Genomic DNA, 115,343 nt, shown 5'->3' with positions numbered 1-115,343 from the left:
GATTCAGTGGTTCAGCTTCTTTGGTGTATTTAAAACTGGCAATAATTATATCTTCGTTTTTTAAGTTATCGACTAATTCTTTAGACAGTAAATAAATTAAAGGATAACTATTGTCAAACTTAATATTTTCATTTCGAACTAAAATCGAATCGATATAAATTAAATTATCAAGCAGTTTTTGGTGTTGTATTTTATAAATTTCTGAAGCATCTGAAAGTGTTTGTACAAAAGCAGGATTCATTCCGGCTGCACTCGTAAAAGTTTCAATTTCTTTTATTTCGTTAATAAATTTAGAATTCGAAGCAATAACACCGCCCGTTAATCCGAAAGCTTTTCCTAGAGATGAAACCAAGATTTTTCTTTTAATTGGAAATGGAATTGTAGCATAAATTCCAGAACCATTTTCTCCCACAATCCCTAATGAATGAGATTCATCAATAACCAAAGTAATTTCTTTTTGATTTGAAATTTCTTTTAAGAAAGACAAATCAACAGGGTTAGTTTGAAATGAAGGAACTCCATCAGTTAAAATAACTATTTTTTCAGGTTTTGAATCTAATAAACGATCATTCAATTTTTCATTTATAAAAACTGGAAGACTATTTTCTATCTGGATAGCCGAATGAATTTCGTTTAAATGAAAAAAAGTATCAGTTTGTTTTTTCAATTTTTCCAAAACCAATTTTCCCGCCAGCATTCCAGAAGAAACCGTAACAGTATCTTCAGAACCAATGTGTTTTGCTAGAAATTTTTCGCCTGCATTATAAGCGCTTAATTTGATGTTCGCAGTTCTGGAACTTCCATAGGTTGTTCCCCATTTTAAAATGTTCTGAACTACTAAATCTTGAAATGTTGCATTTGTTGGAAGTCCTAAATAGGCAGTTCCACCAAAGTACAAATACTGTTTTTGGTCAATTTCAATGATTCGATCTGGAAATTTTTCGACTATCATTTTATAGCAATGTTACTCCAGTTCCGTTAAGATTTGAGTAATTGATAATACCGTCTTCAATTGTTACGCCTGTTGCAATATCTTCAGACAAGAGTAAAGCGCCGTCCATATCGACATAATCCAATTGAGGAAGTAAATGCGCAATAGCAGAAATTCCAACAGTAGATTCGGTCATACAGCCCACCATAGTTCTTAAGCCTAATTTTTTGGCTTCTTCAATCATGCGTTTTCCTGGAGTTAGTCCGCCGCATTTTACCAATTTTACATTTACGCCATGAAAATGGTTGAAACATTTCGCGACATCTTCTTCAATAATACAGCTTTCGTCAGCAATTACAGGAAGTACAGAATGTTTGAAGACTTCTTTGTGTCCTTCCCAATTGTCAGCTTTCATAGGCTGTTCTAGAAATTCAACGCCCAATTTTTTTAATTCAACCGCATTATTTATCGTTTCATCAACCGTCCATCCGCAATTGGCATCAATTCTAAAAATGGCGTTTGTGTGTTTTCTCAGTTCTTTTACAATAGCAATATCTTCCTTTGTTCCTAATTTAATTTTATAAATTGGCCAAGGCAGTTCTTTCATTTTAAAAACCATTTTTTCGATAGAATCAATTCCGATAGTATAATCTGTCAGTGGATTATGATCGGTTTTGTAATTCCATAATTCGTATAATTTTTTGCCTTTTTTACGTGCATACAAATCATTATATGCCAAATCTAAAGCGCACAAAGCAAACATATCGTCTTTTAAATATGGATGCATTTTGGACCAAAATTCTTCTGGAGTTTCATTTTCGGTATTTTCAATAATGCTTCTGATTTTTTCTAAATCACTAATCATCATTGGAACTGTAATATGGTAATACGGATTTGAAGTGGCTTCTCCAAAACCTGAAAAACCATCACTTTGTAATTCTACGATCAAAGAAGGCTGTATATCAATAGATTCTCTAGAAATAGTGAAAGTGTGTTTTAGTTTGAGATGGTATTCTCGTAAAATTAATTTCATTTTTATAGAAGTATTTTTTATTTTTTAATTAGTAACCAAGCCAAAGTATTGCTTCTGCAAAATGATCGCGCCACAATTTTTCATTATGTTCACCACCTTTTATAATTTTAGTTTTATCGAGATGAAGGCAATAACAGCGTTTCGTATCTAATAAACGCTTCATTTTAGTTAAATCGTTTACCATGTCATCACTTTCTTTATCGCCACACAGAAAATAGATTTTAGTTTTGATTTTAGGTTGTTTTTCTGTGAAAGTATAAATCTCAGGAGAAAACCAAAACGATGGTGAAAAAACGCCCGCTTTACCAAAAATATCAGGATATTTTAAAGCGCCATAATAGGAAACCAATCCGCCAAGCGAACTTCCAAAAAGAATCGTGTTTTTAGCTTTTGTTTTGGTTCTATAATTTTTATCAATATACGGTTTTAACGTTTTTACAATGAAATCTAAATAATTATCGGCATTTCCTCCGCCGTATTTTTCGTTTTTGAAAGGAGTAAGTTCATCGATTCGTTTTTCATTTCCATGTTCGATTCCCACAACAATTACGGGAGCTTTTAAGCTGTCAAGTTTTTCGTCTACATTCCATTCACCAGAATAAGAAGTTTTAGCATCAAACAGATTTTGAGCGTCGTGCATATAAATGACGCTGTATTTTTTCTTTAGATCTTTTGAATAATTTTCAGGAAGATAAATCCAGATTTTTTTTGAAGTATGGAGTTGAGGAGCTTCAATTGAAAAAGTAGAGACATTTTTTGAAGCCGTACTTTGTGCTTTCCCTATAAATGTAAATAGAAGTAAAAATGCCAAGAAAATCCTCTTCATTATTCGTGTTTTGTATTTTTATTTAAAAGCAATATTTTAGCTAAAAATAAGAAATTGATGAATACAGAAGCAGAAAAAAGAAGTTTACTTTTAGAAATGATTATGTTCGCCACTGTTGACGGACATTTGCATAAACGTGAGCTTGATTTTTTAAAACTTGTAGCTTTAGAATTGAACATTAGCGAAGAAGAATTTCAAGATTTATTTCATCAAGAAACGAAAGCAATTCCAATAAAATCAGAATTGCAACGTATAAATCAGTTTTATAGACTTGCTTTATTGATGCATATTGACGGAGTTTTACACGAAAAAGAACATAATGCCATTCAGGAAATTGCTTTAAAAATGGGATTAAATCTTTCGGCGGTAAAACGTGTTTTGGAAATGATGAAAAAAGCACCAAATACTGTAATTAGTCCGATTGTATTACTGGAAGTTTTTCAGGAACAGCATAATTAAGCGAGCTGTTCCTGTAATTTTTTAATTTCGTCACGAAGTTTTGCTGCTTGTAAGAAATCCAATTCTTTAGCAGCTTTTTCCATCGATTTACGTTTTTCGCGAATCATTTTTTCCAATTCTGTTTTAGATAAATAGGCAGTTTCAGGTTCTGCTGCAACAGGAATTGGATGACCTAACTCATATTCAACCAAAGGATTTTTGGTAAATGCGCTTTCGATTTTTTTGTTTAAAGCTTGTGGCGTTATATTGTTTTGAACGTTGAAATTAATCTGTTTTGTTCTCCTATATTCCGTTTCATCAATTGTTCGCTGCATACTCGCCGTAATTTTATCAGCATACAAGATTGCTTTACCGTTTAAGTTTCTCGCCGCACGCCCTATAGTTTGTGTTAACGAACGGTGATTTCTCAAGAATCCTTCTTTATCAGCATCTAAAATAGCAACAAGCGAAACCTCTGGTAAATCTAAACCTTCACGAAGTAAGTTAACCCCAATAAGAACATCAAAAATACCTTTTCGTAAATCCTGCATGATTTCGATACGCTCTAAAGTATCAACTTCAGAATGTATGTAACGGCATCGGATGCTTACTTTTGTTAGGTATTTTGCCAATTCTTCTGCCATTCTTTTAGTTAAAGTTGTAACTAAAACTCTTTCGTCTAATTCGCAGCGAACTTGAATTTCTTCAATCAAATCGTCAATCTGGTTCAAACTCGGACGAACTTCGATTACTGGATCTAATAATCCTGTTGGACGAATAATCTGTTCAACATAAATACCATCTGATTTTTGCAATTCATAATCAGCTGGAGTTGCAGAAACATAAATTACTTGGTTCTGTAAAGCTTCAAATTCTTCAAATTTCAAAGGTCGGTTGTCCATTGCTGCAGGAAGACGGAAACCATATTCTACCAAGTTTTCTTTACGGCTTCGGTCACCTCCATACATGGCGTGAACTTGCGAAACGGTCACGTGACTTTCGTCAACCACCATTAAATAATCACTTGGGAAATAATCTAATAAACAGAAAGGTCTCGTTCCAGCTTCACGGCCGTCGAGATATCTTGAGTAATTTTCAATTCCAGAACAATATCCTAATTCGCGGATCATTTCTAAATCGAAATTGGTTCTTTCTTCTAAACGTTTCGCCTCTAGATGTTTTCCTATTTCTTTAAAATAATCTACTTGTTTTACCAAATCTTGTTGAATCTGCCAGATTGCACCTTGTAAAACCTCTGGAGAAGTAACAAACATATTGGCTGGGTAAATAGTCAGTCTTTGGAATTTCTCTATAACCTGAGAAGTTTTTGCATCAAATGCTTCTATTTCTTCGATTTCATCTCCAAAAAAGTGAATTCGATACGCATCATCGGCATAACTTGGATAAACTTCAACTGTATCTCCTTTAATTCTGAAAGTTCCTGGATTAAAATCGGCTTCAGTTCTCGCATATAAACTCTGAACTAAACTATGCAATAATTTAGTTCTTGAAATAACCTGATCTCGTTTAATTTCAATTACGTTTTTCTGAAATTCGACAGGGTTTCCAATACCATAAAGACAAGAAACAGAAGCGACAACCAAAACGTCGCGACGTCCTGAAAGTAGGGAAGAAGTGGTGCTCAAACGCATTTTCTCTAATTCTTCATTGATAGATAAATCTTTTTCAATGAAAACTCCAGTCACAGGCATAAAAGCTTCAGGCTGATAATAGTCGTAATAAGAAACGAAATACTCAACAGCGTTATTTGGAAAAAACTGTTTGAACTCCGAATACAATTGCGCTGCTAAAGTTTTGTTATGAGCCAAAACCAAAGTGGGTCTTTGCACTTCCTGAATAACATTGGCAACGGTAAACGTTTTTCCGGAACCGGTAACTCCTAATAAAGTTTGATATTTTTCTCCGTCGACTACACCTTGCGCCAGTTTTTGTATGGCTTGTGGCTGATCTCCTTTTGGACTATATTCTGAGGAAACTTGAAATTTCATTTGCGTTGGCTGAAAATTTGGTTTTGTAAAGATACGAAGTTTGAATGCTAATCTAAAAAATTAATAATCGCGTCATTTACCATTTTTGGCTGATCGATAGTTAAAAAATGACCTGCATCTTTGATGATTTTGGTTTCGCTTTTTGATAAATGTTTCTGTGCTCTTTCTAAACTTTCTTCGGAATTAATAATGTCTTTGTCTCCAATTAAAACCAAAACAGGATTCTGGATAGATTCTAATTCTTTATCTGAAAAAGGCATCATTTTAAGCATGCTAGAATTGGATTTTGCATATTTATTGGCCAAATAAAATTGTCTTTTATAAATACGGCTGATGTTTTCAGGATGAGTTGAAAAAGTGTTTAATGTTTTACTGAATTTTTTTTCGCTTGGAAAAAGTTTCAGCATCAATGCCGAAGTTGTTTTTCTAGGTTTGTCAAGAAATTTGAAAGTCTGCGCAGGACTTAATAAAACAATTTTATCAATTGAATTTGGTTTCTGAACGGCCAATAATGTCGCAATCCAGCCGCCTCGTGAAGCGCCAACGATATCAAATTTCTTTAATTTATAATGATCGAAAATTTCATTGTAAAAAACAACAATATCATCAGATGAAAGTGGTTTTGCAGTTAAATTGGATTTGTTGGGTTCCATGATAAAATCGATGGAATAAATGCGATGATTTTTGGCTAAAACTTTAATGTTTGGATACCACATCGTAGAACTGGCATCCATTCCGTGGAGTAGAACCAAATCTTTTCCGTTTTTTGGGCCTGCGATCACAATATGCGCTGTTCCAAAACTTGTTTTTACATCTTCTTCAGTGTATGGAATATTCCAAAGCCTTAAAGCTTTATCATAAGCAGTTTGGTATTTTACTTCTTCGCTTTTGGTTTTAAATACGTAATCTTCAAATTTTGCTTTTTTTGAAGCACAACTTGTCACTAAAAAAAGTACAATAGCTAGGCGGGAATATAGTTTTGACATCGTAATAAATTCAATATTTAGCTTAAAGTTACGATTGGAGTAAGTGAAAAGTGTATCAGAATTTTATTTTAAAATATCATAATTTTAAGATTTATCGTTTTTGGAAGTCAAATAATAAATCTGAACAAAAGCTAAAATGGCGTTTGGAATAATTACTGGCCAAAGCCATTGATTGAAATCTTGGTAATTATTTAAAAAGATGCCATAAATGACAAAACAGATACAGCCAAACATATTAATAAATCGAATTGCTCTGAGGTTTTTCAGTAAGAAACCGCCAACAATAAAAACAGATGCGAGATAACCAATGTATTCTGCCATAATCTTGATTTTAAAATGTTTACAATAAATGTAGCAAAAGCAAATTATAAAATCAAGGTTTTAATTTGGAAATCAGATATTTGAAGTAGTCTGTTTACAGTTTTTTAGGTTTTCATTTGTCGAACTTAAGAAATTGGCATTTACTTATCAAAAAATATTTCGCCCCGCTGGGGCTTTGAAAACTACGACGAATAATCTTCTATAAATATTTCGTCCCGCAGGGACTATTCCCAAAATCATTACTTCATCAATTTATGCTAAGGCTCCAGAGGAGCCAAATATCTATAGCAAAATTTCTAAGCGTATAGTCTAAAGCTCCAGCGGAGCGACACATTCTAATTATTACAGAAATCAAATGTTTTAAATTGAAAAATTTCGATGATTATCACTTAAAAAACTCCACGCCACAATTCGGCTGTTTTTCTGCCCTTGTGACATTTCGATTGTTTTGACAGAAATGGCGTTTACTTTTTTCAAGATTTTGTAAATCGAAGAAAGATTTTCTTTTTTAGAAACTAGAGTAGTAAACCACAAAACTTGCGAAGGATATTTGGCACTTTCGTAAATCATTTGCGTGATGAATCCGATTTCGCCGCCGTTGCACCATAATTCGGCATTTTGACCTCCAAAATTTAAAACGGGATTTGTATTTCTTTTTTCCTTCGGGTTAAGATTGGAAACTTTTCTGGAAGTGCTTTTATTTGCTTCTTCCGCAGATGCATGAAAAGGCGGATTACAGATTGTAAAAGTAAAACGATCTTCGGGTGCAATGATATTTTTGAAAATGAATCGAGATTCAGTTTGTTGTTGTAAACTGATTGCGTCAATTAGATTTGGATTTGCTTCAATAATTTTAGAACAATTTTCAATTGATTTCTGGTCAATATCTGTTCCGACGAAACTCCAATTATAAATCGAGTTTCCTAATATCGGATAGATTAAATTTGAACCTGTTCCGATATCTAAACCTAAAACAGATGAAGTATTTGGAATCTGATTATTGTTGCTTTCGGCCAATAAATCAGCGATGTAATGAATATAATCGGCACGTCCTGGAATTGGCGGACAAAGATAATTTTTAGGAATATCCCAGTTTTGAATATTGTAATAGGTTTGGAGTAAAGCTTTGTTTAAAGTTTTTACAGCAAGTGGATTACTGAAATCAATGGTTTCGATTTCGTGTTTATTGATGGAAATAAAAGCTTTTAATTCTGGACAATTTGAAATTAATTTTTCAAAATCGTATCTCGCTCGATGAAGATTTCTTGGGTGTAAATTGTCTTTTTGTGAATTGTTTTCTGCTTTCATTTTCTTTGATTTCGATTGCAAAGATAGGTATTCCTTTTTTGAAGAAAGGCTTGTTTTGAAAATGAGTGCCCTAGCCCTGATGGAAGCGGCATCCTTTTGTGGTGGGGTTCACCACAAAAGATATAGCGGACAGCAGGAAATAGCTTCTAATCAAAACATTCCATTAAAAGCAAATCGCCTTCTCGATGTGTAATGGTTACAATTCCATCTTTTTCAACAGAATTACTGCTTCCAGTTCTGTAACCCATTGTGAGCGTATCGTCGTTTAATTCATATTTTAAATTCACTGAAGAAATTCCGTTTACAACACCAATTGGGATAAGTGAAATTGGTGTTTTTGCTGTATACCATTTTTCAAATTTTGTTGGCAGAAGAAAAATTTTGGAATGATCGTCAAGAATGACAATTTTCAGTAAATCTCTATAACGAACAATTTGTGTAAGGTTTGTAATCGTATGATCGGCGCGTTTTCCTGTTGCCCAAACGACGTTTACGGCAGGAATTTTTCTTTCGATAAGATAATCAAAAGCTTTTTCTAGATCTGTTTTATCTTGATCTGGCGTATGAACGATTTCGATTGGAAATTGTGAAGTTTTATAAATTTCAGGATCAAATCCACGATCAAAATCACCCAATAAAACATCGACTTTTATGCCTAATTCAATTACTCTTTCTATAGCCGAATCTAAAACGATAACCAACGGTGACCATTCTAGTAATTGTCCTAATAATTCAGGATCGCAGGCTGCGCCATTTGCAATTATTAAAGCGGGTTCTTGATCGTCGCGGACTATATGATGTGATGACATGTGTGTTTTTTTGAATGTGTTGCAAAGGTAAGGGTTAGAATTTTAGATTTATGATTTAGGATTTTAGATTTTTTCAAAGCTTGAAAAATCTGCGATCTACAATCTAAAATCAGAAATCCAAAAGCCTTCTGTGATAATTGATTTGCCCTAAATGATAGGCTAAATGTGTTGAAAGATGAATTAAGAAAAATCCGGTTGTCATTTCTTTTTCGAAAACAATCTGTGGATAAATTGCGTCTAAGTCAGCTTCTGTTAAATTATCAAGAGCGTTGTTTACAACTGAAATCGTGTTTTCAATTTTCTCAACTAATTCTGATTTTGGAATATCTTTTAACGAAAATTCCAAAGGACGATTTCGCACATAGCCTGTTTTGCCTATTTCTGCGCCAATATATGTGTTTAGATTTCCAATTAAATGAAGACAAAGATTTCCTGCCGAATTTGAAATATTTTTGTCAATTGCCCAAATTTGCTTTTCGAATTCGTATGATTCGATTTCAAATTTTAGCTTGTCTAAATCTCTATTGAAAAGTATTTTTAAAGTTTGTATTGACATAATTAATTTCTGTTTTTTATCGGAATCCAGATTTCTTCTTCAGAAGTCGGATCGTCTTTTTTATATCTTTCGTTCATAACCGCAAAATGAGGTCTGTCATCAACTGTGTAATCAGAATTTGGAAGCCATTCTGCAAAAATATAATGATACGTTTTATGCGCTTCTGTCGCTGGCCCTAAATGAAGAAAAACAGCATATAAGCCACTTGGAACAATTAGTGTTACCATTCCTTCTGGAACGGTTGAATAATCTGAAACTTCTACAGCAGCCCATTTCTGAAAAAGGTCATTGGGATCAAAATTGTCAAAATGATCTTTTTCATAAACTTCTAAAGAATATAAATTAGCGCCAATTGTATTTTTTATTTCTTTTCGATTTGGCATAAAACCGCTCCATAATTGAAAAGTTTTATTTTCGATAAAAGACATTTCGATAAAATGTCCAACAAGTTTTTTTTCGGTTAAGGCTTTGAGTAGTGGCTGCATAAATTATTGAATTTTGTACTTTTCTGTACTGGTTTCACTTAGGGAAAAATACCCCAGCGGATAATTATCTTTATTAGTTACATTGACCATATTTCCTTTTACAGTTGCTGGAGGAGACTGAAATGGCCCTCCAATATTGCTTCCAGCAATACTAACTAAAATACTCATATAATTATAGTATTGTTTTGAAATTCCGTAGTGCGTTATTTCGATTTCACTTCCAATTTGTAAATCTTCATCATCTGAAAGACTGAAAAACTCATTACCATTAAAAAATTTATCCTCATCTACATAATAGATTGATTTGACTTTATTAGGATATAAATATTTGTAGAGATAGAAATTATCTGCATCGGCAGGATCATTATAAAAGGCTTTGATTTCGATATCTTGCCCAGTAAAACCACCTTCGTTATTTTGATCTATTCGGGTAATGGATGCTACTGATTTTAAAGTTTCCGTTCCGATGTATCTATTTCCTCTACTAATTACAGTTAATGTATATTGTTCGTCGATAACAGGCTTGAAATTAGTGCATACATATTGCCCCGTCTTTTTAATTTCGATAAAATTAAATCTTTCTTTTTGACTATTTTCTATATAAATAATTGCATTAGAGATAGTTGGAATTACGTTTTCAAAATAGCCAGTCGTTGTAGTTAGTCTTATCGTCTGGTCATTTCCTGTAGTTCCTTTTTCCCAATTGATAGAAGCTTCAATTACTAATTTTGGAGCAGCTGTATCTAAATCAACATCAACAACTTCTTCGCAACTTGTGAAGAATATAGATGTGAAAAGCACGCTTAAAAAAACTAATTTTTTCATACTTATATTTTTAGTTTTTGAATTGATTTTTTAGAATTTGAAATTATAACTAACTGCTGGAACAATTCCGAAAATAGATGTTTTAATAGCTTCATTTACACCTGTGTCAACATTTTGGCGAAAGTTTATCGAGGCAGCGTTCATACGATTGTAGACGTTGTAAATACTGAAAACCCATTCGCCTTTCCAATTTCTATCTTTATTTTTTGTTGGTGTTAAAGTTGCAGAAATATCCAAATGATGATAAGCAGGAAGTCTATCTTCATTTCGTAATCCGTAGCTCGGCACCGTAATTCCTAAATATTCGTATTGGCCATTTGGATAAGTAACTGGCTGTCCTGACTGTAAAGCAAAGTTAGCACCAAAAGACCATTTTTCGTTTAAGCTATAAGCTGATGTAATAGCAAGATTATGCGTTTTATCGTAAGCAGAAGCATACCATTGACCGTTATTTATTCCAGTTTCTTCAGGAGTTCTTCCAGGAGTCTGCTGTTCTGATTTGGAAATTGTGTACGAAATCCATCCGTTAAATTTACCTTTGTTTTTCTTTATCATCAGTTCTAAACCATACGAACGCATATGTCCATTTAAAATGACTTGTTCAATGGCATTATTGGCTATTAAATCGGCTCCGTCTATGTAATCTAATCTATTTTGTATTTTCTTGTAATAAGTTTCGACTTCAAGTGAGTAAGCGCCGTTATAAATATTTCTAAAATATCCAATTGCTCCCTGATCTGCAAGCTGAGGTTTGATATAATTGTCACTCGGCATCCAAACATCTAGCGGAGTCGGAGATGAAGTATTAGAAATCAATTGAAGATATTGTGCCATTCTGTTATAGCTGGCTTTTATGGCTTGATCGTCATTTAATTGATAAGAAATTGAAAAACGCGGTTCGAGATTGCCATAACTTTGAATGACTTTATTTTTGCCAAAATACTGTGTTGAAGTCGGAGTTCCTTTTTCGTAAATCTGCATTTCACTATTAAAAAGAACCGCCTGATTATTGTCATAATAATTAATAGTAGAAGCGCCCAATCTATAAAATAAACTGTAACGCAATCCGTATGCGACGGTAATTTTTTTAGAAAGCTGACTTTCTGCATCCAAATAAACAGAAGGTTCAAAAGCGTATTTTTTATCCAATTGATCTGGATTAATTCCTGAATCTTCGCCAGTTGGCTTAATTGTTCCAGGATTAAATTGATAATAAATTCCGTTTACACCATAATTCAGTTTTAATTTATCCGAAAGATAATATTTGAAATCGTATTTAATGTTATAGTTTTTGATGCCAGAATCCCAGTTGAATCCAACAAAATCAAGATCTAAGCCGTAATAATAATCACTGTAAATTAAGGAGAGATTTGAAAATAGTTTGTTAGAATATAAATGGTTCCATCTAAAATTTAAAGTAGAATTTCCGTAAGTATTGGTGAAGCTTTTATTTAATCTGAAAACATCGCGCCCAAAATAACCTGATAAATAGAGACTGTTATTGTCGTTGAGTTTATAGCTTAATTTGGTGTTTAAATCATAAAAATAAGCGGAGTTATTTTTATTGTCTTCGGATAGTTTTAGAAAAAGATGCGCATAAGAAGCCCTTCCTCCAATTAAAAAAGAACCTTTGTCTTTTGCAATCGGACCTTCAGCTAGCAGACGGCTTGATATTAAGCCAATTCCGCCACTCATATGAAAATCTTTACTGCTTCCGTCTTTTTGATAGATTTCTAAAACTGAAGAAGCTCTTCCTCCATAACGTGCTGGAATTCCTCCTTTATACAATTTTAAATCTTTAATGGCATCAGGATTAAAAACAGAAAAGAATCCAAAAACGTGCGAAGAATTAAAAATCGTCGCTTCATCCAAAAGAATCAGATTCTGATCAGCACCACCTCCGCGAACGTTAAATCCAGAAGCGCCTTCACCTGCATTGGTAACACCTGGAAGTAATAAAATCGATTTTAAAACATCAACTTCTCCTAAAACAACGGGCATTTTTTTTATGGTCGAAATAGAGAGTTTGTTAACGCTCATTTCTGGCGATTTAATGTTGGTCTTGCTTTTGTTTTCTGTAATAATGACTTCTTGAAGTTCTTCACCGCCTTCTTTGATTGCGAAGTTACTTTTTGTATTCTGATTTAAAATAATGGTTTTTTGAATGGCTTGATAACCGGTATAACTGATTTCAATTTCGTATTCCCCTTTAGGAGCAGAAAGCGAGTAAAAACCGTATTCGTTTGTTGTGGTTCCAATTTTTAATGATGGAATATAGATAGCAACTCCAATTAGAGTTTCGTTATTTCGGCTATCAGTAATAGTTCCGCTTAGAGTGAATTTTTCCTGTGCAAATGAGGTGAAAATCGTAAGAATAAAAAGAAAAAATGTGCAGGTATTTTTTGTAATCATTATATTGATTTTGATTTACATAGTTAACAATTCTTACTTAATTATTGTCACGGAAATTCTGTAAAGATAAGTTAAGATAAAAAAGGACAACCTTTCGAGTTGTCCTTTTTGTTTATTTAGAAATACAAAATGTATTCTGAATTATTTGATTTTAGCAATAATAGCGTTGAAAGTTTCGCTTGGACGCATTGCTTTGCTTACTAACTCAGGAGTTGGTTGGTAATAACCGCCAAGAGTTTGAGCTTTTCCTTGAGCGCCAATTAATTCAGCATCGATTTTAGCTTCGTTTGCTTCAAATTCAGCAGCAATTGGAGTAAAGATAGCTTTCAATTCTGCATCTTTAGTTTGAGCAGCTAAAGCTTGAGCCCAATAGAATGCTAAATAGAAGTGAGAACCACGGTTGTCAATTTGACCCACTTTACGAGCTGGAGATTTATCGTTTGCTAAGAATTTATCATTTGCCTGATCTAAAGTTTCAGATAAAACGATCGCTTTAGAATTATCTAAAGTTTGTCCTAAATGCTCTAATGAAGCACCAAGAGCTAAAAATTCTCCTAGAGAATCCCAACGTAAGTATCCTTCTTCTGTAAATTGCTCAACGTGTTTAGGAGCAGAACCTCCAGCGCCAGTTTCGAACAATCCACCACCGTTCATTAAAGGAACGATAGAAAGCATTTTTGCAGAAGTTCCTAATTCTAAAATTGGGAATAAATCTGTTAAGTAGTCACGTAAAACGTTTCCTGTTACAGAAATAGTATCTAAACCTTTGATGATTCTGTCTAAAGTAAATTCAGTAGCAGCAACTGGGTTTAAAATACGGATATCTAAGTTTGTAGTATCGTAATCTTTAAGGTATTTTTGAACTTTTACGATCAATTCTCTATCGTGTGCTCTGTTTTCGTCTAACCAGAAAACAGCAGGAGTACTAGATAAACGAGCTCTGTTTACAGCTAGTTTAACCCAGTCCTGAATCGGAGCGTCTTTTGCCTGACACATTCTGAAAATGTCATTAGCTTCAACATTTTGCTCCATTAAAACATTTCCGTTTGCATCAACAACACGAACAACACCGTCAGCTTTCATTTGGAAAGTTTTGTCATGAGATCCGTATTCTTCAGCTTTTTGAGCCATTAATCCAACGTTAGGAACACTTCCCATTGTTTTTGGATCAAAAGCACCATGTTTTTTACAGAAATCGATAGTTGCAGTATAAACACCAGCGTAAGAACGGTCTGGAATAACAGCGAATGTATCTTGTGCTTTACCATCTTTGTTCCACATTTGTCCAGAAGTACGGATCATTGCTGGCATAGAAGCATCAACAATTACGTCTGAAGGAACGTGTAAGTTTGTAATTCCTTTATCAGAATTAACCATTGCTAAAGCTGGACCATTTTCGATAGCTTTAGTAATGTCTGCTTCAACTTCTGCTTGCTCAGGTCTTCCAGCAATTTTTGCGTAGATATCACCTAAACCGTTTCTTGTATCAACATTTAATTCTGCGAATAAAGCTTCATATTTTTTGAAAAGATCAGCAAAATATACTTCAACGATAGCGCCAAAGATAATTGGATCAGAAACTTTCATCATTGTAGCTTTTAAGTGCACAGAAAGTAAAACTCCTGCAGCTTTAGCTTCAGCAATTGCATCAGCCGCAAAAGCTTTTAATTTGCTTACGCTTAAAACTGAACTGTCAATAATTTCTCCAGCTTTTAGCGGAGTACTTGCTTTTAAAACAGTTGTTGTTCCGTCTTTAGCAACAAATTCGATTTTTACGTCGTTTGCTTCGTTAACAGTTAAAGATTTTTCACTTCCGTAAAAATCTCCGCTTGTCATAGAAGCTACTTTAGTTTTTGAGTCAGCAGACCAAGCACCCATAGAGTGTGGATTTGCTTTTGCAAAGTTTTTAACTGCTCTTGGAGCTCTACGGTCAGAGTTTCCTTCACGTAAAACTGGGTTTACAGCAGAGCCTAATACTTTTGCATATTTTGCTTTAATTTCCTTTTCAGCATCGTTTTGTGGATCTTCAGGGAAATTTGGTACGTTGTATCCGTGCGATTGTAATTCAGCAATAGCCGCTTTTAATTGCGGTACAGATGCTGAAATGTTTGGTAATTTAATAATGTTTGCTTCTGGCTGAGTTGCTAATTGACCTAATTCTGCCAACGCATCTCCAGTTTTTTGAGCATCAGTCAAAGAATCAGGGAAGTTTGATAAAATTCTTCCTGCCAGCGAAATATCTCTGGTCTCGATTTCAATTCCAGCTGTAGCTGTAAATGCTTGAACAATTGGTAACAAAGAGTAAGTTGCCAATAACGGCGCCTCATCAGTTAAGGTGTAAAAAATTTTTGATTTTGTCATTTTCTTTTTTTTTTATAATCGTATCGTCAGGAGTTAACGATGGCAAAGATATATTCGGCTCAAAATGAGCGGAGCAAATATAATAAAATCACAACGAAATCGGTTGAGTTTTCGCGAGAAAAGGCGAAATTAACAGATTGTTATTTCATATCCGATATATTGCTAAATCGATGATTTTGGTATTAAAAAATTACGGTTTTGATATTGGTTAAAAATAAGGCATAAAAAAAACTCGTTTCAAACAATATGAAACGAGTTTTTTATAACATTTAGATAAATGATTATCTTCTTTTATCTTTAATCTTAGCTTTTTTACCAGTAAGTTGTCTGAAGTAGAAAATTCTAGCTCTACGTACAGCACCTTTCTTGTTAATTTCAATTTTTTGTAAAGCTGGTAAGTTTACTGGGAAGATACGCTCAACTCCAATAGCTCCAGACATTTTACGAATAGTAAAAGTTTCTGTGTTACCAGAACCTCTTCTTTGAATAACAACTCCTTTAAAAAACTGAGTTCTAGTTTTTTCACCCTCTTTAATTTCGTAGAATACTGTAATAGTATCTCCAGCTCCAAATACAGGGAAATCTTTTTTAGCAACGAATTCGTCTTGAACGAATTTTAATAAATCTGCCATGATAATTTAAATTATGGTTTTATATTAGAGCAACATTCACGGATCTCGCCAGAGGTTGGTCAAATTCGGGTGCAAATGTAAACAATAATTATAAATTATGAATTATAAATTGTAAATTATTTTTAGTTTGTTTTGTTTCAAGTTTCAGGTTTCAAGTTGTTGCTATCTAGAGTTTTAACTTGAAACAAAAATAACCTTAAACTTGAAACTAAATTTTAATGTCCTTCCAGCAAATCTGGTCGTCTATTTTTAGTATGTTCATACGCCATATCTTCGCGCCATTTGTCGATTTTGGCAAAATGTCCGCTGGTTAAAACTTCGGGAACTTTCCAGCCTTTATAATCTGCGGGTCTTGTATATATAGGTCCCGAAAGCAAATTGTCTTGAAAACTATCTGTTAATGCTGAGGTTTCGTCACTTAAAACACCTGGAATTAATCGAATCAAAGCATCAGATAAAACTATGGCACCCAATTCTCCGCCAGATAAAACATAATCGCCAATTGAAATTTCTTTCGTAATAAAATGATCTCTAACTCTTTGATCAACACCTTTATAATGTCCGCATAAAATGATAATGTTTTCATACATCGACATTTTATTTGCCATTTTCTGATTTAAAGTTTCACCGTCAGGAGACATATAAATTACTTCATCATATTCGCGCTGACTTTTCAAATGAGTAATGCAATCATCAATAGGCTGAATTGTCATTACCATTCCTGCGCCTCCGCCAAAAGGATAATCATCTACACTTTTCTGTCTATTTGTGCTGTAATCACGAAGATTGTGAAAATGTACTTCGACCAAACCTTTGTCGATAGCACGTTTCATAATCGAAGCCTCAAACGGACTTCTTAATAATTCAGGTAAAAGAGTAATAATGTCAATTCGCATTTCTATTCAATGAGTTTTCTTGTTGGCAAAGATACGAAGTTAATGTTTGTCAATTTCTAAAGATTTGTCTGTGTATTGTTTTTTAATATGTATGATTTCTCCTAATCAGATATAATGATTTCACAAAATTTAATGTAATGTTAAGATTTACAGGGTGTTATTTCGTTTTAATTCAATTAATTTTGCCGCAACTTAAACCAAATACATAAAGAATTACCAATTTATGAAAAAGACTTTACTTTTAATCGCAATACTAATATTGCAGAACTCTTGCTCCAATGCAAGCAAGGCGCACGATAAATGGATCGGTGAATCCAAACAAAAACTTATAAAAAGTTGGGGATCTCCTGTTAGAATAATTCATGATGATCAGGATAATGAAATATTCGTTTATGCAGATCAGGTTTTTACTGATGATAATAATTCTGGTATTGCAGGGGCATATTATTGGAAATACAATTATATGTATCTAAATAAAGATGGGAAAATTTTTTCATGGCGTAATGAGAATCAAAAATTTCCTCCTCAAGAAGTTGATTCAAAAAAAGTTATAATTCTGAATACTCAGACAGTAAAATAAATCAGCTTTATTTTTTTAGTCGAGATTTTTATCTACAAATAAATAGTATTTTTAAGTAACAATTTAAAAATACTATTTATCCTTATTTTGATGTCTTCAACAAAAACAAAAATACTTGCCATTACAGGCAGCACCAGAAAAAATTCCTGCAATTTTAAGATTCTCACCTATATTTCGAAACATTTTCAATCAGAATTTGAAGTCGAAATATTTGAAGATTTAGCCAGTCTTCCTCATTTTAATCCAGATTTAGATATCGAAAATCCTCCAAAAGAAATCGCTTCTTTCAGAAACAAGATTAAAGATGCTGATGGCGTAATTATCTGTACTCCTGAATATGTATTTAGTCTTCCTGGAAGTTTAAAAAATGCTTTAGAATGGTGCGTTTCAACTACCATTTTTTCAAACAAAAAGGCGGGTTTAATAACAGCTTCAGCTTCTGGAGAAATGGGGCACGAACAGCTTTTATTAGTAATGAAAACACTTGAAGCTAATTTTGATGATAAGACACAGCTTTTAATTCAAGGTATTCGCGGAAAAGTCAACGCCGAAGGAGAAATTATAGATTCAGGGACAGCGGAAGCACTTCAAAATTTTACAAAAAACTTAGAGAATCGTTTTTTATAATATATTTACTTTCTGAAATTTATATCATAAAATGATTAGCAGAAGAAATTTTATCGTAACCACAGGTTTTGCTACAACAGCTGTTTTGGCTTCACCATCATTTGCATTTTCTATGAATAAAAAAGAAATAGGCTTACAACTGTATACGCTTCGCGAAGAACTTCCTAAAGATGTAAAAGGAACTTTAGAAAAAGTAGCAAAAGCAGGTTATACCAACGTCGAAACATATGGTTTTTCGACAAAAGATCAGTTTTGGGGATTAACACCAAAAGAACTAAAAAAGATTTTAGATGATAATGGCTTAAAAGCAGTCAGCGGACATTACAATTTAGGAAGCTTTTTGTATGATGGAAACACGACGGAATTAATTGCTTCAATTGAAGCGGCGAAAATTCTAAAAAGCGAATTTCTAACTGTTCCGTGGGTCGATGAACCTTTTAGAAGAAATATAGAAGATTATAAGAAGATTGCAGCTCGTGTAAATGAAGCGGCAAAAATGTGTAAAAAAGCAGGTTTGAAACTGGCTTATCACAATCATGATTTTGAGTTTCAAAAACACGATGGTGTTACAGGTTATGAAATCTTATTAAATGAAACTGATAAAGATTTGGTTTACTTCGAATTGGATTTGTATTGGGTAATTCATTCTGGAAATGATCCTTTACAATTATTCAAAGAAAATCCTGGCCGTTTTAAAATGTGGCACGTAAAAGATAAAGACAAAACAAACAACGATTTGAATACCGAAGTTGGTTCTGGAACAATCGATTTTAAACCTTTATTCGCGGCAGCAAAACAATCAGGAATGGTTCATTTTTTTGTAGAACAGGAAAATAATTTTGCTTCCAATTCTTTTGAATCAATTAAATCGAGCTGTGATTTTATTTCGAACAATTTAATCTAGTAAATTGATTTATGAAGAAACTTCTTTTATTGGTATTTGTGATTCTTTTTGCTTGTCAATCTGATAAAAAAGAAAAGACAAATTTAAAGACACAATCAATTCCGCAGCAAATTTTACCGCCTCAACCTTATTTCGTTGATATTAAAGTTAATGATGTTAAGCTTGGAAAGCCTGCCTATGGAGATTGGTTGTTTTCTCATAAAGAAAACGGACAAAGTTTCGAACAATTTGTTCAAACTAAACATGTTGTTCCGACCAAAGAAGAAAATATTATATATCTGCAGCCTATAGGAAAGTTTAATTCGTTGCAGGTAAAACAAATTGAATTAGTTCGTCAGTATTTGCAAATATTTTTTCAGTTAGAAACTAAAGTTTTAAATGATGTGTCAAACGATATTATTCCGAACCGTGCTAGACGTATGGGAGATATGGATCAGGAACAATTTTTGGCAGGTTATATTTTAACTGATGTTCTAAAAAAAGAGAAACCTGATAAAGGAGTTGCTTTAATGGCTATAACAGAAAAAGATTTATATCCAAAACCAGAATGGAATTATGTTTTTGGTTTAGCATCTTATAGAGATAAAATAGCGGTAAGTTCGATGTACAGAATGCAAAAAGAAGCAGATTTTAATTTGAGTTTAGATCGATTATTGAAAATCTGTTCACACGAAATAGGGCATATGTTTGGTTTGTATCATTGTATTGAAGCTAATTGTGTTATGAATGGAACAAATAGTTTGATAGAAACAGATGGACATTCCATTAGATTGTGTTCTCTTTGTCAAAGAAAATTGAATTCAGGATTTAAATATGACAATGTAAAAAGGTTAAAGGAACTTGAAAAATTCTTTAATGAGAATAGTTTGAATGAAGGATCAGCATTAATGAAAAAAGATCTTGAAAAAATTAAAAAGTAGAAAGAAATGGGTACAAGCAAAGAATTTATAAAAGGCGACGAAATAGAGTGGGAAGTAGTTGGCGAAGGAATCAAGCGTAAGATTTTGGCTTTTGACGAAAGAGTGATGCTGGTAAACGTTCATTTTGAAAAAGGAGGAATTGGAACTTTACACGATCATTATCATTCGCAAGTTACATACATCGCAAGCGGAAAGTTTGATGTAACCATCAGTGGTGTAACACAGACCTTAAAAGAAGGCGATAGTTTTTATATTCCGCCTCACGCTGTTCATGGAGTTGTTTGCTTGGAAACAGGTATGCTAACAGATGTTTTTAGTCCTGCTAGAGAAGATTTTTTGCAATATTAAAAAAATAAAAAATCCGTAAATATCTGCGTCTTCGTGATAACGAATCCGTAAAATCTGTGTCCATTTTTGGAACATTGATTACATAGATTCACTATCGCGAAGACTTGGATTTACGCAGATTTAATTTAAAAAAAACTTAAATTATAAGTTTAGGTTAAATATAGATGGTATTTTTGCAGCATGAATTTATCTAAAACTAATGTACTGTTTATGGCAGTTTGCACTGGTCTTATAGTTGCAAATCTTTATTACTGCCAGCCTTTGATTGTTTTAATTGCCAACGAATTTAAAATTCCTGAAGCCAGCGCTGGAACGATAACCTATTTAACTCAAGCAGGTTATGCGATCGGACTGTTTTTTATGGTTCCGCTTGGCGATAAAATAGAACGAAAAAGGCAAATTTTGATGACCACTTTTGCTACTGTAATTGCCTTATTAATTGCAGCAACGGCCAAAAGTTTTCTTGTTTTACAAATTGCTTCACTGCTAATCGGAATCACATCGATTGTGCCACAGCTTATTCTGCCTCTTGCGGCTTCTTTAAGCGCACCTGAAGAAAGAGGGAAAGTTGTTGGAACTATTATGAGCGGACTTTTAGTCGGAATTTTGCTTTCGCGAACGTTAAGCGGATTTATAGGCCAAGTTTTGGGCTGGAGATCAATGTTTTATATCGCAGCCGGAATTTGTCTTTTTATCTTTTTTGTCATTCAAAGTAAATTTCCGCAGAACAAACCGCAGTTTCAAGGAACTTACGGCCAATTAATTAAATCTTTATTTACGCTAATAAAAACACAGCCAGTTTTGCGCGAAGCAACAGCAATTAATGTTTTCAGTTTTGCTCAATTTGGAGCATTTTGGACTACAATGGTTTTATTGCTTTCTGGCGAACCTTTTAATTTCAATAGCGCCACAATTGGTTTGTTCGGAATTGTTGGAGCTTCTGGAGCTTTGGCTGCGCCTTTAGTTGGAAAATTGGGAGATAAAGGAAATTCTAGAATTGCAGTTGGTTATGGTATTTTATTGGTTTTAATCAGCTTTTTGATTTTTTATTTTTCAATCGAAAGTGTGATTGGAATTGCAATCGGAATTGTATTTATTGATATTGGAATTCAAGGTGTTCACATCTCCAATCAAACAAGAGTATATTCGTTATTGCCAGAAGCTAGAAACAGGTTAAATACTGTGTTTATGTCGCTTACCTTTTTAGGAACGGCTGCAGGATCTGCATACGGATTATTACTATGGAAATTAGGCGGATGGCATGCTGTAACTATTGGCTGTATGGTTCTGTCTTTACTATCACTGACAGTTTACGGACTTACTTATAAATCAATCCCGAAACGTCGGGACTAAAAGAGCAAAAGCGCAAATTGATTAAAAAATTAATTTGTAAATTTGCGTTGAAATTAAAAATAACAACATGGAAAACGGAATATACGCTAAATTCAACACTAGCAAAGGTTCGATTTTAGTAAAATTGACACACGATTTAACACCTGGAACTGTAGGGAACTTTGTTGCTCTTGCAGAAGGGAATATGGAAAATAAAGTAAAACCTCAAGGACAAAAATTCTATGACGGATTAACTTTTCACAGAGTAATTTCTGATTTCATGATTCAAGGTGGATGTCCAAAAGGAACAGGAACTGGTGACCCAGGTTATAAATTTGATGATGAATTTCACCCAAGTTTAAAGCATGATCGTCCAGGAGTTTTATCTATGGCAAACTCAGGACCAGGAAGTAATGGTTCTCAATTTTTTATTACTCACGTTGCAACTCCTTGGTTAGATAATAAACATACAGTTTTTGGAAACGTTGTTGAAGGACAAGACGTTGTTGATGCTATTGCTCAAGGTGACGCTTTAGAGTCTGTAGAAATTATCAGAGTTGGTGAAGAAGCTCAAAAATGGAATGCTATTGAAGCTTTCATTGGTTTAAAAGGTGCTCGTCTAAAAAGAGAAGCGGCTTTAAAAGCAGAATCTGAAGCAAAAATGGAACAATTAGCTGCTGGTTTTGATAAAACAGAAAGTGGTTTACGTTATAAAATGATTCAAAAAGGAGAAGGAAAAAGAGCTGAAGCAGGAAAAACAGTTTCTGTTCACTACGAAGGTTCTTTAGAAAACGGAAAAGTTTTTGATTCTTCTTACCCACGTAAAAAACCAATCGAATTCAAATTAGGAATTGGACAAGTTATTGAAGGATGGGACGAAGGTATCGCTTTATTGCAAGTTGGAGACAAAGCTCGTTTTGTTATTCCATCTGATTTAGGTTACGGACCAGCTGGTGCAGGAGGAGTTATCCCGCCAAACGCAACTTTGATTTTCGACGTTGAATTAATGGACGTAAAATAAGAATTTCATTAGCAATTTAGTATTGTTATAAATAGAATCCCATTCGAACGCCGAATGGGATTTTTTTTATATTTACTAAAAACATAAGTAATGAAAAAAACTATAATTCTAGCAGGAGCAGTCTTGATTCTTGCTGCCTGTGGTGCTAAACAATCAAAAGGAGAGACGCCTCCACCGCCACCTCCTCCGCCGTCAAAAGATGTGTCTGCTAAGGATCTTATTTTTGGTGATACAGCTTTGGCAGAAGGTAAACAACTGTATGATAATAATTGTGCGAAATGCCACAAATGGTATGAACCAAAACAATTTAGTAAAGAAGAGTGGAAGCCAATTTTGATAAGAATGCAGAAAAAGGCAAAGCTTGATGATATAAAGATGGCATCGATAACCAATTTTATAGATTCTCAATTGTAACACGTGTTATACAAAAAATAAAAAACCGATTCAATAAATGATTGAATCGGTTTTTTATTTTCAAATAGATATAAAAAAAACACCATCACAAAATGAGGTGTTTTAAAACTTAAGAATGATGTACAGCAGAGTTATCTACAGCTATTACTTTTAAAGTTTTGATGCCAGCCGGTAATTCCCAATCAACTTCGTCATTTTCTTTAAAACCAATAATAGCAACACTTAAAGGTGCTAAAATTGATATTTTAGATTGTTTTACGTCTGCTGCCGAAGGCAAAACGATTTGAATTTTCATTTGTTTATTAGCTTTTACATCTTCTATCGTTACAAATGAATTGATTCGGATAACTGAACTATCCAATTCGCTTTCTTTACTAATTACAGCGCGATCTAATTCTTGTGAAAGCTGATTTGCTTCTTTAGTATTTGTTGAGTTTTTACTTTTTAAAATCAATTCTCTTAAAAATTGATAATCTGATTTACAGAAAGTGGGTGTGGGTTTCATATCTATATTGAATTTATTGTTATAAAATTTAAATGATTTCTCTTCTTATAAAGAAATTTACAAACGAAAAAAATTAGTCTTTAAAAAAGACAGAATCGAAACGTTTAATCTGGAAAACAAAAAAATATTCGACCAATTTGATTCTGTCAAATAAATTTAATGTTTAAATCTGGTAAAAATCCTCCGTCAAAAAGAAGAAAAGTGAAGTAGACGGAGGCCTAAAAAATAAAGGCCTTATTATGTGAAATAATTACAGCAGGTAGCGGTTTTGCTTGGCAAAACGACTTTTTAGAAGCTGTAAATGGTGTTTTATTTCCCATAAGGAGTATTAATTTGATTTGCAAAGATAGTTAATCTTTTTGAATTTAGTGAGATATTACTTCCATTTTATGCCGCAGCCTAAACTTGGCTTCTGTGGATTTTTTAAGCTTCTATTGTAAATTAAGGCATCTATAGCGCCTCTAAGATCGCTTCCGCTAAGAGGAATTCCGTTGCCAGGTCTAGAATCATCTAGTTGTCCGCGGTAGAATAATTTGTCTTGATTATCAAATAAATAAAAGTCTGGCGTACAGGCTGCTTGATAGGCTTTTGCAACTTCTTGGGTTTCATCATACAAGTAAGGAAAATCGATTTTGTTTTCCATTGCAAAATCTGTCATTAACTCAGGACCATCTTGTGGATATTTTACAACATCATTACTTGAGATAGCAATTACTCCAAGTCCTTGCACACGATAATCATTTGCAATCATTACAACTTCTTTAATAACATGATGCACAAATGGGCAATGGTTGCAGATAAACATAACCAAAGTGCCTTTAGAACCTTTTAAATCCTTAAAAGAATAAGTATTGTTTGAATTCGTATCTTTTAAATAAAAATCAGGAGCAATTGTTCCTAATGGAAGCATTGTTGATTCTGTTCGTGCCATTTTATTTGAAATTTGATTTTCAAAAATAGCTTTAAAAAACTGTAAATAAAAGAGCACAAGAATAAAAAGTATCCAAAGAAAGCAGTTAGCCACAACAGCTTGCTTCTTTGGATACTTTTTTTAATTTTTATGAATTCAAAAAATCTAATAAATCTTCATTTAGCTTTTCTCTATCGGTGTAAAATAAGCCGTGTGGCGCTCCTTCATATTCAATGTAAGTATTATTTGCAATTGATTTTGCTGCTTTTCTTGAAGTAAGATCAATTGGTACAATTTTATCGTCGTCTCCGTGAATAATTAGAGTTGGAACTTTAATGAAATCTACTTCATCTCTAAAATCCGTGTATGAAAAAGATTCAGCGCATTTTAAAGTAGCTCTTGGAGAAGCCACGGAACATAAATTTCTATAATATTCTAATAAAGGCGTGCTAATTGGTTTGTTGATGATATTTACACCAAAAAATGTTTTTCCGAAATTGTCTACAAAACCAATTCGATCTTCTTTAATTGCCATTGCAGTATTTTCACTTTTTTCTTTTGGATGTCCGTCTGGATTATCATGCGTTTTTAACAGAAACGGAATGATTGACGAAATCAAAGCTGCTTTTGTAACTCCTTTTCCGCCATGACGGCTGAAATAACGAACCACTTCGCCACCGCCCATAGAGAAACCAACAAGAGTTACATCTTCTAATTCTAATTGTTCAATAATTTCTTTAAGATCATCTGTCAAAGTATCATAATCGTAACCGTCCCAAGGCTGAGAAGATTTCCCGAATCCGCGGCGATCGTAGGCAATAACACGATAATTGTTTTGTACTAAATGATCTATTTGATATTCCCACATTTCATTAGAAAGTGGCCAGCCGTGAATTAGAATAACTGGTTTTCCTTGACCGTAATCTTTAACATAAAGTCTAACATTTTGGGCAGTTTCTATATATTTATCAGTATGAACCTGTTTTAGATTAGATTCAAAATCTTTGATTGACATGCATGCATTTGGTTCAGTATGTTCCATGTTATATCTTTTTACGTGAGTATTTTCATTTTTTCTTCTCGTAAAATTAGATTTAAAGAAAAAGAAATAGGTTATAGAATTAGGCGCATTAATTACAAAATTTATAGGTTTGTAAATAATACAATTTAAAAATGGATTTAACCTGGAATGAATTTGAACGCACAGATATGCGCGTCGGAACAATTATAGAAGTAAACGATTTTCCCGAAGCAAGGAAACCAGCATTTCAGCTTACAATTGATTTTGGTTCAGAAATCGGAATTAGAAAATCATCGGCACAAATTACCAAAAGATATCAGAAAGAAGATTTAATTAATCGCCAGATTGTAGCGGTTGTAAATTTCCCGAAAAAACAAATCGGAAAATTTATGAGTGAATGTTTGGTTCTTGGAGCTGTAGGCGAGGGCGGAGATGTTATTTTATTAGCCCCAGATTTTAAAATTGAAAATGGTCTGCGTATTGGTTAGTTTTTTTAGTATTCAGTCGCAGTCGCAGTTTTCAGTTCTAGGCTGTTTACTGAGACTGCGACTGAAAACTTAACTAATCTTTTCAATCAACTTCTGTAATATCAACTGACCCTCTTCCCAATATTTTAAATCAGAATCAGAATTAATGTGACCTTGCTGGCCGATATTTACAAAATCGCTTCCCCATTTTTCTGCGAAGTATTTTTTTCTTTCGAAAGAAGCGTAAGGATCATTTTCGCTTGCAACAACAACTGATGGAAAAGGTAATTTATAAAGCGGGATTGGCGAAAAATTTCTAGTACATTCTGGTGTGTGCTGAGGTGAATCAACATCTGCTGGTGCGACTAAAAAAGCGCCAACTATATTTGGATTATTATTTTTTTCTGCCCAATGCAAAACCAATGAAACAGCCAAACTGTGTGCAACTAAAATCGTTGGTTTGTTAAGTTTTAAGATGTTTTCGTTTAATCTGTCAAGCCATTCCTCTCTAATTGGTTCATCCCAATTATCTTGCACCACACGAATAGAATTTTCGAATTTTTGATGCCAAAAGGTCTGCCAATGTTTTTCTCCAGAATCTCCAAGTCCTGGTATAATTAATAGTTGTGTCTCCATTGCCGTGGAATTTTTATTTAGTGATTATTTTTTGCGTTCTTTTAAAATTCGGTTTACTTCATTTACTAAAAGAGGAAAACCAGGTTCTGTCATTCCGTGACCGTAACCGTCTAATTCATATAATTTAGTTTGCGTGTGACCAACCAATTTCATCATTCTAGCCATGTACGCGTTTTCTTCATAACGTCCCAACATTTCTAATTCGCGATCTCCCGTAATTAACAATAATGGAGGAGCATCGGCGCGAACGTGATATAAAGGCGCAAATTTGTCAATTGTTGGCTGTTTTTCTGGAATTCCGTTTTCTCTCCTAATTTCAAAATGTGTAATACATTGTCCGCTAAACGGAATAAGTCCAGCAATTTGATTCGCATCAATGTTTTCTTTTTGTAGCCATTTTTTATCCAGACCAATCATCATTCCTAAATATCCTCCTGCAGAATGCCCTGAAACAAAAATTTGAGATTTATCGCCTCCATAATTTGCAATGTTATTAAAAGTCCATGCAACAGCTGCGGCAGCATCTTCTATAGCTTTTTCAGCTTTTGCTTTTGGAGATAATCTATAATTTACACCAATAATAGCAAAACCTTTATTTTTTAAAGCTTCCGGAATTTCTTTGTTTCCACCAGTTAATCCGCCACCGTGAAACCAAACGATTGTTGCAAAACCAGTTTTGTTTTTTGGATAATAAATATCTAAAACACATCTTTCGCTGATATATTTGTCAGATTTATTTGCAGTAGCATTATAATATTGGATATTGTTTTTCGTTTCATATTCTGTATTCTGTGCAGAAAGGGAAATTACAAAGAAGAAGAAACTTAAAAGAACTATTAATTTTTTCATTTTATAAGTATTGAATTGTATTACTCTGAATTTAGGTGATTTGAGAAAATCTAAAATCTGAAGTCTAAAATCTAAAATTATAAATTAATATATAAAAAAAGTCCAAAATGCAGAACAAATTGGACTCCTACTTTATATAGATGATTTTGATTAAATATCATCAAAATCGATATCTGTAAAACTAGATCTTTGATCTTCAGCTTTTTCAGAACTGTATTCTTTCTTAAAATCTTTTTGATGTCTTTCAGAAATTACTTCTTCGCCTTTGTGGTTCAAAACATAAGAAGTCATTTCCTCTAATATTTCGGCGAAAGCACTAAAATCTTCTTTGTATAAGTAAATTTTGTGTTTTTTGAAGTGAAAAGAACCATCTTCCTCAGTAAATTTTTTGCTTTCGGTAATAGTAATGTAATAATCATCAGCTTTGGTAGCTCTCACATCAAAGAAATAAGTTCTTCTTCCTGCTCGTAATACTTTAGAAAAAATCTCTTCTTTTTCTAACATGTCATTTTCTCTCATAATACGTTCTATCATTTTTGGAATTAATAGTACTCAAAAATCATAAAAAATTATCTATTACGCAACAATTAAAGTAATTCTTTTTCCGAAAGTTGTTTTAAATATAACGCTGAATAATATCCTTCTTGATTTATTAATTGATTATGAGAACCTTGTTGAATTATCTTACCATCTTCTAAAATAATAATTTTGTCTGCATTTTTGGCAGATGATACTCGATGGCTTACAATTATGGTGGTTTTATCTTTAGAAATTTCAAATAAATTATTCAAAATCAACTCTTCAGTTTCGGTATCAACTGCAGATAGACAGTCGTCAAAAAGTAAGATTGCTGGATTTTTTATAATCGCTCTCGCAATCGAAACACGCTGTTTTTGTCCGCCCGAAAGTGTAATTCCTCTTTCTCCTAAAATGGTGTCATATTGTTTGTTGAAAGCAATAATATTGTCATGAACAACAGCATTTTTCGCAGCTTCGATTACATCTTCGTCTGTTGCATTTTGATTTCCAAATTTGATATTGTTTTTAATAGTATCCGAAAACAAGAAAGCATCTTGAGGAACGATTCCGATATTATTTCGAAGATCATTTAAGTTTAAAGAACTGATTTCTATTCCATCAATTTTAATATCACCTTCTGCTACATCATATAATCTCGAAATCAAAGATAGAATAGTCGATTTTCCAGAACCTGTCTTTCCTAAAATGGCTAATGTTTCTCCTTTTTTTACTGTGAAAGAAACATTTTTCAACGCTTCAATATTAGTGTCTTTATAAGTAAAAGAAACATTTTCGAAAGTAATATTTCCTTGTATGTCTGATGAATCTTCGTTTTTGTTTTTGATTTCCGGTTCAATTTTCAAAAATTCATTTAAACGTTTTTGAGAAGCTTCAGCTTCTTGAACCATTGAAGAAACCCAGCCTAAAGAAGCAACTGGCCAAGTCAGCATATTTACATATAAAATAAACTCAGCAATTGTTCCAATGTTTGGAATACTTCCGTTAATGTACATTACGCCTCCAAAATAAATTACAACCAAGTTACTGATTCCGATAAGGGCAATCATTAACGGACCAAACAAAGATTGAACTCTTGCAAGACTTAAACTTTTACGTTTGCTTTCTTCGGCAAGATCCACCATATTATTTTGGTGCTGATTTTCTAAAGAATAGGCTTTAATAACGCGAATTCCCGAAAAGATTTCCTGAGTAAAACTGGATACTTTAGAAAGATATTGTTGGAAAGTTGTACTTCTTTTATTGATTTCAGAACTTAATTTGAAAATGCAATACGAAAGAATCGGCAATGGCAATATAGTATATAAGGTAAGAAGAGGTGATACATTATACATATATAATATAACGATCGCAAAACGAATAAATGTATTAATAGTATACATTACTGCTGGCCCGACATACATGCGGACTTTTGAAACGTCTTCGCTAATACGGTTCATTAAGTCGCCAGTTCTATTTTGTTTGTAGAAATTTTGCGAAAGATTCTCGTATTGTCTGAAAACTTCATTTTTTAAATCAAACTCAATATGACGAGACATTACAATTAAAGTCTGACGCATTAAAAAGGTTAAAAATCCAGCAACAATCGTAGTTCCAATGATAAGTAGCACATTATGAATAAGATCCTGACGAAAAGTTGCTATTACTATTTCCGATTTTTGCTCTGCAGCAGATAATTTGTCAAAATTCTCAATTGCGTTTAAAGACTTACTGATAAGCTTTGGAGTAAATAACGAAAATATTTGTGCGATTATGGTGATTAAAATACCTAACGAAAAACTGTATTTATATTTAATGAAATATTTGTTTAAATAGCTTAATTCTTTCATTTTTTTAAGAAATCTGATATTGAATTGTTTTGTATTTAAGAATTATTATTAAATAAAATTATAATAATTTGCGATTTAATCAAAACAATTATATTGTAATATTGTTATTTTAAAGATAAAAAATTAGCACATGTGTATTTTTTAATTATGTTTGAGAAGTCTTTTTGACGAATTCATAATTTTAACTAATTTATACTAGCGCTATGGATGCAACTTTCGCAACTGGAAAGGAACTTCAAAAAATGGATCCTGTTTTTGGACAGTTATCTTTTGACGATCACGAACAAATTGTATTTTGCAATGACAAAGATACAGGTTTAAAAGCAATTATTGGTATTCATAATTCAGTTATGGGGCCAGCTTTGGGAGGAACCAGAATGTGGAATTACAACACAGAATGGGAGGCTTTAAATGATGTTTTACGTCTTTCGAGAGGTATGACTTTTAAATCTGCTATTACTGGACTTAATATTGGTGGAGGTAAAGCAGTTATTATTGGTGATGCTAAAACGCAAAAAACACCTGAATTAATGCGTAAGTTCGGAGAGTTCGTTCACTCATTAAGCGGAAGATATATCACTGCAGAAGATGTCGGAATGGAAACTAAAGACATGGATACTGTAAGAGATGTAACGCCTTATGTTACTGGTATTTCTGAAGAAAGAGGCGGTTCTGGAAATCCTTCTCCTGTAACAGCTTACGGAGTTTATCTAGGTATGAAAGCTGCTGCTAAAAGTCAGTTTGGGACTGATGTTTTGGATGGTAAAAAAGTTCTAGTACAAGGAATTGGACACGTTGGTGAAACTCTAGTTGAGTATTTAACTAAAGAAGGAGCACAGGTAACTATTTCTGATATCAACGAAGAGAAATTATTCCAAGTTGCTTCAAAATACAATGCAACAATTTATACTGGTGAAGATTTATATACTGCCGATGTTGATATCTATGCGCCATGTGCGATGGGAGCAACAATCAATGATAATACAGTAGATAAAATTAAAGCTAAAGTTATTGCTGGTGCTGCCAACAATCAATTAGCTGATGAGAATGTTCACGGTGCAAGATTACAAGAAAGAGGAATTTTATATGCTCCAGATTTCTTAATCAACGCTGGTGGAATTATCAATGTTTATGCTGAATTAGCTAACTACGGTAAAGCTGAAATCATGACTAAGACAGAAAATATCTACAATACAACTTTAGAAATTATAGATTTCGCTGCTAAAAACGGAATTACAACGCATAAAGCGGCTCTTACTATTGCTCAAAATCGTATCGATCAAAGAAGAATCGAGAACGCTTCTAAGTAATTTTTTTTAGTACTCAGTTTACAGTCACAGTTTTCAGTTTATCTGGAAACTGTGACTTTTTTGTTTTCGCTAAATACTGAAAACTGGGACTGGGACTGAAAACTAAATAAAAAAGACCACTAAAACAACTACTTTTTTACGAATTAATTTTAAAATACGTATCAAAAGTTATACTTTTGCAGACTAATTTTTAAATGTTCTTACAAGGTGGTAAATAGAAGACACATACGCGTTAAAGTAATGCAATCCATTTATGCAATGCACCAAAGCGGTTCTGATAACATGGAAAAAGAAGAGAAATTTCTTTTCTACAGCATTGACAATATTCAGGACTTATATCTTATAATGCTTTCTTCATTGATAGAAATTTGCAAAAAAGAAGCTGTCTATTTGCATCTGTCAAGCAAAAAACACCTGGCAACTGCCGCAGAACGTAATCCGAATGAAAAATTTGTAAAGAATAAAATTTTTCAACTTCTTGCCGAAAGCAATTCTCTTAGTATCGCTTTAGAAAATCGTAAAATTAATAACTGGTCATTAAACGATGATTATATTATTTTGCTTTTAAATGATGTTAAAGCAAGCGATATCTACCAAAAATATATGAGCAATAACGTAAATACGTTTGAAGAAGACAGACAATTTATTATTGATTTGTTTGAAAATGTTATTGTTCCAAATGAAAAATTATACGAGTACTTAGAAGACGATAAATTGACTTGGGTTGATGATATTCCTGTTGTAAATACACATATCGTTAAACAATTGAAAGCAATCAAAACGGAAGATCCAGACGATTTTAGAGTGCCAAAATTATATAAAGATGTTGAAGATAAAGATTTTGCAAAAGATTTATTTAGAAGAACAATTCTAAACGAAACGGCATTTGCAAAAGAATATGAAGATAAAACACCAAATTGGGACAGTGATCGTATTGCTGAAATTGATACCATTATCTTAAAAATGGCAATTTGTGAGTTTATTAAATTCCCTTCAATTCCAGTAAAAGTAACTCTTAACGAATATTTAGAAATTGCAAAAGAGTATTCTACACCAAAAAGTAGTATTTTTATCAACGGAATTTTAGATAATCTTGTAAAAGAACTTACTGCCAATAAAAAGATGGTAAAAGCGGGAAGAGGGTTAATGTAAAAATTAAATTTTCAATTTTTTAAATACCAAATTTCAACTGCTTTGTCTCTCTGAGCGTCCCGAGGCTTCGGGAGAAGAGTTAAAAAAGAATATTAAATATAAATCAAAAATAAATTTAAATTATGGGACAATTAACTCAATTTGCGCCATTCCTTTTGATGTTCGTGGTAATCTATTTCTTCATGATTAGACCACAGCAAAAAAGAGCTAAAAACGAAAAAGAATTTGAAAGCAGCCTAAAAGTAGGTGATAAAATAGTTACAAAAAGTGGTTTCCACGGTAAAATTGCTGAATTAGCAGAAACTACTGTTGTAATCGAAACTATGTCAGGAAAATTAAAATTAGAGCGTTCTGCTATCTCTTTAGAATTGAGCGCTGCTTTGAATAAAAAAGCTTAATTTTTAAATTATAATATTTGAAATCCCAAATTCCTAAAAGGAGTTTGGGATTTTTTTGTTTTTTATTCACAGTAATCTTGTCATCCTGACGAAGGAAGGATCACACAAGAAACTCCATACAGTATGTCTCCAATCTTTGTCGATTTCCGCGTGTGATCCTTCCTTCGTCAGGATGACAAAAAAGAAAAACCTTTGTCAAAGTTTAAAACTTTGATAAAGGTTTAGTCTCGTATAGTTTGGTTCTTCGACTTCGCTCAGAATGACAAAGTTATTGGAATTTTGAATTTCTAAATATTACCTGTATTTATCATTCAACCCAACATTCGCTAAAATCATCGGAATCACTTTTTCAATTCTTGAAAGCTTTGTTTTTTCTTGTTTTGCCGATTCAATATATTCTAAAAACTCGTATTGTTTGTAAGGAGAAAATTTTTCGAAAGCATATTTCAAATCTGGGTTTTTAGCCATTTCTACATTTAGAAGTTCTGAAACTATTGCTTCTTTTTTAGAAGGTTTAATGACTTTTCCCTGCTTTTCGTTTTCAATTGCTTCGTGAATGTATTCTAAAACTTCTTTTTCGTTGATTTCCTCTTTCGAAGTGAAACGCCATTGTCTCAAAGATTTCGTTACTTCTTCCTGAGCGTTTATCAGTTTCTTTTTTTTGTCTTTTAAGAAAACGCCATTAAAAAACCATATTGCAAAATAATCTTTAAATCCGCCAAGGCCAATTACGTTTTTCTTTTCGTAAACATAAACAGGACCGCCCCATTTTGTAGTTTCAGTCAGTTCGGTTTTGTCAATGATCGATTTTAGGAAAAGTAATTCTTCTTCCCATTTATCGCCGTATTTCCAAATGCCTCTATTTTCGGATTTAGTTTCCAATTATTTGCTTTTTTTAGATTTTTCTGATGCGTCAAAAATACCAGGAATCGCTGTTAATTCAGCAATTTTCACAATAACATCAGTTGCTTTCTGAATGCTTTCTGCTGGAACATATTCGTATTTTCCGTGAAAATTATGCCCGCCTGCAAAAATGTTCGGACAAGGTAGTCCCATGAATGATAATTGAGAACCATCAGTTCCGCCGCGAATTGGTTTAATGATCGGTTTGATGTTTAATTCTCTCATCGCTTTTTCAGCAATATCTACAATATGTTTTACAGGCAGAACCTTTTCTTTCATATTGTAATATTGATCTTTAACTTCAGCAGTTACAATGTCTTCGCCAAATTTCTTCGCGAATTTTTTATTGAATTGTTTCGCCAGTTTATGAATCAATTCTTTTCTTTTTTCGAATTTCTTTCTGTTGTGATCACGAATAATTAATTCTAAAACTGTCTCTTCGATATTTCCTTTTATGTGGTGAACGTGAAAGAAGCCTTCGTAACCTCTAGTTTCTTGTGGAGTTTCACCTTTTGGAAGTTCATTGATAAAATCATTTGCCAAAAGCATAGAATTGATCATTTTTCCTTTAGCATAACCTGGATGAACGCTTTTTCCTTTAAAAGTAATTTTAGCTCCAGCAGCATTAAAATTTTCATATTCTAATTCGCCAATCTGACTTCCGTCCATTGTGTAAGCCCATTGTGCTCCGAATTTTTCTACATCAAAATGATGCGCGCCACGGCCAATTTCTTCATCTGGAGTAAAACCGATTCTGATTTTTCCGTGTTTGATTTCTGGATGCTGAATAAGATACTCCATTGCAGAAACAATTTCTGTAATTCCAGCTTTATCGTCTGCTCCTAATAAAGTTGTTCCGTCAGTCGTAATGATAGTCTGACCTTTATATAATAGTAAATCTTTAAAATAACTTGGAGATAAAACGATGTTTTTCTCAGCATTCAAAACAATATCTTTTCCGTCGTAATTTTCAACAATTTGAGGTTTTACGTTGGCTCCGCTAAAATCTGGAGAAGTATCAAAATGAGAAACAAAACCAATTGTTGGCACTTCATGATCAACATTGCTCGGAAGTGTTGCCATGATGTAAGCTTTGTCGTCAATCGTTACATCTTCAAGGCCAATTGCTTTTAATTCGTCAACTAATTTATTGGCAAGATTCCATTGTTTTTGTGTACTTGGTGTTGTTTGTGAATTTGGATCCGATTCCGTATCAATCGTTACATAACTGATAAAGCGATCTATGATATGTTGCATTTTTTTGAATTTTTAGCAAATATAGAAAAAAATTTCTGCTGGAAAATTTAGCTTTCAATATCTGAATTAATAAAAAAAGGGATTCTAAATTGAATCCCTTTCTAGTATTTTGAATTTGTTATTTACTTTTTACGCATCTAAAACCTACGTGGTTTGCGGCAGATCTGATTTCGCCTTTTCCTCTTGTTCCAACCATGTATCGCGTGCAATATTGATCAGTACATAAAAATGAACCGCCACGATGAACGCGTTTTATTTCAGTAGGATCGTTTGGATCATAATAAGCGTCTGGACCTTGCGGATTTTTTGTTACTTTCCCGCTTTCTGCTAATGATTTGTAATAATCAACACTGTACCAATCGTGTACCCATTCCCAAACATTTCCAGCGATATCGTACAAACCGTATGCATTTGGAGCGTATTGTTTTGTTGGAGCAATTCCTTTGAAACCATCTTCGCCAGTATCGCCATCTTTTATTGGAAAATGTCCTTGATAAATATTAGCTTGAAATTTTCCTTTTGGTTTTAAATCATTTCCCCACGCATACAAATTTCCAGTTTTACCGCCTCTTGCAGCAAATTCCCATTCTGCTTCAGTTGGAAGTCTTTTTCCTGCCCATTTTGCGTAAGCTTCAGCATCTTCATAAACAACATGAACAACAGGGTATTTTTCTTTTCCTATGATAGTGCTTTGTGGGCCTTCAGGATGCCTCCAATCTGCACCTGGCTCATAACGCCACCATTGCAAAAAATTATTCAAATTAACAGCAGATGGTGTAGGAGTGAAGACTACAGAACCTGTTATTAAATCTTCTTCGTTTGCCGTTGGAAATTCTTCTTTAGTAGGTTTTTGTTCAGCCACAGTAACATAACCAGTTGCTTTTACAAATTTTTCGAATTCTTCATTAGTTACTTCAGTTTCATCCATATAATAACCATCTACATACACTCTGTGAATTGGAGCTGCATCTTTCGTTACACCTTTAATACTGCACAGACTTTCATCTTCAACATTGCTTCCCATAGAAAATTCACCTCCAGGAATCCAAACCATACCTTTTGGCGCTTTTGCTGTTGGTTTAAATTTATTTTCGATAGTAGGTTTAAATTCTGATTCTATGTTGCTGGGAACTTCATGGCATTCTGCAACCGTTTTTTCTTCTTTAAAGGCAAATCTGGTATAGCTGTAAGCAATTGAAATAATGGATAACGTAAGCAAAGCGAAAATCCAAAAGGTTTTATTTTTCATGGTTAATTATTTTTGAACTGATTATGGTTGTCAATAGCGGGTATAAAATTATGAAAATAACTTTTATAATTATATTAATTTTATAGGATTAATAAAGTTTACTTATCTTCTTCAACAAGAACAACTTCGTACTTGTTTTTACCATCAATTTGCACAGGCTGATAATAAGTTTCTCCAAATTTGATATATTTTACATCACCAATTGTTACCTCTTCACCGCCTTCTGGCAAACTTTCTACGATTGTTCCAGCTGTAGGAGCAACAACTTTATAGTTACTGCCATCCTTTTCATAATACGTTCCGCCGTAATAGTAGTTGTTGACGGTTCCTGTATTGACGGTTTGCGCTCCACTTGGGATATTGTTTACAGTTCCACCAACAGGTGCAGGCACAACAGTATAACCTCCGCTTGACGGGGCATACCAAACTCCTTGGTCATAATGATATTGAGTGCTTTCAACACTAACAACGATTGCTGTAACGGCTAACGTTGCAACGAAAAATCCCCAAGGATGCCAAACTGGTCCCCAGTAAAAAGGTCTGTAGGGGTGATAATAATAAGGATGATAACCGTAATATCTATATCCGCCATAAACATAAGGCGGACGGGCATAAACAACAGTATTTCTTCTTACCACTGTATTCCGATTATTATTGATCGTAATATCTCGGCTTCGGTCAACATTAATGTTATTTCTGTTTACTGTATTGCCACTGATATTGGTATTTCTATTACCCGTATTGTTTCTGTTTACAGTATTGTTTCTATTTACAGTATTATTTCTGTTAGTAGTATTACTTCTATTATTTATCTTAGAATTTGAACTGTTTTCAGGTCTGGTAAATTTTGTTCCAGAATTATTAGATCCAGGTCTAGTAGTTGCAGCAGGTCTAGTAGTTGTAGGTCGGTTCACATTTGGTCTGGACTGAGTTGCAGGTCGAGCAGGTCTAGCCTGAGTTGCTCCACCACCGCCTCTTCGAACTCCACCACCATGACGCTGTGCAAAACTATCAATAGAAAGAAGGAAAAATGTTCCAATCAAGCACAGGAGCGCTGATTTTTTTACTGTTTTTGATATGTTTTTCATATTCAGTGTTTTATGTTAATTAAAGTTATGAAAAAAAATATACTATTTACAGAAATAGATTATAAAGTTTGGTGTCTCATTTTAAGCTTATAAGGAAATATCCCATTGAATTCTAAATCGCCAGCCTTGTTGCAATGGCAGTGTTTTGTCCTGAAAACTAAAATAACTAACTTCTGATGTAAGTTTATTTTTATGTCCTTTAAAGAACCAGTTAAAAGCTATTGTAGATTCTTCTTGTCTATTTTCTCTTATCGAATTATCAGGTCTATATGCGGCATGACGTCCCGCCATTTCTAAGCGTTTTGGCCACCAGTCAAGTAGATTATGAAAGAAATAACCCGCCTGAACATAGTATCCTTTCATTACAGTCATATCATCGTTATTGTATTTGTCGATGATTTCTTTAGTGTGCCATTCGCTTTGCCAAGAAAAACCACGGTACATAAAAGCAGTTTCTAGATTCCATTGATTGACTCTGTATTGGCCAGGCAATCCATCTTCAAATCCGTCTAATGAGCCTCCTCCAGCTTGTGAAAAGCGAGTATAAGGGCTTCGGTTAGTTATGGCTGAAAAAGCAATAATAGGTGTTAGTTTTTCATGAAACTCTAAATCACATCCTTCAAAATCAAGAAATCTTCCTAGGAAATTCCATTGTGCTCGCCCAAAATACATTAAATGATTATCATCATTAGAAGTGCTTCCGCGTCCTGTTCCTGTTAAAGCTGCGGCCCAATAATTAAAGTCGGCAATTCCGGCTCCTTTTAAGTGTCCGTAAACTTCAACTCCTAATTGTCTGTCTACGGTAAAAGGACGGTTAATAAGAGACCGTTCCACCATTTGCTGTTCGCCGCTGCTAATAAAGCGTTCGCGTGTAAACTCTGTTTTCCATTGTCCTACTTTAAAACTTAGGAAGTCCCATTTTTCAATCATAATTCTGAAATCAAGTAAGTTGGACTGACTCAATTCATATTCCCAATAATATTTCAGCCAAGGTTCAAAAGCATGACCACCAATTTTTAATCTAGCACGATTTATTTTAAAAGTTGTTTTCGCATCCTGACTATAATCATCATAAGTCAAAGGATCTGTATCATAAGGAGTAGAGAAGCGAAATTGAAATCGGCTTTGTAATTGAAATAGAAATTTTTTGTCTCGGGTTTCCAGTTCAATTCCTTTACTGCCATATCGAACATTCATCAGTTTTGTAGTATCTTTTTCTTGTTGTGAAAGTCCTTTAAAACCAATTAATAATAATAGAATTAAAAAGAGGTTTGTAGATTCTCGGCCTGAGTTATTTTCTTTATACATAAGTTTGATTTATTTGTATAAAAGATTTTGTTAAGTCTCAAAATTAAATAATAAATGAGCCAGAGTTTACTGTTTATAATGTTGAACTGGTTTCATATTATAACTTGCAACATAAAAAGCAGAACAATTTAATTTATAAATTAAAGAATTAAACAAAATTGAAATTATTTGTTTTGGTAAAAAAGCACCTTTTTAAACTATAATATTTAAATTTGCATCCAAAAAAATAACAACACAACTCTTATGTATAAATTGATAATTCGCCCGATTCTTTTTTGTTTTGATCCTGAAAAAGTGCATTATTTTACTTTTTCCTTTGTAAAATTCATTTCAAAAATCCCTGGAGTATCGGCGATTATAAGATCAATTTACGAAGTAAAAGACACTCGATTAGAAAGAGAAGTTTTCGGAATTAAATTCAAAAATCCGGTTGGACTTGCAGCAGGTTTTGATAAAGATGCGAAGCTATACAAAGAACTTGGCGATTTTGGTTTTGGTTTTATCGAAATTGGAACTGTAACTCCAGTTGGTCAAGAAGGAAACCCGAAAAAGCGTTTATTCAGATTAAAAGAAGACCAAGCGATTATTAACCGAATGGGATTTAATAATGGCGGAGTTCTAGATGCTGTAGAGCGTTTGAAAAAGAATTCTGGTGTTTTAATCGGAGGAAATATCGGAAAAAATAAAGTTACTGATAACGAAGATGCGGTTAAAGATTATATCATTTGTTTTGATGCGCTTTTTAATCATGTAGATTATTTTGTAGTGAATGTGAGTTCGCCAAATACGCCAAATTTAAGAGCTTTACAAGATAAAGAACCTTTGACAGCTTTATTGCAGACTTTGCAAAATAGAAATGTCGAAAAACAAAAAACAAGCACACAAAAAGTAAAACCAATTCTTCTAAAAATTGCTCCAGACTTAACAGATGAGCAGTTGTTAGATATTATTGATATTGTAAAAACAACTCAAATTGCAGGTGTGATTGCAACAAATACCACTATTTCTAGGGAAGGTTTACAATCTGCGAATCAAACAGAAACTGGAGGTTTATCTGGAAAACCATTAACAAAACGTTCCACAGAAGTAATTCGTTTTCTTTCGGAAAAAAGTAATAAAGCATTCCCAATTATTGGAGTAGGAGGAATTCATTCTGCAGATGATGCAATTGAAAAACTAAATGCAGGTGCAAGTTTAGTGCAATTGTACACTGGCTTTATTTATGAAGGTCCAGCGTTGATCAAAGCAATTAACAAAAAAGTTTTAGGGCAGTTGTAAAAGAAGCGCCTGAATTGAAAGGCCAATAATTATTGCAATTCCGAAACTGATTAAAGTTCCAATCATTACATATTCAGTTAGTTTTCTGTCTTTGGCTTCTTTTAGATCTCCGAATCTAAAAATGGATTTAGCCGCAAGCAGAAATCCAATTGCTTCAAAGTGAGCAGTAAGAATAAAACAAACGACCAAAAGACGTTCTAAAATGCCAATGTAGTTTCCTGCACTGGCAAGAGAATTGTCTTTTTGGCTGATTTGGTTTTCTGGACTCCAAATCGAAATAATGGTTTTGATAAAAATGGAAGAAGGTTTGGTAACCAATAAAATTCCAGTTATTAAAATCCAGAATTCATTATCAGACCAAAAATTGACGATGGTTTTGTTTTGATAAAGCAATACAACTCCAATTAAAATCAAAATATGTGCAATTTGGTCTACTACAAACCATGTGCGTTTTGTTTTTGCTTTTTGGAAATTGAGTTTTATCAAATCGACAATTCCGTGCGTAACAGCAATTAAAACAGCATACGGAATAAAATTGATTTCTCCTGCCAAAACAGCTGCTAAAACTCCATGAAGTAAAATGTGAACGTATAAGTAAACGCTTTTATGTTTTTTAGTTTCTTTATCGGCTACCCAAGAATTAGGCTGCCAGATAAAATCTCCTAATAAATGAGCGAGAAGCAGTTTTATAAATAAAATCATGAGGCTGTAAGTTGTTTTATTTGTGTTCTAAAATAACGATCTAAATTCATAACCAAATCAAACTGAGCGCGTTTTTGTCTTCGGCTCACAGCAGCTTGGTTTATGCCTAGTTTTTGACCTAATTCTTCTTGCGATAAAGTCGGATTTTCTATTGCCAAAGCCACAAATTCTGCCGATTGAACTAGCCAGCTGTCCATAAAAGTTAACGCTAGCTGTAACATTAAATTCAGTTTTTCATCGAAATCTGAATCTCCTGTTCGCATCGATAAAGTGACTTTTTGTTTTTTCAAAGTTTCAAAAAGTTCCCCCGAATGTATAAAAGCAGAACCATTACTTTCAGAAATACGTGTAGCATTGTGCGTTTTATCTCCAAAACCAATACTCATTCGAGCATCAGATTTTATGGATCTTAAATGCGCTTTTATTAAAATCGCAATCAGTAAAGCATCTTCAGGATTGGTTACTTCAACTTGAAATTCGTCTCCACGATATACTTCCCATTGACTTGGAGTATGGCCTAATGGAGCTAAGATTTTCTTTAAACCTTCAACCCAATTTTCTGATTTCTGCTGTCTAGAACCAATTATGTCGCCTGTTATTACACTAGTCATAACCAAATATAATTAAAAAATAATAAACTTTCTATTACAAATATAAGTAATAAAATTAAATATTACGTTTTTAGGTAATATTTTAAGTTATTACGGTTTTCAGTAATAATAAAGGCTATTACGATATTCCGTAATAATTTGGATTCAGCTAAAATTATCTTTTATTTCTTTAAAAAAGAAACTAACTTAGCCTTTACAAAAGAATAAGCTTTGAACAAAGAAATCAAAATTATTGAATGCCCAAGAGATGCCATGCAAGGCATTAAAGATTTTATTCCGACAAAAAATAAAGTTACTTATATACAAGCTTTGTTGCGAGTAGGCTTTGATACTATCGATTTTGGAAGTTTTGTTTCTCCAAAAGCTATTCCGCAAATGCAAGATACTGCTGCCGTTTTAGAGCAGTTAGATTTGTCTCAAACAACAAGTAAACTGCTTTCTATTATTGCTAATACGCAAGGAGCAGTAACGGCTGCTAATTATGAACAAATCCAATATTTGGGCTTTCCTTTTTCTATTTCTGAGAACTTTCAAATGCGTAATACGCATAAAACTATTGCAGAATCTTTAGTTACATTAGAAGAAATTCTTGAAGTTGCCGATAAGAAAAATAAAGAAGTCGTGACCTATCTTTCAATGGGTTTCGGAAATCCTTATGGAGATCCATGGAATGTTGAAATTGTATCAGAATGGACCGAAAAACTGGCAGGAATGGGCGTGAAAATTTTATCGCTTTCTGATACTGTCGGGACTTCTACGCCAGAAGTGATTACGTATTTGTTTTCAGATTTAATTCCGAAATATCCTGAAATTGAGTTTGGAGCGCATCTTCATACAACACCGGAAAGCTGGTTCGAAAAAATTGATGCTGCAGCAAAAGCAGGCTGTAATCGTTTTGATGGCGCTATTCAAGGTTTTGGTGGCTGTCCAATGGCAACTGATAAACTTACAGGAAATATGCCGACAGAAAAATTGGTTTCTTATTTTACTGCAAATAAAAAAATAACCGGACTTAATTCTCTAAGTTTTGAAAGTGCTTATAACGAAGCTTCAAAATTGTTTGGAAAGTTTCATTAAAATGAAAATCAAATAGTTGTAAAATTAACTAGAGTGTCATTTCTAAAAATACTGATTGAAGCTAAAATTGTTTAAGCTTCAAAATTGTCCATATGTTTCATTAAAGAATAGTTATATTTTCTTACCTTAGATAATAATTATAAACTTTAAGAGTTATATTTTATGTAAGAAAAAGCATTCAAAATGAAATCAAGTCTTTCAAGTTTAAATCTAATCTTTTTAGCTTTTTTATTTTTCTCCTGTTCGAGTAATTTAGATTTCGATCAGGTAAAAGATCTAAGGCTTGAGCCCGCTGTTTTAGCAAATCTGGCCTATTTTGATATTCCTGCAAACAAACTTATTGATGATGGAGGAAATCATGTCTTAGCCGATGTAAGAGGTTTTGATGTTTTTAAAGATAAATTTTTTACCAATCGTTTAACAAAAGCAGAGTTTGATTTTGAAATCGAAAATACGATAGACCGCGCTTTTGTCGTAAATCTACTTTTATTAAATGCAGATGATGAGGTTTTGGAAACTATAACTTTTAATGTTCCAGCCTATACAGGAGGTTCCAATGTTATAAAATATCCAACAGAATCTTTTGAAAATCAGCGTTTAGAAAACTTAAAGAAAACAATTAATATTGGGTTTGTTGTTTTCGTAGCGGCTGGGCCTCCATTGAACGATGACAGTACAGGAAGTTTGAAATTGAAATCAAGTGCAACGGCTTATTTAATTATCGGATGAGAAAAATATATCTGATATTCTGCCTTATCTTTCAGCTTTCTTGTTTTTCTCAAAATAAAGAAATACTGTATAATTTTACTTCTGTTCCGCAATCGTTGTTGGTAAATCCAGGCGCTGATGTTTCATATAAATATTATTTTGGTTTTCCAGTCTTATCTGGAGTTTCAGCTAATTTAGGTTCAACTAGTTTTTCAGCTTACGATTTATTTGCCGACAATGACGTCGATTTTAATCAGAAAGTGCGAAATGTTATCAGTAAATCCTCTGCAAATGATAAAGTCGTGACCAATCAGCAATTGGAAATATTTTCTGGCGGATTTAGAGTAGGAGGCAGAGAAAGCAAATCGTACGTTTCGTTTGGATTGTATCAGGAATTCGATTTTTTTATGTTTGTTCCAAAAGATTTGGCTTTGTTAGCCTTAAACGGAAATAAAGATTACATCGGCAAATCGTTTAACCTTGGAGATTTAAGTATGAAAGCTGAGGTTTTGTCTGTTCTGCATTTCGGCTTTCATAAAAAAGTCAATGAAAAACTGGTTTACGGAGGACGCGCCAAAATTTATTCAAGCGGGGCAAATGCTTCTTCGACAAAAAATTCTGGTTATATATATACGGGCGAAAGCGCTGCTACACCGAATTTCTACAATCAGGTTATTTCTTCCAATTTAGAATTAAGAACTTCGGGACTTTCTAAGTTTACAAAGGATGAATACGAAGGAAACGTCATAAGAGATATTGCAAACAATACTTTTTTTAATGGAAGTTTAGGTCTTGGTATTGATGCAGGATTTACCTATTATTTTAAAGATAATTTGCAAGTAACAGCAAGTGTTGTCGATTTGGGATTTGTGCGACAAACCAAAGATATCGAAACTCTGACTTATAAAGGAACTTATCAATACAATGGAGTAAATCCTGATTTTATGGGAAATGATGATCCCGAAAATGTTTTTGATGAATTTGATAAGGCCATTCCACGAGATACACTTTATAATAAATATACCACTTGGCGCCCGACCAAAATATATTCGTCCATTCAATACTCATTTGGAGAATCGCGTCCAGATAATGAATGCAATTGCAAAGGACAAGGTGGCGATGTAAACTATAAAAATGCCGTAGGAGCACAGTTTTTTGCAATGTCGGCACCGCGCACACCTTTATTAGCTTTGACTGCTTTTTATAGAAGAAATATTTTTAGAAAATTAGATGTCAAAGCAACTTATACTTTAGACACTTTTTCAAATAAAAATATTGGACTAGGACTTGCAGGAACAATTGGGCCAGTAAATCTTTATGCAATGGTCAATAATGTTTTAGAGTACAAAGATGTATCAAAAGCAAGCAGTGCTGCATTTCAGCTCGGAGTTAATTTTGTTTTTCAAGATAAAGATTAAAAAAATCAATTTTCTAAATTCCAAATTCCAAAAAAACAAAGTTTCTTTTTCTCGATTCTAACTTGGAATTTGGCATTGATAAAATTGGAATTTAATTGAAAGACTTTTCTTGTAAATACAAATTTATGAATAAGTTAGTATTCAAGTTAGCAATTTATTCACTATATTTGCACGCAATTCAACTAGAAATTGCAACATGATAGCACACAACTCCAAGATTATCGGCGAAGGTTTAACTTACGACGATGTATTATTAGTACCTAACTACTCGAATGTGCTTCCCCGCGAAGTGAGTATCAAATCGAAATTCTCAAGAAACATTACATTAAACGTTCCGATTGTATCTGCTGCTATGGATACAGTTACAGAAAGTGCAATGGCAATCGCTATGGCACAAGAAGGCGGTATTGGTGTTTTACATAAAAATATGACTATCGAACAACAAGCAGGAAAAGTTCGAAAAGTAAAGCGTGCTGAAGCAGGAATGATTATCGATCCGGTAACATTACCAATGAACTCTACAATTGCAGACGCAAAAAATGCAATGAAAGAATTCGGAATCGGCGGTATTCCAATCGTTGACGAAAACAGAATCTTAAAAGGAATTGTTACCAATCGTGACTTACGTTTCGAGAAAAACGGTGCAAGACCAATCGCTGAAGTAATGACAAGCCAAAACTTAGTAACGGTTTCTGAAGGAACTTCACTTGAGCAGGCAGAAGTTGTTTTACAAGGTCATAAAATCGAAAAATTACCAGTTGTAAACGATAAAAACGAATTAGTTGGTTTAATTACGTTTAGAGATATTACAAAATTGACTCAAAAACCAATCGCTAATAAAGATAGTTTTGGTCGTTTAAGAGTTGCTGCTGCAATTGGAGTTACTGGAGACGCAGTTCAAAGAGCTGAAGCTTTAGTTGCTGCTGGTGTAGATGCAATTATTATCGATACAGCTCACGGACATACTGAAGGTGTTGTGAATGTATTGAAAGAAGTAAAATCAAAATTCCCTCAAATAGATGTAATTGTTGGAAACATCGCAACGCCAGAAGCTGCTAAATATTTAGTAGAAAGTGGTGCTGATGGAGTAAAAGTTGGAATTGGACCTGGTTCTATCTGTACAACTCGTATCGTTGCAGGTGTTGGTTTTCCTCAATTCTCAGCAGTTTTAGAAGTTGCTGCTGCTATCAAAGGTACTGGAGTTCCAGTTATTGCTGATGGTGGGATTCGTTATACTGGAGATATTCCTAAAGCAATTGCTGCAGGTGCTGATTGTGTAATGTTAGGTTCATTATTAGCAGGAACAAAAGAATCTCCAGGAGAAACTATCATTTTCGAAGGAAGAAAATTCAAATCTTACCGCGGAATGGGTTCTGTTGAAGCAATGCAAACAGGATCTAAAGACCGTTATTTCCAAGATGTTGAAGACGATGTTAAGAAATTAGTTCCAGAAGGAATCGTTGGTCGTGTTCCTTACAAAGGTGAATTAAACGAAAGTATGCTTCAGTTTATTGGAGGTCTTCGTGCTGGTATGGGATATTGTGGTTCAAAAGATATTCCTACTTTACAAGAATCTGGACGTTTTGTTAGAATCACTTCTAGCGGAATTACTGAAAGTCACCCACATAACGTAACTATTACAAAAGAAGCTCCGAATTATTCTAGATAATTTAGGATGTATCATAAGCAAAAAGGAGTTGTCTCAAAAAGACAACTCCTTTTTTTATAAGCTTCGGAGAAGCGAAATATTTATAGAAAAGAATAGATGTTTGCAATATAAAAGCTCCAGCGGAGCGACATATATTAAATCTAAAATATATGTCGCTCCGCTGGAGCTTTTTTTCAATTTGTTTTAATGAAATTCTATAAATATTTCACCCCGCTGGGGTTTGATGTGAAAAATATTTTTTTTAAAATATTTTTACGCAGTTAATGAAGCTGTTTTTAGACAGCCTTTTTTATTTGATTTTATTCACTTCTCCCGTATTGACTAAATTTAGCATTCCATCCGTCTTCTGAATAAGATTCTCCATGAATTCCATCACTAAGTTCAACAATATTTTTTCCATTAACTAATATTTGGATATTGTTTTCGAAATCAGCTAATTCTTGTAATGAAAAAAGAAAATCATGAATAGCAACATCAATACTTCTAATAACGATCTCTTTAATTAACTCTTTTTGGGATTCATCAAATTTATTAATTTCCGTTTGTAATTTTAAATTTGAAGGTGCTTTAGATTTATTTTTTAAAAGAGTTTCGATATTCTCAATTCCTTTGTCTCTTAGGTTTTTGACTAAAAATTCTCCAAAAATATCTAATGATTGTTTTGATTTCATAAACTTAATTTTAATCCTTTAAAGGTATTTAAAATAACTAAAGTAAAATTAAAATCTACTATTCAAAATATCTTCAGCAACAATATCAGAATGCAGTAAATCTTCCATTTTCTTTGTCATGCGCTGTGCTTCTAGAGCGTAACCGAACATTTTTTTCTCATAATTAGCTATTGCTTCGTTAATTGTTTCAAATTTTCCGTTGGTTAAATTCTCGGTTAAATGAAAAGCATCAAATAATCCCATATTTACACCTTCGCCAGCAAACGGAGGCATTAAATGTGCTGCGTCGCCAACAAGTGTAATATTTGAATGCTCTTTCCAAGATTCTTCTAAAGAAAACAATCTTAAAGGCAAACCAGAAAACTCTGTAGAAGAAGCAAAGAATTTTTTGTAATCATCTCCCCAGTTTTCAAAAGTTTCATTCAAAAAGGAAATAACAGATTGATCGTCTTCAAAATTAATTCCGTGGTTTGAAATCCAGTTTTCATCAGCTTTAAAAGAAACGCCAAAATGAACAGAACCGTCGCGCATGGTATGGGTGTAAAACATTTTGTGTTCTCCCATTGCCATAACATTTCCGTTTCCGTATTTTGGTTTAAATTCTGGATAATCTTGATCTGGATTTACAATTTCTCCTTGAATAATATAAGTTCCCGAAAGTTGAGGTTCTTGATCGCTCACAAATTTTCGAGCATTAGATCTTCCTCCATTTGCAACGATTACAAAATCGGCAGTTGTGGTTGTTCCGTTTTTAAATTCTAAAATATATCGGCTTTCAGATTTTTCAATATTAATTAATTGACTATTCCATGCAACGGTGCCTTTTTTAAGGTTGTCCAGCATAATTTTTCGAAGATCGTTACGATCAATTTCAGGACGAGAGAAAGCATTGGTTTCATTTGGCATTTCGTCAGAAGTAATATTTCCGTCCATATCAGCCATTTTTTCGCCAGTTGGTCTCGCATATTTTATGAATTCCTCCATTAAACCTGCTTTCTGAATTGCATATTGACCTGAATCAGAATGAATGTCCAAAGTTCCTCCAGATGTTCGCGCTTGAGCATTAATGTCTCTTTCATAAACCGTGACATCAGCACCATTAATCTGTAAAATTCGGGCAGTTGTTAAGCCAACTGGACCGCCGCCAATAATGGCAATTTTCTTATTTTCTATAATTGAATTTTTCATTTTTATTGAAATTATATTGTATTTGAATTTTGAAATTGAGTTTTTAAAATTGAGGAGTCAGTGCTTTTATAACCAGATTGAAAGCTTCATCTTTTAGTTCATTACTTAAAACAAAAGGTTTTCTAGACATCGATTTTCCTTCCCGATGAAATTCTAATAAAGAATAAAGTGGTCCGTAAGCAATACTCCAGAATATTTCGTAAGGAATAGAAATAAGTTCTTTTCTATCAATTGAGGCAAGCATAAATTCTGTCATTATTTGTTTGTAATCGCCTGTCATTTCTGCTACAATAGCGTCGCCATAAGTAGAATGTTTTAAAAGTTCTAAACAAGTCGCCTCAAGTGTAAAATTTAAATTGAAATAAATACGGTTTTCCCATTGCATTCGCAATCCATCTTTAAAAGTCATATCAGCAGAAAATCCGTCGAACATCTTTTCGAAGAAGTTTTTGCCTATTTCAATTCCGATTTTTTTTATCAAATCCTCTTTGTCTGAATAATAAATATAAAGTGTAGCCACAGAAATGCCACATTCCTTAGCCAAACGGTTCATTCCAAAACCTTCTATGCCTTGTGTTACAATCATTTCGATTGCTTTTTGCTTAACAATTTCTTCTTTATTAATATCTCGCGTTCTCATAATTCTAACTAATTATGGTACAAAGATATAAATAATAAATGAACGATCGCTTATTTATTATTTGTTTTTTAAGATTTTAAGGCTCTAAGATGCTGAGATGCTAAGTTTTTTTGGTTCAAAGAGGCAAAGAGGCAAAGTGACAAAGGTTCAAAGGTTTTTATATAAAAAAAATCAGCTGAAGCAATTTAAATTTCACTTCAGCTGATTCTGTATTTAATAATATTTTATAAAGTTTTTGTTGGTTCGGCTTCTCTTAAGTTCTGGTTTTCTAGGATTTCTTTTAAAAATGGTTTTACTTGAGTTTCAATTTCAGATACTGGAATATTTAAAGCTTCTGGATCTGATGCCAATTGAAGCCACGGTTTTGGTCCGTCAAAATCATAACTTCCAAAAACGATTACAGGCGTACCTTTTACTTTTACATTTTCCTCGTCTTTCAGGATCCATTCGTCAGCAAATTTGTAAAGGTATTTGGCATCTTTTTCTAATAATCTCAAGCAAGAATGAGAAGCTGGATATCCAGGCAAATCATATTCATGAAAACCAACGCCTAGTTTATTTTCGATGTTAAAATTCCATTTTAAATCCCATTCGTCATTAAAAGTACTTGTTGTTTTTTCTGCTTTCCAGTTAGTGAAAAATAATCCTGTGGGTGTAGGATCTTTTTTTCTTCCCATATTAGTTGGTCCTGTTCTAACTAATTCACCATTTTCGTAAGCCGCAAAAGTTTGGGTTGGATAAGAAAAAAGAATAATTTTTGAAACTTCTTCTAAAGCCGAAACATGAATAGGAAACGGAAGATAATAAACCAAATCTCCGCTAAAATCTGCTGGAATTACTACAGAATCTAATTTCTTAAAATTTGCTTTATCTGTTCGGTTTAAGGCATAAACAATATCCATTTTTGAGCTGTCGGCTTCATTAAGCTTTAGCCATTCTTTGGTTTTTTCTATTTGGTAAGAAACCGTTTTTGGTTTTTTATATTCAATTACTTCTTTTTTCTCTTTTTTATTTTCTGTCAGCGTTATAGTATCGCTCTTTTTGCAAGAACCTAATAAAGCCAACATTAAGATCAGTAGGGCATTTGCTGTGTAATATAACTTTTTCATAGGTTGTATTTTTATGAAATTAAAGTTATAACTATGATAGCTGAAAAGGGTTACATAATTTTTGAAATTGGTTTCGGGATTTTCATTTTGAAGATAATAGTAAACAGTAACTTTATTTTTGATCAATTAATTTTATCGTATAAAAATATTGTGTGTCTCTATTTTGCATAAAATCCTCAAATGTCTGTGAAATTTTATGATCAGGAATTATTCCTCTTCCAAAAATTTGATTTGCTTTTTTGGGAACATCCTGTTCTAGATTTACGATAGAAAACTGTGTTTTGATTTTGGTGTTCGGTAATTCGTATTCAATAGGAGTGTGGCCGTTGTGTCCGTAATATCCGCCCATAGTTTCTTCGCCAATTACAATTGCCTTTGTGTTTCCTGCCACCAGTGAGGCAAATAAAGATCCAGCAGAAGCAATTCTCGGACTAATAAGCATATAAATCTGTCCTTTAAAACTGTTTTTATCAGGATCTAATAAAAGGTTAAATTTTTCATCCTGAGGATATTTTTTATTGACGAGTTTTGGAAATTCTTCTATTATTTCATCTTCAAAATCCTTTAGTTCTTCCTGCTGTTTTTTAGCATCTGTTTCTTCACAAACAAAATAATTAGGAAATGGTATTTTCTGAAAATTTACATAAGCTGAAGCATTTTCGCGAAAAGCTTTTTGTGTCAAATAAGAGAAAGTCACAATATCATTCGGATCGGTGCCACCGCCATTGTTTCTGACATCGACAATCAAGTTCTTAATTTCAGAATGATTAGAAAGATATTGAAAACAGCTGTCCAAATATCTTTTATACGCAATATGTTGTTTGTCTTTGGCATTTCGACCAATTACAAAGGTATGAACAGAAAGTAATGCTGTGTTTCCAGAAATTACTTTAAACGAATATTTGTCTTTGGCGCGATTGTATTGCAGACTGTCAATTGGCAAAGAAAAACGGTTTTTGAAGTTTTCTTTCCGACTTTCATTCGAAACAGGATAAATAGTTTTGGTCAGTTTTTGAGTTTGATTTGGAAGTGAATATTCTACCAAAAAGCTTTTTTGAGATCCATATTCCATTTGGAAATATTTAGCGAAAGAGCTTCCAATTCCAATCGATTTTCCAGTAATGTTATAACCGTCGGTTGTGTAATATTTGTAGAGAGAAGCAAGCAGTTTTTTGGTCTCAATACCATTAATGCTAAATATTTGAGAGCCCAGCGGAATTTCTGAATTTTCAAAATTAAGAACCAATCGATTCTCGATAAGTTTTACAGGATACGGAAAGAAAACATTTCCTAATGAATATTTCTTTTCAAAATCATCAGGAAGTCTTGTGTCATTGTGCAGACTTCCTTCAAAATCGGTTATCTGAAGAATTATTTTGTAGAATTCAATAAGTTCTTTTGGCTCATCAATTTGCGAAAAAGCCCAAGAATATATACTGTCAATTTGCTGTTTTGTTCTGTATTTATAAAGTCCTGAATTGGCTTTTTCTCTTATTTCTCTAAAGATGGTTAAATCTTTTTTGAGTTTTTCTGCTGGCCATTTTTCGCTTTGCGAAAAAACTAATAATGGCAAAAATAAAATCAGTACTATTTTAGATTTGAGCATTTTAGATTGTTTTATTAATCTAAAATACTCAAAAAACTTTTAAATTAATCCTTTTATTTTAGCATGTTGCAATAACATAATAGTTTTAGCGTCTGAAATTTCTCCAGATTCGATCATGGCATAAGCTTGATCAAAAGTAAATTCTAAAACCTCAATATTTTCTTGTTCAGCATCTAGTCCACCGCCTTCGCTTACTTTCATATTTTCGTCGTATTCGCCAACAAAAAGATATAGAATTTCTGTTACAGAACCTGGTGACATATAAGTTTCGATTACTTTTTGAACCTTGCTTAAACGGTAACCAGTTTCTTCTTCTGTTTCGCGAATGATAGCTTGTTCTGCTTTTTCTTTATCTAAAAGTCCTGCACAAGCTTCAATCATCATTCCTGATTTATTTCCGTTAAGATAAGTTGGTAAACGAAATTGTCTGGTTAGGATAACCGTCTTTTTAGCTGAATTGTACAATAAAATTGCAGCTCCGTTTCCACGATCGTATACTTCACGAATATGTGATTCAACAGGCTGATTTTCTTTTTTATAATTAAAAGTTACTTTGTTTAAGACGTACCAATTATCAGATAATAATTTGGTCTCAGTAATTTCGATTTCTGGATTTTTTCTCATTTGAAAAATAGTTGTATAAAAAAACGCTCTGATTATCAGAGCGTTTAAAATGTATTATTTTGTTATTGTTTGTTTTCTATCTGGTCCAACCGATACAATTTTGATTGGCACTTCGATTTCTTTTTCAATAAACTCAATATATTCTTTTAGCTCAATTGGTAATTGATCGTAAGATGTCAATCCAGTTAAATCTTGTTTCCATCCTTTGAATTCTTTGTAAATAGGAGTAACGTTTTCTGGCTCAATGTTGTAAGGGAAATGAGAAATGTTTTGACCTTTGTAGTTGTATTCAGTACAAACTTTTAAAGTTTCGAAACCAGAAAGAACATCACCTTTCATCATCATTAACTGCGTAACTCCGTTAACTTGAACTGCATATTTTAAAGCAACTAAGTCTAACCATCCGCAACGTCTTTGTCTTCCTGTTACAGAACCAAATTCGTTACCAACTTTTGCCATTGTAGCACCAACTTCGTCAAAAAGTTCAGTTGGGAAAGGTCCACTACCTACACGTGTAACATAAGCTTTGAAAATTCCGTAAACCTCTTTGATTTTGTTAGGAGCAATTCCTAAACCAGTACAAGCTCCAGCAGCAGTAGTGTTTGATGAAGTTACGAAAGGATAAGTTCCGAAATCAACATCTAATAAAGATCCTTGAGCACCTTCGCAAAGAATAGATTTTCCAGCTTTTTGAGCTTGGTGCATATATTCTTCGCTATCAATGAAATCTAATTTTTTTAATTCTTCAATAGCTTCGAAGAATTCTTTTTCAAGTTCAGCTAAATTATATTGAATAGCAACATCATGAAAAGCAATCATTGCTTCATGTTTGTCAGCCAAAGCTCTGTAACGCTCTTTGAAATCTTCTAATTCGATATCTCCAACACGTAAACCATTTCTACCAGTTTTGTCCATGTAAGTTGGTCCAATTCCTTTAAGAGTAGAACCAATTTTTGCTTTTCCTTTAGAAGCTTCAGAAGCTGCGTCTAGCAAACGGTGAGTTGGTAAAATTAAGTGCGCTTTTCTTGAAATAATCAATTTGCTTTTGATGTCAAGGTTGAATTTCTCTAAACCTTCGATTTCTTTTTGAAAAACTACAGGATCAATTACAACACCATTTCCGATAATGTTTACTGAGTTTTTGTGAAAAATTCCAGAAGGAATTGTTCTAAGTACGTGTTTAATTCCGTCAAATTCTAGTGTATGTCCTGCATTTGGTCCTCCTTGGAAACGTGCAATAATATCGTAATTTGAGGTAAGTACGTCAACAATTTTTCCTTTACCTTCATCTCCCCATTGTAATCCTAGTAATAAATCTACGGTCATTCTGTTTTAATTTGCGTTGGGACAATCTAAATCGTCCTACTGATTATGTAGTTAATTTTCTTTTTTTTATTTTTTTGAAAAGTCTAATTTGAAAAGACTATGAATTTGAGTTTTGCTTTTTGTTTCCGTAGAAATAAAGCGAGTGATTTGTAATTTCAATATCAAAAATTTCTTCGATAGTCTTTTTGATGGTTTGAATTCTTGGATCACAAAATTCGATTACCTCACCAGAATCTGTCATAATGATGTGATCGTGCTGTTTATCAAAATATGATTTTTCGTAGTAAGCCTGATTTTGTCCAAATTGATGTTTTCTAACCAAAGCGCAGTCCAACAATAACTCGATCGTGTTGTATAAAGTAGCTCTACTTACACGATAGTTTTTGTTTTTCATCTTGATATAAAGGTTTTCTATATCAAAATGCTCCTCGCTATCGTAAATTTCCTGAAGTATAGCATAACGCTCAGGAGTTTTGCGATGCCCTTTTTGTTCAAGATATAGTGTAAAAACATTTTTTACAATTTCTTGATTCTTAGTGTTGTCAGTTGAAATAAGTGTCATATCCGGCAAAGATAATTTTTTATTTTTAATGAATAAAAGTTTCGGGTTTAAAGTTTAACGTTTAAACTTGTTTTTGATTAGTGATAATGCACTAAATACAGGCTTTTGCGTTAAAAATATTTTGAAAGCTTAATTTAGCTTAATTAACATAATTTTTTTAATTTATGAAAAAACTAACAATGGTTAACTTGATTTCGACATGTACATATACCAGTTCCATTCCCAAGTTTTTCCTTTGTCATCAGACATTGCCTGGCTCCAAACAGGATTCTTTTCGTCTCGAGCATCCCATCGGAATACTTGAATAACTGGTTTTTCATTAAAAACATCTTTAGAAAAAAAATGCCCCACTTTATTTTCAAAAGAACCAACTACAGGTTTGTCTAATGTTCCTGTGTTAGAATCAGACCAGTAAATGCTCCACAATTTTGTTATCGGATTAAATAATCTTACTGTCATACCTTCAAAAGGTTCTCCATCAAAAGTGGCTAGAAAATTATCAATGTTTCCAATTCCATTTAAAATCTTGTACATTTCCTGTGTTGAAGGAAATTCAATCCACTCATCGCAATTCGTTAATCTGGATTTTAATTTTCTATTACGAATAACAGATTTTCCTTGAAAAAAATCAAAATCGTCTTTTGATGAAGATTCAGATGCCGTAATTAAAAGCTCTCCATTTTCATCAAATTCTATTTTAGGAATTTCTAAGGATTTATTTTCCATGATTAATAGTAATTAGTTTAAGTTCTATACTCTCTAGTAACCTTATCAACTCCGTCAATTTTTTTGATGGCGCTAATCATTTTTTTCAAAATAGTATTGTTTTTAACAATTACGGCAACTTGTCCGTGGAAAATTCCAGCATCTGTACTCAGTGAAATACTTTGAATATTTACGCTCATATTGTTTGAAATTACTTTTGTCAATTGGTTGGTAAGTCCTAAAACATCCATTCCGGTAATATTGATAATGGCTTTGAATTCTTCTTGAGAAGAATCAATCCATTTGGCGCTCATGATTCTGTAAGCATAATTAGACTGCATTCCGATCGCGTTCGGACAATCTTTTTTGTGCACTTTTATTCCTTCGTTAATGGTAACAAAACCAAAAACATCATCACCTGGAATTGGGTTACAGCATTGCGAAAGCTTATAATCTAGTTTGTCATGTTCTGTTCCAAAAACCAGCATGTCATAATTACTGCTAATGACTGGTTTGTGAATATCTTCATCTGCGGTATCTTTCGTTCGTTTAATTTTATTTTTAAAGAAATTGATAAACGAATTGCTTTTCTGCGCCGCAAAATCTTTTAATTGCTGATTTTCGATCGCACCAATTCCAACTCTATAAAATAAATCTAAACTTGTTTTTAGTTTAAAGAAGTTAACTAACTCGTTTGTTACCTGTTCGTTGAACGTAACTTTTAGATGTTTTAATTTTCTAACAAGTAATTCTTTTCCTTCTTCTGCAATTTTTTTAGTGTTCTCGTTAAGAACGTTTTTAATTTTATTTTTAGCTCTCGAAGTTGTTACATATTCTAACCAGTTTACCGTTGGTTTTTGGTTTGGAGAAGTAATTACTTCAACCTGATCACCACTTTTTAGTTCGTAGTTTAATGGAACTAGTCGTCCGTTTACACGAGTTCCGCGAGTTTTAATTCCGATTTCAGAGTGAATGCTGAAAGCAAAATCAAGAGAAGTTGCACCTTTTGGCAACGATTTGATTTCTCCTTTTGGAGTAAAGATGAAAATTTCTTTTGAATACAGATTCATTTTGAAATCTTCCACAAAATCAACCGCATTGGTTTCTGGATTTTCTAATGCTTCACGAAGTAAATTCAACCAAACATCTAAACCACTTTCTTCGCTTGCGCCATTTTTGTATTTGTAGTGCGCAGCATAACCTTTTTCTGCAATTTCGTCCATACGTTCGCTTCGAACCTGAACTTCAACCCAGCGTCCTTTTGGTCCCATTACAGTAATGTGAAGTGCTTCATAACCAGTTGATTTTGGTGATGAAATCCAATCACGCAAACGGCTCGGACTCGGTCTGTAATGATCCGTTACAATCGAATAAATTTTCCAAGCTATGAATTTTTCTTCCTGTGGAGAAGCTTTGTAAACAATTCTAAGGGCAAATTTGTCATAAACTTCATCAAAAGTTACGTTTTGAGCACGCATTTTTCGACGAATAGAATAAATCGATTTTGGTCGGCCTTTGATGATATAATCTACGCCTTCGTTATCTAAAGATTTTTTCAAAACATCCGAAATATCTTTGATATAAGCATCTTGCTCTTCTTTAGTTTCACGAATTTTACTTACGATATCATCATAAACTGCTGGTTCAGTATATTTTAATCCTAAATCTTCTAGTTTAGTTTTAATGTTATAAAGTCCCAAACGGTGCGCTAGAGGTGCGTAAATGTATAAAGTTTCAGATGCGATTTTGGTTTGTTTGTATTCTGCCATCGAATCCATTGTCTGCATGTTATGCAAACGGTCAGCCAATTTGATTAAAATTACACGAACATCATCGTTCAATGTCAGAATCATTTTTCTGAAATTCTCCGCCTGCATTGAAGCATTTAAGTCTTTTTGAACCAATGAAATCTTAGTAAGACCTTCAACCAGTTGAGCTACTTTCGGATTAAACAAACGTTCAATATCTTCAACTGTAATTGGAGTATCTTCAACAACATCGTGAAGTAAGGCCGCAGCGATAGAGGTCGCTCCCAGACCAATTTCTGAGGCAACAATTTTTGCAACTGCAATAGGATGAAAGATATACGCCTCACCAGATTTTCTTCTCTGTTCTTTGTGCGCATCTACGGCAACATCAAAAGCTTTTCGAATTAATTTTTTGTCGGTTGGGCTTAAAGTTTGGTAACTTATTCGTAGTAATTCTTTGTATTCCTGCGCAATAGCTTTGTTTTCTTTTTCTATATCTATTTCTGTCATAACGGCATAGTTCAAGTACTAAAAATAAGAATTAGTTTGAACATACGCAAGGGAATGGATTGTTGATTTTAGAGTTCAGATTTTAGATTTTTGAGGGTGAAATTTTGGATTTTTCGTCTCTGGAAAGGGCTTCGACTTAGCTCAGCCTGACAGCTGAAAAGGGATTAAAAATAAATTCCAATTTTTTATCCCGAAGCCTCGGGACCAAATTCCAAAAAGGAGCAAAGCGACTTTTAGAAAATCTAAAATCTAAAATCTAAAATCTAAAATCTAAAATCTAAAATCTAAAATCTAAAATCTAAAATCTAAAATCTAAAATCTAAAATCTAAAATCAAAACCCTCTTTGTCTTTTAGCTTCAAAAATTAAAATAGCGGCTGCAACAGAAACATTCATACTATCAATTTCGCCTTGCATTGGAATAATAATGTTTTGAGTTGCATTATCACGCCATTCTTGCGTTAAACCTGTTGCTTCTGTTCCTACAACCAAAGCCGTTGGAGTGGTGAAGTTTTGAGTGTGATAAGAAGTTGAATTTTGTAAAGTGGCGCTATAGAAATTGATCTTTTTTTCTTTTAAAAAAGAAATGATTTCTGTGGTTGTTCCAGTTGCAATTTGGTTGGTAAATAAACAGCCAACGCTTGAACGAACAATATTCGGATTGTATAAGTCGCTTTTTGGATTGGCAATCAAAACGGCATCTAAATTGGCAGCATCTGCTGTACGTAAAACAGCGCCAATATTTCCTGGTTTTTCCAGAGATTCAACAACCAGAATTAATGGATTATCAGATAATTTTAAATCAGATAATTTTAGGGATTTGCTTTTAGCTACAGCTAAAATTCCTTCTGTCGTATCACGATAAGCAAGTTTTTGGTAAACCTCTTTATTGATTTCAATGATTTGAAACGGATTTTTAATTAGTTTATTGATTTCTGATTCAGAAACTAATTCAGGTAAAAATAAAACCGTTTCGATTTCATAGCCTCCTTTTATAGCTAATGAAATTTCTCTTAAACCTTCAATCAAAAATGTTCCGGTTTGTTTTCTGGCTTTGGATTTTTCCTGAAGTAAAACCAAAGATTTGATAAACGGATTTTGAATTGAAGTGATTTGTTTCATTTTTTTAAGGCTCAAAGTTGCAGAGGGGCAAAGGTACAGAGTTTTTTTCTTCCTGCAAGCCATAAAAAATAGCCACGAATTCACGAATTATTTTTTTCTGCTAAATAGTAAAAAAAATTATTAAAAATCCATGAATTCGTGGCAAACAAAACTTTACTCTTCGGTAGAATTGTTTTCTTCTAAAAGAGCTGTTTCTTCAGCAGGTTTTGTAACTATTTGGTCTTTGTTTCCAAAAAGAAATTTCTTTATTGCAGCAAAAGCCGCTATAATTCCGATTACGATAAACTTTCCGAATTTTGCCAAAATAGCAAAGAAACCAACTTTAGCTAATACTTTTCCAGCAACTAATCCGCCAATTGTCCATGCAGCAACGGTATCAGTATCGGCATCAAAATCTAAGTATTTATTTCCTTGATCAAACGCAACACTTTTGATGATTTCTGGAATACTTGCTTTTACTTCTGCTAATTGATTTACACCAGCAACAGCAGAAATATTATACATTCCTTTTCTTCCTAAAACTCTTAAATCGTAATTTAAAGTGTGTTCTTTATCTTGACCGAATTGTAATTCTTTTGCCCAATGAAGCACTTTTAAATTGTTGTCATAGAATGGAGTAGAAGCCCACCCGATCAATTGAACTTCAGGATAACCAGCTTTTTTTCTTTCTTCATTTTCTGTCGCTACATCTTCCTTCATAGTTTTCAGAAGATCTGTATAATCAATATCACCTGCATCATCATCTTTTACATAACCATCTCCTTGATAGCTAATTACAAACATCCAGCTGTCACCATGGGTAACGCCTTTTCCATCTGGAACAAGTGATCCTAGAATTGATTTATCTTCTGGATTTCCCCATAAATTGCTAAGTACATTTTGAGTTTGTTCTCCATTTAAAAATTTAAATCCTTTAGGAACATTCAAAGTTCCGTTGCCTTCAGTAAGTGTAATTTTTCCTGTTTCGTAGTTAAAGGATTTTTCAATTTTGTCATAATAAGCTTTGAGCGTATCAGGTTCTTGGGCGATCATTTTGGTAATTGAAATCGTCCATAACAAAAGAAATAATAAAGGTTTTTTCATTTTTGGTTGATTGGTTAAAGATTAATTATTTATGGTTTTTGGTTACTTTGTAATAATTCTGAAACTTCTTTTTCTACAGGATGTGAGGTTTTAAAATCATAACCCATCAATTTTGCTAAAGTTTGAGCAAATTGTTTTTGATAGAATTGAGCTTCTGTTTTGATTTCGCCTTTTGGGGCAATTTCTGGACCCATTGCGGCAAACCAAATTTCAGATGCTCCTGGAACATCAGAGCCATGATCTGTCCATTGCGATTTTACTTTATTGCCACGACCGTGATCTACTGTTATAAATAGGGTTGTTTTGTTTTTGTATTGAGGATCGGTTTGAACAAAATTCCAGATTTCCTGAATCCATTTATCTACTTGATTTGCAGCATCAAGATACGATCTGTAATCTCCGTGATGTGCCCATTCGTCGGTTTCACCGTAGGCGATGTATAACACTTTTGGCTTTTTCGTTTTTAGTTCATCTAATGCTTGATAATGTGTAAAAACGTCTAAACATTCATCTTCATGAAAAGGTTTAAATGAATTGTCACGCATTTCGTTCAGTAATTTTTGAGCTGCTGTTGGTTTGTTTCCGCCCACTTTATCAAATGCAGAAATGACAGGAAAACCGCTTCTTTCTTCATTTAAAATTCGGTCAAAAGCATCCCAAGCTCCAAAAGCTGCAACTTTTCCTTTTAGTTTAGCCTGCTGATTTAAAAACTCTAAAACATTGACATTTGGATTAGGTTTGTAGCCATTTGAGTTAACCTGAAGATCAACATTTCCAGTCATAATTTCGCTATAACCAGGATAACTAAACCAATATGGATTGGCAACATCGACTTTGTTTCCTAAATCTCGATTTCCATAAATTTGACCTTTTGAGGCAATTTCAGACCAGAAAAAAGGCATTAATTTTTTACGAGATTCTTTGATATCTGGATTCCCGTATTTTTTATAAATGTAAGCGCTGTCTCCTTGATTAAATTTTTTATCATTGGCAATTGCTGCATCCACTCCTTTAAAAACTTCCTGCCATCTAAAACCATCTGTAGTGATAATAATGATGTTTTCTGTTTTTTGTGCTTGAGATTGAATGCTTAATAAAATGAACAGAATTAGGATTGCTTTTTTCATAGCTTATTAGTTTGAAATAGAATTCAAAACTAATTAATTTAATCAAGCAATTTTTACGGGATGACGTAAGGTAACTATAAATTAATAATAGATAAAAAGCTGATAAAAGCCAATATAGGGAAAAGAAGGTTTCACATAACCATTTTACTTTTCCCTAATATTGAACACTAATAATATCCTTTATTTTGTTGGCTTAGCCCAAAACAAATTTGGATTATTTGTCTTGTAATTTGTAGTTTTTACGTTTGTTTTAGTATTCGTAGACTCTGTTTTTTGTGGAGTTTGCTCGATTCCATCTAAAGGCAATAGTTCAATATACGCAATTTCTTTTCCGTCTTTTGCAGTTTCAGTATCGTATTCGCTGTAAACTGGAGTTTTTAGCCTATATAGATTTTTAGCCATATAAGTTTCTAAGTAATATTCTTTAGTCTGCGTTGCTTTGTTGTTCCAGTTTGCTTCTGGATTTAGAATCAATGTTTTGCCGTTAATTAATCTTTCTCTTACTTCTTGAATTCCAAGTAATTCTCCTTTCTCATTCATAACATAAGCATCGAAAGTAGGATCAATCCAAATCCATTTTTTAAATTCGTTGCTGTAAACCATATTAATTACGTGGCAATCATCAAAATCAGTTTCCTTTGGCATGCAGGTAATATATCTGGATTTTATGCCCATAGCTAAATAACATTCATTAAGAATTGTTGACATCATTCTGCAGTTAAGACCTCGATTTTCGGTTTTGCAAATTTTAATTAAATCAATAGCATTTTTTAAATCTGGATTATAACTAGCTCCATCATGTCTAATTATTTTATGTACCCAATGCAGTAAATTAAGAATTTGAGAGGTTTCGCTTCCAGTTCCAGCAATTGAATCCAATTTTAAATCTTTTCTAATTTTCATTAGGTTTGGATTCTCCATTGGTTGATAAGTGAATTCAGGAATAAAACGATTGTCAGAGTAGTTGTACTTGGCTGCTTTTTTTAGTATTTCCAAACGAGATATAACGGCTTTATACTTGATCTGTGTATGAGCTTTTACAGAATCATTAAGTAAAATCACAAAATCAAATTGAGTGTTTTTTTTAATTTTTACAGAGATAGAATCTTTATCAGTAATAAAAGTGACTTTTTTTCCTAAAGATGATGTTTCGTATACATCAGGATTTAGTTCAGGAGAAATGTTCCAAGATTGTTTTTTATATTCTTTACCGTCTCTAATATCAAGTTTTTTTGATACTGCTTTTATAGTTGGAATATTTTGTTGACTTATAACTAACTGTGCTAAAAAGCTAAAAAAGATAATAAGACTGATTTTTAATTTCATTTTTTGATTTTTGATTGAGAATAATATTTTGATTGAAATGGAACAAGTTTGATAATGAGTAGACTACAAAATTCCTCTAGATTTAATCTCCAGATATTTGTTGATTGCGTCAAGCGTAAGATTTTCTGGCTGCGTCAAAACCGAATGTATTCCGTATTTCTTTAATTCGTTTACGATTAAACGTTTTTCGAACATGAATTTTTCGGCAATAACTTTGTCGTAAACTTCCTGAATAGTAGTTGTTTTTTTATTGATGATGGAGTTGAGTTCTGTATTTTGGAAGAATACCACAACTAGCAAATGGCTTTTTGCAATTCCTTTCAAATAAGGTAATTGACGATTTAAACCATCCATTGTTTCGAAATTGGTGTAAAGAATAATTAAACTTCTCTGATTGATGTTTTTCTTAATATCAACATACAATCGGCTGTAATCGCTTTCAAAAAAATCTGTTTTGATATTGTATAAAGTTTCAAGGATTTTCTGCATTTGAGAACCTCTTCTTTCTGCAAAAACTCGGTTTTCTACTTTTTTAGAAAAAGAAAAAAGTCCAGCTTTATCTTGTTTTTTGAGAATTACATTAGATAAAACCAGAGAAGAATTAATAGCATAATCTAATAAGCTTAATCCACCAAAAGGCATTTGCATGACGCGGCCTTTGTCGATTGCCATATAAACCGACTGCGATTTTTCGTCCTGAAACTGATTCACCATCAAAGAATTTCTTTTTGCGGTAGCTTTCCAGTTTAAAGTTCGCAAATCATCACCTTGAACATATTCCTTAATTTGTTCGAATTCCATTGTATGTCCAATTCGGCGTATTTTTTTAATTCCGTATTGAAACAGATTATTCGAAAAAGCAATTAAGTCGTATTTTCTTAGCTGAATATAAGAAGGATACGTTGGAACCATTTGATTATTATCAAAAGAAAATCTTCTAGAAATCAGTCTTAAAGGCGAAGAAACATAAACATTTAAAGAACCGAAATAGTATTCTCCGCGTTGTGTTGGGCGAAGATCGTAACCAATTTCTTTTTGTGCTGCAGCTTTTATGGTTTTTACAATCTTGAAGTTGCGAACTTGAAATTGAAACGGAATTTCATCAATAATTTTTACCGAAACTGGAAAATTATAATGATTCTTTAAATTGATTTTGATAGGATTTAAATCTCCATTTGATAATTTTTCTGGAGTAATTCTTTCAGCTTCAAGTCCTGTTCTTGCTAAATACAAAAGCAAAATGTCAAGTCCCAAAAAAGTAACTAAACCCAAAACAAGCAGCCAAACTGCATTATACATATTTGGAAAAATAAATGCACAGATAAACAATCCTATAACGCCTATTAGCACATAGAAAAAGAAATTGTTTAGATATAGACTTTTTATGAATTTCATTTTTTTTGTTTCAAGTTTTCTTTTTGTTTCAGGTTTCAAGTTTCGCATTTCTCTGTCAGGCTGAGCGAAGTCGAAGCCATCTCACAATTAACCATTAACCATTAATAATTAACAACTATCTCGGTATTTCTACCGTTTCAATAATCTGTTTAATGATTTCTGAACTTGTAATTCCTTCCATTTCGCGTTCTGGAGCAACAATTACACGATGCTGTAAAACAGGAATTGCTGCTTCTTTAATATCTTCTGGCGTAACAAAATCACGTCCGCGGATCGCGGCGAAACCTTTTGAAGCGTTCAAAATAGCGATTGAAGCACGAGGCGAAGCCCCTAAATATAAAAAGGCATTTTCGCGCGTATTTACTACAATTCGAGCAATGTATTCTAATAAGTTTTGTTCTACTCTAATTTGTTTAACCAAACCTTGATATTCTTTGATTTCTTGAGAAGAAAGAATGGTTTTAATCGCATCTAATTTTCCATGATCTTGTAATGAATGTTCTCTTTGAATGATTAAGATTTCTTCATTCAATTTTGGATAATCAATCGTAATTTTAAAAAGAAAACGATCCAATTGCGCTTCAGGTAAACGGTAAGTTCCTTCCTGTTCTACTGGATTTTGAGTTGCAATAACCAAAAATGGCGCTTCTAACTGATAAGCAGAACCGTCAATTGTAATTTGACGCTCTTCCATAACTTCAAAAAGTGCAGCTTGTGTTTTTGCTGGAGCACGGTTAATTTCATCAATTAAAATCAAATTCGAGAAAATTGGCCCTTTTTTGAATTCAAATTCTGAGTTTTTCAGATTGAAAATAGAAGTTCCTAAAATATCAGAAGGCATTAAATCTGGTGTAAACTGGATTCTGCTGAAACCAATATTTAAGGTTTTAGCCAATAATTTAGCCGTAATTGTTTTAGCAACTCCAGGAACACCTTCTAAAAGAACGTGACCATTTGATAAAATAGCAACTAAAAGCTGATCTACCATTTTGTGCTGACCCACAATAACTGTTTCGATTTCTTTTTTGATCGTGTTTACATGATCTAAAAGCGGTCCTAAATTAATTCTTGTTTCAAAATTCACATTTTCGTTTGTGATTTCGTTTGATGTTGTATTGATATCGTCCATAATTTGGTCTTTTATTTTATGTTTTTTTTTGCCACAGATTAGAAAGATTAAAATGATTTTATAAAAAACTAATCTGTGTTAATCCGTTTAATCTGTGGCTAAATAAATTAATGTAAAATCTTTTCAATTGCCGTATTTATTCGAATCAGATCATCTTCGAGACTTCCGTGATAACTGTTTCGATGGTCGTTAATTAATTGAATCAGTTCTCGAATGTCTTTTTCGTCTTTTCCAGTTTTATAATGCAGTTTAGTTATAAAATCATCATCGAGTTTTGAAGTATCAAGCAAATAATCGGTTCTGATTTTTTCTAAAAAGTAAATAATTTTTTTGTCAATAATATTGGTATGATCGCCTTCTTGATAATATAAATTTCCAATTGTTTTGGTAAAATCAACCGTTAAATTCTGCAAAGGTTTTATGATTGGCACAATACGCTGTTTTCGTTTTGCATTGAAAATCATAAAAATAAGAATTCCAATTAAACCTAAATACCAAGCTGACTTTAAAGCAGGCTGACTCCAAATATAACGCAGTGGCGAACTTGAAATACGCTTATCATTGAAGCTTTTATTGTACCAGAAAATGTTTCCTTTTGGAACATAAGACATGACATTTTCAGCATACAAGTAATGATCTTTTTTCAGTAAATTATAATTGGTAAAAGCTACAGGCTGCGTATGCAGATAGATATGACCATTTTTATAAGGAACTTCAATAAAGTTAATCTGCCTTTTGTTTTTATTGCTTGTTTGATATCCTAAAACTTTTGTCTTTAAAGTATCAATTTTAGAAAAATAATCACTTAAACCAGTATTGAAAGTATATTTTTTGGTGCTAACCTTTTGATTTGCCATCCAAACCGAAATACTTTCAGAAGGCATAAAATCTGTTTTTAATTCAATTTTTAAAGAATCTAGCAATGGTTTTGGAAATACTTTCATACTTAAAAAAGCATTATTTCCGTGCGATACAAAGTATAGAATCTCAGTCATAGATTGATCGTCAATATTATTGACTTCTGAGATATTAATAAAAGTACCTTTAATTTTATAGGTTTCTACACCTTCAGTTTCATCATATTGAGAATCCAAATATTCGTATGGAGTCTCGATCGAGATTCTTTCTATTTTCTGTTTAAAAAGAGCATCAGCTTCTTGATTAAAAACAAATAAACCAAACGGAATTTTATCTTCAACAGAGTATGTCGGAGTCCAGTCAATAGGTTTTGGCTGACCTTTGTCTACAAGTAATGTTATTCCGAAAATTAAAACCAGAATAGCAATGTATATTTTAACTTTATTATCCATTACCAAACGTTTTTAATGCTTTTTTAAATCTGTTTTCAGTCTTTCTAAATATGGCATCATCAATCTCAAATTCGCCGTACCAAATATAATTGTACAAATAAGAAAGATAGGTAAACTCTTCTTTATGAGCAGGACTTTGCAGTTCATACAAATAATCAGAGTTGGTTTTTTCGATATCCCATTCAATATAATGGTGCTGTGCCATTACTTTTAAAAGCCATAAATAATAATATCTGACAGCAATTCTTTTTTCGCCAGCTTCAATACTTTCTCGAATAAGTTTTTCGAAATCTAAAAGATGAATATTTTTTTCTGCATCTGAATAAAACAGTGTTCTTTTATTGGCATTTTTTCCGAAAATCCATCTTCCTTCTTGTTTGGTTAATGCTCTGGCTATAAAGTAAATCAGAACGATAACCACAAGAATTGCAATTATTCTAAATAAAATGGCAACAAAATTAAGAGATGTTTTTACGCTGCTGAAATTAAATAAACTAGCAAGTTGTCTTGCCAGCCAATGCATAAAATGATCGAGCAAGCTTTTTTCAGGAGCTTTATATTCGTAGATAAATTCTTTGTCAGTATATTTTTTCTTGAAATTTTTCTCAAAATGTCTAGCCTCAACAGTTCCAGAATCGACTTTAATGTCTTTCTCGGTATATTTAATTGCGGCAATTTTTGGCGGATCTTCTTTAATAAGAGTATCTTGAGCATTTAAAGTGCTCAAGCAGAAAAGAAAATATAAAATAATAAAAAACCTATTCATTAGTATGATCTCCAATTAAATCAATTGATTCAGATTCAAGTTTGTTTTCTGATTCTAAACTATAATAAACCATTCCCTGATTAATTATAATTACATTATTAAAAATGTTGCCAAGGATAATAAGAACAATTACGATAATCGTTATAAAACCGATTAATAAAGGCGATGGTTCTAAAGCTTTTGTGCTATTTGAATCAGAATTTCCGATAAAATAGGCAAGCGAGATAAATAAACCCACAAAGTAAAAAAACATTGTTATGGCGGTTTGAACAAACTGCATGATAATCATCATAATAAATGTTGTCCCGATAGTATTCCAAAAATCTTTTTTGACTAAATAAATGGCATGTTTTAACGATTCAAAAAAGCGTTTTTCCTCTGTTAGATAACTATAAAACCAAAGATTTAAAAACGTAAAACACGTTGGCAAAGCAATTATAAGCAACGGAATCCCAATAATAATGAAACATAAAAGAAACATGATAATTAATGCTATCAATAAAACGGGGAAAACTATAAATAAAAATCCGAAGCTAAATTTTATCAATTTAAATAGAACCTTGAAAAAATTTGAAAGGACATCATTTAATTCAAAATCCTTTTTGCCGGTTCCTAACATTTTCAAATATAAAACAGGATACGCATAATTAAACAAGGATAAAATCAGGAATAGAAGTACAGAAATAAATATTAAAAGAACTGTAAGAGCTTCGTTATTATTGAAATGCTCTAATAAATCACTTTTTAATTGCTGATTTTCGAAACCTGAATTTTTTATAGCTTCGAAATTGACTTCAATCAAAGTATAAATCATAATTCCAAAGAGAACTAAGAAAGCTCCATTTACAATGAAGAAAATCTTAAAAAAGTTTTTTCCAAAATCTTTGAAAAAAGTAAAAGTGTCGCCTAAATTATCGCCTAATTGTCGTTTTTTATAAAGCTCAAACATTATAAATTAATTGATTTTGAAGTTATTTTTTTGTGCACAATAAAAGGATAAATCAGGTAATAAAACGAAATTATGGCAAGTGTAATCAAGATAATAAAACTGCTTAACCAATTTGGCATATCGATAGAATATCTTGTAATGAAACCTTCTAAAAATCCAGCACTTATCGTGAAAGGAAAAGTACTTAAAAATATTTTGAAACTATTTTTGAAACCAATTTTAAAAGAATTTAATCTGGAGAAAGTTTTAGGAAATAGGATAGAAGCACCCAAAATAAATCCAGCAGTTGTTTCGATTACGATAGCAAAAATTTCCATAGAACCGTGAATCCAAATTCCTCGAACGCTTTTCCAGAAAACACCTTGCTCGTAGAAAAAATATTGAAAAGACCCGAGCATAATACAGTTTTGAAGGAAAACATTAAAAGTTCCGATTCCTGCAAAAATTCCATAGAAATAACATTTTGCGCCCACAAAAAGGTTATTTACCGTAATGCCAATAAAACTTCCCCAATTGCTGCCAGAACCATATACGGCCATCGGATTGCCTTTTTTGATGTTCTCTAAAGTCATGTTTACATAATCGTCTCCTAAAATTAGGCGTACAAAATCACGATCATAACGAGCTGAAAGAGCACCAATTCCAACGGTGACAAAAAATAAAGCAAAAGCATAAACCAAATACCTTCTGTATTCGTAAACCAGCAATGGCACTTCAATTTTAAAAAAATCTACAACTCGATTTTGATCCGTACGTTTGGTTTTATAAATCTTTTGATAAATCTGAGAAGCCAAATGATTTAAATACACAACCGTTTTGCTTTTAGGGTAATACGTTTGGGCATACGACAAATCATTCATCATTTGAATGTACAAATTAGCTAATTCATCAGGATTTTTTTTAGCTTTACCAAAAATTGCCAGCTCAAATTCGAGCCATTTTTCTCTGTTTTGTTTTATAAAGGCGATTTCTCTCATTGCAGGCTAAAATATGAAATATGTCAGAATTATCTATTAATACGACACAAAATGTCAAAATAAATTTTATTGCTGCTTCCGTAGGCGAAAGACTCGGAGCATTTTTTATTGATTTGTTTATTATAATCTGTTATATAACAGCTATTTCCATTATTATTTTTGACTGGCTTCAGCTAGATCGATTCATGGTTGATTTAGACGATTGGTCTCGTGGCGCTATCTTTTTAGTGCTCTATTCGCCAGTTATAGTGTATTCGCTGGTTTTAGAAAGTGTTTTTGAAGGACAGTCGCTTGGTAAAAAATTAGTAAAAATTAAAGTCGTTAAAATTGATGGTTATCAAGCTGGTTTTGGCGATTATTTGATTCGTTGGTTTTTTAGAGTAATTGACTTTTTTACTCTTTGCGGACTTCCTGGTCTTATTAGCGTAATTACAAGTCAAAAATCACAGCGATTGGGTGATATGGCAGCGGGAACTGCAGTTATTACTTTGAAGAATAAAATTAATATCAGCCATACTATTTTAGAAGAAATTGGCGAAGCGTATGTACCAACTTATCCTTTGGTAATCAAGCTTTCAGATAATGATATGCGTATTATTAAAGAAACTTATCAAAAAGCAGCGGCTAAAAATGATCATGAAGTCATTTACAAATTGGTGGCAAAAATTGAAAGTGTAACAGGTATTAAAAATCAATCAGGAAACAATAGCGACTTTATACGTGTAATTTTAAAAGATTACAATTTTTATACACAACACATGTAATCTTTTCTTTAAGGATTTGAAAATGTTTTTCAGCTTTTGCTGATAATTTTTTATATTTAACTGATTATTAGTTAGTACGGTTTAATTAAAAAATAAAACATGAAAAATTCGAAGCTTTTCTTTATTGTATTTTTGTTACTTGCTACTTTTTTTGGTTTCGCTCAAGGCGGAAAAAAACTAGATAAAATCATAAAAAGAGATTATCAGATTATTGAATGTACGATTTCAAAAATGTCTGATAAAATCGTTGAATATTCACTTCCAGGAGAAACAATTCAGATTTCACTAGATGTTTCGCAAATTGCCAAAATTGATTTTGCGAGCGGAAGATCTCAAACATTTAATGTCAGCCAAACCAATAATTCTTCTTCATCTGGCTCGCCAGCAATTGCATCATCTGAAATGAAGACCAATACCATAGCGGTACTTCCAGTTCCTTATTTAAATTCTGACACTCAGGAAAGTTCTGAGGAAATGGCAAAATTTGCACAAAATGACCTTTATAATAAATTGCTAGACAAATCTTCAAATATTTTACCGTTGACGGTTCAAGATTTAAGAACCACAAACAGCTTGCTGCACAGCGCAGGAATTGATTATAAAAATATTGATGAAACCCCAATCGAAGATTTAGAGAAAATACTTGGTGTAGATAATATTGTAGCGGTAAAAGTTTCTTATACCATAAACTCTGGGACAACGGCAACTACTTATAACAGCGGAAATGCAAAAGTAAGCAACGACAATAAGAAAGTAAAAACCAATGATGTTTCGACTACAACATCCAGTACCCAGGTTTATTATTACTATACCATATATTTTGACATGTACAAAGATGGTTCAAAGATCTATTCTCATACCCGTAAACCGTTTCTGGCAGTAAAAGACGGTTGGATGGATTCGGTTACTTATTTATTAAAAAGAAGTCCGATTTATGTAAAAAAATGATGATCGTTTTTATGAGTTAGATTTGTTAAGATTATTCCTTACAACTTTGTAACTTTGACCCTTTGTAACTCATAAAAAAATGTTTCACTTACTTGATATTATTGGGACAATGGCATTTGCAATGTCCGGCGCTTTAACAGCAATGCATAAAAAACTTGATCCGTTTGGGGTTTTTATCATTGCATTTGTAACTGCAGTTGGAGGAGGAACGCTTCGTGATGTCTTAATAGGCAGAACTCCAGTAGGCTGGATGCGCGATATGCAATACGTTTATGTGATCATTTTAGGATTTTTTCTAGCGATTCTTTTTAGAAAAAGCTTTGATAAACTTCGAACTTCTTTGTTTCTATTCGATACAATTGGTCTTGGCGTTTTTACTTTAATTGGTCTTGAAAGAGGAATTGTAACAGGGCTTCATCCAGCAATTTGTATTGCATTGGGAACAATGACAGCTTGTTTTGGAGGCGTTATTCGGGATATTTTATGCAATGAAATTCCGAACGTTTTTAGAGAAGAAATCTATGCAACAATTTGTATTTTCGGCGGAATCGTATTTTTTGGATTGCGAAAACTAAATTTAAACGACGATATTTTATATTTAGTTACTTCGCTTGTAATCATTGTGATAAGATTAATGGCAGTTAAATACAAATGGCATTTAAAAGCATTCGATCATAAATAAGCATGAAATATAGCATTAAAAAATATTCTGAAAATGATTATTCAGTTTGGAACGATTTTGTCGCTCAAGCTAAAAATGCTACATTTTTATTTCATCGTGATTTTATGGAATATCATAAAGATCGTTTTGATGATTTTTCGCTTTTAGTTTTCGAAGACGAAAAACTTTACGCTATTCTTCCGGCCAATAAAAAAGATAATTCTGTATATTCTCATCAAGGTTTAACTTATGGCGGATTGGTTTATAAAGAACAAACAAAACTTAAAACGATCATTGAAATTTTTAGGGATTTATTGTTTTTTTTGAATGAAAATAATTTCGACAAATTATGCCTCAAAACGCTTCCTTCAATTTATCATTTAAAACCAGCGGAAGAAATTTTATACAGTTTGTTTCTAGCAGAAGCAAAACTAGTTAGACGAGATTCTCTTTCTGTGATTGATTTGCAACAGAACAACATAATTTCTAAAATTAGAAAAAGAGGATTAAAAAAAGCAATTTCTAATGAATTGATTATTAAAGAAGATAATCAGTTTGAATTATTTTGGGACAAAATTCTTATCCCGAATTTAGAAAAAACGCATAATGCAACGCCAGTTCATTCAATCGATGAAATAAATACATTGAAGTCACTTTTTCCTGAAAATATTCATCAGTTTAATATTTACCAAAAGGATGAAATTATTGGTGGAACAACGATTTTTGAAACAGAAAGCGTTGCACATTGCCAGTATATTTCCAAAGATCCAAATAAAGAAGATTTAGGAAGCTTGGATTATCTTTTTCATTACTTAATTCATGATCGATTTTCAAAAAAACGTTTTTTTGATTTCGGAATTTCAAATGAAAATCAAGGCAAAAATCTGAATGAAGGATTAACCTATTGGAAAGAAAGTTTTGGCGCGGGTACTATTGTGCATGATTTTTACGAAATTGATACTGCCAATTATACTAAATTAGAAGATATTCTTATTTAAAAACAGAACACAAATGATATCTTTTCTTGATCTTAAAAGAATAAATGAACCGTATGAAACTGCTTTTCAGCAAAAACTGAAATCGGTTTTAGAAAACGGCTGGTATATTTTAGGAAAAGAACTGGAAACATTTGAAAAGGCTTTCGCCGAATATTGTCACTCTAAATATTGCATTGGAGTTGGAAATGGTTTTGATGCTTTAGCTCTTATTTTTAAAGGTTATATTCAGCTTGGAAAACTCCAAAAAGGAGATGAAGTTATCGTTCCTGCAAATACGTATATCGCGAGTATTTTGGCTATTTTACAAGCCGATTTAATTCCAGTTTTGGTCGAACCAAAATTAGAAACCTACAATATCGATCCCGATTTAATTCAGGAAAAAATCACATCAAAAACAAAAGCCATTTTGGCGGTTCATTTATACGGACAATTAGCCGAAATGCAGAAAATAAATGAGATCGCAGAAAAACACAATTTAATTGTCGTAGAAGATGCTGCACAATCTCACGGAACAGAAGAATTTAAATTCCAATCCCGAAGCCTCGGGATAAATTCCAAATTCCAAAACTCAGTTGTCACTCTGAGCGGAGTCGAAGAGCTTTCTTGTACCTCTGCCTACAGTTTTTATCCAGGTAAAAATCTAGGATGTTTGGGCGATGGCGGAGCAATTACAACAAATGATTCTGAATTAGCAAAAGTGCTTTTTTCACTTCGAAATTATGGTTCTGAAAAGAAATATCACAACGAATACGTTGGTGTAAATTCGAGATTAGACGAATTGCAGGCTGGTTTTTTAAATTTGAAATTGCCCAATTTAGATGCAGATAATGAAAAAAGAAGAGCCATTGCAAAACGATATTTAGCAGAAATCAAAAATGATAAAATTGTATTGCCATTTTGGGATTTTTCTAATAATCACGTTTTTCATTTGTTTGTCATTAGAACAGAAAACAGAGAACATTTACAGGAATATTTAGCTCAAAATAATATTCAAACTGTTATACATTATCCGATTCCGCCACATCAGCAAAAAGCTTTTTTAGAATGGAATAATTTGTCATTTCCAATTACAGAGAAAATTCACAAAGAAGTTTTAAGCTTGCCAATAAGTCCAGTTTTGACACAATCTGAAGTGGATTTTATTATCGAAATTTTAAACCAATACTAATTGAATTTCTATAGAAAAATAATTCAAACGAGTTTGTTTAAGATCACATCTTTAAACAGTTTTAGTGTTGCTTTAAAAATTGGAATTGGATTAATTACTTCGAAAATATTAGCAATTTTCGTTGGTCCAAGCGGAATGGCTTTGGTCGGAAACCTTCGTAATTTCTTGACTTCATTAGAAAATATTTCCACTTTAGGTTTTCAAAACGGAATTGTAAAATATACGGCTGAAAATGAGAAAACTAAAACCGAACTTCAAAAAATAGTTTCTACGGTTTTTATCAGTTTATTAGTTGTTGCGCTTCTGCTAAGCGGAATTTTATTTTTTACTGCTTCTTATTGGAACCAGAAAATCTTTGGAAATAATGCCGAATATTTAATTGTTTTTAAAGTCTTAGCATTGGTCTTACCAACTTACGGACTTTCTATTTTTTTAATTGCTGTAATCAATGGTTTGGGCAAATTTCAAAAAGTAATCTGGATCAACATTATCGGAAATATTATTGGTTTACTAATTTCCATTTTTCTGATTCTACAATTCAAAACCTCTGGAGCTTTGCTAGCAATTGTAATTGCGCCAGCTTTCTTGTTTTTTGTTACTTTTTATTTGGTTCAGCGAGAGATTCAGTTTCTTCAAATTATAAAATTAGATTTCTTCGATTTTAAAATTTTAAAAAATCTTTCGTCTTATTCTTTAATGGCGTTTGTTTCGTCTGTTTTTGGACCTTTTGTATTTCTTGCAATTCGAAATTATATTATTCATAGTTTAGGAATTGAGCAAGCAGGATACTGGGAATCAATGACGAGAATTTCGTTCTATTATCTAATGTTTGTAAGTACCATTTTAAGTGTTTATTTTCTGCCAAAATTAGCTAAAGCAGAAAATGATTTGGAAACAAAAAATATCTTTTTGCAGTATTATAAATTCATTCTTCCAATCTTTATTTTGGTGCTCACTCTCCTTTATTTTATGAGATTTTTTATTGTCCGACTGCTTTTTACAAAAGATTTTGTGCCCGTAACCAATTTGTTTTTCTGGCAGCTTTTAGGAGATGTTTTTAAAGTTTGTGCGCTTATTTTAGGATATCAGTTTTTTGCAAAAAAAAAGACTTCAGCATTTATTTTAACCGAATTATTTTCGCTTGCAGTTTTGTACTTTTTCAGTTTGTATTTTATTAAAATTTATGGAATTGAAGGAGTGGTGATGGGATATGCGCTGGATAATTTTGTATACTTTATTCTATTGCTTTTTTACTTTAGATCTGTTGTTTTTAGACGACAATAATTAAAATGAAGTTTTTAAATACTTATTCAAATCGCAATTTTAATTCTAGAGGAATGTATTTTATAAAAAGCGAAATGTCTAAAGTTCTATACGCTTTTTCCATTTCAAAATGCAGCCTCTTTAAAAGCGCTTTGTTTTCTTCTTTGGTTTGGTTTAATGCAATGGCCTTTTTTATAACTAAATAAGTCGATCGATTTATCTTTTTTGTTCTTGAATTGAATCTTTTATAAAACATATTTCCTAAAGAGTTGGCAAGCTCTCTTTTTTGAACTAAAATAGCATCTATGAACTCGAAATTGTAATTTCTTGAAGCTCTAATCCAAATGTCTAAATCTTCATAAGATAAATTTTCATCGTAGCCGTTTAATTCAATTAACACTTCTTTTTTCATCATTGAACTGATAGAGCAAATCATACTGCTTTGGCTTAAAATTGCTTTATAAATGTCTCCAGAAGCAGGTTTTACGATTGCTTTTTTATCAGTATCAACTTTGTAATAATAGTTTAGATGTGAGTTGTTTTCAGAAATAATTTCGGCATTTCCATAAACTATCGCTAATCGATCCATTTTAGAATTTAAGAAAGTGTTGATCTGTTTTTCAACACAATTCGGTAATAGTACATCATCAGCAGCTAAATCAATGATAAAATCTCCATTTGCTAATTTTAATGCTTTGTTAAAGGTTTTTGTATTGCCTAAATTGCTTTCATTAATTACAAGTTTAGCTTGAGAATAATTCTTTTGCCATTCTTTAATTTTTTTTGCAGAAGAATCATTACTAAAATCATCTGCAACTATAATTTCAATACTTTTGTAAGTTTGATTTACAATACAATTTAAAGCCTCTATTACAAACTTTTCATGATTGTAGCACAAACAAATAACAGTTACTAAAGGAAGGTTGTGCATATTAAAATTAAAGTGTTAAAATGAGTTTGTAAAATTCAAAAATAAGAATATTATAGTGTTTTATGATTGTTTAATAGAATTGAAAAATGAATATTTTGTTTGAAGAAAAAGATTTGGAGATATTAATTTCGACAATGAACAGAGATTCGTTGGATTTTTTAGTTCCCATGTTTCCATCTTTAGATTATTCGAAAATTTCAATATTAATAATCAATCAGGTTGAAAATGAAACAAAACTTAACTCGAGTTTTCCTAATATACGAGTTATAAATTCATTTGAAAAAGGACTTTCTAAAAGCCGAAATTTAGCATTACAAAATGCGATTGGAAATATTCTTTTAATTTCGGACGATGATGTAATGTTTCAGGAAGGATTTGCTGCAAAAATAATTGGAGCTTATAATAAATATCCCAACGCTTCGACGATAAAGTTTTGCGCTCTGAAATCAAATAAAAAGCCTTTGAACAAATATTCAGCCAATTCTAAAAGCCATTTAAATGCTTTTGATATCTTGAATACAAGTTCTATTGAATTAACTTTAAATAAATTTCAGGTTGATTTTATAAAATATAGATTTGATGAAAATTTTGGACTGAGAGGAATTTTTGAAATGGGAGAAGAAGCTGTTTTTTTATCAGATTTAAAGAAAGATGGCAAACAGCTCGTTTTTGAACCTGAAATAATTGTTGCACATAACAACTCAACTTCTTCAGAGAAAAGAGATATATTAGACAAGTATTTTATTAGCGGAGCATTGTTTACCAGAATCTTTAAAGAAAAATATATCTTTTGGATTTTTATAAAGATGTTTTTTGATTTAAAACAGAAAAAAATAAAATTTGAAAACATCAAAACCGTTCTGAAAAGTGCAAAAAACGGACATGAAAAATTTGAAAGAATCCAACATGAAAATAAATAATAGAGGAATACAAATTATTTCAATTCCTAAAATTGAGGAACGAAGAGGAAATTTATCTGTAATAGAAAATGATACGATTCCTTTTGATATAAAAAGAGTTTATTATTTATATGATATTCCAACAGGATCAGAACGTGGCGGACACGCGCATAAAGATCTTCGGCAGTTTTTGGTTGCTTTGAGCGGAAGTTTTGATGTTGTTTTAAATGACGGAAAAGAAGAAACAATTATTACTTTAAATAAACCGTATGAAGGTTTACTGATCAATTCTGGAATTTGGAGAGAACTTCAGAATTTTTCTTCGGGTTCGATTTGCCTAGTTGTGGCTTCAGAAGTTTATATAGAAGAAGATTATATTCGGGATTTTGATGAATTTATAAAATACGTTAACCGTAAATAGAAAAATCAATTCCGCTTTGCTTTAATTTTTTTTTCAATTTTAAAAGAAACTGCAAAACGAAAGGCGGAACTTTTAATAAAAATTGAACTTTAAAAGGGATATTTTCCTTGTCAACATCTTTTAAATAAAAATTGAATTTGGTTTTATTCCCAAAAATATAGTAGTGTAATCCATATTCAATTCGATATAAATCAAGAAACTTTTTAAGAGATGGATTATCTTTTTCGAAGATTTTGAATTGTTCAAAATCCATTAAAATCCTCGAATTTATTTTGCGTTTAGTCAAACTATTGTCAATATCATAATTGTAAATAGCAGTAGTTTTATTTGTAATTGCTACAGGAAAACGGATTCCAATTTTGGTCCATAACTCCAAATCTTGTCCATTTGTTATGCCAGGTGTAAAACCTCCTATATTTTCTAAAATTTCTTTTGATATTGCCAGCGATGAAGTCCAAGTAATTCGGGATGGTTTATTAGAATAAAAATAATCATTGATAATCCCTTTAAAAGAATTTGCTATTCCTTGAAATACTGGGGTTTTAAAATGATTTGTACCAATTTTAGTTTTATATCGAGAGCAATACATGCCGCAATTAGGGAAATCAAGAATTAATTTATGCAATTCTTCTAAATGATTTGGAAACCAATAATCATCAGCATCAAGAAAGGCTATAAATTTTCCAGAAGATTTCTCAATTCCAAAATTTCTTGCAACAGAAACGCCTTGATTTTTTTGATTAAAAATTTGAATCCTTTTGTCATAAAATTTTCTTGCAATAGCTTCACTTGCATCAGTAGATCCGTCATTTATTATAATGATTTCATAATCAATAAAAGTTTGATCGAAAATACTTTTGATAGCGTTTTCGATATGATCAGCTTTATTGTGTAACGGAATAACTACCGAAAAAAAGACCATAATTGATTATTTTTTTAAATCGCAATAAAAGCCTAATTTATAAAAATCTAACAGATATAAATTTGGATTCTCTGAAGTTAAGTTGGCTAAGATTCTCTTTTTTGTTAGTCTATATATAGTCTTTATAATTCCAGTTAAATATAGCTTTTTTAAAAGTGAATGAACCTTTGTTAATCTAGCACTTTTAGGATCAATTTTATGAAAGCGAACTAAGTTGTATAAGTTTTGAACGGCTTTTTCAGATTTTTCAATAAAATCGATACTGTCTTCATTGTTGTAATGAATCAAGAGATTTTCGATATGAACAACTGGAACCGAATTTAAACGCAGATTTTCTATAAAAATCAAATCTTCATATCCATAATCTTTTATGAATTCTGGAAATGGAAATTGTAAAAGGATTTCTTTTTTTAAAAGTAAATTCCAAGTGAATACAAAATCGTAATTGTTTTTAAGCCTTTGATTTAAAGATTTAGTTTCTCTTTTTAAACCATATTTCCACCGAAGCAGTTTTTCTTTAGAAGGAACAATATCTGGGTATTTTACACCGCCAAAAATTACCGATGTTGAATTTGAAAGTAATTCAATATAATTTTTAAGGTAAAATTCGTTCTCAGGCAAAGCATCTGCTTCCATGATCAAGGTAAAATTATACTTTGATTTGGAACACAATAAATTAATATTTCTACCTCTGCCTAAGTTTTCAGCATTGATAGAAAAAGAGCAATTTTCGAGCGTATTTATCTGGCTATTTTCATTGGTGAATTTTTGGCTAAGATCATCTTGCGCCAAAATTTCATATTCAATTCCTAAATTATCTGCTTGCTGCTTAAGCTCATAAACAAGCTTAAAAACATTATAATTGTAAACAGGAATTAAAATCGAAAGCATTACACGCTTCTTTGCACCACTTCGAAGATTCTTTCATCTTCGCATTTTAAGGTTTTAGAAGGGAATTTCATCAATAAAGCATAATCGTGAGTTGCCATTATAACAGTTTTACCTGCGGCGTTGATTGCTTTTAAAACTTCTAAAACTTCAGAACTAGTTTGCGGATCAAGATTTCCAGTTGGTTCGTCAGCTAAGATGAATTCAGGATCATTAAGCAATGCTCTAGCAATCGCAACACGCTGCTGTTCTCCTCCAGAAAGTTGGTGAGGCATTTTGTTTACGAAATCTTTCATGCCTACTTTGTCCAAAACTTCATCAATTTTGTGCTCCATTGCATCTTTTTCGTGCCAGCCTGTAGCTTTTAAAACAAAAAGCATGTTGTCTTTTATAGAACGGTCTGGAAGCAATTTGAAGTCTTGAAATACAATTCCGATTTTACGTCTCAAAAACGGAATATCATTTTCTTTTATGCTTGCCAAATCAAATTCGACAATATGTCCTTCACCTTCAATTAAAGGTAAATCAGCATATAAAGTTTTTAGAAAACTACTTTTTCCAGAACCAGTTTTTCCGATAATGTAGATAAACTCACCGTGGTTAACATCCAAATTAATGTGAGATATAATTTTTCTTCCTTCTTGATATATAGTGACTTCTTTAAGAGATAGTACGGTTTGTGACATAATAAAATTGATTTGAATGGTAAAAGTAATAAGATAACGTTTGTATTCAAAATAAATTTGAATCATTTCTTAGGAAAAAGTTTAAAAAATGAAATGTTTTAGAAAGTTTGAGAACCAATAAATTGAAGTTTATTAAACCTTAAAATCATAAACGATTATTAATTTGTTTATAATAAAACCTAAAAACGTTTCGTTATAAAGCGTATAAAATGATACATTTGAATACCTAAATATTAATCAAAATGCGTAAACTATCCAGGTTCTTTATATTCCAAATTCTCCTTACTTCGACAATAGTTTCGGCACAGAAATCGGCTATTTATACTTACGAATTAAAGGATTTTGACAAAGCACTGGCTTTATATAACGACAAACAATATGCGTCGGCTCAACTGATTTTTGAAAAAGTAAAATACAATGCAACAAACGAAGAAGTGCAATCGGATTGTGCTTTTTACATTGCCAATTGTGCGATTAGAACGAACAAAGCAAATGCTGATGCTTTGGTGGAAAAATTCGTTAGCGATTACCCAACAAGTACAAAACAAAATCAGGCTTATATAGAAGCGGCACAGTATTTTTTCGAACAAGGAAATTATCCAAAAGCTTTACAATGGTTTGATAAAGTTGACGAAAGCTACATGAGCAAAGCAGAATCTGATAAGTTCAACTTCATGAAAGGTTACAGCTATTTTAATGCTAAAAAGAAAAAAGAAGCCACAAACTATTTTAATAAAGTTGTAAATTCTAAAGAATATGGTTCTCAAGCCAAATATTACTTAGGATTTATGGCGTATGAAGGCGATGATTATAAAGAAGCAACGAAATATTTTGATGAGGTTTCGGGCGAGGAAAAATACAAAGAAAAGCTTTCGTATTATCAAGCTGATATGAATTTCAAATTAGGAAATTTTCAAAAAGCGATTGATTTAGGTCAGGTTGCAATGAATAAATCTAATGAAATTGAAAAATCGGAATTGAATAAAATTATTGGAGAAAGTTATTTCAATTTAAAACAATACGGAAAAGCGATTCCTTATTTAGAGCAATACGCTGGTAAAAAAGGAAAATGGAATAATACCGATTTTTACCAATTAGGTTATGCGTATTATGAGCAAAAAGAGTATGAAAAAGCGATTTCTCAGTTTAATAAAATTATTGAAGGAAGGGATTTTGTGGCGCAAAATGCTTATTATCATTTAGGTTTAAGTTATTTAAATACAGGTAAAAAGCAAGAAGCTTTAAATGCTTTTAAAAATGCATCTGAAATGGATTTCAATGCACAAATTCAAGAAGATGCGGCTTTAAACTACGCTAAATTGAGTTATGATATCGGAAATGCTTATCAAGCTGTTCCGGGTATTTTATTAGATTTCCTTAAAAAATATCCAAATAATTCGAGCCGTTCAGAAGTAGAAAAACTATTGGTTGATTCTTATATTTCTTCTAAAAATTATAAAGAAGCTTTGGTTTTATTGGAAAAAAATAGAAGCGCTGAAAACAAAGCGGCATATCAAAAAGTGCTTTTTTATCGCGGATTAGAATTGTACAATGAATCCAATTACCAAGAAGCAGGTAAAATGTTCAAAAGCGCAATCAGCGAGCAAAAAACGCCTGAATTTACCGCTCGTGCGACTTTCTGGAAAGCAGAAACAGAATATTTAAATGATGATATGCAAAACGCTCTTCTAACTTACAAACAGTTTGCAGGAATGGCAGCGGCAAAATCTACAGATGAATATAAAAACGTAAACTATAATATTGGTTACACGTATTTTAAATTGAAAGAATACGACCAAGCAGCGAATTCTTTCCAAGCTCAAATTGATAATTCACCTTCAGATAAAGTTCGTTTAAACGATTCTTACTTGCGTTTGGGAGATTGCCGATTTGTAACTTCAAAATATAGCGCGGCAAATGAAGCATACGCTAAAGCAATTGCTGCAAAAGGCGTGGATGCAGATTATGCGCAGTTCCAAAAAGCACTTTCTTATGGATTTATGTCAAATAATGCCAAGAAGGTAGATGAATTGAACAATTTTATCCAGATGTACAAAAAATCATCTTACCGTGATGATGCTTTGTTTGAATTAGGAAATACTTATGTTGCAGAAAAGAAAAACGATCAGGCAATCAAAACTTATGATCAATTGATTTCTGAATTTAAAGATGGATCTTTTACTTCAAAAGCAATTTTAAAACAAGGTTTAATTTATTACAATTCGGATCGTGACGAGCAAGCTTTGACGAAATTCAAAAAAGTAGCTGCTGAATTCCCAAAAACTCCAGAAGCTTTAGAAGCAGTTGCAACGGCAAGATTAATCTATGTAGATTCTGGAAAAGTAGATGAATACGCAACTTGGGTTCGTACATTGGATTTCGTTGCAGTTACTGATGCAGAATTGGATAATGATACTTATGATGCGGCTTTCAAACAATACAGCCAAAATAATCCTAAACAAGCAATTCTTGGCTTTGCTGGATATATTGCTAAGTTCCCGAACGGAATGCATGCGCTTGAAGCTAATTTCTATTTGGCGCAGCTTACTTATGCAGAAGGTTCTGAAACGAAATCTATTGCTAATTATCAATACGTAATCGATCAGCCTAGAAATGAATTTACAGAACAAGCTTTAAACAGATTGGCTCAGATTTATTTGAAAGCGAAAGATTGCGATAAAGCGATTCCAGTTTTAACAAGATTAGGAAATGAAGCAGATTTTCCTCAGAATAAAAACTTTGCTCAAGCCAATTTGATGAAATGTTATTATGACAAAAAAGATTATGACAATTCGGTTATAGCGGCAGAAAAAGTATTAGAAAATCCGAAAGCAGACGCTGGTGTAAAAGCAGATGCACAGATTATTGTGGCGCGCGCGGCAATACAGACAGGAAATGAAGATAAAGCCAAAACGGCTTATGCAAAACTTTCTGCAACTTCAAAAGGAGAATTAGCAGCAGAAGCTTTGTATTATGATGCCTATTTCAAGACAAAAGAAGGTAAATATGAGGCTTCGAATACGGCAGTTCAAAAACTGGCAAAAAGTTATTCGGCTTATAAATATTACGGAGCTAAAGGTTTGGTTTTAATGGCAAAAAACTTCTATGGTTTGAAAGACAGTTATCAAGCGACTTATATTTTGGATAACGTAATCAACAATTTTACAGATTATCCAGATGTAGTTGAAGAAGCGAAGAAAGAATTGAATACTATTAAAGCTGAAGAATCAAAAACAAATTCGTCGATTAATAGATAGTTTATTAGTAAGAAGTGAGATGTTATCTGTAAAAGGACAACTGAAAAAGAAACATTTCACATTTCACAAATCACATTTCACAAGAAAAAAAATGAGTTTACCTTTTTATATAGTTGATGTTTTTGCCGATAAAAAATATGCCGGAAATCAGTTGGCAGTTTTTATGGACGCAGGAAATTTAAGTAAAGAACAAATGCAGCAAATTGCACGCGAGATTAATTTTGCAGAAAGCACATTTGTTACCAAACTAGACAGAGAAAATAATAAAGCTGAAATTAGAATTTTCACGCCAGCTCACGAAATGCAGTTTGCGGGACATCCGATCATTGGAACTTCTTGGGTTCTGATGAATAAGATCTTTGAAAATTCTCCTAATGAAATAAAATTAGAAGTTCCAATTGGACCAATCGCAATCAATAAATCAGATGATTTGATTTGGTTGAAAGCGGCGCAGCCAAAGTTTTGGGATACTTTTTCGAAAGAGGATTTTACACATTTCAGTAATCTGCAAGTGAGTGATTTCGAAAATCAGTTTCCAATTCAGGAAGTTACAACAGGAAGCGCTTTTGTAATGGTTGGATTGAGCAGTAAAAGGGCTTTAGAAAATTTGGTTTTAGATAAAGATAAAGCAGATGAATGGATGAAACAGCACTGCAAAACAGATCATCGAGGTTTATACTTTTATTATTTAGAAGGAGAAAAACTGTTTAGCCGAATGTTGTGTGTAGAGCATAATCAGTTGGTAGAAGATGCTGCGACAGGAAGTGCCAGTACTTGTTTACAGGCTTTTTTATTAAAATATCATAAACCTGAATTTGAATTGACAAATCATCAAGGAGACTACATTGGCCGTCCATCTGAAATTTATTTTAATGGAAAACTAAGCGGAGATCTGTTTGATATTAGAATAGGAGGAAAAGCTCAGTTTGTGGCCAAAGGAGAATGGGAAGCTTAGAAATTAGATAATTGAGATAATTAGAAAATTAGATAATCTAAAAAGTGAAATGAGAAAAGTGAAATGTGGATCTGAAAAGAGAATATTTATCGAAACACATTTTACAAACAACATTTCACATAATAATATAAATATGAAATTAAACTGCCGACATAAAATAATCATTTTGTTAGTGTTATTTACAGCTCAGTTTTCGATTGCGCAGAAGAAAAATGAAAGCATTGGTACTGAAACGGTAAATGTGGTAAAACCTTATTCGCCGACTATTTCAGATGCTTTTAAAGTGAAAGAGATTCCTTCGCTTGACGACAGCGGTAATCAGCCGAAAGAAGTTATTAAATACAGTATTTTGTCTGTTCCTGTGGCATCGACTTTTACGCCTTCAAAAGGAAAAGCGGAAGGTGTAGAAAAAGCAAAAAAAGAAAAATTATTTAATAATTATGCGACTTTAGGCGTTGGAAATTACAGTACTTTAAATGCTGAATTATTCGTAAATCAGGATTTAGGAAATAATGATTATGTGGCAGGAATGTTTCGCCATCATTCTTCTCAAGGCGGAATTAAAGATGTGGAATTGAATGATGAATTTTACGATACAGCAATTAATATTGGTTACGGTCAAAATAACAGAGATGCGGCTTGGGCTGTAGATTTGGGTTACCAAAACCAGATTTACAATTGGTACGGACTTCCATCAGATTTTGGATCTACAATTCCAGACCAGCGTTATGATTTGGTAAATAGCATCAATCCGGATCATTCTTATAATACGATTTGGCTTGGAGGAAATGCTGAATTTACGGAGAGTATTTTTAGTAAACTTTCTACAAAATTCACTCATTTTTCAGACAGTTATTCTTCATCAGAAAACAGATTTTTTGTAAAGCCAACTTTTACAGTTGATGTAATGGATCAGGCAATTAAAACAAACGTTATTATAGATCATGTAAGCGGTTCTTTCAAAAATAATTATTTACAGGATAATACAGAAGCTTTAAAATATAGTTTTACAAATGTTGGAATTGAGCCAAGTTTTGTAATCAATGAAAATGAATGGACATTAGAATTAGGAGCTGGAATTTATTACAGTGCAGATTCTGAAAACAGCGGAAACAAATTTTATTTCTACCCAAAAGTAAATGCTTCTTATAGATTAGTTGGGGATTTGATGATTTTTTATACTGGAGTAAATGGCGGTTTAAATCAGAATTCTTATGCCGATTTTGTAACTGAAAATCCGTTTTTATCTCCAACTTTAAATATGCGTCCGTCTAGTACACAATATAATGTGTTTGCGGGTTTAAAAGGAAAGTTGGCTAACAATGTAAATTATAACTTGACGGGTTCTTACTTGAATGAAAAAGATAAAGCATTGTTTAAGGCAAATGATTATACAGAAGTAATTACAAACGAAGATTATGCTTTCGGAAATTCATTTGGGGTGGTTTATGAAGACATTAGAACATTCCGTTTCTATGGAGAATTAAAAGCAGATTTCTCTCAAAATGTAACTTTCGGAATCAATGGAACTTTCAATAGTTATAGTACAGACAACAATGTTCAAGCATGGAATTTGCCAACAATGAAATTAAGTTCAACTTTAGACGTTAATATAACTAAGCAATGGTATGCAGGATTGAATGTATTTTATGTAGGTGAAAGAAAAGATATGCAGACAAATACTTCTTTAGGATTAGATGCTGAGACAATAACTCTAAAAAGTTATTTTGACACGAATGCTCATTTAGGTTATAAATTCAATGAACGCTTGACGTTTTTCTTGAAACTAAATAATATAGGAAATCAAGCTTACGAAAAATGGTTAAATTATCCTGTACAAGGATTCCAGGTTTTAGGAGGCGCAAACTATAAATTTGATTTTTAGACTTATTGCCACAAAGACACTAAGGCACAAAAATTTTATAAAAGAATAAAGTGCCTTTTTTTTTCAGCCATGAACTCATGAATTTTTTGGAGTAGATTCGTGAATTCGTGGCTGTTTTTTTAATTTTATAATATGGAAGTTACATTACGTCAAGAAAATAAAAATGATTTTGAAAGTGTTTTTCAATTGATAGAAAAAGCTTTTGAAAAAGAAGAGCATTCCGATCACAAAGAACAGTTTTTGGTTGAAAGGCTTAGAAAATCTGATGCTTTTATTCCTGAATTGTCTGTTGTCGCTGAAAGTGATAATAGAATTGTTGGGCATATTTTATTTACAAGACTAAAAATTATTAATGACAAAGATGTGTTTAATTGTCTATCATTGGCACCTGTTTCTGTGTTACCTGATTTTCAAAGAAAAGGAATAGGCTCAAAACTCATTTTATATGGACATGAAGTTGCAAAAAAATTAGGATACAAATTTGTTATTTTGCTAGGACATCAAGATTACTATCCAAGATTTGGATATGAGCTTTGCGAAAAATACAATATTAAAATGCCTTTTGATGTTCCTTCTGAAAATTGTATGGTATTTGCACTTATAAAAGACGGATTGCATAATGTAAGTGGAAATGTAATTTATCCTTTAGGTTTTTTTGAATAAAAACTTAGACAAAGAAAAAAAACCTTTGCACCTTTGCACCTTTGTACCTCAGAACCTCAGTACCTTTAAAAAAAATGACTTTCAAAGAAAAAATATATATCCATTATACACAAATGGTTCAGGATAGAATCGATGTTTTTAGAGACATGATTACGAACTTGACCGAAGATTCCAAAAACGATGCAAAAGGTTCAGCTGGTGATAAACACGAAACGGCTTTGTCAATGATGCACATCGAACAGGAAAAATTAACGAATAAATTAAAAGAAGCAATTGCGCAAATTGCAGTTTTAGATAAAATAGATCCGCTTAAAACGACAGAAAACATTATTTTAGGAAGTCTGGTAAAAGCAAACGGAATCTATTTGTATGTTAGTGTGGCGCTTCCAAAAATAGCTATTGACGGAATTAATGTTATTGCGCTTTCTCCGCAATCTCCTTTAGGAAATCATTTGATGGGGAATAAGGCCGGGTTTCAGTTTGAAATTAATAAAACGCATTATACTATTCAAAGCGTTGAATAATCTAAATTAGTCTACGAATAACTTTGTCAAAGTTTTAAACTTTGACAAAGTTGATTGCCGCAAAGTTTGTCAAGATGACAAACTTTTATAAAACATAGCCCGTGGTTTCAACCACGGGACGCAATATATACAATACGTTTCCCGTGGTTGAAACCACGGGCTATGCTTTGAAATTAATTAATAAAAAACTTTGTCGAGTCACTGGGAGTTCTCTTTCCTCGAAATTGAAAGAATGTCGCCTAGATGATTATATAAAATACAATTCCAGAACACCTTTTCTTCTTCTCTTTACGAATTTTTCAGTGATACTGAAATAACTCAAAAATTAATTCAAAAAACTAGGCTGAACTTTAAATTTTAAAGCAGTTTTTACCTCAAAATTAAAATTTTCAAGTTTCAAGCTTATTTTTGCTTATGAATTTTACATTTTTCATGTAAAATTAAAATAATGGTTTAAATTTGTAACTGAAATAACTATTTGTGTTTTTCAATTGTAACTAATACTCCATCTTTGCCCTATCAAATTAAAATTTAAAAAATAAAATATAGAATATTATGTGTGGAATTGTATGTGCCTTTGATCTTAAACAAAAAGCCGAAGCGTTAAGACCTCAAGTATTAGAAATGTCAAAAATCATTCGTCACCGCGGACCAGACTGGAGCGGAATTTACAGCAATGATAAAGCAATTCTTTCTCACGAGCGTTTGGCTATTGTAGATCCAGCTTCAGGAAAACAACCTTTATTTACAGAAGATAAAAAATTGGTTTTAGCTGCAAACGGTGAAATTTACAATCACAGAGATTTGCGTAAACAATTTGAAGGAAAATATAACTTTCAAACTGAAAGTGACTGTGAAGTTATTTTAGCATTATATAAAGAAAAAGGAGTAAGTTTTGTTGATGAATTAAACGGAATTTTTGGTTTCGCAATTTATGATGTAGATAAAGATGAGTATTTTGTAGCTCGTGACCACATGGGAATTATTCCATTGTATATTGGATGGGATCAGCACGGAACTTTCTATGTTGCTTCTGAATTAAAAGCTTTAGAAGGATATTGTACAAAAATCGAATTATTTCCTCCGGGACATTATTTATCAAGCAAAGACGGTGAATTTGTACAATGGTACAAAAGAGACTGGGTTGATTATGATGCGGTTAAAGACAACGAAACTAGTATTCCAGAAATCAAAAAAGCGCTTGAAGCAGCAGTTCACAGACAATTAATGAGTGATGTTCCTTACGGAGTTTTACTATCTGGAGGTTTAGATTCTTCTATTACTTCGGCTGTAGCTAAAAAATTCGCTCAAAAAAGAATTGAGTCTGATGATACAACAGATGCTTGGTACCCACAATTGCACTCTTTCTCAGTTGGTTTAGAAGGTTCGCCAGATTTAGCTGCAGCGAGAAAAGTAGCAGATCATATTGGAACTATTCACCACGAGATTAAATTTACAATCCAAGAAGGTTTAGATGCTGTTCGCGATGTAATTTACAACTTAGAAACTTACGATGTAACGACAGTTAGAGCTTCGACTCCAATGTGGTTAATGGCGAGAGTAATCAAATCTATGGGAATCAAAATGGTTCTTTCAGGAGAAGGTGCAGATGAATTATTTGGAGGATATTTATACTTCCACAAAGCGCCAAATGCTAGAGAGTTTCACGAAGAAAACGTTCGTAAATTAGGTAAACTTCACATGTACGACTGTTTACGTGCAAACAAAAGTTTAGCTGCTTGGGGAATTGAAGGTCGTGTGCCATTCTTAGATAAAGAATTTATGGATGTTGCAATGCGCATCAACCCACAAGATAAAATGATCAACAAAGAACATCCAATGGAAAAATGGGTTGTTCGTAAAGCTTTCGAAGATATGCTTCCAGAAAGTGTGGCTTGGAGACAAAAAGAGCAATTTTCTGACGGAGTAGGATACAGCTGGATTGATACTTTGAAAGAAGTAGTAGCAAGAGAAGTTTCGGATGAGCAATTAGCAAACGCTAGATTTAAATTCCCATTGCAAACACCAACTTCAAAAGAAGAATACTACTATCGTTCAATCTTCTCTGAGCATTTCCCAAGCGACGCAGCAGCGTTATGTGTACCTCAAGAAGCAAGTGTAGCTTGTAGTACAAAAATCGCTCTAGAGTGGGATGAAGCTTTCAAAAACTTAAACGATCCATCTGGTAGAGCGGTAGCAAACGTTCACGATGATGCTTATGTTAAAGCCTAAATATGAGTTTAATTTTTAGAATTAGTATATATTTTTTAGAAAAACGTTCTCCACCGAGGGCGTTTTTCTTGTCTTAGGATGTTAAATTATACAATTTCAGATGTTTGTGAAATTTGAGACGTATATGTTTGACTTTCTTTTAATATATTTGGCATCTGCAGTATTATTATCGAATGCTAAATATTTTAATCAAATTAATAGCTGAAAGCAAAAATTAATACATAGTTTTGCTTTCACTGAAAAATTTTAATGTTTTTTTAATGTTCAAACCAAATTTTGAACTATAAAAGGAAATGGAATAATAAAATAAAAGATTATGTCTGGATTATTAGCTGTAATTGGTAAAGGAAAAGACCCCAAACTTGTAAAAGAACTATCAGAAAGAATGTCACATCGTGGCCCTGATGAAAGCGATGTTCATATTATGGAAAATGGAAGTGTGCTTTGTCATGAAAGTTTATCTATTATTGATCTTAACTCAGGAAAACAGCCTATTCAAGGAACGGATAAAGCTTGGATGGTTCATGATGGTGAAATTTATAATTATCAAGAGCTTAAAAATACAGTTTTAAAAAATCATACTTTTAGAACAGAGTCAGATTCAGAAGTAATTGTACATCTTTATGAAGAATTTGGATATGATTTTTGCAATAAATTGGATGGAGATTTTGCTTTTGTAGTAATCGACGGCGACAAATATATTGCGGGACGCGACCCAATTGGGGTGAAGCCTTTGTATTATGGATTGGATGAAAGAGGTAGAATTTACTTCTCATCAGAAATGAAATCTATTGCAGATCAATGCAAAACGTTTTCTACTTTTCCTCCGGGACATTATTATACAGCAAAAACTGGTTTTGTTAAATATTACCGCCCAGAATACGAAGATCATAAAAACGCAAAGCAACCTCTTGACTTAGATTTGATTCGTGAAAGTTTAATTAAGGCAACGAGTAAACGTTTGTTGGCAGAAGTTCCTTTAGGAGTTGTTTTGTCAGGAGGATTAGATACTTCTTTAATTTCTTCGATCACTTCTCGATTATTAAAAGCGAAAGGTCAAAAACTACATTCATTTTCTATCGGATTAGATGCTAATGCGCCTGATAATATTGCAGCTAGAAAAGCAGCTGAGTTTTTAGGGACAGAGCATCACGAAATTCATTTTTCAGTAGAAGAAGGAGTTAAGGTTTTAGAAAAAGTAATCTATCATATTGAAACTTACGATATTATTTCAGTAAGATCTGGAGTTCCAATGTATTTATTGTCTAAAGCGATTGCTGATCAAGGCATAAAAGTGATCTTGTCAGGAGAAGGTGCAGATGAGGTTTTTGGAGGACATTTATATTTTAGAAATGCACCTACAGAAGAAGAATTTCAAGATGAAACAATCGAAAGAGTTCAGAAGTTATTTACAGCAGATTTACTTCGCGCTGATAAAACAACAATGGCTAATGGACTTGAGGTTAGAATTCCTTTTTTAGATACAGAATTTTTAGATGTTGCTATTCGAATCAAAACAGAAGAAAAACAGCCGAAAAATTATGACGGCGTTGAAAAATATATTTTAAGAAAAGCCTTTGATACAGAAGATCCTTATTTGCCTTCAGAAATTTTATGGCGTCAGAAAGAGCAATTTTCTGATGGAGTAGGATACAATTGGGTTGATGAATTAATTGAATATTGTGCTTCGCAAGTTACGGATGAGCAATTAGCAGGTGCAAGTGTAGAATTCCCATATAATTCACCAACAACGAAAGAAGCCTACTTGTATCGATCAATTTTTCATAAATACTATCCACAGGTCAGCGCGGCGCAAACCGTTCGTAAATGGATTCCAAAATGGCAGGAAAATCTAGATCCAAGTGGAAGAGCAAATGCAGCCCATTTAAATGGGAATTTTGAATCTGTAAAATCTGGAATGGCAGTTTAAAAACTTAAGATTATAAAGGAAAAAACCGAAACTATATGCTAAATATAGTTTCGGTTTTTTCTTTTTGTATTATTTGTGAAATTCAGAATGAATATTTTACGGCATCCCGTAAAATACTAAAACTAAGTTAACAAGGATTTCTGAGCTTAGGAAAAATACTATATTTGGTTGCGAAGGAATATTTTAATCCTTAAACCAATATAAACAAAACCTATGAGAAAACTATTACTAAGTGGAATTTTATGCTGCTCATTAATTTCTTTGAGCTCAGTTTACGCACAAAAGGCAGAAGTGCCTAAATTTATTACAAATGTTGAAGGTGTTAAAGAATATTCTTTAAACAATGGACTAAAAGTTCTTTTGATTCCTGATGCTTCTCAAAGTAACATGGTAGTCAATATTGTTTATAATGTAGGTTCTAGAAATGAAGGTTATGGCGAAAAAGGAATGGCTCATTTGTTAGAACACATGCTTTTTAAAAGCACTAAAAATCTGGGAGACATCAAAAAGATGCTTGCTGATAAAGGAGGAAATGCAAACGGAACCACTTGGCTTGACCGTACAAATTATTATGAAATTTTTCCATCGAGTGATGAAAACCTGAAATGGAGTATCGAGATGGAAGCTGATAGAATGATTAACGCAACTATTCTTCAATCGGATTTGGATAAGGAATTTTCAGTTGTAAGAAACGAGTTTGAAATAAGCGAAAATAGACCAGAAAGAGTTTTGCAAGAAAGAGTGGTTTCGACTGCTTATTTGTGGCATAACTACGGAAATAGTACTATTGGAAGTAAAGAAGATATCGAACGCGTAAAAGCAAATACGCTTAGAGTTTTTTATGAAAAATATTACCAGCCAGATAATGCGACTTTGGTCGTTGCAGGTAAATTTGATGAGCAAAAAGCATTGCAATATATTGGTCAGTATTTTGGAGCTGTTCCAAGACCTAAAAGAGTTTTAGATAAAACCTATACAATTGAGCCTTCGCAGGATGGTGAAAAATTTGTAGAATTGAAAAGAGCAGGCGACAGCAAAAATGTTGGAGCACTATATCACACGGTTTCTTATGTTGATAAAGATTTTGCTGCTATTGATGCATTAGGTGAGATTTTGACTGCAGATCCTTCAGGATATTTATATAAATCATTGGTAGATACTCAGAAAGTTTCAAGCCTTTATTCTTGGCAACCAACTTTAAGAGATGCTGGTTACATGTATTTTGGATTTTCTCTAGGCAACGATAAAGATATAAAGGCAACCCAAGATATTGTTAGAGGAGAATTGGATAAAATTGCAACGATAAAATATACAGATGAGGATGTAAACAGAGCTAAAGCTAAAATTATTAAAGAAATAGAATCTGTTAAAAATAACACCATTTATTATGCAATTAATTTAACGCAAATTATTAGTGCTGGCGATTATAGATTGGGGTATTTATATCGAGATGGAGTTGAAAAACTAACTAAGGAAGATATTCAGCGTGTTGCAGAAAAGTATTTTAGAAGTAATAACAGAACAGTTGGGATATTTATTCCATCAAAAGATGAACAGAGAATTAAACCTGTAGAATATACAGATGATCAAATTGTTGCATTAACTAAAGATTACAAAGGGAGAGCTTTGGAAAAAGAAATTGCAGATTTTGAGGCGTCAATCAAAAATCTAAAACAAAATTTGACTGAAGGGAAACTGACAAATGGTGTTAAGTATGGTGTTATTAAAAAAGAAATAAAAGGAGGAAAGGTTCAGGCCAATTTTATTTTCCCTGTTAGTAATGAAAAAGATCTTGAAGGAAAATCAAATGTTGGAGTTATTTTGGCAGAACTGCTTAAAACAGGAACAAAAACAAAAAGCAAAGAACAAATACAAGATCGTTTAGATCAATTAAAATCAAGTATTTATTTTGGTTTTGGCCAACAGACGCTTTCTGTTTATGTGACAACTTACAAAGAAAGTTTTAAAGAGGTTATGGGGATTTTAGAAGATTTACTTCTTAATTCGACTTTTCCTCAAAATGAGTTGACCAAGACAATTAGTGACTATAACACTTATCTTGAAGGAAGATTGAATGATCCAGAGTCAATTGCTTTTAATCAAATTGTTAGACAAACTAATCCCTATCCAAAAGAAAGTATTTTTTATACCTCTACAACTCAAGAGCAAATAGATGCCTTTAAACAGATAAAACAATCTGAACTAGTTGATTTCTATAAAAATATTTTAGGAGGAAATAATGGAGTAGGAAGTATTGTTACTGATTTAGATGCAAAAGAAATTGGGGTGATTTTAGAAAATACTTTTGGAAAATGGAATTCAAAATCAAAGTATGAAATTGCAAAACCTACTTATTTTGAAACAAAAAAATCAGATAAAGATTTGCTTACTCCTGATAAAGAAAATGCTGTTGCGCTTGGAAGGGTGAGTTTTAAAATGGATAGAAATAGTCCAGATTATCCAGCTTTTGTAATGGCAAATGAAATATTAGGAAGCGGAGGTTTTTTAAGTGCTAGAATTCCGATGAGATTACGTGAAAAAGAAGGAATAAGTTATGGGGCAGGAGCAATGATAAATGTGCCAATTACAAATGATGTAGCATATTGGCAATATTATGCTCTTTTAAACCCTACTAAAAAGAATGCGGTTGAAACTGCAGTTAAAGAAGAGATTTCGAAAGCATTAAAAGACGGTTTTACTGCCGAAGAAATGAAGTCGAATTTTAAAAGTTGGCAGAATGGCAGAAAAACAAGATTAGGAAATGATAATACTTTGATTGGGCTTGTAAATACCTATTTACAATATGGAATTCCTCTAGAAGATTATGATGACTTAGAAAATAAAGTTAAAGCGTTAAAATTAGACGATGTTAATAATGTAATTAGAAAATACTTGAGTTTAGACAAAATGACGTCAATCTACGCTGGAGATTTTAATAAGAAACAATAAGCAGATTTGGACTAAAACTCTAAATTTAGTTTTTCGAATCATAAAGCAAAACCGAAATACATTTTTAAAATGTCATTTCGGTTTTTTTTGTGTTATTACCATTTTTAGAATTTGGAATTTAAGAAAATTGGAATTTAAATTCATTTTTGGGTTTATTTTTTGGTTTTTCAGACAATTGTGTTAATAACTTAAGTGCTTTAAGTCGTATTTTAATGGGTATATAGCTCGCGTTTTTATATATTTGCGTGTTAGACATTAATTACATTTTTAGAATAAATTATATGAGCGAAGAAATCAAGAAGAACAATTATTCAGCAGATAGTATTCAGGCATTAGAAGGGATGGAGCACGTAAGAATGCGTCCGTCCATGTATATTGGTGATGTAGGGGTTCGAGGACTGCACCATTTGGTTTACGAGGTTGTTGATAACTCTATTGATGAGGCGATGGGAGGACATTGTGACACAATTGGTGTTGCAATAAACGAAGACGGTTCTATAACAGTTGAGGATAATGGTCGTGGTATTCCAGTTGATTTACATAAAAAAGAAGGTGTTTCTGCACTTGAGGTTGTAATGACGAAGATTGGTGCCGGAGGTAAATTCGACAAAGATTCATATAAAGTTTCAGGAGGTTTGCACGGGGTAGGGGTTTCTGTAGTAAATGCCCTTTCGGTTCATATGAAATCTACTGTATTTAGAGATGGTAAAATTTATGAGCAGGAATACGAAAGAGGAAAATCTTTATATCCAGTAAAACAAATTGGAGAAACAGATAAAAGAGGCACACGCCAGACTTTTTATCCAGATGATACCATCTTTACTCAGACTACTGAGTTTTCATACGATACGCTTTCAGCACGTATGCGTGAGCTTTCTTTCTTGAATAAAGGAATTACAATTACGTTTACAGACAAGAGAGAAGTTGATGAAAAAGGTGAATTTAAAAGTGAAGTTTTCCATTCTCAAGAAGGACTTAAAGAATACATTCGTTATTTAGATGGTAATAGAGAACCAATTGTTTCTCATGTTATCAGTATGGATAATGATAAAGGTGAAATTCCAGTTGAGGTTGCTTTAATTTACAATACAAGTTATACTGAGAATATTTTCTCTTACGTAAATAATATCAATACTCACGAAGGAGGAACGCACTTGCAAGGTTTTAGAAGTGGTTTGACAAGAACACTTAAAAAATATGCAGATGCTTCTGGTTTGCTAGATAAATTAAAATTCGAAATTGCTGGAGATGACTTCCGTGAAGGATTAACAGCAATTATTTCGGTAAAAGTATCTGAACCTCAATTCGAAGGACAAACTAAAACTAAACTTGGAAATAGAGAAGTTGTTTCTCCAGTTTCTCAAGCTGTTGGAGAAATGTTAGAGAATTATTTGGAAGAAAATCCAAATGATGCAAAAATAATTATCCAAAAAGTAATCTTAGCAGCTCAGGCACGTCACGCAGCGAAAAAAGCACGTGAAATGGTACAGCGTAAAACCGTTATGGGCGGTGGAGGATTGCCAGGAAAATTATCTGATTGTTCTGAGCAAGATCCAGCAAGATGTGAGGTTTACCTTGTCGAGGGAGATTCGGCTGGTGGAACAGCAAAACAAGGACGTGATCGTAACTTTCAAGCGATTCTGCCATTACGTGGTAAAATCTTGAACGTTGAAAAAGCGATGCATCATAAAGTATTCGAAAACGAAGAGATTAGAAATATCTTTACTGCTTTAGGAGTAACTGTGGGAACTGCAGAAGATAGTAAAGCATTAAATCTTGAAAAACTAAGATATCATAAGGTAATCATCATGTGTGATGCCGATGTCGATGGTAGCCACATTTCTACCTTAATATTAACGTTCTTCTTCCGTTTCATGAAAGAACTAATTGAAGAAGGTCATGTTTACATTGCAGCGCCACCTTTATACTTAGTTAAAAAAGGAAACAAGAAAGAATATGCATGGAATGATGTTCAGCGTGATCAAGCTAACGAAAGAATGGGAGGAAGTGCCAATATTCAGCGTTATAAAGGTCTTGGAGAGATGAACGCGGAGCAATTATGGGAAACTACGATGGATCCAAACTTCAGAACTTTACGCCAAGTAAACATTGATAGTCTTGCAGAAGCTGATCAGGTTTTCTCTATGCTAATGGGTGATGAAGTGCCGCCTCGTAGAGAGTTTATCGAGAAAAATGCAGTTTATGCAAATATTGATGCATAAAATGAAAAATTAATAATTTCAATTCGTTTAATTGTTTAAATTTACTAGACAATTAAACGAATTGTCTTTTTAAAGAATAGACAAAATTAATAACCGATAAAGTATAAAATATGAAAGTTACCATTGTAGGAGCAGGAAATGTTGGAGCTACATGTGCAGATGTTATTTCGTATAGAGGAATTGCGAGCGAAGTAGTATTGTTGGATATTAAAGAAGGTTTTGCAGAGGGGAAGGCACTGGATATTACACAGTGCGCCACAAACACAGGTTTTAATACCAAAGTGTCGGGTGTGACCAATGATTATTCTAAAACTGCCGGAAGTGATGTAGTAGTAATTACATCAGGAATTCCGAGAAAACCAGGAATGACAAGAGAAGAATTAATAGGTATCAATGCAGGAATTGTTAAAACAGTTGCTGAGAATGTACTAAAGTATTCACCTAATACGATTATTGTCGTAGTTTCCAATCCAATGGATACGATGACGTATTTAGCTTTAAAAGCTACAGGTCTTCCAAAAAATAGAATTATAGGAATGGGTGGAGCTTTAGATAGTTCTCGCTTTAGAACTTATCTTTCGTTAGCTTTAGATAAACCAGCAAATGATATTTCGGCAATGGTAATTGGAGGTCATGGAGATACAACGATGATTCCGTTAACACGTTTAGCATCTTATAACGGGATTCCGGTATCGGAGTTTCTTTCAGAAGAAGTGTTGCAAAAAGTTGCAGCAGATACTATGGTAGGAGGAGCAACTCTTACAGGTCTTCTTGGAACTTCGGCTTGGTATGCGCCAGGAGCTTCTGTAGCTTATTTGGTAGATAGTATTTTGAATGATCAGAAAAAAATGATTGCATGTTCTGTTTTTGTAGAAGGAGAATATGGTCAAAATGATATCTGTATAGGAGTACCTTGTATAATTGGTAAAAACGGAGTAGAAGAAATTCTAGATATAAACTTAAATGATCACGAAAAGGCGTTATTTGCCAAAAGTGCAGATGCGGTTCGTAGTATGAATGATGCCCTAAAAACGATTTTAGTATAATAAAAACGGCAAAAAAGAAAAAAAGCTGCACTTTTGCAGCTTTTTTTTTGAGATTAATTAATAAATAAATTGGTTAATATTTTCGTTAATTATATATTTGCTCGGTTTAAAAAAAAATTGGTAATTCGTGATCTCGTTTTTTTGTTTTAAAAAATCATGTCAGGGCTTATTTTATGGGAGTTTAAAGCAAAAACAAAAATAAAACATAATTAATTTTTAGTAATAATGCAGAATAAAGGACTTATTAAATTTTTCGCAATTCTATTTGCATTGGTAAGTATTTACCAACTATCATTCACTTTTGTGGCAAATGGTGTCAAAAGTGAAGCTAAAGCTTTTGCAGGAGATAATCCTGATAAAGAGCTGAAATATTTAGATTCTATTGGTAAAGAAAAAGTATTAAACCTTGGTTTTACTGATTTCACTTACAACGAAGTGAAAAACAAGCAGCTTAATAAAGGTCTTGACTTAGAAGGAGGAATCAACGTAATTCTTCAAATTTCTATTAAAGATGTATTAAAAGGTTTGGCTAATAATTCTAAAAATCCAGTTTTTAATAAATCATTAGCTGATGCATCTGCAAATTTAGAAGGAAACAAAACGTATTTAAATAAGTTTTTCGAAGCTTTTGAAGCTAATTCAAAAGGTTCTGTAAAATTAGCATCTCCAGATATTTTCGCTAACAGAAGCCTTCAAGGTGAAGGTGGTGTAGATTTTCAAATGTCTGATGCACAAGTTCAAAAAGTTATCAAAAGAAAAGTTGATGAGTCTGTAGAAAGTGCTTTTAAAGTATTAAGAGAGCGTATCGACAAATTTGGTGTTACACAACCAAACATCCAAAAATTAGGAGAAACAGGAAGAATCTTAGTTGAGCTTCCAGGTGCTAAGGATGTTGATAGAATTAAAAAATTATTAGGTGGAAAAGCTCAATTAGAGTTTTGGGAAACTTTCAAAATTGAAGAAATTGGTAATTTCTTAGTATCAGCAAACGAAGCTTTAAAGAAAACTGAAGTTAAAAAGACTGAAACTAAAACTGTTGCTAAAGATTCATTAAATGCATTATTAACAGATGCTAAAGATTCTTCAGATGTTAAAAAAGGAAACAATCCTTTATTTGATAAAATGATCGTTCAAGGTGGTGGACCTGTTTTAGGTTACTTCGCTCCTAAAGATACTGCTGCTATCAATGATTATTTCAAAAGACCAGAAATTAGAGTATTATTGGCTGCTGACCAACACTATGCAAAATTTGTATGGAGCAAGCCAACAACTATAAAAGATCCTAAAGCTAAAGACGTAAAAAGCGCAGCTGATATCGAAGCTGTTGAATTATACGCTTTAAAAGGAAACAGAGACAATAACCCAGCAATGAGCGGTGGTGTTGTAACTGATGCAAAAGATACTTTTGACCAAATGGGTAAACCTGCAGTTTCTATGCAAATGAACAGCCAAGGTGCTAAAGTTTGGGAAGAGTTAACAGGAAGAGCATTTGCTCAAAAAAGCTACATTGCTATTGTATTAGATGATATCGTATATTCTGCTCCAGGTGTAACAAGCGGTCCTATTGCTGGAGGAAGATCTGAGATTACAGGTTCATTTGATGTAGCTGAAACTAAAGATTTAGCTAACGTATTAAATGCAGGTAAATTACCAGCTTCTGCAGATATTATCCAATCAACTGTTGTAGGTCCATCTTTAGGACAAGCTGCTATTGATGCAGGTACAATTTCTTCTGTATTAGGTTTCTTATTAGTTTGTGTTTGGATGGTATTCTATTATGGTAAAGCTGGTTGGTATGCAAACCTTGCTTTATTATTAAACTTACTATTCTTATTCGGAATTATGGCAAGTTTTGGTTTTGTATTAACATTACCAGGTATTGCAGGTATCGTACTTACATTAGGTACTGCGGTAGATGCGAACATTATTATCTACGAAAGAGCAAAAGAAGAATTGCGTGAAGGAAAATCACTTTCTGAGGCAGTTCAAGCTTCTTACGGATGGCATGGTGCAATGCGTTCTATTATTGATGCTAACGTTACTCACGTTTTAACTGGAGCTATCTTATTTATTTTCGGAACAGGTCCTATTAAAGGTTTCGCATTAACATTATTAATTGGTATCGTAACTTCATTGTTTACATCAATCTTTATTGCTAGAATCTTTATTGACAGAAATATTGCAGGAAAAGCTGATTTAACTTTCTCTACAAATATTACTAAAAACTGGTTTACAAACTTCCACTTTGATTTCATCAAAATCAAAAAATTCACTTATATCTTCTCTTCTATTGTAACAGTAGTAAGTTTAGTTTCTATCTTCTTCGTTAACGGTTTAGATGAGGGTGTTGATTTTGTTGGAGGAAGAACTTTCCAAGTTAAATTCGAAAAACCAGTTGATGCTACTGTAGTTTCAGATGAATTATCTGCTGCTTTCGGTACACCAGTTGAGGCTAAAATTTTAGGTGATGATGATCAATTGAAAATCACAACTAAATATAAAATTAAAGAAGATGGTGTAGCTATCGATGAAGAAGTAAACCAAAAATTATATGCAGGATTGCAGAAATATTTCCCAAATACTTCTTATGATAAATTTACTAACTCATTTGATGGTAAAAAAGTAGGAGTTTTACAAGCTTCTAAAGTTGGAGCTTCTATCTCTGAAGATATTAAAACGAACTCATACTGGGCAGTTCTTGGAGCAATGGCAGTTATTTTCTTATACTTAATGGTATCTTTCCGTAAATGGCAATATTCATTAGGTGCTATTGCAGCTGTTGCGCACGACGTTATCTTTGTATTAGGAATCTATTCATTATGTTATAAATTCATGCCTTTCCACATGGAAATGGATCAGCACTTTATCGCTGCGATCTTAACTGTAATTGGTTACTCTATGAACGATACGGTAATTGTATTTGACAGGGTAAGAGAATTTATCATTGGAAACCGTAAAGGAAGTTTCGAAGATATCGTAAACGCTTCTATTAATACTACATTATCAAGAACATTGAATACTTCATTAATGATGATCATTGTATTATTAACAATGTTTATCTTCGGTGGAGAGTCTATTAGAGGATTTATCTTCGCAATGTTAATTGGTATTATCGTTGGTACTTACTCTTCATTATTTATCGCAACTCCAGTATTGGTAGATACGATTTCAAGTGATGAGAAACACACAATCGAAGACAAACACAATAAGGCATAATTAAAAACCTTATTCTAAATAAAAAAAAGATCCAGTGAAAGCTGGATCTTTTTTTTATGTTTGTAAGTGCCAACCAAAAATATATTATGCTTCTAAAACGGATATTCTTTATTGTAGTGTTGTTAGCTGCAATACATCTTAAAGCGCAAGAAAAAAGCAGTAATTATAGAATAGGTTTGAGTTATGGTTTTGGAAGTGAATTTAGTAATACTGATTACACTTTTGAGAATCATTTTTATAAGGCGCAACTCTATTATAAGGTAAAAGAGACCAGAAATTTTAAGTACGAAATTCTAATCCAGCCCGAAATCAATTTTGGAAAACATCAATTATTGAATTATTATTTTGTAAAGCCAGATACGCCCAATTTTGAGCAGAAAAGAATTGAATATATGAAACTGAAAGAGGTGAGGGAATATGTTCTTAATTTCGGTTTTATAGTTAGAAAACCTATTGGCAATATCTTTTCGATTTATGCATTAGGAAGTGTTGGTCCTCTTATTACAGATACAGAAACGGAACGAATGTCTAAAGGTTTTGCTTTTGCAGATGTTTTAGCAATTGGTTTTGCATTCGATTATGAAGATTTCCAGTTTGATGTTCGACCAAGTGTAAGACATGTATCAAATGCTGGTTTAGGAAGCAGTAATGCCGGATATAATACAAAGAATATTGAATTTGGTATCTCGTATCGATTATAAAAGAAAACGCCCAATATCTTTAAATATTGGGCGTTTTTTATTTTATGAAAAAACCTATGATTCTGCTAAAGGGTTTCTTTGTGCTCTAATGATAAAGAAAAGTCCAATAATGATAAATGGAATGCTTAACCATTGCCCTGTAGAAAACATTCCTAATTCGCTTTCAAAACCACCTTGGCTTTCTTTTACAAATTCAACAATAAAACGAACAACAAATAAAAGAACTAAAAACAATCCGAATAAAAGACCAGATTTAAGTCTAGCATTTGTTCTCCAGTATAAAAAGAATAATATAGCAAATACAAAAACGTAACAGAATGCTTCGTACAATTGAGTAGGATGTCTTGAAGGAACTTCTGCCAATAATGTTGCAAATTTTGGATCTGTTGCGATTGCATTGTAAGCTTCTTTTGGGTCTGCAATTCCGGTTTTTTGTACTGCTTCGGCTTTGCTGAATGTATCATGAAGAAAACGGATTCCGAAAGCAGATGAAGTTTCGTGACCTATAATTTCAGAATTAAAGAAATTCCCTAAACGAACAAAAATAGCACCACTAGCAACAGGAATTACAACACGATCTAAAATCCACAATAATGGTCGTTTTAAGATTTTTTTGCTGTAATAGTACATTGCAACAATGATTGCAATAGCTGCTCCATGACTTGCTAATCCTTGGAAACCTGTAAACTGAAATTCAGGTTCAAATTTAAAAGGAAGGAAAATTTCAAGTAAATGATTTCTAAAATATTCCCAATCGTAGAAGAAAACATGACCTAAACGCGCACCTATTAAAGTTGCTAAAACTGTCCAAACAAATAAAGAATCTAATTTTTCAATAGATTCATTTTCTCTTTGGAAAATCTTTTTCATTAAGAACCATCCTAAACCAAAAGCAATTACAAACATTAAGCTGTAATAGCGAATCATAAAAAATCCTAAGTTGATTCCCTCTGAAGGATTCCAAACTAAATTTAAGGCGTGTGTCATGTATTAATTTGTTATATATCTGTAAAAATAAATATTTAATGTAAAGTACCGTTTTCTAAAAAGTTAATGTTTGTGATTGCATTTCTTTTCTGGGACAGGATCGTAACCGCTTCTTCCCCAAGGATGACAGCTTAAAATGCGTTTTATTCCTAGAAATCCGCCATAAAATAATCCGTGAATTTGTAGTGCCTGAATCATATAAGTTGAACAAGTCGGCTCAAATCTGCAGGCGGCTGGTGTAAAAGGCGAAATAGCAGTCTGATAAAAACGAACCAGCAATACAAAAGGATATATTAGAATTTTGGATAACATCTTTCAATAATTAATTGTTTTTTGATTCTTAACTCTTCATTTGTTGTCTGAAAAAGAATTCTGTTACAGCCAAAATTTAAATTTATCTTATTGAATACTAAACGAGGTTCCTTCTTTTCCGTCTTTAAGCTGAATTCCTAAAGCAATTAATTGATCGCGAATCTGATCAGAAAGAGCAAAGTTTTTGTCTGCTCTAGCTTGATTTCTCATTGCTATAAGCATATTTACTACTCCTTCTAACTTATCATTGTCTCCATCAGCATTTTTCTCGTCGATAATTCCTAAAACATCAAATACGAAAGCATTTACTGTTGTTTTGAAATCTTCTAAATCATTAGCAGAAATCGTCTCTTTGCCATCTTTTAATAAATTGATGTAACGAACAGCTTCAAATAATTGCGCAATTAAAATTGGCGTATTGAAATCATCATTCATTGCATCGTAGCAAAGCTGTTTCCAAGCCGCAAAGTCAATAGAACTAGTATTTCCTGCAGCAATATTTGGTAAAGCATCAACAGCTTCCATTAATCGTTTGTACCCTTTTTCGGCAGCGACAATGGCATCATCAGAAAAATCTAAAATACTTCTATAATGTGCTTGAAGCATAAAAAAACGAGTTACAGAAGCAGAAAATGGTTTGCTTAATATAGTGTTGTCTCCGCTAAGAATTTCGCCTGGAAGAATATTATTTCCAGTCGATTTTGCCATTTTCTTACCGTTTAAAGTAAGCATATTAGCGTGCATCCAATAATTTACTGGCGCCTGACCTGTACAAGCTTCGTTTTGCGCTATTTCACATTCGTGATGAGGGAATTTTAAATCCATTCCACCTCCGTGAATGTCAAAATGATTACCAAGATATTTGGTGCTCATTGCCGTACATTCAAGATGCCATCCTGGGAAGCCATCGCTCCAAGGTGACGGCCATCTCATGATATGTTCTGGTTCAGCTTTTTTCCAAAGCGCAAAATCTTGCGGATTTCTTTTGTCAGATTGTCCGTCAAGATCACGAGTATTTGCAAGCATATCATCGATATTTCTACCGCTTAGAATGCCATAATTGTTGGTTTCGTTGTATTTTACAACATCAAAATATACTGATCCATTGGCAACATAACCAATTCCTTTATCAATAATTTTTTTAATGATTTCGATTTGCTCAATAATGTGTCCTGTTGCTGTAGGCTCAATACTTGGAGGTAAAAAGTTGAACGCTTTTAGGATATTATGAAAATCTACAGTATAACGCTGTACCACTTCCATAGGTTCTAATTGCTCCAAACGTGCTTTTTTAGCAATTTTATCTTCACCTTCATCTACATCATCTACAATATGCCCAACATCGGTAATATTTCTAACATAACGAACTTTATAATCTAAATGCAGAAAATACCTAAAGATTACGTCAAAAGACATAAAAGTTCTCACGTTTCCTAAGTGAACATTACTATATACGGTAGGTCCACAAACATACATTCCAACATTTCCATCATGGATGGGTTTGAAATCTTCTTTTTCGCCAGAAAGCGAATTGTATATTTTTAAGGGCTGCGTTGTATATAAAGGCATAAATTTATGTTTAACCGTTAATTTGTTTAATCGTTCTTGACGGATTTATTGTTGTGAAAGATAATATTTTTTTAGATTATTTATTTGATTGCAGATTTTTTCAATTTTTTCTCTTGATTCCACGTATTCTGTTTCTGAAACATAATTTAAATCTTTTGAAATAATTAAATGATTTAAAGTTTCCATTGCAGATGAATAAGAAATAGTTAAAAAATGAGCTTTGTCTTTATTTGTATTTCTCGAAGTTCCCTCTGCAATATTTGTCACAATCGAAGATGAACTTCTTTTTATTTGAGATGTTATCCCAAATAATTCATTTGATGGAAATTTACTAGTCAATTTATAAATATCCAAAATAAACATTCTTGCATTTTGCCACACTTCAAGTTTCTCAAAGGAAAAAACGTACATTCTTTTTTGTTTAACTGTTAGTCCGTTTAATCGTTTAACCGAAAATTAAGTTCAATGATTAACCGATTAAACAAATTAACGATTTACCGATTAAACTAAAATTGAGTGTCTAGTTTAATATAGTCTAAGAATTCTCTTTTCGTTTGAGGATCTTTGAATTTTCCGCCGAACTCAGAAGTTACTGTGCTGCTTTCGATATCTTTAATACCGCGAGAGTTTACACAAAGGTGTTTTGCATCGATAACGCAAGCAACATCTTCTGTTCCTAAAGCTTTTTGTAATTCTTGAACAATCTGCATTGTAAGACGCTCTTGTACTTGAGGTCTTTTTGCATAATACTCAACGATACGGTTCATTTTTGATAAACCAATAACGCGTCCGCTTGAGATATAAGCAACGTGAGCACGCCCAATGATTGGCAGTAAATGGTGTTCGCAAGTAGAATATACCGTGATATTTTTCTCTACAAGCATTTCGCCATATTTGTAGTTATTGTCAAAAGTAGAAGCTTTTGGCTGTTTCGCTGGGTTAAGACCACCAAAAATTTCTTTTACAAACATTTTTGCAACTCGGTTTGGAGTTCCTTTGATGCTGTCATCTGTCAAATCCATTCCAAGAGTTTGCAGAATGCTTTCAACATCTTTTTTAATTTTTTCTATTTTTTCTTCGTCAGTTATATCAAAAGCATCTTCTCTTAGAGGATTTTTTGCATTACTGCTAAAGTGATTATCTCCTATTTCGTCTAAAAATTCTTCGTTGTTTATCATTAAAAACTACTATTAGTATGTGTATTCCTTTTTAAGGGGGTAAAGATAATTAATAAATGGGAAACCTTTTCTATCGTTTTTAGGATTTAATTGCTCCTTTTTGGATATAATTTAATTTTCTGTTATTTATAAAGAAAAAAGACAACAACGAAAAACGTTATTGTCTTTTAAAATCTATTATAATGAATTGATTATCTGTTGTTATAAACTAATAAAGCTTCTTTTAAAATGTTTACAGCAGTAATCAAATCTTTTTTATTCAAAACATAAGCAATACGAACTTGATTTAGTCCCATACCTGGAGTTGAATAGAAACCTTTTGCAGGGGCAATCATTACTGTTTCGCCATTTAAATCGTAACTTTCTAAAAGCCACTGTGCAAAATCATCTGAATCTTCTATCGGAAGTTCTGCAATACAATAAAAAGCACCTTTTGGTTTAGTTACCACAACGCCATCAATTTTATTTAATTCAGAGATTAAAGTGTCACGACGTTCTTTGTATTCGCCAATTACTTCATCAAAGTAACTTTGAGGTGTATCAATTGCAGCTTCACAAGCAATTTGTTCAATAGTTGGTGGACTCAAACGTGCTTGAGCAAACTTCATTACAGTTGCCAAGACATCTTTGTTTTTAGTTACCAAACAGCCAATTCTTGCTCCACACATACTGTAACGTTTAGAGACAGAATCAACCATGATTACATTTTGCTGTACATCTTCTAAATTCATTACAGAAAAGTGCACATCGTCGCCATCATATAAAAACTCACGGTAAACTTCATCAGCGATTAAGTATAAATCGTGTTTTTTAATTAAACTAGCAAGTTGTTTAATTTCTGCTTCAGAATATAAATATCCAGTCGGATTTCCAGGATTACAAATCAGAATGGCTTTTGTTTTTGATGTTATAAGTTTTTCAACTTCGTCAATACTTGGCAAAGCAAAACCTGTTTCGATAGTAGAAACAAGAGGCACTACAGTTGCACTTGTAGAAGAAGCAAACGCATGGTAATTAGCATAAAAAGGTTCTGGAATAATGATTTCATCTCCAGGATCTGTAATTGTGGCCAGTGCAAAAAGTAAGGCTTCAGAGCCACCAGTAGTTACAATGATGTCTTCTGTGTTAACGTTTACATTTTGGCGCTGGTAAAAATGAGCTAATTTTTTTCTATAGCTTTCATATCCGGCAGACGGACTGTATTCTATAAGAGTTAAATCAATATTTTTTACCGCCTCGATGGCCACTTCCGGTGTCTTGATATCCGGTTGACCAATGTTTAAGTGATACACCTTGTGTCCTTTTTTCTTTGCTAAATCAGCAAAAGGAGCCAGCTTGCGTATCGGAGATTCGGGCATGTTTCTTCCCTTGAGTGAAATTGTCGGCATGAGTATAAATTATTGAAGTGCAAATTTGCATTTTTTTTTTCAATTTAACGTAAACAATACGGGTACTTATAAAAATGTAACAATAATAAATATATTTACTAATTTTATAATAAAAAATTGTCAATGGAAAAATATAAAGTGTTGTTTTTTGGGTTATTCTTACCTTTTTTGCTTTTTGGACAAGGCGATTTTTTATTGGAAAACAATGCATCAAAGGCTACAATCCCTTTTAAACTGATTAATAATCTTGTTTTTATTCCTATAAAAGTAAACGGAGTAGAGCTCAATTTTCTATTGGATTCTGGTGTCGAGGAAACAATTTTATTCAGCATGGAAGAAAAACAGGAAGTCAGTTTTAACAACGTTGAAAAAATAAAACTTCGCGGATTAGGTAGTGAAGAAGAGATTGAAGGATTAAAATCGACCAAAAATATTTTAGAAACACATGGTTTAATATCTAACGATCATATGGTTTTTATAATCTTGGATCAAAGTTTTAATTTATCCTCACACATAGGAATTCCTGTAAATGGAATTATAGGACATAAATTCTTTAAAAATAATTTTGTTGAAATTAATTATCAGAAAAAGAGAATTATAGTTCACGTTCAAAGCAATACGTTTCAAGAAAAACTAGACAAAAAATTTAAAGCAATTCCAATTACTATAGAAAGGTCAAAGCCTTATCTTGTATCTACAGCAACAGTTAATAATCAAGAGATATCAGCAAAGCTTTTAATAGATATTGGAAATAGTGATGCATTTTGGATTTTTGAAAATAATAAAATTAAACTCCCAGACAAGAACTTTCCAGATTTTCTAGGAAAAGGATTTAGTGGTGATATTGAAGGACATCGTGCTAAGATTGACGAATTTTCTATTGATGAATTTGAATTTAAAAAGCCAATTGTTTCTTTTCCAGATTCAGTTTCGATTCGAAATGTTAAGATGGTTCCAGGCCGTATTGGATCTGTTGGCGGAGAAGTTTTAAAGCGATTTACTGTTGTTTTAGATTATAAAGGAAAGAAAATGTATCTAAAGAAAAACAGCAAATTTAGTGAACCTTTTACTTATAATAAAAGCGGAATTACAATTCAGCATAACGGACTTCAATGGGTACAAGAGACCGTACATTTAGAAACGGTACAAGTTGCAAATACAATTGATGAATTACAAGAAAAAGACAAAAACAATAATAATTTTAAATATAAATTTGCCCTTAAACCAGTTTATGAAATAGTGAATGTCCGTAAAAATTCTGCAGCAGAAAAATGCGGACTTCGAAAAGGCGATATTATTGTAAGTATTAATAGAATTCAGCCTTATAAATACAGTTTGCAACAAATAAATAATCTTTTAAAATCTGAAGAAGATGTTTGGATAAATCTAGAAGTTGAAAGAAATAGTGTAGTTTTAAAATTTAGATTTAAACTCGAAGATGAATTATAAAGTTTTAAATTATAATAATTTGTAAATTATTCTGAAATAAGTTTTTTATTGGGATTTAAGAATTTTTTTACCTTTTGTGAAAAAATGTTTGTTAAAATTAGCGTTTTGCCTAGATATTTTATTATGTTTAGCAAAAATTTAATCTATGGCCAAAAACTACATTAATTTCCTACATTTTGTATCGTTTTTTATTTTTTTTGCTCTTCTACCTTCAAAGCTTAGTGCCCAGTGCGCTGGTGATGATAATATAAACGAATTAATTTGTGATATTTCTAATCCTGCGTATCAATCTATAAACTTATTTACCTTATTAGGCGGGACACCAGTACCGGGCGGGACATGGACCGATGATAATAATTTGAAAGGTTTAGATCCAGTTACAGGTATTTTGAATCCGCAGCTTATTGTCGAAGGAGGTACTTATCATTATACTTATACTGCTCCCACTACTTCAGGATGTGTTGATGATAAAGCAGTAGTGACAATTACAATAGGGGCTTATGCTGGTGTTGGTTCACAGGCAACGGTTTGTAATAAAGCAAGTACTTTCAATCTTTTTACAGCATTTGACAGTAATGCAATGGGGCCGCATGGTAACGGAGTATTCACAAATACTATTACAGGACAAATTGTGGAGTCGGTTATAAATATTGCAGATATAGATCAAAAGACAACTCTTTATTATACTTATACTGTACCTCCGGTATTAGCTTGTTCACCAACTGAAAAATCTACTAATATAGTAGTAACCGTTCTAAGGGCTCCAAAAGCAGGAACGCCAGATGACTTAATACTTTGTGGAACTACCGATTTGGGGTCTTATACCAATTTAGACCTGTTTGATCGGCTTACTGACTATGATAGTGGTGGTACTTGGGCAGGCACTGGACTAACTTCTAATACAGATCACAATATTAATCTTCAAGAACTATTCGATACTAATGGTCCTGGTGAATATACCTATACATATACTGTATTAGCAGTCCCTGATAATAATATATGTAAAGACGAAACAGCTTCTATTGTAATTACTCTTGAAAAAAGACTTGATTTTACAGGAGCAGCAATTGTTGTCAATAAAGATATTTGCGAATCGGAAATTACGACAGCTTCATATTCAGGGATAATTACTCAAGGTCTTGAAAATATACCTAATGGAGAATATGAAGTTGCTTACAATGTTGTGGGGCCAGGAGTATCTCAACCTTTAACAGCAACGAGAAATTTTATCAATGGGGTATTTAGTTTTTCAATTAGCTCATCTTATTTTAGACAGGTAGGTGAATATACTATTACTGTTACTGGTATTGTTTCGACAAGTAGCCAAAAATCTTGTGTAGATATTTTTAGCCCTTTTTCAACTATTTTAACGATTTATCCTTTACCTAATTTAGATAATGCTGTGTTGACAGCTTCACCCGTTTGCCAGAATGAAGATGGGTTAATTGAAATTACAGCGCCTCAATTGCTTGATGGAAATTATCGTATAACCTACAATATTAATGGAGATAATGTTGTAGCTGGACAAACTGCAGTAATACAAGCAGTAGGAGGAAAAGCATCCTTTACGGTTCCTGGGAACTTAAATGTAAAAAGCGGATTATCTGTAATTTCTATACTTAATATTGTAAATATCACAAATGCTTCTACACAATGTAGTGCTGCAGTTAATATTGCAGGAAATCTAATTATAAACCCATTGCCCAATGCGGCACCAGTGCGTGTAACAGTAAATGATTTCTGCTTGAATGATTCTGTTTCTGCTTCGGTTTTTGGTTTAGAAAATCTAACAAATGCTAGTATTTCGTACATGTTGTCAGGAAGTAATTCTTCTGCTGTGCAAACGGTAGCTCGATCCGTAACAAATGGTAGATTGAATTTTATTATTCCTGCGGGATTACTTGTAAATACTGGAACGACAAAAATCACATTATTAAATTTGACTAATACTATAACTAATTGCGATGTTGATTTAGTTAATGTAGCAGATGATTTTATAATAAATCCAATTCCACCTGCGCCAACTGTTTTAAATCAGGATTTCTGTCAAAATGATGGAGCAACAATTGCAGACTTACTTCCTAAAGGGGTTCAATATAAATGGTATAATTCACCATCTTTAACAACACGTCTTGCATATGAATATGTTTTAAAGACAGAAGATTATTATGTTACAGAAACTTCTGCAGCAGGCTGTACTTCAGAACCTACAAAAATTTCGGTGACAATACATCCTTTGCCTAATTTAGTTAATGCAGTTTTAACAGCTACTTCTGTTTGTCAAAGTAAAGATGCGTCAATTGAAATTACAGCACCTCAATTGCTTGATGGAAATTATAGTATTACTTATAATATTAACGGAGACAATTTAGCTACAGGGCAAACAGCATTAATGCAAGCAACAGGAGGAAAAGCAACTTTTACAATACCTGGAAGTTTAAATGTAAAAAGCGGATTATCTGTAATTTCTATTCTTAATATAGTTAACATTACAAATCCTTCGCCACAATGTGGTAAAGCGGTAAATGTTGCAGGAAATCTAATTATTAATCCATTGCCAAATGCGACGACAGTAAAAGTAGCAGTAAATGATTTCTGTTTGAATGCTCCTGTTCCTGCTTTGATTTCTGGTTTAGGGAGTTTAACGAATGTTAGTATTACATATTCGTTGTCAGAGAGTAATTCTTCTGCTGTGCAAACAATAGCTGGAGCAGTAACAGATGGCAGATTGGATTTTACTATTCCTGCTGGATTACTTTTAAATAGTGGAGCAACCAAAATCACATTATTAAATTTGACCAATACAGCGACAAATTGTGATGTAGATTTAATTAATGTAACTGATGATTTTATAATAAATCCAATACCAGATGCACCTATTGCTCAAGATATGGAATTTTGTAAATCTGATAACGCAACAGCAGCAGATCTAGTTCCGAGTGGGGCTGAGTATAAATGGTACAATTCGGCAACGTTAACAACACCTCTTGCAGCCAATTATGTTTTAAAAACAGAAGATTATTATGTTACAGAAACTTCTGCAGCGGGCTGTACTTCAGCACCAACAAAGATTTCAGTAATCATACAGCCATTACCTAATTTAGATAATGCCGTATTAACAGCGACTCCTATTTGTATAGGTAAGGAAGCATTAATTGAAGTTACTGCGCCTCAATTGCTTGATGGAGACTATCGAATTGTTTATAATATTAATGGAGATAATGTTGCTACCGGACAAATTACAGTAATGCAAGCAACAGGAGGAAAAGCATCTTTTACAATTTCAAGTAATTTAAGTGCAAATGCAGGATTATCAGTAATTACGATTGTAAATATTGTAAATATTACAAATCCTTTTCCACAATGTAGTAATACGGCTTTTTTGGCTGGAAATCTAGTTATAAATCCGTTGCCAAATGCCTCAACAGTTAGTGTTGCAGTAAATGATTTCTGTTTGAATGATCCAGTTTCTGCTTCGATTTCTGGTTTAGGAAATTTAACAAACGCAAGCATTTCTTATACATTGTCAGAAAGCAATTCTTCTGGCGTTCAAACGATATCTCAGGCTGTAGTTAATGGTAAATTAGATTTTACTATACCTGCGGGATTACTTTTAAATGCTGGGACAACTAAAATTACATTATTAAATTTGATCAATACAACAACAAATTGTGATGTTAATTTAAGCAATGTAACCGATGATTTTATAATAAATCCAATTCCATCTGCACCTGCTGCTCAAAATCAGAAGTTTTGTAAAGTTGATGAAGCAGAAGTTGCCAATTTAGTTCCAAACGGAAATCAGTATAAATGGTATAATTCTCCAACTTCAACAACACCTCTAGCTAGTACTTTGGCTTTAGAATCGGGTAATTATTATGTAAGAGAAACTTCTGCTGAAGGCTGTACTTCGGAAGCTACGACTGTTTTGGTAACTATAGACGATTCGCCAGTTCCAGTATTAAATTCAGAGGGACAAAACTTCTGCGGATTAAATAATCCGACAATTTCAGATTTATCAAATAATACAAATGTTCCTTCAAGTGTAGTTTGGTATGATTCGCCAAATAATGGAAATTTATTATCAAGCACAACTTCTTTAATTGAACAAGGAAAATACTATGGATTTAATTTTTCAAGTACAGATTGTCTTTCTTCACAATATATTGAAGTGACGGTCACATTAACAGATTGCGATAATGTGCCAAATGATTTCTTTATTCCTGATGGATTTTCTCCAAACGGTGATGGGGTAAACGATTGGTTTGTGATAAAAGATATTGAATTTTTATATCCGAATTATACACTCGAAATTTATAACAGATATGGAAATGGTATGTATAAAGGAGATAAAAATAAGCCAGCTTGGGATGGAAAAAATTACGAAAGAAGCGGTATCGCTGGAGGTATTGCACCCAACGGAGTCTATTTTTATGTATTGCATTTCAATAAAGACAATAAACCACCAAAACAAGGCCGTCTTTATTTAAATCGATAAATCTCTTTTACATTTTTAATATAATTTTCAAATGAAAAAATTAATACTCCTTATAAATTTCCTTTTCTGTTTATCAGTTGCTGCACAGCAAGATCCAGAATATACACATTATATGTATAATATGAGCGTTGTCAACCCCGCTTATGCTACTGGAGTGCCTGCAATGATGAATTTTGGAGGATTATACAGAACCCAATGGGTAGGCGCTTATGGTGCTCCAAAAACATTTACATTTTTTGGACATTCGGCTATTACAGATAGAATAGAAGCTGGTATCTCATTCATTTCAGATGATATTGGAGATGGCGCTAAAAAAGAAAATAATGTTTATGCCGACTTTGCATATATTTTAAAATTAGGCGGAAAAAACAAATTGTCACTAGGTTTAAAAGCTGGATTTTCATCTATGCAAAGTAATTTCAATGGTTTTCGATTTACAGATCCTCAAACAGATTATGCTTTTTCAGAAAATATAAATGCTACAAAACCAAATATTGGAGTGGGAGCTTACTATTTTAGAGATAATCTTTATGTTGGATTGTCTGTTCCGAACTTATTGAAAGCAAAATATATTGAAGAAAAGTCAGGAGTTAACGCTTTCGGTTCAGAAGAAATACATACTTTTTTGACTGCTGGTTATGTTTTTCAGCTTAATGATATGGTGAAATTAAAACCTGCATTTATGTCAAAGATTGTAAAAGGTTCACCAATAGCGATAGATATTACCGCTAATGTTTTGTACAACGAAAAGTTTGAATTTGGAGCCGCTTATAGAATTGATGACTCAGTAAGTGCATTGTTCAATATTAATGTTACTCCGACACTAAGAGTAGGTTATGCTTATGATTATACGCTTACAAACTTCGGTCAGTTTAATTCTGGTACACACGAAATTATGCTGTTGTTTGATTTGGATTTGTTAGGAAAAGGATTTGATAAATCTCCAAGATTCTTCTAAAATGAAAAATATGAAAAAATTACTCGTTATTATATTCGTATTTTCAATACAGTTTATAAACGCCCAAGATCAGGAATTGGCAAGAGCGAAACGTTTTTTTGATAAAACGTATTACAGCGAAGCTATTGTTTTATATCAAAAATTAGCAGATGAAAAGCCTTCGCAAGAAGTAATCAAGAACTTGGCAGATTCTTATTTCTATACCAATGATTTGGTTAAAGCACAGCGTTATTATCGTCTTCTGATTTCAAATTACAATAATGATTTGGACAGAGAATATTATTTTAGATATGCACAGACTTTAAAAGCAACAAATAAATATGATGATGCTAATGCCAATTTAAAAGAATATTATTCAAAATCAGCCAATTCAGAAGATAGTGCCAATTTTGAAAATGATCTTAAAACTTTAGAAAATGTAACCGCGATAGGCAAACGTTTTGAAATTAAAAATCTCGCTATAAATACACCAAATTCAGAATTTGGAGCTGTAAAATATGGAGATAATTTAGTTTTTGCTGGAGTAAAATTGAAACCAGGTTTGTTTGATAAAAAATTCAAATGGGATAACGAAACCTATTTGAATATAGTTGCAATTCCTCTTACAAATATAAATTCGGCAGATTCTATTGTTCATTATTTTGCGAAAGAATTAAAAACAGGAATGCACGAATCGAATGCTATTTTTACAAAAGATGGTAAAACAATGTATTTTACCCGAAACAATTCTAAAAACGGAAAGAAGAAAAAAGACGATAATAAGATCTCCAATCTTCAAATTTTTAAAGCAGAATTAGTAGAAGGAAAATGGACCAATATTACGTCTCTGCCATTCAATAGTCCAAATTATTCTGTGGAGCATCCTGCTTTAAGCGCAGATGAAAAAGTATTGTATTTTGCTTCTGATATGCCAGGATCATTTGGTTCTTTTGATATTTATTCGGTTAATATCAATAAAGGCGCTTTTGATACGCCGAAGAATTTAGGTCCGCAAATTAATACAAACAAGAGGGAACAATTTCCTTTTGCGTCTGCAGATAATAAACTTTATTTTTCGTCAGATGGACATTTGGGTTATGGGTCTTTAGATGTTTTTGTTTCTGAAATTACTGGAAACGAATATTCAAAACCTATAAACGTCGGACTTCCATTGAATTCCAATTTAGATGATTTTGCTTTTTATATCGATTCAAATACCAAAGAAGGTTTTTTTGCTTCGAATAGAGAAGGAGGAAAGGGAGGCGACGATATTTATCAATTTAAAGAAACAAAAGATTTAATTGTTGAAGATTGCAAACAATTTATCGCTGGAACTATTACAGATGTTGATACTCAATTAGCTTTAGAAAATGCTACCGTATTGTTACAAGATTCTGAAAACAAAACTTTAAATACAATCACAACTTCTGCCGACGGAAAATTCAATTTTACTGTTGCTTGTGAGACTTCGTATAAAATTTCTGCTTTCAAAGAAAATTATACAAATGCATCGAAAGCGCTAACTTTAGACAAAACAAGAGATAAAGTAAACGATGGTTCTTTAGCTTTAAAATCACTTGAAGTTATCAAACAGGAAGAAAAGCAAATTGCTGAAAACAAAAGAAAGCAGGAAATTATTCTAGAAGAAGAAAACAAGAAAAAAGAGGCTTTAGCCGCAATTCAATTAAAAGAAAAAGAGAAAAAAGCCAAAGAAGCGGCTATCGTTGCAGCTGAAGTTAAAAAGAATGAAAAGGTAAAAGAAATCTTAGCAAATGAAAAAGATGTTGTAAAAGACAAAGACAGATTAATCATTAAAACAGATCCAATTTACTTTGACTATAATATGTGGTACATTCGAAAAGAATCGAAAGTGGTTTTAGGAAGAGTTGTAGAATTGATGAAGAAATATCCGGACATGAAAATCGAAATTGGATCTCATACTGATTCTAGAGGAAATGCTAAATTTAATGAAAATCTGTCTCAAAAAAGAGCCAATTCGACTAGAGAATTTATCATACAATCAGGTGTAGACGCTAAACGAGTTACGGCAAAAGGATATGGAGAATCGGTGCCAATTGTAAAATGTAAAACAGACGAATCTTGCTCTGAAGAAGATCACGAATTGAACAGAAGATCTGAGTTTGTAATCAAAAATTTATAAAATTATAGTAAGAAGAAAACCTTTTTTCTTTAATTTTATATTGATATCAACGAAATAAAAATAATTATGAGAAATCTGGCCTTATCTTGTTTGCTTTTATCCTTTATTGGATTGCAAAGCTGTAAAAATGAAGAAAAACAAAAAGCTGCTGAGGCTGCAAAAGCAGAAGGCGAAAAAGTAGTAAGCACTGCATGCTACAAAGCAATTTATGAAAAGGATACAGTAGATTTAAAATTGAATACTTTAAAAAACGGAAAACTAGCAGGAGATTTGATTATGAAAGTTGCGCCTTCGACAGTTAGAACAGGAGAAGTTGCGGGAGAATTTCATGGAGATACTTTGTTTATCGACTATACTTTTAAAGACAATGTAAACGGAAATAAAACTTTCAAGAATCCTATGGCGCTATTAAAACGCAACAATCAGCTTATTTTAGGAAACGGAACTATGCAGACCACAATGGGTGTTACTTATTTAGTAAAAGACCAACCAATTGATTTTGAAAGTGTAAAATACAAATTTGATTCTGTTGAATGCGTTGAGAAGTAAAACGTATAAAGTGAAATGTCAGATGGTTTCACTTTACCAATAAAATAAAAAGCCGTTTCTAATTAAAGAAACGGCTTTTGTTATTTAAAGATTTTTAAATTCTTATTGAACTTCACCCTTAATTTTAAGAGCTACTCTTCCGTCAGGATAGTTTACTGCGTTTGTTTCGACAGTAATTGTTTTACGAATAGGTCCTGCGACCATATTATATTTTACATCGATTTTTCCTTTTTTGCCTGGCTGAATTGCTGCCGAAGGTTTTGTTACAATAATCGAACTTACTGTAGATTCTGCGCCTGTAATTAATAAAGGAGCATCTCCCGTGTTAGTAAATTCAAAGGAACGAAGTCCGTTGTCACTCTTAGAAATTTTTCCATAATCAATTGTATTGTCTGGAGCTGCAAATTCAATTTTAGGGCCATTTTGTGCATAACTTATTGCGCTAAACAATAAAACTG

The 115,343-nt window shown here is 32.7% G+C and carries 103 protein-coding genes (2 of these 103 running past the window's edge); 43 read left to right on the top strand and 60 right to left on the bottom strand.

Annotation, left to right across the window (positions count from 1 at the left end; genetic code table 11):
* The 3 genes in view from V6624_RS03790 to V6624_RS03780 are tightly spaced (at most 28 nt apart) and all read right to left on the bottom strand, a layout consistent with a single transcriptional unit that may run on beyond the window.
* Positions 1-952, bottom strand: partial view of an aminotransferase class I/II-fold pyridoxal phosphate-dependent enzyme gene (locus tag V6624_RS03790; RefSeq protein ID WP_111287666.1) — the 5' portion only. It extends 83 nt beyond the left edge of the window; only the first 952 of its 1,035 coding nucleotides appear in the window; the start codon lies at positions 950-952; the stop codon falls past the left edge of the window.
* Between the two features lies 1 nt (position 953).
* On the bottom strand, positions 954-1,964 hold the full coding sequence (locus V6624_RS03785; protein WP_111287664.1) for a dipeptide epimerase: 1,011 nt from the start codon (positions 1,962-1,964) through the stop codon (positions 954-956).
* A gap of 28 nt (positions 1,965-1,992) precedes the next feature.
* Positions 1,993-2,790 (bottom strand): alpha/beta hydrolase, encoded by a 798-nt coding sequence (locus tag V6624_RS03780; protein ID WP_111287662.1) that lies wholly within the window; start codon positions 2,788-2,790, stop codon positions 1,993-1,995.
* 57 nt (positions 2,791-2,847) lie between these two features.
* Between V6624_RS03780 and V6624_RS03775 the strand changes: the two genes are divergently transcribed.
* A complete protein-coding gene (locus V6624_RS03775) occupies positions 2,848-3,249 on the top strand; it encodes an excinuclease ABC subunit B (protein WP_111287660.1) in 402 nt (133 codons plus the stop codon).
* Here the strand turns inward: V6624_RS03775 and uvrB are convergent.
* From uvrB to trmD, 12 genes are all read right to left on the bottom strand, one after another.
* Entirely contained in the window at positions 3,246-5,237 is a 1,992-nt protein-coding gene (gene uvrB / locus V6624_RS03770) for an excinuclease ABC subunit UvrB (protein ID WP_111287658.1), read from the bottom strand. The genes V6624_RS03775 and uvrB overlap by 4 nt on opposite strands.
* Positions 5,238-5,284: 47 nt before the next feature.
* Complete coding sequence (locus V6624_RS03765) at positions 5,285-6,223, bottom strand: alpha/beta fold hydrolase (RefSeq protein ID WP_111287656.1); 939 nt, start codon at positions 6,221-6,223, stop codon at positions 5,285-5,287.
* Between the two features lie 84 nt (positions 6,224-6,307).
* Positions 6,308-6,544: a uroporphyrinogen decarboxylase gene (locus V6624_RS03760; protein WP_111287654.1), complete on the bottom strand. Its 237-nt coding sequence runs from the start codon at positions 6,542-6,544 to the stop codon at positions 6,308-6,310.
* Positions 6,545-6,904: 360 nt separating this feature from the next.
* Entirely contained in the window at positions 6,905-7,852 is a 948-nt protein-coding gene (gene rlmF / locus V6624_RS03755; RefSeq protein WP_111287652.1) for a 23S rRNA (adenine(1618)-N(6))-methyltransferase RlmF, read from the bottom strand.
* Between the two features lie 146 nt (positions 7,853-7,998).
* Positions 7,999-8,661 carry a thiamine diphosphokinase gene (locus V6624_RS03750; protein ID WP_111287650.1) on the bottom strand — a complete coding sequence of 221 codons (663 nt, stop codon included), beginning with the start codon at positions 8,659-8,661 and terminating at the stop codon, positions 7,999-8,001.
* Between the two features lie 109 nt (positions 8,662-8,770).
* Complete coding sequence (locus V6624_RS03745) at positions 8,771-9,217, bottom strand: DinB family protein (protein WP_111287648.1); 447 nt, start codon at positions 9,215-9,217, stop codon at positions 8,771-8,773.
* 2 nt (positions 9,218-9,219) lie between these two features.
* The gene (locus V6624_RS03740) at positions 9,220-9,702 is read right to left on the bottom strand and encodes a GyrI-like domain-containing protein (RefSeq protein WP_111287645.1); all 483 of its coding nucleotides are present in this window, start codon (positions 9,700-9,702) and stop codon (positions 9,220-9,222) included.
* A gap of 3 nt (positions 9,703-9,705) precedes the next feature.
* Positions 9,706-10,527 carry a DUF4249 domain-containing protein gene (locus V6624_RS03735; protein WP_111287643.1) on the bottom strand — a complete coding sequence of 274 codons (822 nt, stop codon included), beginning with the start codon at positions 10,525-10,527 and terminating at the stop codon, positions 9,706-9,708.
* Between the two features lie 30 nt (positions 10,528-10,557).
* Entirely contained in the window at positions 10,558-12,939 is a 2,382-nt protein-coding gene (locus V6624_RS03730) for a TonB-dependent receptor (RefSeq protein WP_111287641.1), read from the bottom strand.
* Positions 12,940-13,080: 141 nt separating this feature from the next.
* Positions 13,081-15,300, bottom strand: coding sequence for an NADP-dependent isocitrate dehydrogenase (locus V6624_RS03725; protein WP_111287639.1), 2,220 nt, complete (start codon positions 15,298-15,300; stop codon positions 13,081-13,083).
* Positions 15,301-15,581: 281 nt separating this feature from the next.
* On the bottom strand, positions 15,582-15,932 hold the full coding sequence (gene rplS, locus V6624_RS03720) for a 50S ribosomal protein L19 (protein ID WP_111287637.1): 351 nt from the start codon (positions 15,930-15,932) through the stop codon (positions 15,582-15,584).
* A gap of 215 nt (positions 15,933-16,147) precedes the next feature.
* Positions 16,148-16,828 (bottom strand): tRNA (guanosine(37)-N1)-methyltransferase TrmD, encoded by a 681-nt coding sequence (gene trmD, locus V6624_RS03715; RefSeq protein WP_111287635.1) that lies wholly within the window; start codon positions 16,826-16,828, stop codon positions 16,148-16,150.
* A 223-nt stretch (positions 16,829-17,051) separates the two neighbouring features.
* Here trmD and V6624_RS03710 point away from each other — a divergent pair, with 223 nt between their 5' ends.
* The 8 genes from V6624_RS03710 to V6624_RS03675 all read left to right on the top strand — a co-directional run bounded on the left by V6624_RS03710 (position 17,052) and on the right by V6624_RS03675 (position 22,974).
* Positions 17,052-17,408, top strand: coding sequence for a hypothetical protein (locus V6624_RS03710; protein ID WP_111287633.1), 357 nt, complete (start codon positions 17,052-17,054; stop codon positions 17,406-17,408).
* Between the two features lie 90 nt (positions 17,409-17,498).
* Positions 17,499-18,035, top strand: coding sequence for an NADPH-dependent FMN reductase (locus V6624_RS03705; RefSeq protein WP_338840891.1), 537 nt, complete (start codon positions 17,499-17,501; stop codon positions 18,033-18,035).
* A 31-nt stretch (positions 18,036-18,066) separates the two neighbouring features.
* Positions 18,067-18,939, top strand: coding sequence for a sugar phosphate isomerase/epimerase (locus V6624_RS03700; RefSeq protein WP_338840890.1), 873 nt, complete (start codon positions 18,067-18,069; stop codon positions 18,937-18,939).
* Positions 18,940-18,950: 11 nt separating this feature from the next.
* Positions 18,951-19,859, top strand: a complete 909-nt coding sequence (locus tag V6624_RS03695) for a Zn-dependent protease (protein ID WP_111287627.1) — start codon at positions 18,951-18,953, stop codon at positions 19,857-19,859.
* 6 nt (positions 19,860-19,865) lie between these two features.
* The gene (locus V6624_RS03690) at positions 19,866-20,207 is read left to right on the top strand and encodes a cupin domain-containing protein (RefSeq protein WP_111287625.1); all 342 of its coding nucleotides are present in this window, start codon (positions 19,866-19,868) and stop codon (positions 20,205-20,207) included.
* Between the two features lie 180 nt (positions 20,208-20,387).
* Complete coding sequence (locus V6624_RS03685) at positions 20,388-21,560, top strand: MFS transporter (RefSeq protein ID WP_338840888.1); 1,173 nt, start codon at positions 20,388-20,390, stop codon at positions 21,558-21,560.
* A 67-nt stretch (positions 21,561-21,627) separates the two neighbouring features.
* Positions 21,628-22,560, top strand: coding sequence for a peptidylprolyl isomerase (locus V6624_RS03680; protein ID WP_338840887.1), 933 nt, complete (start codon positions 21,628-21,630; stop codon positions 22,558-22,560).
* Positions 22,561-22,650: 90 nt separating this feature from the next.
* On the top strand, positions 22,651-22,974 hold the full coding sequence (locus V6624_RS03675; RefSeq protein WP_111287619.1) for a c-type cytochrome: 324 nt from the start codon (positions 22,651-22,653) through the stop codon (positions 22,972-22,974).
* A 109-nt stretch (positions 22,975-23,083) separates the two neighbouring features.
* On the opposite strand, the gene V6624_RS03670 is transcribed toward V6624_RS03675, so the two are convergent.
* From V6624_RS03670 to V6624_RS03660, 3 genes are all read right to left on the bottom strand, one after another.
* Positions 23,084-23,479 (bottom strand): GreA/GreB family elongation factor, encoded by a 396-nt coding sequence (locus tag V6624_RS03670; protein ID WP_111287617.1) that lies wholly within the window; start codon positions 23,477-23,479, stop codon positions 23,084-23,086.
* Positions 23,480-23,855: 376 nt separating this feature from the next.
* The gene (locus V6624_RS03665) at positions 23,856-24,410 is read right to left on the bottom strand and encodes a thioredoxin family protein (RefSeq protein ID WP_338840886.1); all 555 of its coding nucleotides are present in this window, start codon (positions 24,408-24,410) and stop codon (positions 23,856-23,858) included.
* Positions 24,411-24,537: 127 nt separating this feature from the next.
* Positions 24,538-25,431: an alpha/beta fold hydrolase gene (locus V6624_RS03660; RefSeq protein ID WP_111287613.1), complete on the bottom strand. Its 894-nt coding sequence runs from the start codon at positions 25,429-25,431 to the stop codon at positions 24,538-24,540.
* Between the two features lie 131 nt (positions 25,432-25,562).
* Here V6624_RS03660 and V6624_RS03655 point away from each other — a divergent pair, with 131 nt between their 5' ends.
* Positions 25,563-25,898 carry a tRNA-binding protein gene (locus V6624_RS03655; protein ID WP_338840885.1) on the top strand — a complete coding sequence of 112 codons (336 nt, stop codon included), beginning with the start codon at positions 25,563-25,565 and terminating at the stop codon, positions 25,896-25,898.
* A 69-nt stretch (positions 25,899-25,967) separates the two neighbouring features.
* Here V6624_RS03655 and V6624_RS03650 read toward each other — a convergent pair whose 3' ends face one another.
* The 4 genes from V6624_RS03650 to V6624_RS03635 all read right to left on the bottom strand — a co-directional run bounded on the left by V6624_RS03650 (position 25,968) and on the right by V6624_RS03635 (position 29,728).
* On the bottom strand, positions 25,968-26,513 hold the full coding sequence (locus tag V6624_RS03650; RefSeq protein WP_338840884.1) for an alpha/beta hydrolase: 546 nt from the start codon (positions 26,511-26,513) through the stop codon (positions 25,968-25,970).
* A 24-nt stretch (positions 26,514-26,537) separates the two neighbouring features.
* A complete protein-coding gene (locus tag V6624_RS03645) occupies positions 26,538-27,362 on the bottom strand; it encodes an alpha/beta hydrolase (RefSeq protein ID WP_338840883.1) in 825 nt (274 codons plus the stop codon).
* A gap of 150 nt (positions 27,363-27,512) precedes the next feature.
* A complete protein-coding gene (locus V6624_RS03640; protein WP_338841902.1) occupies positions 27,513-27,881 on the bottom strand; it encodes a PUR family DNA/RNA-binding protein in 369 nt (122 codons plus the stop codon).
* Between the two features lie 68 nt (positions 27,882-27,949).
* Positions 27,950-29,728, bottom strand: coding sequence for an ABC transporter ATP-binding protein (locus V6624_RS03635; protein ID WP_338840882.1), 1,779 nt, complete (start codon positions 29,726-29,728; stop codon positions 27,950-27,952).
* A gap of 203 nt (positions 29,729-29,931) precedes the next feature.
* Here V6624_RS03635 and V6624_RS03630 point away from each other — a divergent pair, with 203 nt between their 5' ends.
* The 3 genes from V6624_RS03630 to yajC all read left to right on the top strand — a co-directional run bounded on the left by V6624_RS03630 (position 29,932) and on the right by yajC (position 32,588).
* Complete coding sequence (locus tag V6624_RS03630; protein WP_338840881.1) at positions 29,932-31,038, top strand: Glu/Leu/Phe/Val dehydrogenase; 1,107 nt, start codon at positions 29,932-29,934, stop codon at positions 31,036-31,038.
* A gap of 240 nt (positions 31,039-31,278) precedes the next feature.
* Complete coding sequence (nusB, locus tag V6624_RS03625) at positions 31,279-32,190, top strand: transcription antitermination factor NusB (protein ID WP_095931444.1); 912 nt, start codon at positions 31,279-31,281, stop codon at positions 32,188-32,190.
* Positions 32,191-32,312: 122 nt separating this feature from the next.
* Complete coding sequence (yajC, locus tag V6624_RS03620) at positions 32,313-32,588, top strand: preprotein translocase subunit YajC (RefSeq protein WP_053471036.1); 276 nt, start codon at positions 32,313-32,315, stop codon at positions 32,586-32,588.
* 294 nt (positions 32,589-32,882) lie between these two features.
* Here the strand turns inward: yajC and V6624_RS03615 are convergent, their stop codons facing one another.
* The 5 genes from V6624_RS03615 to V6624_RS03595 all read right to left on the bottom strand — a co-directional run bounded on the left by V6624_RS03615 (position 32,883) and on the right by V6624_RS03595 (position 38,393).
* The gene (locus V6624_RS03615; RefSeq protein ID WP_338840875.1) at positions 32,883-33,470 is read right to left on the bottom strand and encodes a YdeI/OmpD-associated family protein; all 588 of its coding nucleotides are present in this window, start codon (positions 33,468-33,470) and stop codon (positions 32,883-32,885) included.
* A complete protein-coding gene (gene pepT, locus V6624_RS03610; protein ID WP_338840874.1) occupies positions 33,471-34,748 on the bottom strand; it encodes a peptidase T in 1,278 nt (425 codons plus the stop codon).
* 118 nt (positions 34,749-34,866) lie between these two features.
* Positions 34,867-35,997, bottom strand: a complete 1,131-nt coding sequence (locus V6624_RS03605) for a formylglycine-generating enzyme family protein (protein ID WP_338840872.1) — start codon at positions 35,995-35,997, stop codon at positions 34,867-34,869.
* Positions 35,998-36,095: 98 nt separating this feature from the next.
* Positions 36,096-37,085 (bottom strand): DUF6515 family protein, encoded by a 990-nt coding sequence (locus tag V6624_RS03600; protein WP_338840871.1) that lies wholly within the window; start codon positions 37,083-37,085, stop codon positions 36,096-36,098.
* An 87-nt stretch (positions 37,086-37,172) separates the two neighbouring features.
* Positions 37,173-38,393 carry an OprO/OprP family phosphate-selective porin gene (locus V6624_RS03595; protein WP_338840870.1) on the bottom strand — a complete coding sequence of 407 codons (1,221 nt, stop codon included), beginning with the start codon at positions 38,391-38,393 and terminating at the stop codon, positions 37,173-37,175.
* 243 nt (positions 38,394-38,636) lie between these two features.
* Here V6624_RS03595 and V6624_RS03590 point away from each other — a divergent pair, with 243 nt between their 5' ends.
* The gene (locus V6624_RS03590; protein WP_338840869.1) at positions 38,637-39,671 is read left to right on the top strand and encodes a quinone-dependent dihydroorotate dehydrogenase; all 1,035 of its coding nucleotides are present in this window, start codon (positions 38,637-38,639) and stop codon (positions 39,669-39,671) included.
* On the opposite strand, the gene V6624_RS03585 is transcribed toward V6624_RS03590, so the two are convergent.
* A complete protein-coding gene (locus V6624_RS03585; protein ID WP_338840868.1) occupies positions 39,657-40,373 on the bottom strand; it encodes a DUF3307 domain-containing protein in 717 nt (238 codons plus the stop codon). The genes V6624_RS03590 and V6624_RS03585 overlap by 15 nt on opposite strands.
* Entirely contained in the window at positions 40,370-40,984 is a 615-nt protein-coding gene (locus tag V6624_RS03580; RefSeq protein ID WP_338840867.1) for a hypothetical protein, read from the bottom strand. Before V6624_RS03580 ends, V6624_RS03585 begins: the two co-directional genes overlap by 4 nt.
* Positions 40,985-41,194: 210 nt before the next feature.
* Here V6624_RS03580 and V6624_RS03575 point away from each other — a divergent pair, with 210 nt between their 5' ends.
* From V6624_RS03575 to guaB, 4 genes are all read left to right on the top strand, one after another.
* Positions 41,195-42,061 carry a hydroxymethylglutaryl-CoA lyase gene (locus tag V6624_RS03575; protein WP_338840866.1) on the top strand — a complete coding sequence of 289 codons (867 nt, stop codon included), beginning with the start codon at positions 41,195-41,197 and terminating at the stop codon, positions 42,059-42,061.
* Positions 42,062-42,244: 183 nt separating this feature from the next.
* Positions 42,245-42,790 carry a hypothetical protein gene (locus tag V6624_RS03570; protein WP_338840865.1) on the top strand — a complete coding sequence of 182 codons (546 nt, stop codon included), beginning with the start codon at positions 42,245-42,247 and terminating at the stop codon, positions 42,788-42,790.
* Positions 42,787-44,187 (top strand): DUF5723 family protein, encoded by a 1,401-nt coding sequence (locus V6624_RS03565; RefSeq protein WP_338840864.1) that lies wholly within the window; start codon positions 42,787-42,789, stop codon positions 44,185-44,187. The genes V6624_RS03570 and V6624_RS03565 overlap by 4 nt, the downstream gene beginning before the upstream one ends.
* A gap of 196 nt (positions 44,188-44,383) precedes the next feature.
* Entirely contained in the window at positions 44,384-45,856 is a 1,473-nt protein-coding gene (gene guaB, locus V6624_RS03560; protein ID WP_338840863.1) for an IMP dehydrogenase, read from the top strand.
* A gap of 299 nt (positions 45,857-46,155) precedes the next feature.
* Here the strand turns inward: guaB and V6624_RS03555 are convergent, their stop codons facing one another.
* The 20 genes from V6624_RS03555 to V6624_RS03460 all read right to left on the bottom strand — a co-directional run bounded on the left by V6624_RS03555 (position 46,156) and on the right by V6624_RS03460 (position 67,728).
* Positions 46,156-46,527: a hypothetical protein gene (locus V6624_RS03555; RefSeq protein WP_338840862.1), complete on the bottom strand. Its 372-nt coding sequence runs from the start codon at positions 46,525-46,527 to the stop codon at positions 46,156-46,158.
* 48 nt (positions 46,528-46,575) lie between these two features.
* Positions 46,576-47,715, bottom strand: coding sequence for an NAD(P)/FAD-dependent oxidoreductase (locus V6624_RS03550; protein WP_338840861.1), 1,140 nt, complete (start codon positions 47,713-47,715; stop codon positions 46,576-46,578).
* Positions 47,716-47,758: 43 nt separating this feature from the next.
* Positions 47,759-48,355 (bottom strand): TetR/AcrR family transcriptional regulator, encoded by a 597-nt coding sequence (locus V6624_RS03545; RefSeq protein ID WP_338840860.1) that lies wholly within the window; start codon positions 48,353-48,355, stop codon positions 47,759-47,761.
* Between the two features lie 224 nt (positions 48,356-48,579).
* Positions 48,580-49,464: a L,D-transpeptidase gene (locus tag V6624_RS03540; RefSeq protein ID WP_338840859.1), complete on the bottom strand. Its 885-nt coding sequence runs from the start codon at positions 49,462-49,464 to the stop codon at positions 48,580-48,582.
* A 112-nt stretch (positions 49,465-49,576) separates the two neighbouring features.
* Positions 49,577-51,070 carry a S41 family peptidase gene (locus V6624_RS03535; RefSeq protein ID WP_338840858.1) on the bottom strand — a complete coding sequence of 498 codons (1,494 nt, stop codon included), beginning with the start codon at positions 51,068-51,070 and terminating at the stop codon, positions 49,577-49,579.
* Between the two features lie 39 nt (positions 51,071-51,109).
* Complete coding sequence (locus V6624_RS03530) at positions 51,110-51,694, bottom strand: NUDIX domain-containing protein (protein WP_111287563.1); 585 nt, start codon at positions 51,692-51,694, stop codon at positions 51,110-51,112.
* A gap of 54 nt (positions 51,695-51,748) precedes the next feature.
* Entirely contained in the window at positions 51,749-53,020 is a 1,272-nt protein-coding gene (locus V6624_RS03525) for an adenylosuccinate synthase (protein WP_111287561.1), read from the bottom strand.
* Between the two features lie 97 nt (positions 53,021-53,117).
* Positions 53,118-53,582: a Fur family transcriptional regulator gene (locus V6624_RS03520; protein ID WP_008462215.1), complete on the bottom strand. Its 465-nt coding sequence runs from the start codon at positions 53,580-53,582 to the stop codon at positions 53,118-53,120.
* 183 nt (positions 53,583-53,765) lie between these two features.
* Entirely contained in the window at positions 53,766-54,308 is a 543-nt protein-coding gene (locus V6624_RS03515) for a hypothetical protein (protein WP_111287559.1), read from the bottom strand.
* 17 nt (positions 54,309-54,325) lie between these two features.
* Positions 54,326-56,545, bottom strand: a complete 2,220-nt coding sequence (locus V6624_RS03510) for a RelA/SpoT family protein (RefSeq protein WP_111287557.1) — start codon at positions 56,543-56,545, stop codon at positions 54,326-54,328.
* Positions 56,546-56,877: 332 nt separating this feature from the next.
* Positions 56,878-57,666, bottom strand: a complete 789-nt coding sequence (locus V6624_RS03505) for a TrmH family RNA methyltransferase (RefSeq protein ID WP_111287555.1) — start codon at positions 57,664-57,666, stop codon at positions 56,878-56,880.
* A gap of 153 nt (positions 57,667-57,819) precedes the next feature.
* Positions 57,820-58,749, bottom strand: a complete 930-nt coding sequence (locus V6624_RS03500) for a DUF2167 domain-containing protein (protein WP_111287553.1) — start codon at positions 58,747-58,749, stop codon at positions 57,820-57,822.
* A gap of 29 nt (positions 58,750-58,778) precedes the next feature.
* Complete coding sequence (locus V6624_RS03495) at positions 58,779-59,876, bottom strand: phosphoglyceromutase (RefSeq protein WP_111287551.1); 1,098 nt, start codon at positions 59,874-59,876, stop codon at positions 58,779-58,781.
* Positions 59,877-60,056: 180 nt separating this feature from the next.
* Positions 60,057-61,202 (bottom strand): transglutaminase domain-containing protein, encoded by a 1,146-nt coding sequence (locus V6624_RS03490; protein WP_111287549.1) that lies wholly within the window; start codon positions 61,200-61,202, stop codon positions 60,057-60,059.
* A gap of 63 nt (positions 61,203-61,265) precedes the next feature.
* Complete coding sequence (locus V6624_RS03485) at positions 61,266-62,597, bottom strand: DUF58 domain-containing protein (protein WP_111287948.1); 1,332 nt, start codon at positions 62,595-62,597, stop codon at positions 61,266-61,268.
* Between the two features lie 115 nt (positions 62,598-62,712).
* Positions 62,713-63,726, bottom strand: a complete 1,014-nt coding sequence (locus tag V6624_RS03480; RefSeq protein ID WP_111287547.1) for an AAA family ATPase — start codon at positions 63,724-63,726, stop codon at positions 62,713-62,715.
* A 107-nt stretch (positions 63,727-63,833) separates the two neighbouring features.
* A complete protein-coding gene (locus V6624_RS03475) occupies positions 63,834-65,036 on the bottom strand; it encodes a DUF4350 domain-containing protein (protein ID WP_338840857.1) in 1,203 nt (400 codons plus the stop codon).
* Entirely contained in the window at positions 65,029-65,802 is a 774-nt protein-coding gene (locus tag V6624_RS03470; RefSeq protein WP_338840856.1) for a DUF4129 domain-containing protein, read from the bottom strand. The genes V6624_RS03475 and V6624_RS03470 overlap by 8 nt, the downstream gene beginning before the upstream one ends.
* Positions 65,795-66,751, bottom strand: coding sequence for a hypothetical protein (locus V6624_RS03465; RefSeq protein ID WP_338840855.1), 957 nt, complete (start codon positions 66,749-66,751; stop codon positions 65,795-65,797). The genes V6624_RS03470 and V6624_RS03465 overlap by 8 nt, the downstream gene beginning before the upstream one ends.
* Positions 66,751-67,728, bottom strand: coding sequence for a stage II sporulation protein M (locus tag V6624_RS03460; RefSeq protein ID WP_338840854.1), 978 nt, complete (start codon positions 67,726-67,728; stop codon positions 66,751-66,753). Before V6624_RS03460 ends, V6624_RS03465 begins: the two co-directional genes overlap by 1 nt.
* Before the next feature lie 20 nt (positions 67,729-67,748).
* On the opposite strand from V6624_RS03460, the gene V6624_RS03455 reads away from it, so the two are divergent.
* The 6 genes from V6624_RS03455 (at position 67,749) to V6624_RS03430 (ending at position 73,551) form a co-directional block, all read left to right on the top strand.
* Positions 67,749-68,492, top strand: a complete 744-nt coding sequence (locus V6624_RS03455; protein ID WP_338840853.1) for an RDD family protein — start codon at positions 67,749-67,751, stop codon at positions 68,490-68,492.
* Positions 68,493-68,591: 99 nt separating this feature from the next.
* Positions 68,592-69,440: a hypothetical protein gene (locus tag V6624_RS03450; RefSeq protein ID WP_338840852.1), complete on the top strand. Its 849-nt coding sequence runs from the start codon at positions 68,592-68,594 to the stop codon at positions 69,438-69,440.
* Between the two features lie 79 nt (positions 69,441-69,519).
* A complete protein-coding gene (locus V6624_RS03445) occupies positions 69,520-70,122 on the top strand; it encodes a trimeric intracellular cation channel family protein (protein ID WP_111287533.1) in 603 nt (200 codons plus the stop codon).
* Between the two features lie 2 nt (positions 70,123-70,124).
* Positions 70,125-71,099 carry a GNAT family N-acetyltransferase gene (locus V6624_RS03440; protein WP_338840851.1) on the top strand — a complete coding sequence of 325 codons (975 nt, stop codon included), beginning with the start codon at positions 70,125-70,127 and terminating at the stop codon, positions 71,097-71,099.
* 13 nt (positions 71,100-71,112) lie between these two features.
* A complete protein-coding gene (locus tag V6624_RS03435; RefSeq protein WP_338840850.1) occupies positions 71,113-72,267 on the top strand; it encodes a DegT/DnrJ/EryC1/StrS family aminotransferase in 1,155 nt (384 codons plus the stop codon).
* A 33-nt stretch (positions 72,268-72,300) separates the two neighbouring features.
* Positions 72,301-73,551: an O-antigen translocase gene (locus V6624_RS03430; RefSeq protein ID WP_111287946.1), complete on the top strand. Its 1,251-nt coding sequence runs from the start codon at positions 72,301-72,303 to the stop codon at positions 73,549-73,551.
* A 22-nt stretch (positions 73,552-73,573) separates the two neighbouring features.
* Here V6624_RS03430 and V6624_RS03425 read toward each other — a convergent pair whose 3' ends face one another.
* Positions 73,574-74,461 carry a glycosyltransferase family 2 protein gene (locus V6624_RS03425; RefSeq protein WP_111287527.1) on the bottom strand — a complete coding sequence of 296 codons (888 nt, stop codon included), beginning with the start codon at positions 74,459-74,461 and terminating at the stop codon, positions 73,574-73,576.
* Between the two features lie 86 nt (positions 74,462-74,547).
* On the opposite strand from V6624_RS03425, the gene V6624_RS03420 reads away from it, so the two are divergent.
* On the top strand, positions 74,548-75,381 hold the full coding sequence (locus V6624_RS03420) for a glycosyltransferase family 2 protein (RefSeq protein WP_111287525.1): 834 nt from the start codon (positions 74,548-74,550) through the stop codon (positions 75,379-75,381).
* A complete protein-coding gene (locus V6624_RS03415) occupies positions 75,368-75,781 on the top strand; it encodes a sugar 3,4-ketoisomerase (protein ID WP_111287944.1) in 414 nt (137 codons plus the stop codon). Before V6624_RS03420 ends, V6624_RS03415 begins: the two co-directional genes overlap by 14 nt.
* On the opposite strand, the gene V6624_RS03410 is transcribed toward V6624_RS03415, so the two are convergent.
* Genes V6624_RS03410 through V6624_RS03400 form a run of 3 tightly spaced genes read right to left on the bottom strand, consistent with a single transcriptional unit; the run spans position 75,768 to position 78,277 of the window.
* The gene (locus tag V6624_RS03410) at positions 75,768-76,703 is read right to left on the bottom strand and encodes a glycosyltransferase family 2 protein (RefSeq protein ID WP_111287523.1); all 936 of its coding nucleotides are present in this window, start codon (positions 76,701-76,703) and stop codon (positions 75,768-75,770) included. The two genes, V6624_RS03415 and V6624_RS03410, sit on opposite strands and share 14 nt — an antisense overlap.
* 6 nt (positions 76,704-76,709) lie before the next feature.
* The gene (locus V6624_RS03405) at positions 76,710-77,594 is read right to left on the bottom strand and encodes a glycosyltransferase (RefSeq protein ID WP_111287521.1); all 885 of its coding nucleotides are present in this window, start codon (positions 77,592-77,594) and stop codon (positions 76,710-76,712) included.
* On the bottom strand, positions 77,594-78,277 hold the full coding sequence (locus V6624_RS03400) for a cell division ATP-binding protein FtsE (protein WP_111287942.1): 684 nt from the start codon (positions 78,275-78,277) through the stop codon (positions 77,594-77,596). The genes V6624_RS03405 and V6624_RS03400 overlap by 1 nt, the downstream gene beginning before the upstream one ends.
* A gap of 242 nt (positions 78,278-78,519) precedes the next feature.
* Between V6624_RS03400 and V6624_RS03395 the strand changes: the two genes are divergently transcribed.
* The 12 genes from V6624_RS03395 (at position 78,520) to V6624_RS03340 (ending at position 99,857) form a co-directional block, all read left to right on the top strand.
* Positions 78,520-81,534: a tetratricopeptide repeat protein gene (locus V6624_RS03395; RefSeq protein ID WP_111287519.1), complete on the top strand. Its 3,015-nt coding sequence runs from the start codon at positions 78,520-78,522 to the stop codon at positions 81,532-81,534.
* 91 nt (positions 81,535-81,625) lie between these two features.
* Complete coding sequence (locus V6624_RS03390; protein WP_111287940.1) at positions 81,626-82,489, top strand: PhzF family phenazine biosynthesis protein; 864 nt, start codon at positions 81,626-81,628, stop codon at positions 82,487-82,489.
* 133 nt (positions 82,490-82,622) lie between these two features.
* Positions 82,623-84,374 (top strand): TonB-dependent receptor, encoded by a 1,752-nt coding sequence (locus V6624_RS03385; protein ID WP_111287517.1) that lies wholly within the window; start codon positions 82,623-82,625, stop codon positions 84,372-84,374.
* A 132-nt stretch (positions 84,375-84,506) separates the two neighbouring features.
* Positions 84,507-85,037: a GNAT family N-acetyltransferase gene (locus V6624_RS03380; RefSeq protein ID WP_111287515.1), complete on the top strand. Its 531-nt coding sequence runs from the start codon at positions 84,507-84,509 to the stop codon at positions 85,035-85,037.
* 74 nt (positions 85,038-85,111) lie between these two features.
* Entirely contained in the window at positions 85,112-85,561 is a 450-nt protein-coding gene (locus V6624_RS03375) for a hypothetical protein (RefSeq protein ID WP_111287513.1), read from the top strand.
* Positions 85,562-86,116: 555 nt separating this feature from the next.
* Positions 86,117-87,793, top strand: coding sequence for an asparagine synthase B (gene asnB / locus V6624_RS03370; protein WP_111287511.1), 1,677 nt, complete (start codon positions 86,117-86,119; stop codon positions 87,791-87,793).
* A 316-nt stretch (positions 87,794-88,109) separates the two neighbouring features.
* Positions 88,110-89,723 carry an asparagine synthase B gene (gene asnB, locus V6624_RS03365; RefSeq protein ID WP_111287509.1) on the top strand — a complete coding sequence of 538 codons (1,614 nt, stop codon included), beginning with the start codon at positions 88,110-88,112 and terminating at the stop codon, positions 89,721-89,723.
* Positions 89,724-89,936: 213 nt separating this feature from the next.
* A complete protein-coding gene (locus tag V6624_RS03360; RefSeq protein ID WP_111287507.1) occupies positions 89,937-92,672 on the top strand; it encodes a M16 family metallopeptidase in 2,736 nt (911 codons plus the stop codon).
* Between the two features lie 281 nt (positions 92,673-92,953).
* Positions 92,954-94,894: a DNA topoisomerase (ATP-hydrolyzing) subunit B gene (gene gyrB / locus V6624_RS03355; RefSeq protein WP_111287505.1), complete on the top strand. Its 1,941-nt coding sequence runs from the start codon at positions 92,954-92,956 to the stop codon at positions 94,892-94,894.
* Positions 94,895-95,004: 110 nt separating this feature from the next.
* Positions 95,005-95,940 carry a malate dehydrogenase gene (mdh, locus tag V6624_RS03350; protein ID WP_111287503.1) on the top strand — a complete coding sequence of 312 codons (936 nt, stop codon included), beginning with the start codon at positions 95,005-95,007 and terminating at the stop codon, positions 95,938-95,940.
* Between the two features lie 225 nt (positions 95,941-96,165).
* Positions 96,166-99,156, top strand: a complete 2,991-nt coding sequence (secDF, locus tag V6624_RS03345; RefSeq protein WP_111287501.1) for a protein translocase subunit SecDF — start codon at positions 96,166-96,168, stop codon at positions 99,154-99,156.
* 86 nt (positions 99,157-99,242) lie between these two features.
* On the top strand, positions 99,243-99,857 hold the full coding sequence (locus tag V6624_RS03340; RefSeq protein ID WP_239455686.1) for an acyloxyacyl hydrolase: 615 nt from the start codon (positions 99,243-99,245) through the stop codon (positions 99,855-99,857).
* A gap of 54 nt (positions 99,858-99,911) precedes the next feature.
* Here the strand turns inward: V6624_RS03340 and lgt are convergent, their stop codons facing one another.
* From lgt to V6624_RS03310, 6 genes are all read right to left on the bottom strand, one after another.
* Positions 99,912-100,844 carry a prolipoprotein diacylglyceryl transferase gene (lgt, locus tag V6624_RS03335; RefSeq protein ID WP_111287497.1) on the bottom strand — a complete coding sequence of 311 codons (933 nt, stop codon included), beginning with the start codon at positions 100,842-100,844 and terminating at the stop codon, positions 99,912-99,914.
* Between the two features lie 63 nt (positions 100,845-100,907).
* On the bottom strand, positions 100,908-101,156 hold the full coding sequence (gene yidD / locus V6624_RS03330; protein WP_111287495.1) for a membrane protein insertion efficiency factor YidD: 249 nt from the start codon (positions 101,154-101,156) through the stop codon (positions 100,908-100,910).
* Between the two features lie 87 nt (positions 101,157-101,243).
* On the bottom strand, positions 101,244-102,725 hold the full coding sequence (gene cysS, locus V6624_RS03325) for a cysteine--tRNA ligase (protein WP_111287493.1): 1,482 nt from the start codon (positions 102,723-102,725) through the stop codon (positions 101,244-101,246).
* 45 nt (positions 102,726-102,770) lie between these two features.
* A complete protein-coding gene (locus tag V6624_RS03320; RefSeq protein ID WP_111287491.1) occupies positions 102,771-103,136 on the bottom strand; it encodes a four helix bundle protein in 366 nt (121 codons plus the stop codon).
* A 95-nt stretch (positions 103,137-103,231) separates the two neighbouring features.
* Positions 103,232-103,903, bottom strand: coding sequence for a GTP cyclohydrolase I FolE (folE, locus tag V6624_RS03315; protein WP_095929803.1), 672 nt, complete (start codon positions 103,901-103,903; stop codon positions 103,232-103,234).
* A gap of 191 nt (positions 103,904-104,094) precedes the next feature.
* On the bottom strand, positions 104,095-105,291 hold the full coding sequence (locus tag V6624_RS03310; RefSeq protein WP_111287489.1) for a pyridoxal phosphate-dependent aminotransferase: 1,197 nt from the start codon (positions 105,289-105,291) through the stop codon (positions 104,095-104,097).
* 123 nt (positions 105,292-105,414) lie between these two features.
* Here V6624_RS03310 and V6624_RS03305 point away from each other — a divergent pair, with 123 nt between their 5' ends.
* The 5 genes from V6624_RS03305 (at position 105,415) to V6624_RS03285 (ending at position 114,885) form a co-directional block, all read left to right on the top strand.
* Positions 105,415-106,740: a PDZ domain-containing protein gene (locus tag V6624_RS03305; RefSeq protein ID WP_111287487.1), complete on the top strand. Its 1,326-nt coding sequence runs from the start codon at positions 105,415-105,417 to the stop codon at positions 106,738-106,740.
* A gap of 145 nt (positions 106,741-106,885) precedes the next feature.
* Positions 106,886-111,238, top strand: coding sequence for a gliding motility-associated C-terminal domain-containing protein (locus V6624_RS03300; RefSeq protein WP_338840841.1), 4,353 nt, complete (start codon positions 106,886-106,888; stop codon positions 111,236-111,238).
* Between the two features lie 31 nt (positions 111,239-111,269).
* The gene (locus V6624_RS03295) at positions 111,270-112,196 is read left to right on the top strand and encodes a PorP/SprF family type IX secretion system membrane protein (protein ID WP_111287485.1); all 927 of its coding nucleotides are present in this window, start codon (positions 111,270-111,272) and stop codon (positions 112,194-112,196) included.
* 10 nt (positions 112,197-112,206) lie between these two features.
* Positions 112,207-114,336 carry an OmpA family protein gene (locus tag V6624_RS03290; RefSeq protein WP_111287936.1) on the top strand — a complete coding sequence of 710 codons (2,130 nt, stop codon included), beginning with the start codon at positions 112,207-112,209 and terminating at the stop codon, positions 114,334-114,336.
* 66 nt (positions 114,337-114,402) lie between these two features.
* Complete coding sequence (locus V6624_RS03285) at positions 114,403-114,885, top strand: hypothetical protein (RefSeq protein ID WP_111287483.1); 483 nt, start codon at positions 114,403-114,405, stop codon at positions 114,883-114,885.
* Positions 114,886-114,987: 102 nt separating this feature from the next.
* On the opposite strand, the gene V6624_RS03280 is transcribed toward V6624_RS03285, so the two are convergent.
* A protein-coding gene (locus V6624_RS03280; RefSeq protein ID WP_111287481.1) for a DUF1573 domain-containing protein crosses the window boundary here: on the bottom strand, positions 114,988-115,343 show its 3' portion. The gene runs 25 nt beyond the window's last position; only the last 356 of its 381 coding nucleotides appear in the window; its start codon lies beyond the right edge, outside the window; its stop codon occupies positions 114,988-114,990.

Origin of the sequence: Flavobacterium ginsenosidimutans (genome assembly GCF_037478105.1) — a bacterium.
Taxonomy (GTDB): Bacteria; Bacteroidota; Bacteroidia; order Flavobacteriales; family Flavobacteriaceae; genus Flavobacterium; species Flavobacterium ginsenosidimutans.
Note: the sequence above shows the minus strand (reverse complement) of the source record. Positions and strands in the feature narration are given on the sequence as shown.

Bases quoted from the DNA above. Each gene is read 5' to 3' on its own strand.
- V6624_RS03490 (WP_111287549.1), bottom strand. From the start codon at position 61,202: ATGAAATTAAAAATCAGTCTTATTATCTTTTTTAGCTTTTTAGCACAG.
- V6624_RS03485 (WP_111287948.1), bottom strand. From the start codon at position 62,597: ATGAAATTCATAAAAAGTCTATATCTAAACAATTTCTTTTTCTATGTG.
- V6624_RS03435 (WP_338840850.1), top strand. From the start codon at position 71,113: ATGATATCTTTTCTTGATCTTAAAAGAATAAATGAACCGTATGAAACT.
- V6624_RS03725 (WP_111287639.1), bottom strand. From the start codon at position 15,300: ATGACAAAATCAAAAATTTTTTACACCTTAACTGATGAGGCGCCGTTA.
- V6624_RS03680 (WP_338840887.1), top strand. From the start codon at position 21,628: ATGGAAAACGGAATATACGCTAAATTCAACACTAGCAAAGGTTCGATT.
- V6624_RS03545 (WP_338840860.1), bottom strand. From the start codon at position 48,355: ATGAGAACGCGAGATATTAATAAAGAAGAAATTGTTAAGCAAAAAGCA.
- rlmF (WP_111287652.1), bottom strand. From the start codon at position 7,852: ATGAAAGCAGAAAACAATTCACAAAAAGACAATTTACACCCAAGAAAT.
- V6624_RS03470 (WP_338840856.1), bottom strand. From the start codon at position 65,802: ATGAATAGGTTTTTTATTATTTTATATTTTCTTTTCTGCTTGAGCACT.
- cysS (WP_111287493.1), bottom strand. From the start codon at position 102,725: ATGCCTTTATATACAACGCAGCCCTTAAAAATATACAATTCGCTTTCT.
- V6624_RS03415 (WP_111287944.1), top strand. From the start codon at position 75,368: ATGAAAATAAATAATAGAGGAATACAAATTATTTCAATTCCTAAAATT.
- V6624_RS03450 (WP_338840852.1), top strand. From the start codon at position 68,592: ATGAAAAATTCGAAGCTTTTCTTTATTGTATTTTTGTTACTTGCTACT.
- V6624_RS03515 (WP_111287559.1), bottom strand. From the start codon at position 54,308: ATGGAAAATAAATCCTTAGAAATTCCTAAAATAGAATTTGATGAAAAT.
- V6624_RS03550 (WP_338840861.1), bottom strand. From the start codon at position 47,715: ATGAAAAATTCAATTATAGAAAATAAGAAAATTGCCATTATTGGCGGC.
- V6624_RS03520 (WP_008462215.1), bottom strand. From the start codon at position 53,582: ATGACACTTATTTCAACTGACAACACTAAGAATCAAGAAATTGTAAAA.
- V6624_RS03670 (WP_111287617.1), bottom strand. From the start codon at position 23,479: ATGAAACCCACACCCACTTTCTGTAAATCAGATTATCAATTTTTAAGA.
- V6624_RS03530 (WP_111287563.1), bottom strand. From the start codon at position 51,694: ATGAGAAAAAATCCAGAAATCGAAATTACTGAGACCAAATTATTATCT.
- V6624_RS03750 (WP_111287650.1), bottom strand. From the start codon at position 8,661: ATGTCATCACATCATATAGTCCGCGACGATCAAGAACCCGCTTTAATA.
- yajC (WP_053471036.1), top strand. From the start codon at position 32,313: ATGGGACAATTAACTCAATTTGCGCCATTCCTTTTGATGTTCGTGGTA.
- asnB (WP_111287511.1), top strand. From the start codon at position 86,117: ATGTGTGGAATTGTATGTGCCTTTGATCTTAAACAAAAAGCCGAAGCG.
- V6624_RS03495 (WP_111287551.1), bottom strand. From the start codon at position 59,876: ATGAAAAAAGCAATCCTAATTCTGTTCATTTTATTAAGCATTCAATCT.
- V6624_RS03295 (WP_111287485.1), top strand. From the start codon at position 111,270: ATGAAAAAATTAATACTCCTTATAAATTTCCTTTTCTGTTTATCAGTT.
- V6624_RS03465 (WP_338840855.1), bottom strand. From the start codon at position 66,751: ATGTTTGAGCTTTATAAAAAACGACAATTAGGCGATAATTTAGGCGAC.
- V6624_RS03635 (WP_338840882.1), bottom strand. From the start codon at position 29,728: ATGAAAGAATTAAGCTATTTAAACAAATATTTCATTAAATATAAATAC.
- V6624_RS03510 (WP_111287557.1), bottom strand. From the start codon at position 56,545: ATGACAGAAATAGATATAGAAAAAGAAAACAAAGCTATTGCGCAGGAA.
- V6624_RS03695 (WP_111287627.1), top strand. From the start codon at position 18,951: ATGAAGAAACTTCTTTTATTGGTATTTGTGATTCTTTTTGCTTGTCAA.
- V6624_RS03395 (WP_111287519.1), top strand. From the start codon at position 78,520: ATGCGTAAACTATCCAGGTTCTTTATATTCCAAATTCTCCTTACTTCG.
- V6624_RS03665 (WP_338840886.1), bottom strand. From the start codon at position 24,410: ATGGCACGAACAGAATCAACAATGCTTCCATTAGGAACAATTGCTCCT.
- V6624_RS03565 (WP_338840864.1), top strand. From the start codon at position 42,787: ATGAGAAAAATATATCTGATATTCTGCCTTATCTTTCAGCTTTCTTGT.
- V6624_RS03675 (WP_111287619.1), top strand. From the start codon at position 22,651: ATGAAAAAAACTATAATTCTAGCAGGAGCAGTCTTGATTCTTGCTGCC.
- V6624_RS03310 (WP_111287489.1), bottom strand. From the start codon at position 105,291: ATGCCGACAATTTCACTCAAGGGAAGAAACATGCCCGAATCTCCGATA.
- V6624_RS03340 (WP_239455686.1), top strand. From the start codon at position 99,243: ATGCTTCTAAAACGGATATTCTTTATTGTAGTGTTGTTAGCTGCAATA.
- V6624_RS03740 (WP_111287645.1), bottom strand. From the start codon at position 9,702: ATGCAGCCACTACTCAAAGCCTTAACCGAAAAAAAACTTGTTGGACAT.
- V6624_RS03660 (WP_111287613.1), bottom strand. From the start codon at position 25,431: ATGGAACATACTGAACCAAATGCATGCATGTCAATCAAAGATTTTGAA.
- uvrB (WP_111287658.1), bottom strand. From the start codon at position 5,237: ATGAAATTTCAAGTTTCCTCAGAATATAGTCCAAAAGGAGATCAGCCA.
- V6624_RS03585 (WP_338840868.1), bottom strand. From the start codon at position 40,373: ATGATTTTATTTATAAAACTGCTTCTCGCTCATTTATTAGGAGATTTT.
- folE (WP_095929803.1), bottom strand. From the start codon at position 103,903: ATGATAAACAACGAAGAATTTTTAGACGAAATAGGAGATAATCACTTT.
- V6624_RS03730 (WP_111287641.1), bottom strand. From the start codon at position 12,939: ATGATTACAAAAAATACCTGCACATTTTTTCTTTTTATTCTTACGATT.
- V6624_RS03765 (WP_111287656.1), bottom strand. From the start codon at position 6,223: ATGTCAAAACTATATTCCCGCCTAGCTATTGTACTTTTTTTAGTGACA.
- V6624_RS03775 (WP_111287660.1), top strand. From the start codon at position 2,848: ATGAATACAGAAGCAGAAAAAAGAAGTTTACTTTTAGAAATGATTATG.
- gyrB (WP_111287505.1), top strand. From the start codon at position 92,954: ATGAGCGAAGAAATCAAGAAGAACAATTATTCAGCAGATAGTATTCAG.
- V6624_RS03745 (WP_111287648.1), bottom strand. From the start codon at position 9,217: ATGTCAATACAAACTTTAAAAATACTTTTCAATAGAGATTTAGACAAG.
- V6624_RS03595 (WP_338840870.1), bottom strand. From the start codon at position 38,393: ATGTATAAAGAAAATAACTCAGGCCGAGAATCTACAAACCTCTTTTTA.
- lgt (WP_111287497.1), bottom strand. From the start codon at position 100,844: ATGACACACGCCTTAAATTTAGTTTGGAATCCTTCAGAGGGAATCAAC.
- yidD (WP_111287495.1), bottom strand. From the start codon at position 101,156: ATGTTATCCAAAATTCTAATATATCCTTTTGTATTGCTGGTTCGTTTT.
- V6624_RS03690 (WP_111287625.1), top strand. From the start codon at position 19,866: ATGGGTACAAGCAAAGAATTTATAAAAGGCGACGAAATAGAGTGGGAA.
- V6624_RS03420 (WP_111287525.1), top strand. From the start codon at position 74,548: ATGAATATTTTGTTTGAAGAAAAAGATTTGGAGATATTAATTTCGACA.
- V6624_RS03385 (WP_111287517.1), top strand. From the start codon at position 82,623: ATGAAATTAAACTGCCGACATAAAATAATCATTTTGTTAGTGTTATTT.
- V6624_RS03525 (WP_111287561.1), bottom strand. From the start codon at position 53,020: ATGACCGTAGATTTATTACTAGGATTACAATGGGGAGATGAAGGTAAA.
- V6624_RS03555 (WP_338840862.1), bottom strand. From the start codon at position 46,527: ATGAAATCAAAACAATCATTAGATATTTTTGGAGAATTTTTAGTCAAA.
- V6624_RS03455 (WP_338840853.1), top strand. From the start codon at position 67,749: ATGTCAGAATTATCTATTAATACGACACAAAATGTCAAAATAAATTTT.
- guaB (WP_338840863.1), top strand. From the start codon at position 44,384: ATGATAGCACACAACTCCAAGATTATCGGCGAAGGTTTAACTTACGAC.
- V6624_RS03645 (WP_338840883.1), bottom strand. From the start codon at position 27,362: ATGAAAAAATTAATAGTTCTTTTAAGTTTCTTCTTCTTTGTAATTTCC.
- V6624_RS03375 (WP_111287513.1), top strand. From the start codon at position 85,112: ATGACTTTCAAAGAAAAAATATATATCCATTATACACAAATGGTTCAG.
- V6624_RS03590 (WP_338840869.1), top strand. From the start codon at position 38,637: ATGTATAAATTGATAATTCGCCCGATTCTTTTTTGTTTTGATCCTGAA.
- trmD (WP_111287635.1), bottom strand. From the start codon at position 16,828: ATGCGAATTGACATTATTACTCTTTTACCTGAATTATTAAGAAGTCCG.
- V6624_RS03440 (WP_338840851.1), top strand. From the start codon at position 70,125: ATGAAATATAGCATTAAAAAATATTCTGAAAATGATTATTCAGTTTGG.
- V6624_RS03655 (WP_338840885.1), top strand. From the start codon at position 25,563: ATGGATTTAACCTGGAATGAATTTGAACGCACAGATATGCGCGTCGGA.
- V6624_RS03475 (WP_338840857.1), bottom strand. From the start codon at position 65,036: ATGGATAATAAAGTTAAAATATACATTGCTATTCTGGTTTTAATTTTC.
- V6624_RS03650 (WP_338840884.1), bottom strand. From the start codon at position 26,513: ATGGAGACACAACTATTAATTATACCAGGACTTGGAGATTCTGGAGAA.
- V6624_RS03380 (WP_111287515.1), top strand. From the start codon at position 84,507: ATGGAAGTTACATTACGTCAAGAAAATAAAAATGATTTTGAAAGTGTT.
- V6624_RS03305 (WP_111287487.1), top strand. From the start codon at position 105,415: ATGGAAAAATATAAAGTGTTGTTTTTTGGGTTATTCTTACCTTTTTTG.
- V6624_RS03640 (WP_338841902.1), bottom strand. From the start codon at position 27,881: ATGAGAGAAAATGACATGTTAGAAAAAGAAGAGATTTTTTCTAAAGTA.
- V6624_RS03300 (WP_338840841.1), top strand. From the start codon at position 106,886: ATGGCCAAAAACTACATTAATTTCCTACATTTTGTATCGTTTTTTATT.
- V6624_RS03735 (WP_111287643.1), bottom strand. From the start codon at position 10,527: ATGAAAAAATTAGTTTTTTTAAGCGTGCTTTTCACATCTATATTCTTC.
- V6624_RS03500 (WP_111287553.1), bottom strand. From the start codon at position 58,749: ATGAAAAAACCTTTATTATTTCTTTTGTTATGGACGATTTCAATTACC.
- V6624_RS03480 (WP_111287547.1), bottom strand. From the start codon at position 63,726: ATGGACGATATCAATACAACATCAAACGAAATCACAAACGAAAATGTG.
- V6624_RS03425 (WP_111287527.1), bottom strand. From the start codon at position 74,461: ATGCACAACCTTCCTTTAGTAACTGTTATTTGTTTGTGCTACAATCAT.
- asnB (WP_111287509.1), top strand. From the start codon at position 88,110: ATGTCTGGATTATTAGCTGTAATTGGTAAAGGAAAAGACCCCAAACTT.
- V6624_RS03630 (WP_338840881.1), top strand. From the start codon at position 29,932: ATGGATGCAACTTTCGCAACTGGAAAGGAACTTCAAAAAATGGATCCT.
- V6624_RS03285 (WP_111287483.1), top strand. From the start codon at position 114,403: ATGAGAAATCTGGCCTTATCTTGTTTGCTTTTATCCTTTATTGGATTG.
- rplS (WP_111287637.1), bottom strand. From the start codon at position 15,932: ATGGCAGATTTATTAAAATTCGTTCAAGACGAATTCGTTGCTAAAAAA.
- V6624_RS03760 (WP_111287654.1), bottom strand. From the start codon at position 6,544: ATGGCAGAATACATTGGTTATCTCGCATCTGTTTTTATTGTTGGCGGT.
- V6624_RS03410 (WP_111287523.1), bottom strand. From the start codon at position 76,703: ATGGTCTTTTTTTCGGTAGTTATTCCGTTACACAATAAAGCTGATCAT.
- V6624_RS03710 (WP_111287633.1), top strand. From the start codon at position 17,052: ATGAAAAAGACTTTACTTTTAATCGCAATACTAATATTGCAGAACTCT.
- V6624_RS03700 (WP_338840890.1), top strand. From the start codon at position 18,067: ATGATTAGCAGAAGAAATTTTATCGTAACCACAGGTTTTGCTACAACA.
- V6624_RS03390 (WP_111287940.1), top strand. From the start codon at position 81,626: ATGAGTTTACCTTTTTATATAGTTGATGTTTTTGCCGATAAAAAATAT.
- V6624_RS03445 (WP_111287533.1), top strand. From the start codon at position 69,520: ATGTTTCACTTACTTGATATTATTGGGACAATGGCATTTGCAATGTCC.
- V6624_RS03685 (WP_338840888.1), top strand. From the start codon at position 20,388: ATGAATTTATCTAAAACTAATGTACTGTTTATGGCAGTTTGCACTGGT.
- V6624_RS03460 (WP_338840854.1), bottom strand. From the start codon at position 67,728: ATGAGAGAAATCGCCTTTATAAAACAAAACAGAGAAAAATGGCTCGAA.
- V6624_RS03785 (WP_111287664.1), bottom strand. From the start codon at position 1,964: ATGAAATTAATTTTACGAGAATACCATCTCAAACTAAAACACACTTTC.
- V6624_RS03405 (WP_111287521.1), bottom strand. From the start codon at position 77,594: ATGCTTTCGATTTTAATTCCTGTTTACAATTATAATGTTTTTAAGCTT.
- V6624_RS03605 (WP_338840872.1), bottom strand. From the start codon at position 35,997: ATGAAAAATAAAACCTTTTGGATTTTCGCTTTGCTTACGTTATCCATT.
- V6624_RS03780 (WP_111287662.1), bottom strand. From the start codon at position 2,790: ATGAAGAGGATTTTCTTGGCATTTTTACTTCTATTTACATTTATAGGG.
- V6624_RS03580 (WP_338840867.1), bottom strand. From the start codon at position 40,984: ATGACTAGTGTAATAACAGGCGACATAATTGGTTCTAGACAGCAGAAA.
- pepT (WP_338840874.1), bottom strand. From the start codon at position 34,748: ATGCAACATATCATAGATCGCTTTATCAGTTATGTAACGATTGATACG.
- V6624_RS03705 (WP_338840891.1), top strand. From the start codon at position 17,499: ATGTCTTCAACAAAAACAAAAATACTTGCCATTACAGGCAGCACCAGA.
- V6624_RS03320 (WP_111287491.1), bottom strand. From the start codon at position 103,136: ATGTACGTTTTTTCCTTTGAGAAACTTGAAGTGTGGCAAAATGCAAGA.
- V6624_RS03600 (WP_338840871.1), bottom strand. From the start codon at position 37,085: ATGAAAAACATATCAAAAACAGTAAAAAAATCAGCGCTCCTGTGCTTG.
- nusB (WP_095931444.1), top strand. From the start codon at position 31,279: ATGCAATCCATTTATGCAATGCACCAAAGCGGTTCTGATAACATGGAA.
- V6624_RS03290 (WP_111287936.1), top strand. From the start codon at position 112,207: ATGAAAAAATTACTCGTTATTATATTCGTATTTTCAATACAGTTTATA.
- V6624_RS03535 (WP_338840858.1), bottom strand. From the start codon at position 51,070: ATGCTCAAATCTAAAATAGTACTGATTTTATTTTTGCCATTATTAGTT.
- V6624_RS03360 (WP_111287507.1), top strand. From the start codon at position 89,937: ATGAGAAAACTATTACTAAGTGGAATTTTATGCTGCTCATTAATTTCT.
- V6624_RS03570 (WP_338840865.1), top strand. From the start codon at position 42,245: ATGAAATCAAGTCTTTCAAGTTTAAATCTAATCTTTTTAGCTTTTTTA.
- V6624_RS03505 (WP_111287555.1), bottom strand. From the start codon at position 57,666: ATGAAACAAATCACTTCAATTCAAAATCCGTTTATCAAATCTTTGGTT.
- mdh (WP_111287503.1), top strand. From the start codon at position 95,005: ATGAAAGTTACCATTGTAGGAGCAGGAAATGTTGGAGCTACATGTGCA.
- secDF (WP_111287501.1), top strand. From the start codon at position 96,166: ATGCAGAATAAAGGACTTATTAAATTTTTCGCAATTCTATTTGCATTG.
- V6624_RS03540 (WP_338840859.1), bottom strand. From the start codon at position 49,464: ATGAAAAAGTTATATTACACAGCAAATGCCCTACTGATCTTAATGTTG.
- V6624_RS03400 (WP_111287942.1), bottom strand. From the start codon at position 78,277: ATGTCACAAACCGTACTATCTCTTAAAGAAGTCACTATATATCAAGAA.